Origin of the sequence: Pedobacter roseus, assembly GCF_014395225.1 — a bacterium.
GTDB lineage: Bacteria > Bacteroidota > Bacteroidia > Sphingobacteriales > Sphingobacteriaceae > Pedobacter > Pedobacter roseus.
This window is the reverse complement of sequence record NZ_CP060723.1, coordinates 5,593,429-5,708,771: the sequence shown is the minus strand read 5'-3', so window position 1 is coordinate 5,708,771 and position 115,343 is coordinate 5,593,429. Positions and strand designations below refer to the sequence as shown.

Sequence of the window (115,343 nt, the reverse complement as noted above, 5' to 3'; positions counted from 1 at the left end):
AGTTATTGCCGATTATGCCTGTAAAGCCTGGGGCGTTGGCCATACCCACTATACTATAGCCGCCGTACCAGAAATGGATTCGGTAAACCTGCTCTTATCTTTAGGTGCCGGAATATTGTTTGGTATTACCGCCAGGAGTTTCTCTGCATTAAACCATGGTTTATCAAGCCTTTTTGCCAAGATTAAATACCCTCCGTTGAGACCATTTATTGGCGGGATCATTTTAATCGGTATTATTTACCTGATCGGGAACACTCGTTACATAGGTTTAGGTATCCCGGTTATTTCGGAAGCCTTTACACAACAGGAAGCTTATTACACTTTCGCCATAAAATTATTTTTAACGGCACTTACGCTTAGCGCGGGTTTTAAAGGCGGTGAGGTTACCCCACTTTTTTTTATAGGAGCTACATTGGGCAGCTTTTTGAGCTTATTTATTCCATTACCTTATGGCCTTTTGGCTGGAATGGGCTTTGTAGCGGTATTTGCAGGAGCAGCGAACACTCCATTGGCCTGTATTTTTATGGGTGTAGAACTCTTTGGTACAGCATCGGGAGTTTATATTGCATTGGCCTGCGTTACTGCTTATCTATTTTCGGGCCATACCGGAATTTACAGTTCGCAAAGTATCGGGGCACCTAAACATTTGTTGTTGAAGAGGCGGTAAGCGGGTGGCGCCAGGCGATTAGTGTAAAGCGTTTTGCGTGGGGCACAGGGCCATTAAGAAGCACTATTCCATTTTTGTCAATTTGAACGCAGTGAAGATCTGCCACCAACAAAGCACTGAAAAAGCAGCACTCTGTGAAAGATTCTTCGTTGCACTCAGAATGACAAATTAAACTAATACAGCACCCTAAATTTTATGGTTTGCTCAATCTTTTTAAGTGATTTAAACAGCTGTTTATCATACTGTGCATTGATATCGGTAATGGCATAACCAATTTCAGCATTGGTCATTAAAAACTGACTTACGATGTTGATATCATGTTTAGCAAAAACAGTATTGATTTTCGCCATAATACCCGGAACGTTTTTGTGTATGTGGATTAAACGGTGCGATTTCTCGATTTTTGGCAATTGCAGGTTCGGGAAATTACTGCTCAAATAAGTAGCTCCGGTATTCATAAAATCGGCCACCCGTTTTGGGATAAAATCAATATTACGTGGGTTATTTTTTGGATCATCAAATACCACAATACCTTGTTTGGTACAGAGATCAAGCTCTATTTTATTCTTTGCGTTACCTAAATAACCGATTGTTTTCAGTTTAGCGGCATTTTTTAATTGCTCTTTATCTATTTTTTCGCCATCTGCCAAAAGGATAATCCCTACATCTTTTACATATTTCTCTTCGAAAGAGGTTTTATGACGGATAGATAAACCATCATTTTTAAGGATGGAAATGGTTAATGGATCAACTTCACCGATTACCAGACAAAGAATCCTGTTCTTTGGATAAGAAATGGCTCTTGGCAGGTCGTTTACATACAAAAACTCATCAAAACTTGGCGTTACGTGATCAGCTTTTGAAACAATACTCTCACGGGCTATATTCTCTGTAAAAGCAAAAAACTTGTTAATAATGCCGCTTTCGCGTAGCTGGAAATCAGAATAACCATCACCGATACCAAACAATTCACCTTCCAGTTTTAAATGCTGGAGCAATTTTACCTTTCCACCTTCTTCACTTAATGGATTGGCATGGTCATAATCGATAATTTTACCATCACCGGTAGTTACGAAGGTATTGGCGTAGATATTTTCTTTTTTAATGTGATACTGACTTACAACGGGGGTAATAAACTCTTTAAATCCGCCGGATACGATCAAAACCTCATCAGCATGTTTTTTAAAAAACTCGGCATTACGTGAGAAAGAGGTTGAAACTTTCTTTTTTAAATGTTTGATGAGCTGTTTTAAATGCTCTTCATTTGCTTCGAGTAGTTTAACGCGCTGTGCCAAACTTTCGGAGAAAGAAAGTTTTCCTTCCATGGCAAAATTGGTATAATCTTCAATTTTTTGGAAAATCGCTTCTTTATCAGGGTGGTTCTTGAGCGAAATCCTTGCGAGTTCATCGAGTGCTTCTACCTGGGTAAAGGTACTATCAAAATCGATGATGTAATAGGCTTTTTGTTTGGGCATTATCTTAAATGTTGGGTAATTTCTTTTATGCTTTCGGCAACGGGTTTAAAAACTATTCCGGTTTCCGATTTTACTTTATCGTTGTTATAATAACTTAAGGTTACACTACTTTTTGCGGCATCTTTAGTAATGGAAGGTTCTTTTCCTGTAAAAACGGATACCAATTTTAAGGCACGCCAGGCTATCCCAAGCATCCATGGTTTCGCTTCTTTGGCAGGCGCCTTAACTCCAAAACCCTGCGCAATTTCGCCAAAGAGGTTTTTATAATGGTAGTCATCAGCAGAAATAATATAACGTTCTCCTGAAATCGCTGCCTCCATCAATAAAATCATCGCTTTGGCCACATCTTCTACATCAACAAAACCCGATGCACCGTCGGTATAAAATGGAAAACCACCCTTTACCAATTTAAAAATGGCTCCGCTCCCTTCAAAACCGGCATTTTTACCAATAATTACTGATGGATTAACGATAATGGCATCTAAACCTTCGGTTATACCGCGCCAAACTTCCATTTCGCCTTCATATTTAGATAATCCATAGGCATGGGCTTTTGAATCATACTCCCAAAAATCCTTTTCAGTAATTTTTTTTCCCTTTTTGGCATTGCCCAGCGCAGCAACCGAACTTACATGCAACAACCTGCAATTATTTTCGGCACATAGGTTTACAATGTTTGAGGTACCATCGATGTTTACATGAAAAAGTTGTTTCTTATCTTTAGGGTTAAAGGATACAAATGCAGCACAATGATACACTTTCGTGATCCCTTCAAAGGCATCTTCTAAAGCGGAGGGCTCGTTGATATCAGCCACAAACCATTCGACCAGGGATATATTTTGGATCATGGCAGGAATTTTAGATTTCCCACGCCTCAAGGCGCGTACCGCTAAACCTTTATCAGTTAACTGCTTAATTAATTCAGATCCTAAAAATCCAGTTCCTCCGGTTACCAGTATCATTTTATTTTTTTCGGGCTATATGTGGAAATACGCATTCAAAAATAGATATTTGAGCCGAGAGTTTTAAATATATGTCATTAACGGATTTCTTTTCACCCATAAAACCCGATAGTTTTACACCCAGGCAAGGATTTTTTACAAGTCAGCTGGGTTTAAAAGCACAAATCTATACCGAGTCGTTCCCCGATTTTGAGGAACATACTTACGATCTGGCTATTTTTGGGGTACTTGATGGAAGAGGTGCTGTTAATAACGAGGGTACTGCCCTTGCACCTGATTATTTCAGGGAGAAATTTTACAAACTCAACGAAGGTGCTTTTAGCAGCAGGATTGTTGATTTAGGTAACATCAAACATGGTGCAACCATTGCCGATACCTACATCGCCATTAAAATGGTGGTTTCTGAGCTGATTAAAAAAGACATTATCCCGATTATTATTGGCGGCGGACAGGATTTAACCTATGGCCAGTACCTGGGTTACGAAGATTTAGAGCAAAAGGTAGATCTGGTGGTTATTGATAACCAGTTTGATATAGGCGATGATGACCACGAGGGCATTGCAACCCGATCGGACTGCTACCTGAACAAGATTTTTCTGCACCAGCCCAATTATCTGTTCAATTTTAGCAACGTAGGCTATCAAACTTATTTTGTAAACCAGGAAAGTTTGAGCGTGATGGATAAGTTATATTTTGATGTGCACCGTTTAGGAGAGTTTGCACAAGATATTACCTTAACAGAACCCATTATCCGCAATGCAAACATGATCAGTTTCGATATGGGCGCTATCCGCTCTGCCGATGCCGCTGCAAATGCCAATGCTACGCCAAACGGTTTCGATGGTGAAGAGGCATGCCGCATTGCCCGTTACGCCGGCATGAATGACAAACTAACCTCAATAGGGTTTTATGAATTTAACCCTGCTTACGATAACAACGGACAAACGGCTTTCTTACTGGCACAGATGGTATGGTATTTTGTAGAAGGCTTTTATGCCCGTAAAAAAGATTTCCCACTTACTCCAAAATCTCAGTTTATGATTTACCGCACCAGCCTAAAAGATGGTTCGGGAGAAATGATATTTGTAAAGAGCAAAAAATCAGACCGTTGGTGGATGCAGGTTCCTTATCCATCAGGACAATCTAAAAATGAACGTTACCACCTTGTACCCTGCAGGTATGATGATTATCAAACCGCAGTTAATGGCGAAATGCCAGATTTATGGTGGCGGACTTATCAGAAATTAAACTGAAAACTCATTTAATTTCAAAGTTGATTAGAATAAATCTTATTGAGGTTGAAATAATTAACATCTAAAAACCATCATAATTTTACACAGCTATTTACGTTTAAGCGGTACAGATTTCTATATTTGAAGAACGATTAACTTATCCACATGAAAAAAATATTATTATCTGCAATGGCTTTATTACCACTTGCAGCACTTGCCCAAAAGCCATTTACAGTTAATGGTAATATAAAAGGATTAAAAACCGGAGATAAGGTTTACCTGGTTTACCGCGCTGGTGACAAATCTATCACGGATTCTACAACTGTAGCCAGTGGAGCTTTTGCCTTTAAAGGTACCTTGACCGAGCCTGCAGCCGGAAATTTGTTCCTGAACAAAAACCCTTACGTTAACCGCCCTGCCAAAGGCGAGGTATTGGATTACGCCACCTTATTTTTAGAACCAGCAAACATTAAAATAACCGGAACCGACTCTATAAAAACAGCTGCAATTACAGGATCGGCAATTAACGATGACAGTAAAAAATTAAAAGCTTTAACCAAGCCGGTAGATGATGAAATCAATGCTATTAATGTTGAGTATTCTAAACTAACACCAGAGCAGCAGAAAGATCCAAAAACAAGGGAAAATGCCATGAGCCGTTATGAGAAAGCTACGGCAGCATTAACCCCTATTTTGCTTACTTACGCGGGCAACAATCCTAAATCCTACATCAGCTTAACTGCACTCAATCAATTGGCTTCTGATCCAGATCAGGCAACAGCAGCTGAAAAGGCCTTTATGGGACTATCTCCGGAGCTGAAGGCAACTTCTACTGGTAAAAAAATTGCCCAGATATTCGACGCTGGAAGAAAAACAGCGGTTGGCGGAATGGCCATGGATTTTACCCAAACTGATACTGCCGGAAAAGCGGTAAAATTATCAGATTTTAAAGGTAAATATGTACTGGTTGATTTCTGGGCTTCATGGTGTGGTCCATGCCGTCAGGAAAACCCAAATGTAGTTGTAGCTTATAATAAATTTAAAGATAAAGGCTTTACCGTATTAGGCGTTTCATTAGATGGAGGCACAACCAGAACAACTAAAGCAGGATGGTTAAAAGCGATTGAAGCAGATAAATTAACATGGACGCATGTATCTGATTTGAAAGGCTGGAGCAATGAAGTGGCGCAGATGTACGGTATCCAATCAATCCCAGCCAATTTTTTAATTGATCCAAACGGAAAAATTATTGCTAAAGGATTAAGAGAGCAGGCTTTACAGGATAAACTTCAGGAATTATTGGGAAGTAAATCGAAGTAAAAATTATCTGATCAGTTGCCGCCCCGATAAACCAGGACAGCCAGATGAAATAAAAAACCCGCTGATTTTAATCAATCAGCGGGTTTCTTTTTATATATGCTACGGCTTAAATTAAATCAAAGCCAATATCTTCTCTAAAATATTTACCGTCGAAATAAATTCTTCCTGCATCTGCTGTTGCTGATTGTAAGGCGGTAAACAAATCCTTTTGTAAACTGGTAATGGCAATTACCCTACCACCATTGGTTTTTACTACATCATTTTCTAAAAGCGTACCCGCATGGAAAGCATTAGAGTGACGTAAGTTTTCGATTCCTGTGATGGCTTTACCTTTCAGATAATCGCCAGGATAACCACCTGCTACAATCATTACGGTAGCTGCAGTTTGATCAGAAATTACCAAATTCACTTCATTCAACTTTTTATCTGCGGTAGCTAAAAAGAGTTCAACCAAATCGTTCTCTACCCTGGGAATTACACTTTCCGTTTCTGGATCGCCCATACGTGCATTGTACTCAATCACAAATGGCTCTTCCCCAACTTTGATCAAACCGAAAAAGATGAAACCAGTATAATCGATATTATCTTTCTTTAAACCCTCTACTGTTGGTTTAATGATTCGTTCTTCTACCTTGGCTAAAAATTCTGGTGTGGCAAACGGAACCGGAGAAACCGAACCCATACCACCCGTATTTAAGCCGGTATCGCCCTGGCCAATTCGTTTATAATCTTTGGCTGATGGTAAAGTGATATAGTTTTCGCCATCGGTTAAAATAAATACCGAAAGTTCAATTCCACTTAAAAATTCTTCGATAACTACTGTTGCACCAGCAGCGCCAAATTTACCGCCAAGCATGAGTTTTAACTCTTCCTGTGCTTCGATAGTTTCAGTGCAAATTAATACCCCTTTACCAGCTGCTAAACCATCTGCTTTTAAAACAACCGGCAACGCATGGTTTTGAAGATAGACTAGGCCGTCTTCTAAAGTTTCGGGAGTAAAAGATTTTGAAGCCGCAGTTGGAATACTATGGCGCTCCATAAACTGTTTAGAGAAATCTTTACTTCCTTCTAAAATAGCACCTTCTTTTTTAGGTCCGATTACAGGAATGTGAGCAATTGCTTTATCGGCAAGGAAAAAATCATGAATACCATTTACCAAAGGTTCTTCAGGCCCTACTACAACCAGTTCAATGTTTTCGGTAAGTACCACTTTTTTAATGGCATCAAAGTCGTTCACATTGATGTTGATATTGGTACCATACACTCCTGTGCCGCCGTTTCCCGGAGCAATAATTAATTTATCGCAGTGCGAAGACTGGCTCATTTTCCAAGCGAATGCGCTTTCTCTGCCGCCTGAACCTAAAAGTAAGATATTCATATCGGCAAAGATAAATAAAAATGTAAGAGGGAAAATGGAAAAAAATGTAAGAGGGAAAATGTAATATGGATGATGTATCAAGCGACCGTTTTTTTTCGTCGTCTATTTTCCATCATCCATATTACATCCTTACATTTTACATATCACATCACTTAGCGCTTCTCGTCATTTGCTCCAGCATATCCCACATTTCGTTAGGAATGGCTTCCAGGCCGTTCATTTGACCAGCCCCCTGTAACCATTCGCCGCCATCGATAGTGATCACTTCTCCATTAATGTAACCTGAGAAATCGCTTACGAGAAAAGCAGCTAAATTGGCCAGTTCCTGATGATCGCCAACCCTTTTTAAAGGCACGCGGTTTTTAAAATCGAATTTTTTCGCCAGGTCGCCGGGTAATAAACGTTCCCACGCGCCTTTTGTAGGGAATGGTCCCGGTGCGATGGCATTGGTACGGATACCATATTTGCCCCACTCAACCGCCAAAGATCTTGTTAACGCTAAAACACCACCCTTTGCACAGGCCGATGGCACTACATAAGCCGAACCTGTAAAAGCATAAGTGGTGATGATATTTAAAACGGTTGCGGCCTGTTTTTCTTTGATCCAGTGTTTACCAAAAGTAAGCGTACAGTTAACCGTCCCTTTTAAAACAATATCGATAATGGATGAAAATGCATTTGCAGATAAACGCTCGGTTGGAGAAATGAAGTTACCCGCAGCGTTATTCAACAATACATCAACAGAACCAAATTTCTCCAGGCTTTTAGCCAATACATTTTCTACCTGTTCAATCTCACGCACATCGCAAGCTACCGCCAATACTTTACCACCGGTTTTTTCTTCCATCTCATCGGCAGTTTTTTGTAGTACATCCTGCTTACGGCTGGTGATCACTAAATTAGCCCCTAACTTCAAAAAATAAACGCCCATCGCTTTCCCAAGTCCGGTTCCGCCACCTGTAATTACAATGGTTTTTCCTTTTAAAGCGTCTTCTCTGAGCATTGGTGAATTATAATTGAACATAATATTTGGTTAACTGGTTAAATAGGTTAATTGTTGAGATTGGTTAACTGTTCATAGCGAACTGTCAATTGAAAACTGTTAACTGCAGACTGACTACTTTCTCTGCAGATTAGCTAAAATGGTTTGTAAAATATGACGCGTTGCCGGTGACCACCATTGGGCCAGCATTTTTTCTAAAGCTGCTGATTGGTCTGCAGATGCCACAGCAATGAGTTCTTCTCTAATATTGAGCTTACTTTGCGACCAGGTATTGCTTTCCTGTTCCATGTATTTTTTGATCTTGCGTTCAGCTGATGTTAATAAACTTTCGTTCTTTACCAGCTCATCTATCAAACCCACTTTTAAAGCTTCATCAGGATTATATAACCTACCAGCAAGCAGGCTTCGGGTAGCTTCAGCTTTGCCTATCCAGAAGGCATATAACTGGAAAATGCTATTGGGTACGATAATCCCTACCGGAACTTCGTTTAGGCCAATAATGTACTGCCCTTCGGCCATGATACGGTAATCGCAAGCTAAAGCCATTACGCAACCTCCTGCAGGACTATGTCCGCTAATTGCGGCTACCATTGGCTTTTTAAAAGAAATCATATTTGCTGTGAAGCCTAAAAATAACTCCCAGAACGATTTTGCTTCTTCTTCATTATAATTATAAAGCTCTATCAGGTCTAACCCGGCAGAAAAAAATGGCGCTGCTCCGGTTAAAATTACGCCGCCAATGTTATCATCGGCGGCAATATTTTTAAGCATATCATCCAGTTCGGTAATCAATTCGCGGTTTAAAGCGTTCGATTTACCTCTGTTTAAGGTAATGGTCGCTAAACGGTCTTTAACACTTACTTTTATCGTATTCATATTGTAAATAGTATCAAGATTAGAGAATTAGCATCAAGATTCAATTATTGAGTATCAGGACACTGGTATTGGTAACAAGATAGTCTATCAAATATAACTATGCATGCATACTAATTCAAATTTATCTATTTTTTGCTATTTAACATCATAAGTATATACTTTTCTGCCTAAATGGCCCGCAGCATCAATTCCTTCAATTACAACACGGTAGTTTCCAGGTTCATCGGCATTATAAAATTCGAATTTGGCTTTTCCGTCTTTATCAGCAACCACTTGTGGATCCCAGTAAATGGTTGTCCTTAAATCAGCCCTGCTACTTGAGCTTGCTGAATCATATTTAGGCGAGTAAAACTCTCTCGAAATCGAAAATCCTTTAGGGTTTAGAGTTACAATGCCCGGTGCATAACGGTTGGTGCTTCTGCCTCCATCACCACGTTTAGTTGTTATGATGATTACACCACCGCCGCCCTGCGAACCATAAATTGCCGTATTGCCTATACTTTTTAACAGTTCAATTGTTTCAACGTCTGATGGCACAACATTATCCAGAAAATCGGCTTCCATCTGCATTCCATCTACGATAATTTGAATGGGTATATTCTGACTGCGCATTAAATAAGGTACGTTGCCCCTAAAAATCACCCCTGGTAAACGGCCCTGTAAACATTGCGATAAGGTGACGCAGGTAGACAACTGATCGGCTGTCATAATGAAATCGGCCCTGCCTGCACCATTTAAATTGGAAGAGTTTTTCGCCGGGTTTTTCTTTTCGGTAATGGTCACCTCTTCTAGTTTTATTGTTCTTTCGAGCAATCCTAAACGGGTCATCTCGTTAAAATAATTGTCGCTTTCCTTAATGTATTTCATCAAGCTATTGTTCACGTTGATATCGATATCCGCGCCATTTTTGTTTTTGGTAACAATCTGCCCCGGAACCACATCGAGGTTAATATCTACAAATTTACGTTCTGTTTTAGTCCTCGCCTGTACCACAAACTTTGTACTATCGCCAAAACTCAGGTTATCGAAAACAAATTTTCCTTCGGCATTGGTTACGGTATCCAGGATATACATGGTGCCTTTGGTTGCCATCAACATCACCTTGCCACCTGGTACAGGTTTATTGCCTTTGGTTACTGTTCCGCTGATGGTAATCGATTGTTCGGGCTGATAGGTAATATTGGGACCAACATTGTTGATGATATTTTTCCAGATAAACCTTCTCCATCCCTGGGTAAGCATCAGGTTGTCTAATTCTTTTTGGGTTTGAACATCGTCCTTTAAAAAGTAGTGATTAGGCTTTTCTACATATCCGATCAGATCAGAAGTGAGCAATAAAGAGGTTAGGATGTTTGATTCGTTATCTTCATCTGGCGCTACTTTGCTGGCGTTGGTAACCGCAACAGAAAAACTGCCCAAAACCGGCTGACCATTATTGACTGCATCGAAAGCAAAACTGGCTTTCCCTCTTTTGGTGGTAGAAACCTGAGCTGAATTGAGTGACAGATCGATCATATCTGATTTTTTATTTACAAAAATCAAACGTTCTGCAATGGGCTGGTTAGTGCCCGAGAACAAGGTGAACTGAACGATACCTGTAGGCAGATTCTTTTTAGGAATATTGGCCAGCAATACCTGTTTATCCATTTTCGCTTTCGAAACGTAATACACATTGCCACCATGCTGTGCCACCACTTTAAGCTCTTCGCCATTAACCAGGTCGGCACTGCTCATAATTTTAAGCACCACTTTACCAGTATCCAGACTATTTACAGCAATGGTGTAGCCACTTTTAAGGGATGCAGGAAGCTTTACGGTTTTTTGCGATCCATCTTTAAATTTAATTTTTGCCGAATAAGATTTTCCAGCCTGGTTGTTGAAAACGAAATTTCCCATTCCCAGGTAACTGGTTGCAAAATTGGTTACTTCGTTTCCTGCCTCATCTACAATCACACCCTCTACATCTTCTCCCCTTCCATTAGAATTAACGGCTTTTATGGCAACTTTTTGTGGCAATTCTTCTATCAGCGATCCGCCCTCCGGCATAAACTGAACATCTACATCATTGGAGGTAGAAGTAATCGGGATAGATTTGATTATTTTTTGCTTATTATCAAGCGTGATAGTGGCAACAATCTTACCCGATTTATTCTGGAAAGACTGGTTATTGGTGAAACTGATCACAGCATCACCAGATAAGCTGGTTTTTACCCTGCCTTTGGTAACCGAGCGATAATCTAACTGCACATCGTAACTTACCTCGTTTTCGCTATATGCCACGCCATTTTTATCTTCGAAATGAACAGTGGCCGTTACTTTATCGGCATTATTCTCTTTAGTAAAGTTATAGGTGGTTTTTGTAAAAACTTTGTTAGCCCAGCTATTCCCGATCTTGATTGTTTTATCAAAAAATAATTCTGTACCAAAATTACGCATATAATTGGTGTAAGCCCTGATGCGGTAATTGCCTTCGCCAAGCGAATCGGTAAGCTTAAAATCACCCCAGGTAATGCCACCCATGATAGGCAGTTTAACCATTTTTTTGAGGGAATCTTTCTCATTAATCAGCTCTACGTAAAGAATTTTACTGATGGTTGAAGGCGCTGAGGTTTTGGTGTTCACCACGTAGGCTTTAAACCAAATATCATCCCCAATGGCATAATAAGGCTTATCTAAATGGAGGTGAACTTTTTCCTGGGGATATTTGCTGGTGTAATCTTCGAATTTTTGTAAGAGCTGACTAAAGGGATCATCGTCCATTTTAAATGCGGTAAAGCCGATTAATAGACAGACAAAACTGAGTGCGAGAATAATTCTGGGTTTCATGTGGTTAGGTAAAAATAAATAAGCCTCAAGGTACAAAACCTACTGCATACTTTTATGAAGTTACCATGAAATTTAGTTTGACTTCTAAGCTTTTAGTTAATAGTTACAAAAACACATTAATTTATCAAAATTGATTTGAAAATGAAGGTTCTATCGGATCGGGTTTATAAACAATGTTTAGTGCATCTACCTTTGTTTATAAACCCGACAGCAGCGGTTCCGATCCTTCATCGGAATGAGCGAATGGCGGGGCTACCGGCCGCCAAAAAAAATGTGACGCCCGTTTCCAAATGATTAGTAATTGCCAATTTTCAGTTTACAGTTCGCAACCAAAAATTAACCAGTTTAACGATTAACCATTTCACCAAAATATTTATCAGTTGTCAGTTTATAGTTCACACAAACAGTTAACCAATTTAAACAATTAACCGATTAACCATCCTAAGCAATTAACTAATCTACTAAAACTTATTCTTCCACATCATACTCTCCACTGGCCTTGTGGTTTTATTGTTGTATTTGGCGTTGCCTTTTGTATTGTACATGGTTTCGATATTGCCTTCAACTGCAAAATAAATCAGCTGGCCAATCGGCATTCCGGCATAAATTTTAACCGGCTGCGCTACCGAAATCTCTAATGTCCAGGTGTTGCAGAAACCCACATCGCCTTTACCTGCCGTAGCATGGATATCGATACCTAAGCGGCCGGTACTACTTTTGCCTTCTAAAAAAGGAACATGTTTGTGTGTTTCGGTGTATTCTAATGTTACGCCCAGATATAACACACCAGGGTGAAGAACGAAGCCATCTTTAGGGATTTCGAAATGTTCGATTTCGTTATGTGCTTTAGCATCCAGTACACGGCTTTTGTAGGTAGCCAGGTATTTCCCTAAATGAACATCATACGAGTTTGTGCCTAAACATTCCCTTTTAAAAGGCTCGATGATGATGGTACCCTTCTCAATTTCTTCTAATATCCTGCTATCAGATAATATCATTTTTATGCGTATTTTTGGCCTAAATTATCATTTATTTAAGATAATTTTGCATGTAATCTCCAATTTAATCAATGCCAATCGTTTACAACAAAAATATTGATCAGCATTCTGTTTTAGCAATCTGGAAAATTGAAGAAACGGAAGAAGAATTGTTGGCCGGACTGCAGCTTAAGCAACACGAGCGCGACATTATTTCTTCTTTAAATAGTGGCAAACGGCTACTGCACTGGTTAAGCACGAGGTTGCTGTTGAGAACGATGCTCAACACAACAGAATATATCGATTGCCAGTTTGATGAGCATGGCAAACCTTACCTGGTTAATTTCGACTATCATATTTCTTTAAGTCATTCTTACGATTATGCGGCGGTAATGATCAGCAAAGATCATCCTGTTGGCGTGGATATAGAACTGATTAAACATAAAATAAAAAGCATTAAACATAAGTTTTTGAGCGACGTAGAACTTGCCCAGAAACAGATTGGCGATAATACTGAAGGCTTATATGTAGCCTGGTGTGCAAAAGAGGCCATTTATAAATGGCATGGCAAAAAAGGACTGGAGTTTAAACAGCATATCCATATTAAACCGTTTAAACTGAAAAAAGAAGGTTCTTTAAATGCTATCGTTGAGCTTCCTAACGGTACCAGAGAGCTCAGTGTAAATTATTTTAAAACCAAAGATGGCTACATGCTGGGTTACGTAGCAGGCAATTCTTAAAACATACCGAGATGAACGAGACAGCAGAAAAAGCAATTGCAGCAGATTTAGTGCCTACCCACTTTATTGATTGGGGATTAACGGATTATCAGGAAGCCTGGGATAAACAGGAAGATTTACTGAATAAAACGGTAGCTATTAAAACCGAAAACCGCGTAAACAATACGCACAAGCCTACCCCAAACCATCTTGTTTTTTGTGAACACCCACATGTTTATACTTTAGGCAAAAGCGGTCACCCTGAAAATTTATTGCTGGATGAACAGGGCTTAAAAGAGAAACACGCCACTTATTATAAAATTAATCGCGGTGGAGATATCACTTATCATGGTCCCGGGCAGATTGTAGGTTATCCCATTCTTGATCTGGATAATTTCTTTACCGATATCCATTTATACCTGCGCACCTTAGAAGAAGCAGTAATCCTTACGCTAAAAGATTATGGCATCGAAGCTGGCCGTTACCCGGGTTATACTGGTGTTTGGTTAGATGCCAATAATGAAAAGGCACGTAAAATTTGTGCCATGGGCGTGCGCTGCAGCCGCTGGGTTACCATGCATGGTTTCGCTTTTAACGTAAATGTAGATCTCGATTATTTCAAAAATATTGTTCCATGCGGTATTGATGATAAAGCGGTAACCTCTTTAGCAAAAGAATTGGGGCACCAGCTGAATATGGAGGAAGTAAAAGGTAAACTGAAAAACCATATTGCCGGACTTTTTAAAATGAAGCTGGTTTAATAAACCATAAAACTAAACCGGAGGCTACTTCGTAGGTTTAAACATGAAGATTTTTATTAACCTCGTTTTATTTTCTTTCTTAACTTCGGGCTGCACAAAACAAGCACCCATGATTAACGAGCCGGCTATCGACCAAACTACAAATCCATCAAACGGAACAGGTAATTTCACCTATTTAGCCCTTGGTGATTCTTATACCATTGGCGAATCGGTAAAACAGGCCGAATCGTTTCCCTATCAGCTTCAGAATTTATTAAAAGCCAAAGGCAGTGATGTAGCCAATCCTAAAATTATTGCCACTACAGGCTGGACAACCGACGAGCTCCAGGCGGCCATAAAAAAGGAAAACCTAACCGGCACCTATAGTTTTGTTACGCTTTTAATTGGCGTTAACAACCAGTACCGTGGTTATCCGATCAGTACTTATAAAAAAGAGTTCTCAGAATTGTTACAAACGGCAATTGCTTTTGCGGGTGGCAACAAGAGTAAAGTTTTTGTGGTATCTATCCCCGATTGGGGCGCTACTCCTTTTGGCAAAAACTCAGGGAGGAACCCGGCAACCATTGCCGCCGAAATTGATAGTTTTAATGCCGCAAACCAGGAAATTACAGTTGCTGCAGGCGTAAACTATACGAATATTACGCCAGCATCCAGAAATGCAGCTACAGATATTTCGCTAATTGCAGGTGATGGCCTGCACCCGAGCGGTAAAATGTATGGCCAATGGGCCGAGGCTTTATCAACAAAAGTGGCCGCTGTGTTGAAATAATTTAACTTCCATTTATTCCATATTTGAATTAAAAAAATTACTTTAGTTTAACTATTTAAATTAAATTATCTTAAAGTTGATACTATGGAAGATCAAAAACCTCAAGAACAAGCACCTTTCGGACAACCGCCGTTTGGACAACAACAACCTTTCGGACAACAACCATTCGGAAATCCAGTTCCAAAAAACTGGCTGGTAGAATCAATCCTTGTTACCTTATTTTGCTGCTTACCATTCGGAATAGCTGGTATTGTTAATGCTGCAAACGTGAACAGCAAATATGCTGCTGGCGATTACGCCGGAGCTCAGGCTGCATCTGCTGCTGCCGGAAAATGGACAAAAATCGGCTTTTTTGTAGGAATCGGCGTTTATGTTTTATACATATTATTCTTTGTAGTACTTGGTTTTGGCGGTGCCATGATGGGTAATTACAGATAATGAAATTCCTGTACATCTTAGGATCGATTGTATTGTTATCACTTGTGATAATTTATTATAAATTCAATCCTGAGATGTACAATTTCTTTCCCGAGTGCCCCTTTCATAAATACCTGCATTTAGATTGTCCGGGTTGTGGCTCTCAAAGGGCAATACATGCGCTACTTCATTTAAATCTTCAGAAAGCGATGGGATATAATTTGCTACTCGTACTCAGCTTGCCCGTCCTCGCGTTACAGCTATTCTTCAAAATATACGCTTACTTCACCAAAAGAAACGTGGTGTTGCGTTTTTGGTATAATCCAAATACGCCAAAAATAATTTTTGTTATCGTAGTGATGTTCTGGATTGCCAGAAATTTACCATATACCCCATTTAAATATCTTGCCGCTTAAACACTCATATTAGCTGTGAGGTGATTATAATCCTTTAATACAGTTTCTAAAAACTGCAATTCGTTCATTCCGCCTGGGATGGTTACCACAATATGTTCTTTGGTTTTAGCTGCCATGGTATAAATCAGTTCAGCATTTCCGGTTTGATAATAACCAGTTAATACTTCGTGGATCAGTTCTACATCCCGATCGTTTAAATGTAATACTTCTTTAAACTTTGGTTCGTATTCTTCAGGTAGCTTAAAGCTAAAAGCTACGTTGGCAAATTCGGTACGTGGTTTAGTTTTAATCAATGTAGTTTTAGCCAAGATATCGCCCAAACGCTGGTGATTTTTGGTTACTGCTACAGAAACCAGTGCCACAACACCCCATCCAAACGGAAAGCCAAAATCGATCATCCTAAACAACCACCTAAAAATATACTGACTGAAAGTTGGCTGTGTACCATCTATACTGATTACTTTTATTTTTAACGCCTTTTTACCCAGCGTTTGTCCATCCATGGTGATCTCGCAAACCAAATCGTAAAAGGCAAATATTGCAATGAAAATAAACAGGACAATCATACCTGCACTTCCTGATATGCCTACTGAAACTGCCCCCATCACCACAAGGGTAATTACAGCAATTACCACAAATCCGGCCAGGTCTATACACCTCGCTGCGATGCGCTCCCCGAGCCCGGCAATTTCATAATCAATATCAATATTTTGAGCAGTGCTAATTCTGATGCTATCCATATTCCAAACATAATTTTTTTTAAAGATAGTTGGGGCATATCAACCCTTAATTTTTACAACTAAAGTTTTCTTATATATTTAAGTTCAGATGGAACATCTATGTATATTTGTTTTGCAAGTAAGATCAATCATGGTTTTATTTCCATAAAAAATTAACTATTTTAACGCCAGATTTGGTAACGCCTTTAAATGAGAGAAGCATTATTTGTTAAACAGAATTCGGAGAAATGGCAGCATTATGATTCTATGCAACAAGCCAATCCCGACGAAGTGGCCAATCAGTTTATCGAAATTACCAACGATCTTGCTTACTCGAAAACTTTTTATCCCAATTCGAAAACCACAGCTTATTTAAATGGCTTAGCGGCTAAACTGCACCAATCGGTTTATAAAAACAAAAAAGAGAAATCGAACCGTTTCATTCATTTCTGGAAAACCGAACTGCCTTTAATATTTTTACAGCATCGGAAACAGGTCTTATATGCTTTGTTCTTCTTTCTGGTTTCCTGCGCCATTGGTGCTTTATCAGCCAAATACGACGATACTTTTGTCCGTTTGATTATGGGCGATGGTTATGTAAACATGACCAATGAAAACATTGCCAAAGGCGATCCGTTTGGCGTATACAAACAGGATAATGAATTTATGATGTTTTTGCAGATAGGCTCTAACAACATCTTCGTTGCCTTATATACTTTTGTTTTGGGCATCTTATTTTCATTTGGATCTATCGTCTCCCTGTTCAGAAACGGGATTATGCTCGGCTCTTTCCAATATTTCTTTTTTAGTAAAGGCCTTGGTATTCAGTCCGTCCTTGTCATCTGGATCCACGGAACGCTCGAAATTTCTGCCATTGTTCTCGCTGGTGCTGCAGGTTTAATTTTAGGTAATAGCTTTTTATTCCCAAAACCTACACCCGCATGGCATCAATACAGAAAGGGGCAAAAGATGGTTTAAAAATAGTAATTGGCCTGATCCCGATTTTTCTAGTGGCTGCATTTTTCGAAAGTTTTGTTACCCGTCATACCGAAATGCCCTTAGCGCTAAGTCTATTGATATTGTTATCCTCAGCAGCATTTATGATATGGTATGTATTTATTTATCCCATTAAAATTCAACGTAAACAAGCCACACTAGATTAACATGATCGGGAAATTAGAATTTAGAAAAAAGAGAGATTTCGGACAGGTAATAAATGATACATTTACCTTTATGCGGCAAAACTTTAAACCGCTGATTAAGGTATATTTTACCTTTTGCGGTTTGTTTGTATTGGCCAGTATGCTAACCATGTTGTTGCAACAATATAAAATGGTTAATATTTTCAATACCATTGGTATTGAAGGGAATACCAACAAGTTTGGCCTTTCATCAATCTATAACCTGGAATATTTTTTATCTATTTTATTTTCGCTGGCCACTTACGCCAGTATGAGCGTAGCCATACTTTCTTACATCGCCGTGTATGTTAAAAAAGGAAACGAAACGCCCACTATCGACGAAGTTTGGGGTTATTTTAAATACTATTTTTTCAGGATTTTTGGTAGCTCGCTTTTATTGATTCTGATGCTGATTATATCTTTTTTCTTCTGCGTTGTACCGTTCTTTTGGCTATTCCCTTACGTAGCGATGATTTTCCCGATTATGGTCATCGAAAACGGTTCACTAGGCTATTCCTTTACCAGAAGTTTCGCTGTAATCAAAGATAATTTCTGGGTTACTTTTGGAACCCTCATTGTGGTATGGATTATTGTATATGCCTGTATGAGTATGGTGGTTTTACCCACTACTTTATTTAATATGATCGGTATGTTTACGCATAAAACACCGCGCATGTCGTTAACGTTAACCATGATTACCACTGTTTTACAATCCATCTGCCAGGTTTTTACTATTATGCCGATCATCACCATTTCGCTTACTTATTTCAGTTTGGTTGAACAGAAAGAAAACCCGGGATTGATGGAGCGCATTTCTAATTTTGGCAATACCGAAAAACCTATTGACACCAGACCTGAAGAATATTAAAATGCAGCGTGTTTTTATCCGATATCTTCTCGTTTACCTCTTGTTTTTTATTCCGGTAATCAGCAATGCACAAACTGTTAAGCCTAAACCTGTTGTTAAGGAAATCAGGATTGACAGCGCTAAAATTACCCCATCAAAATTTGATAAAGATTCTATCAGCAGTTATAAAGAGCAGAAAGAATTTCAATATGATGAAATTGGCCAGCAGCAACTTTCATGGTGGGATAAATTCTGGAGGTGGTTTTGGGGTTTAATCGGCTCATTGATTCAAGGGGCAACCTCTAATTTAATTTCGAGGTATATTTTTATCGGGCTTGGCGTAGCGCTTATCTTATATATCGTGTTTAAAACCATCGGGGCTGAAAACATATTCAGGAAAAAATCAAAAGAGACCATTCTCCCTTATGATGTGATTACTGAAAACATCCATGAGATTAATTACGATCAGGAACTGCAAAGATTGGTTTCTGAAAGGAAATTCCGCCTGGCGGTCAGGCTTTTATATTTACGGGCACTAAAAAAATTAAGCGATGCCGAAATCATCGATTGGCAGCCCGATAAAACCAATTACAATTATTTAATGGAAATCACTAAACCTGAACTCAAAAATGATTTCAGTAAACTTACCCTACAGTTCGATTACATCTGGTATGGAGATTTTCCTATCGATGAGGTAAAATTTGAACCCATTAACCAATCGTTTAACCAGTTTAACAGCCAGATTAAATGAAAGGTTATAAAATATATCTGATCATTGGTTCTATCCTGATCCTCCTTTATTTAGTTGCCCAGTACAACAAACCCACACCAACAAACTGGGCACCAACTTATGCCGTAAAAGATAAAATTCCGTATGGAACATACATTTTGTACCATCGGATAAAGGATATTTTACCAAATGCAAACATTCAGCAGTCTAAAAGTGCCATTTACAATACTTTAAAGACCAAAAATTTTAACAAAACGGCCTATCTGATCGTCGCCCAAAAGGCAGAGATTAGCAAAACGGATTTCGATCAGCTGGTTAAATACATGCAGGCCGGTAATGATGCTTTTATTGCCAGTTATGACCTGGGTAAAATAGAAAAGAACCTTAAATTACAAGCGGTAAGTACCATGTCGGCCGAAGGCAGCACGCTGAACTTTACCAACCCAAATCTAAAAACAGAGGCAAACTATGGTTTCGACAGGGGTATTGGCAGTCAATATTACAATAAACTTGATACCAATAAGGCTACGGTACTCGGTGTAAACGGAAACGGGAAACCCAACTTTATCCGTTACAGTTATGGAAAAGGAAACCTATACCTGATTGCAGAGCCTGGGTTTTATACCAATTTTAACCTATTGGATAAATATGGGGCCGAATATGCCGCAAAAACCCTGAGTTACCTGCAGGGAAATACCCAGGTAATTTTTGATGAATATTTTGCAGGACAGGAAAATACTACTACCGATATGCTCAGGGTATTTTTTAAACACCCGGAACTTAAATTTGCCTATTACCTGAGCATTTTCAGTTTGATTATTTTTGTTTTCTACGATATCAAACGCAGGCAAAGGATTATCCCCATTGCCGATCCGCTTACCAATTCATCATTGGCCTTTGTTAATGTGGTAGGCAGTGTGTACTATAATGAGCGGAACAACCTCGATTTAGCCTTAAAAAAAATCAACTACTTTATGGAACATCTGCGGAGCAGGTATTACCTTAAAACCAACGATATTGATAATAAATTTGCCCAGTTATTAATGGAAAAAACAGGCATTAACGAAGCCCTTTCCAAAACATTAACCCGGTATTTTATCGAAATACCTAAAATGGGCGACCTGAGCGATACACAATTGATCAATTTAAACGAAAGCATAGAACAGTTTTATAAAATTACGCAAAGCAATGGAACAAGAACAGTTTAACCCACGTACCGATTTAAGTGCCTTAAATGCAGCTGTAAATCAGATTAGAACCGTACTTGGAAATATCATAGTAGGCCAAAAACAGGTCATCGATTTTTTAATTGTTGGCTTACTTGCCGATGGGCATATCTTAATTGAAGGCGTTCCTGGTGTAGCAAAAACGTTAAGTGCCAAACTTCTTGCCAAATCAATTGATGCTCAATTTTCGAGGGTACAGTTTACACCTGATCTAATGCCTTCGGATGTATTGGGAACTCCGATTTTCAATACCAAAACTGGTGATTTTGAATTCAGGAAAGGTCCGATTTTCGGTAATATTATTCTGGTTGATGAAATTAACCGCGCACCGGCCAAAACTCAATCGGCACTTTTTGAAGTGATGGAAGAACGCCAGGTAACCATTGATGGGCAAACCTATATAATGGATGAGCCTTTTATGGTTTTAGCCACACAGAACCCGATTGAGCAGGAAGGGACTTACCGTTTACCCGAAGCGCAATTAGACCGTTTTCTTTTCAAAATCGAAGTCAAGTATCCTTCGCTGGAGGAGGAAACGGCCATTTTAATGGCACAACATACTTTAGTGAACAAAACGCTGTTAAATGAGGTAAAACCGGTATTATCCATACAACAGATACAAGAGGCCAGGGCCATTATTCGCAATTTATTTGTAGAACCCAAGTTATTGGAATTTATTGCTAAAATCGTAACCGAAACCCGCAACAATTCTTCACTTTATTTAGGCGCTTCGCCCAGGGCATCATTAGCAATTGTACACAGTGCAAAAGCTTTCGCTGCTATCCAGGATCGTGATTTTGTTACACCTGAAGATATTATTGCCGTGGCCGTACCTGTGCTGGCCCATAGGATATTGTTATCGCCAGAAAAAGAAATGGAAGGATTAACCACAAGCGATATTGTAAACCAGATTATTAAAAAAATAGAAGTACCAAGGTAGGTCAGTTTGCAGTTACCAGTTTACAATTACCAATGAGCAAATCACAATTTTCAAATCTAGCACTCGGCTTAGCAATGTGGCAATCCAACAATTTAGCAATTACCATAATACAGTTAACCAGTTTAAACAATTAACCAATTAAACAATCTCTACAATTAAACAGCTTTGAAAAAATTCTTTCAGCAATATTATACCAATCTATTCCTAACCAATCGTTTATTTACGGCCTTAGGCTTCTGTATTGTGCTTTTTTTGTTGAAGTTCTTTTTTGCCTGGCTGGGCGATATCCCCGAAATTGCAACTGGCGCTGTATTCTTTCTGTTTTTTATTGATCTTTTTATCCTCTACCGAAGTAGCAATGGGATTGAAGTTAAAAGATTTACTTCGAAACGCTTGAGCAACGGCGATGAAAATCCGATCCAGATCGAAATTAAAAACCGTTACGGTTTTGGGGTAAATGCAAGAGTAATCGACGAAATCCCTTTTCAGTTTCAAATCCGTGATAAAGATTTTAGGCTTCATTTGAAACCAGCAGAAATAAAATCAATTCATTATAATTTGAGGCCAACCAAACGCGGTGAATATGATTTCGGATTTATCAGGACTTATATCAGTTCACCATTGGGTTTAATCAGCCGACGTTATAATTTCGATGGAGCGAAAGTGCTGCCTGTTTATCCCTCATTTATTAATCTTGGTCAGTACGAATTGATGGCCGTTTCGCGCTATTTAACCGAGTTTGGCATCAAAAAAATCAGAAAAGTTGGACAAAGCAGCGAATTCGACCAGATTAAAAATTATGTTGGTGGTGACGATATCCGTACCATTAACTGGAAAGCCACCGCCAGAAAAGGTGGTTTGATGGTGAATACCTATACAGACGAAAAATCGCAGAATATTTATTGCATCATCGATAAATCGCGGGTAATGCGCATGCCTTTTGAAGGCTTAAGCCTGCTCGATTATGCGATTAATGCGAGCGTTGCTTTATCGAAAGTAGCCATGCTGAAAGAAGATAAAGCGGGTTTAATTACCATATCTGAAACTATTGGATCTATCGTACCTGCCGACCGTAAAGCATCGCAGTTGGGTAGTATTATGAACGTGCTTTATAAAGAGAAAACAAGATACCTGGAGAGTAACTTAGAGGTGCTTTATTCTACTGTTCGTTCGGTAGTAAAACAACGCGGACTTTTGGTTTTCTTTACTAATTTCGAAAGTTTATCGGCGCTCCAACGCCAGTTACCTTACCTTAAAAGAATCGCCAAATACCATTTATTGGTTGTTGTATTTTTCGAAAACACCGAACTCAAAGGCTTAAGCACTGATCCCGCCAAAGATGTAGAAGGCATTTACCATAAAACCATTGCGGAGAAGTTTATCTACGAGAAAAAACTGATGGTTAAAGAATTGAACAAACATGGCATTTTAGCCATTCTTACGCCACCACAAAAGCTAACCATTAATGTAATCAATCAGTATTTGGCATTGAAAGCACAGCAAAGGATTTAGTTTGGAGTTGAGAGTGGTGAGTTTGGAGATCCTAATCCTCGGTCTGTGTCCTCACAGACCGAAATAGAAATAAAGTTACAGAAGATCCCTATAATCAGTTAAAAAGCCAAAATTGTCTATGCCCTTTTCATAAAACATGGCAGATGACCATTCGTAATCTTCAGGTTTTTCGCATAACTGCCATCTTTCCTGTAATGGATTGAGATGAATATAGTCTATTTTCTGTTCAAGCTTATCCGGAGCATCCATAAGGATAGCTAATGGATCTCTTTGCCATAAACGAAAATTTCTTTCTCCATCAGATACTTTAAAATATGATAATATATCAAAGTGATGAAGTTTTAAGTCTTTAAAAATCTGATGGGAAGTAAATTTATTAAAACTTGCATAGGGCATTTCCTTTCCATTTAACGCTATCATTTGCCATACCAAGTGCAAATGATTTGGCATAATTACAAAAGCATAAACGACGATCTTTTTTCTATTGACTAATACCCTTAAAGTATCAATTACTATTATTTTATACTTATCGATGGAAAATATCTTCGTCCAATCTTTAATCGTATCCGTCCAAAAATAAACTTCATCCAAAAGCATCTTTGATTTGCGGTCTTGTTTGAAAGTATTTTTGTTTTCCATTATTAAAAATAGAAAATAAAATTCAGTTTCGGTCTGTGGGGACACAGACCGAGGGAATAGGTAACTCAAAACCCCAAACGCCCAACTCAAAACTCACTACTCCTCCTCCCTAAAATATACCTTATAAAAGTTCATCGATTTATCATCGTCGTAACCTTTCTCGATCATGTCTTTATTGCCGTGGATATAGATGTGGAAGTTCTTATCCAGTTTTAATACACTTTTATAAGCCCGTGCCTGTTTTTTAACTGCAGATTCGGCGATCTCAAAATGATCGGCAATCGGACTTTCGAACTCCTCTTCGTAGTTTTTCTTATAGTTTTTAAACGATTCAATCCCTTCGGCATTGCCGATTACCTCATTCCCGAATTCTTCAATATCAAAGGTTTCTTTTTCTTTGAAATACTTCATTGAACGGTTTAAAAGATCGATTTTATCCGCCTTGCTGATTTCGTAATCATCATCCAGTTTCTGCGTAACGAAGTTTTTGTAAACGCCTAAAACATTATTGGTTTGGTTATAACTATCGTTTCTGATTTTAAGCTTTAAAAACTCATCTTTCCAGTAAACGGCAGAATCGTTGCTGCTTTTCGATTGATCGAGCACTACAATTTTATAACCTTCTTCTTTGTCTACATTAAAAATTAAACAGCCCTTATCCAATTTATTAATGCTGATGGCCTCCTGCTCATAGCTCATGTTAAAACCATCCAGCTCAGGGTAAACTTTTAGGTAAGTATCTTTGGTTTCAGATTTAAAAATCCCCAACACATCCAACTGCTCCCCTTCTATCTGCACTTTTTCGAAATAAGCTACATACAATTCACCCGATTTAATTTTGGGGTGGTTAGCTACATCGTATAAATATTTGGCCAGTTGCTGCGAGTCTTCGTGAAAAAGCGCATTGTTCTCAAAAATCTCATGCGCAAAGTGAAATACTTCGTTTAATTGTAAATTATCATTAGGATGGTAAAAACGGTAAACTTCATTAACTTTTTCGAAAGGCTTTAAGAAATACTGCATCAGCAGGTTTCCTAATAGTTCATCCTCGATTTTTAAAGGGGCATCAGATAATTTGTAATACTCTTCAACCAGTTTATTACCGGTGTGGTGGATGGAAAGTTGCTTAAGCGAAGCCTCGAAAAATGAAATCATGGCAGCAAAAATAGTAAAATGATTGATTAACCCCGTTCAAAATTCAATCACTCAAAATTCAACCATTCAATCATTCAATCATTCAATCAATCATTTCTTAATATAAACCTCTGCCCTTTGCAAAAAACTTTTTTCCTGCAGCGTGGCTTCTACCTCATTTATAGCTTTCATCAGGTTATTTTCTGTATTTGTAATCTCTGCTGTGGCCTTAATAATCACTTCCCAAACAGGCTCCATAGTTGACAGAAGCGTTTTGCCCTTTTCAGTAAGTTCTACCAGGCGTTTTCGGGTATCTACCTTGTCCTTTTTAGAGCGGATCAGCTTCTCCTTCTCCAGTTCTTTTAACAAACTGATGGTAGAAGGATGGGCGTAACCAATTTCTTCAGAAAGAGAAACTACGCTCATGGTCGATTTTTTATATAAAGTATACAGCACCGGGAACCATTTCGGCTGAAAATCAATTCCGAATGCTTTATAAATCAACAGGCCATCCTTGCGGATCTGGTCGCTGAGCCTCTGTAAACGTGTAGAAATGGCCAGTAAGCCAGAAGCATCAATTACATTTTGTTCCATTAAACAGATTTTAAATCCAGGCTATAAAACACATTATCAACAGCCATGCGGGGAAAATAAACCGGAAGATCTTCCATAGCCACCTGTTTAAATCCATTCCTTTCGTAAAAGCGGCAGGCAGCCTGCAATATATCTTTGGTACCCAAATATACCTCATTAAGGTTATTATCTCCGCAATATTCGATTAGGGTTTTTAATAAAACCTGCGCTACCCCCAGCTCTTTTCCGCGGAATTCTTTTTTAACAAACATCTTTCTGATGGCTCCGGCATGATGATCGGGTTGTGCAATCAAGGCAATGGTACCAATAAGTTCGCCATTTAGCCTGGCACCCCAAAATGCACCTCCCGTCCCATCATAGTGTTTTTCGATATCCAACAGATCTTGTTGTGCAGCCAGATCGATATCTACATTAAATTCTATTTGTTGTATAGGCAGAATTAACCCGATAATCGCTTCACAGAATTGATTATTTAATCTTTCAATTTTAAAGTCGTTTTGCATCGTTAAAATATTATCCAACAAATATATGTAGTTAACTACATATATTGCAAATAGAAATATCATTTCATCATCAAAACTGACTCGGAAAAGCTTTATTGCTGATAGAAATTAACGGCCACTTTTAAGTTTATTAAGAAAATCAACAATCTTTTGATCGGCATAATTTGCAACGCCTTCGTGCCTGAAAGAAAGTCTGCCCTGTTTATCGAAAATAACAGTTGTGGGCAAAGCACCGGCAAATACTTTTTCCGGGATATCGCTTTCTACCTTATAAACTGGCATCGCGTATTTACGATCAGTCATAAACTTGCCCGATTTTGCAAAATCACCATCGGCATCAGCAAAAATGAAAATAATATCCTTATCATCCTTAAACTGCGAATACAACTTATTAATTGAAGGCATTTCGGCCCTGCATGGCGGGCACCAGGTTGCCCAGAAGTTGAGGAAAATAATCTTTCCTTTTAAATCACCAAGATCAATCAGATTTCCTTTTACATCTTTAAACCGGATCCCGTTAAGACCTGCAACATTTTCTTTTGGTATTTCAACATTGGGCTTATAAAAACCAATCTCCATTAATCCTTTAATAAAAAAAGCTTTTGCATCGGGTATAAAAACAATTACCAATAGGAAAATGACAAATAAAGCATTGAATATATTTTTTCTGATAAATTTCATTAATTGTTCGATTTTCTTGCTGTAAACAATAACGAAAACATGTTTACAATAGGTATGGAAATAATTTTGCCCGGAAGTAATAATGCCTGAAAAAATAGCATAAAACGGTTTACATCATCTGTATATTTAAAAGGGTTATCAATAAAGCCAAGAAAACCCATATTATTATAATCTGGCTTAACATAAATATAATAAGATGTTACTAAATAAGCAATGCTGAAAAGTATCCCTAAACATGCATTTCCAATTTCGAAAGTTTCTAAGTGATTTAAAGGAACACAATAAATAAAGAAAAGGAATGCCATCAAGGCAGCAGTCCCGGCAATGAGAATCCAGATGCGTGGCCAGTACAATTTATGGTGATAAGTTTCTACGGTACCAGTTGGCCCGGGATTATTCCGTTCAAAAAACCATTCAAATATCGACATATTGTTAATTTTGAGTTTGCGTTTGCCTGATTCCTTTACCTGACATCAGCAATCATGGCTTTTCAGGTTAAACCATTGATAAAATCACCGGTCGAAACCACTATAAAAGCAATGTTACTTTTCAAATATATATAATTGCTTAAGAATTACTACTTTTGGCGAGTTGAAAAAGCATAGACAAAACATTAAGAAGTATTTATCGGCATTTATGCTGATCGTGTTTGCTATTGCTTTAACGCCATGGAGTGTACTCCACCACCACAATTCCGTTTCTGTTGTGCCAAAAGAAGCACATTGTATGCATGTTAGCCATGTACAGGCGCACGGTGATACCTGTTTGATCTGTAATGCAAGTTTTGAAAAAAACTATGTGCAAACACATCACATTTACAGGATCTTTTTATCAGCTAAAATTTTTAACCGTACTGAACCTACGTTAAAGAATGCTTTTACCGAAATAAAGCGCACCTGCTTACGCGGTCCCCCCTTAGCTTAATTTTTTCATTTCGAGCGCGAGTGCGCTAAACCAATTTTTATTTACATGAAACCTAAAACCAGCTTCAAAAAGGCTATTTATTGGGCTTTCTGATCATTTTTATTTATACACAACACATGAAAAAATTACAGCTTATCGGCTTGGTAATGCTATATACATTATTTAGCAGCACTGTTTTTGCTGCCGCTTTAAAAAACATAACAGGTAAGGTTATTGATGCCAGCACGAAACAAACGTTGCCAGGGGCAACCATTTTTATTCCGGATTTAAAGGTTTCGGCCGTAACCAATAACGATGGAGAATTTACATTAAATAACCTTCCTTCAAAAGGGAGTTATCTGGTAGAGGTGCATTATATAGGTTATAAAACGGCTACACAAGTGGTAAATTTCGCCAATGCTGCAGGTTTAGAGTTTGCTTTACAACCTACAGTAATAGAAACAAAGGAAATTGTAATTACCGGAAGTTTGATCAGCAGTACCAGCAAAAGAAACAGTGCCTCATCGGCTGTGGTGGGCAAAGACCAGCTTTTGCAGCCATCTACCAATTTAATTGATGCATTGACCAAAATCCCTGGCGTATCGCAGATCACCACCGGACCATCTATTTCTAAACCCGTTATCAGGGGTTTGGGTTACAACAGGATTGTAACTTTAGATGACGGAATAAAACAACAGGGCCAGCAATGGGGCGACGAACATGGAATCGAAATTGATCAATTTAAATCAGATCGCATTGAGGTTTTACGTGGCGCAGCTTCATTAATGTATGGTTCTGACGCATTAGGCGGTGTAATTAATTTATTAGAGCCAAGCTCAGCACCTGAAGGACAGGTAAAAGGTGAATTTATCAGCAACTACTCTACCAACAATGGACTTACCGCCAACTCATTAATGTTAAATGGCAACGAAAACGGCTTTGTTTGGAGAGCTCGCGGAACTTATAAAAATGCCTATTCTTTTAAAACGCCTACCGGATATTTTCCTAATTCGGGTTTTAACGAAACCGATCTAAGTGGTATGGTGGGTTTAAACAAAAACTGGGGTTACACGCATTTAAACGTTTCTAACTTCCATAATAACATTGGTTTCTACGAACCAACTTTGGATGATAATGGGAACTTTGTAAAAGAAGATGGTAGTGCATTTACCAATGATGATTATAAAAACCGCACTTTAGAATACCCACGTCAGGACATCAGACACTTTAAAATTGCCCTGAATAACAATTTTATTATAGGCAATGGCAATTTAAAGGCCGATTTTGGTTATCAGCAGAACCAGCGCCGCGAGTTGGATGGACCAGACCCGGCCTTATTCTTCGATCTTAAAACTTACAATGCCGACTTAAAATATTATATCCATGAAACCAATGGATGGCAGCCGGTTTTTGGTGTAAGTATAGATGATGCACATAGCCAAAACAAAGGAACAGAATTTCTAATCCCAGCTTATGATACTTTCGGATTAGGCGTTTTTGCTTATGCAAAGAAAAATTGGGAGAATAATACTTTTAGTATCGGTGCACGTTACGATTTCAGAAAAAATAACGGAAAACAATTGTTTGATGACGGCGAAGAACTTTTTGCTCCATTTAAAAACAAGTTTTCTAACGTAAGTGGCGCCCTGGGTTTCACACATCAATTTAACGATGAATTAAATTTTAAAGCCAATGCAGGTTCTGCTTTCCGTGCACCAAATCCGGCAGAATTAGGATCAAATGGTGTACATGAAGGTACTTTTAGGTATGAAATCGGGAATGCCACTTTAAGTCCGGAGCGCAGTTATCAGGTAGATGCTGCTTTAGAATATGAAGGAAAAATTGTGAGTGCAAGTGCCAGTGTTTATAACAACTACATCCATAACTATATTTATGCATCAAATAATGGGGAACAAAGAACTGTTGACGGTACACTTTTCGATGTTTACCGTTACGGACAGGTAAATGCAAACCTGTACGGAGCTGAGGCAAGTTTAACCATCCATCCGGTTCCATTTATCCACTTCGAAAATACATTTGGATACGTTCACGCACAGAACAATACGTTAAACAGACCGCTTTCGTTTATCCCGGCAGGAACATTAAGAAATGAGCTGCGTTTCGAACCTAAACTTAAAGGTACAAATGATGCTTACCTTTCTGTAGGCATTAACTCAGCATTTAAACAAACCCGTGTGGATGATGTTTTTGAAACACCAACCAGCGGCTATTCTTTGCTAAATGCAGGCATTGGTGCTACATTTAATTTAGGCAAACAGCCAGTTAAACTATCTGTATCAGCAAATAACCTGTTAAATCAGAAATACTATGATGCATTAAGCAGGTTTAAACCAGGACGTTTTGATCAGGAGAATCCGAATTTAGGTGTTTACAATACCGGTAGAAATATCACTTTCGGATTGTATATTCCTTTCCAGTTGGTTAAATAAGATCATTAATTTCATTATAAACAAAAAGCGGAGCTGATCGATGAGATCACTCCGCTTTTTGTTTATGTATATCTAAGATTAATCGTCATTTCGCTATCATTGACGGGCTCCAATAGAAAGGTCGTCATCTCGACCGAAGCAACGCAGAGTGGAGAGATCTTTGAACCATGTTTATTAAAAAAATTAAAGATTTCTCCGTTACGCAACCGATGAAAAATCGGTAAGCTTCAGTCGAAATGACGATTTATGGCGGTTTATTATCGCCGTTACTTTTTAAACGTATCCCTCTTAGCCCTAACATACTGGTTTGGCCATTCCGTATTCTCACCTAATACCTGTGCGGCATGTGTAGGAAAATAAGCATCTCTCAGCGATTCGCGGGCAATAAAAATTAAATCTGCCTTTTCTTGCTCCAGAATTTCTTCTGCCTGGTGCGCCTCAACAATTACACCTACAGCACCGGTATAAATGCCGATTTCATTTCTGATTTTATCTGCAAAAGGAACCTGGTAATTTGGCCCTGCTGGGATAAAGGCATCAGGTACATTTCCACCCGAAGAAGTATCAATTAAGTCCACACCGCGATCTTTTAAAACCGCAGCCAATTGCAACGAATCATTTTCGTTCCAGCCACCTTCCGTCCAGTCGGTAGCCGAAATACGGACAAATAATGGCAGGTTTTCAGGCCAAACTGATTGCACGGCTTCAACCACATCGATCACCAAACGGATCCGGTTTTCGAAACTTCCACCATAAACATCATTGCGTTTATTACTCAGCGGGCTAAAAAACTCGTGCAATAAATAACCATGTGCAGCATGAATTTCTACCACTTTATAACCTGCATCTAAAGCGCGTTTTGCAGCTGCCCTGAAAGCAAAAACAATATCCTGAATTTCTGAAATCGTTAATTCATGTGGCTCAACCTGTCCTTGTTTAAAAGGAATTGGCGATGGACCAACTGGTTTCCAGCTGTTTTCGCCGGCAGCAATCTGTTCTCCACCGTTCCATGGCACTTCGCAACTGGCTTTTCTGCCTGCATGTGCCAACTGGATTCCAGCGATCGCACCATTATTATGAATAAAAGAAACAATCTGTTTCAGTTTTTCTACATGTTCATCTTTCCAGATGCCCAGATCGGCATAGGTAATTCTTCCATCGGCAGTTACTGCAGAAGCTTCCTGGATAATTAAACCTGCACCACCAACGGCGCGGCTTCCCAAATGCACCAGGTGCCAATCGTTGGCAAAGCCATCAACAGCAGAATACTGGCACATTGGCGAAATAACAATTCTATTTTTTAGGGTTACATCCTTTATGATAAAAGGAGAAAATAATTTCGACATATTTTTTTAATATTTTAACCACGAAGGGCACAGAGAAATACACAGAGTACACCGATTTTTCTCTGTGAAAAACTCCGTGTGCTCTGTGGTTAATATTACGATTAAAAACCTGCGTGCTGCAATTCGGTATTGATGAACTGAATTTCTTCAGCGTTTAATTTTACGTTTATGGCTTCTGCGTTTTGTACCGCTTGTTTTTCATTCCTTGCGCCAACTAAAGCAATGGTAATGCCCGGGCGTTCAACCGTCCAGCGTAACACCAATTGAGATAAGGTTGCATTTTTCTCATCAGCCAAAGGCTTGATCTTTGCCAAAAATGCATTTGTTTTTTCGATGCTTTCTGGAGAGAAAAATTTATTTCCCTGACGGTGATCCCCTTCTTCAAATTTATAATCAGCGGTCATTTTTCCAGTCAATAAACCGCGCTCCATCGGACTATAAGCTAAAACAGATTTATTTTTTTCGATGCAATATGGAACCGTTTCGTCCTCAACACCGCGGTTTACCATACTGAATGGGATCTGGTTAGAAATAATTTCTAAAGTCTGATCTGCTTCTTTTAATTGTGCCGCGTCATAATTACACACCCCTGCATAACGCACTTTACCCTGTTCAATCAACCTGCTCACCGCTTCAAAAGTTTCGCTGATTGGTGTGGTTACATCTGGCCAGTGGATCTGGTAAAGATCTATATAATCGGTACCCAGGCGTTTTAAAGATTGTTCGCACTCGTAAATCACACTTTCTTTCCCGGCGTATTTATAAATATCGATCTCCTTTCCATCGTTGTTTTTACTCTTAAAGCCGAAATCGCCTTTGGCGAGGTCCCAACGCATCCCGAATTTGGTTACCAATTGTAATTTATCGCGCGAAATGCCTTTTATGGCATCGCCTACAATTTCTTCGCTATCACCCTGACCGTAAATTGGCGCCGTATCAATTGAAGTAACACCAAAATCGTAACCAGCTTTAATAGCGTTAATCGCATCGTTTCTATCTGTGCTTCCCCACATCCAGCCACCAGCAGCCCAGGCGCCAAAAGTGATTACCGAAAGTTCTAAATTTGAATTTCCAATTTTTCTGTATTCCATAATTATTTTTTAATGATTTTATCAACCGCATAACTGTTATGCGGCAGGTAAGCGAGTAATACCGATAAAAATGCCACATGGATGAGTTGAGAAGGCAGTGCCTCCCAATTCTCTATTACTGTTGTTCCGAAGATCAGCGCTAACGAAACAACTCCTGCAAATAATAACCCTTGCCTGGTAAATAAACCCAGGATAATCATTAAGCCTGCAATAAATTCGGCAAATGGCAAAATATAACTGAAGGGAATAACCAATGCATCAGGCAAATACGATTTTGAAAATTGCCCGACCATCCAATGGCTAAAACCAGCAAGTTTTGGTAAACGAACCAAACCATGTCCCAAAAAACTTAAACCAATTGCTAAGCGGCTAAGTAAATATGCCCATTTTGTATCCATAAATATCGATCTACTACAAACATACAATCTCCACATTAAGGATGTTTTAATGCAACAATGATTAGACGGAGATTTTACCGTTCCATGGCGTAGCGCTTAGCGTGAGGCGGGTGGCGCTAGACATATCGCATGAAAACGCCAACCGCGAACCTCCCATCGCTAAACTTTTTTCCGAAAAAATTTGGAGATAATAAAACAACGCCATATATTAGTGTATTATTTAACTAACACAGTAGATATGATCAACATTAACAATCTTAATTTTGGCTACAGTAAGCATAAGCCATTATTTAAAAATATGAGCATGCGGTTAAGCAATGGCCATATTTACGGTTTGCTCGGAAAAAACGGTGCCGGTAAATCGACATTATTAAAAAACCTTGCTGGTTTGGTATATGCACAAAGCGGTACGCTTGAGGTAATGGGTTATGACCCTGCTAAAAGACAGCCTGCGCTTTTGGAGCAGATTTGTTTTATTCCGGAAGAATTTTATTTGCCATCAGTAAAAATTGATGGGTATATAAAAGCAAACGCCCCTTTCTATAAAAACTTCGACCACAATTATTTCACTGATCTGATTAAAGAATTTGATATTCCGGTTGAACAGAAACTCATTAATATGAGTTACGGTCAGAAGAAAAAAGTAATTATTGCATTTGGCCTCGCTACCCAGGCGAAACTGGTGATTATGGATGAACCTACCAATGGTTTAGATATTCCATCAAAGGCACAGTTCAGAAAAATTATGGCATCTGCCATGACAGATGAGCGTTGCATCATCATTTCTACCCACCAGGTTAGGGATTTGGATAACCTGATCGATACGGTAATTATGCTTGATGAAAATGATATCGCACTTAAAGCTACAGTAGAAGAGATTACAGCAAAATTAACCTTTAAAAAAGTAAAGGAAATTGATGACAGCATTATTTATGCTGAGCCTTCGCTCTCTGGTTATAACGCCGTTATGCCAAACTACCACCAGGAAGAAAGCAAACTAGATATGGAACTCCTTTTTAATGCCATACATGCAGAAAAAATCAAATTTAAACCTCTATTCAGTTAAGCAATGAACAACACATTTAATATTAATCGATTTGGCTTATTGCTTAAAAGACAATGGCTTGATTTTGGAAAAATTTACCTGATCAGCCTTGTGGTTTTATTGGGAATTGTAGTGGGATTTTACACCTACAGTATACCCTCGCCCCTTAAAGACAATAATTTTGACTATGACGGCAACCTTGATATGCGTTTCCGCTACCCTCTTTTTCTGATTTTGGGATTTGTTTTTATCAGCATCGTAGCCAGTAGCTATTTTAATATCCTTGGACAGAAATCAAGAGCAATTTTAGAACTGATGACACCCGCATCCGTATTCGAAAAATTTTTGGCGGGGGTAGTTTACACCTCAGTAATAAGTTTGTTTAGTTACCTGTTGATCTTTTATTTAACAGATCTTGCTTTTGTAAAATACCTGAATGGTCACCTTGATGCTTTTAAAGGACTGCTACCCAATAATGCAATCGTTAAACCAGTTGAAACCATTACTCATCAGGTATTTAACGACGAAGGTTACAGGAAATATTGCAGCTACTTTTTTGCCTTTCCCTTTCTTATTACCAGCATATTCCTTTTAGGATCCGTGTATTTCAACCGCTTTCATTACATCAAAACAGCACTATCTGTAATGGTTTTTATCGGCCTTGCATCTTATCTGGTAGTTAAACTTTCTATATGGTTAATGGAGGGTAAAGTTGCCAGTCATCATCATTTTAGAAAAGAAGATAAAGACTGGATTTTGCTACTAATTTTATTGGTAACAAGCATCATCACCCTAATTATGTGGACGATTACTTACATCCGTCTAAAAGAAAAAGAAGTATAATTAAAAGGTATAGATATGGAATTTAGAGATAATAAGGCGATATACCTTCAAATTGCAGAATACGTTTGTGAACATATTTTGCTCGAAAAATGGAAAGCCGAAGAAAAACTACCCTCAGTGAGGGAATTAGCGGTTGAACTTGAAGTTAACCCAAATACAGTAATGCGTACCTACGAATTACTACAAAACAAAAGCATTATCAATAATAAAAGGGGAATCGGCTTTTTCGTAAGCGATGATGCCATTGAGCATGTGAAAAGCTATAGAAAAGCGCTATTTATGGATGATGAGCTTCCGGTAGTATTCAGGAACATTTATTTATTAAATATTGGCTTTGATGAACTGAAAAGCAAATACGAAACATTTGTAAAAGAAAATTTTAACGCTTAAAAATATGAAAACAAGCAATAAATTATTAATCACGCTTGCAGCACTATTGATAATTATTCCAATAATTGTGGTAGCTGTAAATATTAAGATGAATTACAAAGAAAGAGGAATTGAAGACTCTTATCTTGGAACACAACAAATCAATAATGAAACTTTTGAACAAAAATCGAAAGAAAGGGTTAGCTTTTCATTGCAATCGCCTTTTAATTCACTCCAGATTAAAGATGCAAAGGGTTTTAGTGTACAACTCTTTGTAAAAGAAGATAACAAGTATGGGCTTAAGATTCAGGAAAAGTTTAAAAACGATTTAAAGTATGAAGTAGATGCAAACGGCGTACTTCAACTATCGATTAAAAATTTTAGTGAGGATAATGGCATTGAAAAAATTGTTATCGTTATTTATTGCCCAAAGATTAGCGAGGTTTCAGTGGCAAATTCGAAAATTTTAGAATTTAGTGCACATTCTGATGCTATAACATTAAACTTAGATAATGTTGAAGATTTATTTTTAAGCGGAGATATTACCAACAACGATGCAAAAGGCAAAATCATAAGTGTAATTAATCCAACTAACATCGGCAAACTTTACCTTAACTTAAATAAAACTAAGTTCAGTGGTTATACAAATTCTTTTAAAGATCTGTATGTTATTGCAAAAAATTCAGAAGTTGAAATCGGGAATATGGATGAAAATAACAAAAAACCATTCCCCTTTGATAATCTAAGTATTAAGACAATAGATACTTCTAGAGTACAATTGCAAAATGTTAATGTAAAATCCTTTGTCGGCGATTTCTCAGACGCTACAACTTTACAGATCCCAACGCCTTTACTTAAACAGCTGTTTAAGTAATAATTTTAATGGCCGATAGGTTAAATCAAATCTGTCAAAAGAATTTCGTCATTGCGAGGCACAGCCTGCCCCGACTTTTCGGGGAAGTAATCTTACAACTATCGCTACCAGCGAGCGCATTAAGATTGCTTCGCAGGCTGAAAAAGCCTTCTCGCAATGACGATTTCTCACGGTCTATTATTTAGCTAAATCCCTCGATCATTCATACGGATCTACACAATAAATTATCGCGAACATTATCCCACAATAAGCTATTAATGAGGGATTTATTACCACTGTGCATTTCCACGTAGCTAGGCCGTAGCACTGTATCTCCGTTTAACTTAAATCCGGCCTAACAAATTTTTCGGGCTACACTGTCCCGGCCATATCACTAGCTTCGAAAGAAAAATTTTCAGCCGGTGGTTTTTGTTTCTTTTTGGCAGCAAAAAGAAAGAGCCCTTCGGCGGCGGCCAGCCGAGGCAAGACTGTGCCTTTGGGACAAAAAAAAAGAACTTAATAGATCATTCATATTGATTTTACACAATAAATTATCCCTCGAAGACATGATGCATTGATGATATAACCAATTTCTTACGCTTTACTCATAAACGATACATCTTTTATGCAGCTTATGTAAAAAGGGCATGATTTTTAAGCTAACTAATTGGCAAAAGTTTAACTTGAGCCAATTAGTTTTTTTACATTATTAGCCATCAATGAAGAGATACTTCCTGTTATTAGCACTTAGCCTGTTTATTTTTAGCCACGTACAGGCACAAAAAACAGATACCCTTTCTATCACTCTGGATAACGTTAAATATCCTTATCCGGTTAAATACTTCCCCATTAATACCGAAGGACAAGATATTAAAATGGCCTATATGGATGTTGCACCAACTGCAAATGCCAATGGAAAAACGGCAATCCTTTTTCATGGGAAAAATTTTGGAGGTTATTACTGGGGCAACGTAATTAAAGCCCTGACAAACATTGGCTATCGGGTTATTGTACCCGATCAGATCGGTTTTGGCAAATCGTCAAAAGCATTTATTCATTACAGCTTCCACCAAATGGCGGCCTGGAATAAAAAATTATTAGATACGCTTGGTATTCAAAAAACAGTGGTTTTAGGCCATAGCATGGGTGGTATGCTGGCCACCCGCTTTGCCTTAATGTACCCTGAAACCACAGAAAAATTGCTACTCGAAAATCCGATCGGTTTAGAAGATTACAAAACTTTTGTTCCTTATGTCACCACCGCACAGCAATACCAAACCGAGCTAAAAACTACCGCAGAAAGTGTAAGAAAATACTATCAGGGCTCTTATTTTACCTATTGGAAACCTGAATACGAATACCTGGTTGATATTGCTGGTGGCGTAACCAATAGTGCTGATTATCCACGTTGGGCTAAAGTAGCTGCACTAACCTATACCATGATTTACGAACAACCGATTGTTTACGAATTTCAGAATTTAAAGGTACCTACCGTTTTATTTATCGGTAAAGAAGATAAAACCATTGTAGGTAAAGGTTTGCTTACACCTGATCAACAGGCTTTACACGGCCAGTACAAACTTTTAGGCAAACAAACAGCTGCCAAAATTATAGGGTCCAAAATTATCGAATTTGATGCCTGTGGCCATATTCCACATATCGAAATTCCAACGGAGTTTTTAGTGGCGTTAACGGGTAGTTTATAGTTTTTTTGAAGACCTCGCAGGTTTGTGAAACCTGCGAGGTCTGAACAAATTAATTTACCTCTTTCCCTACAATTTTATTAATGCCCTGCATTTCGAAATCAATATCTTGCCCCATCGATTTCATTTTCCCATACAGCTCTATCCGCAGGTGACTGTTCAGCACAATCCCGGTTTTAATATCAATTGATGTTTCTCCTGAGTTAGTGCCCTTTAAATCGGTTTCCATTTTATTGCCCATCACTTCAAAATTTCCTTTTGATACCAATGCGCCTTTTACGCTGAGGATGGCAATTCCATCTTTCACTTCTTTCAAAGTGTATGCGGTAATGGTTTCTATCGGCATACTCATCTGCAGTTTTGTATCAACCGTCCAGCTATCGCCAATTTTAACTGCTCTTTCCGGATATATTTTAAACGACGATTCCATGGTCTGTTTCACCACTTCTGCACTAAACTGTTTACTTAAAGCATTTTTAATCTGCCTCACCTCACTGGTATCATTGCTCATTTTTGACGCCATATTGTCGAGCATTTTATCTATGCCCGCAACGGTTTTAATCCCTCCGTTTGGCGTTACCGTCATAAAAAAAGAAGCGCCCTTTAAACCACTGAATGGATTTTTTTTGGTGCTGTCCTGCTCATCAGAGTTATAGGTCATTGTAGTACCCATCGCAACAGATTTCATAAAAATCCTGTTGTAGGTTACTTTCACATCTTTTTCTCCATTGTGGCCTTCGGTGATATCGAACGTATAATCCGTGCCGATATTCTGGGTTAAATGTACCTCCTGACCGCCAATTTTCTGGTTAATGATCTGATCAGAGTTAATAGAGAAATCATACCTGTAACCTGTCGGGTAATTTTGCCTTAATACATAAATTTTCTGCGCAAAACTGCTGATCGAAATCAAACTACAGATAACAGTTGCCAATATTCTCATTCGGTAATTCATTTTTAACGAGCAGGCTGTTGCGCAAAAATGCGACTTAACTGAAAATACAATTCAGGATGTTTATCCTTTAACAACTCGGGTTTTTCGAAGAAATATTCAGAAACTACTGCAAAAAATTCGGCCTCGTTGGTGATGGCATAAGGATTAATATCCGATTTGTTATCTTCAATCCTGGCAATTTCCTCGTGCATCATTTTTACCCATGGCAAAGTATATTCGTGTGCCAATAAATTCTCCGGAACGCCATCAGTTGCCCCATCCGATTTATCTAAGAGGTGAACAAATTCATGTATGGCTGTATTTTCTTTACCTGCACTTTTAGAAAAACCATGACGAAGTGCCGAACGTGATAAAATCATTTGTCCGTTCATATAACCAGTACCCACCATACCCATAATATTCCTTTCTCCACCATCAAACTGAAAATCTTTGTTAAAAGTATCAGGATATAATAAAACGCTGGTTAAGTTTTTGTATTGCCAATCATCAAAACCAAAAATAGGGATAACCGCACTTGAGGCAATCAGCAGTTCATCTAAAGTGGTCATTTCCAAACCAACCGCTTCAATTTTAACCGCACTGAAAAATGCCGCCACCTTTTGCTCAAATTTAAGCTTATCTGTCGAATCGAGATTATGGTAATAACCCACATAATCGTCCAGTATTTTCTTGTCTACATCTGTTAAAGGCTCAATAGCAACCTTCTTTTTTTTAAGGATGAGGTAAAGGGCAATCAGAAAAATGGGGATTAAATAAGCAAATGGCAACGAGTTCATAATAAAGATTACACAGATTAAAGTAATTACACCGATTTAAAGGATTACACAGATAGAGGTTAGCTTTCGATAATTTCTAATTGAACCAGAACATCTTCTCTGGTAACCGGATAAGGTTTATTATTGGTGATTGATTGGTAAACGGCTTCGAAAAGAGGCAGATAACTTCCTACCTCCGATTTAATGACTTCTTCCGTTTTATTCCCATCGGCATCAATGGTGGTTAATAAACCATCTTTACTCGGTGACTCAATACCATAAGCCGGATCGGTTAATTTCATACCTGCCAGTAACTGTTCTTCCTGAATATCGGTTCTTTGTTTAATAAAGCTCCCGTTTACGCCATGCAAAACAAAGCCCGGCTGTGGGTTTACCACCAACATGCTCGAGGTTACAAAAACATTTACGCTATCAGGATAGCTCAACTGGATCGAAAAATAATCGTCGACCAAAGTACCAACCCTGTTTTTACCTAAAATTTTGTGGGAACTCAACGGCTTGCCAAATAAACCGATCACCTGATCTAAAAGATGCGGACCTAAATCGTAAAGCAATCCGCTGGCCTCTAACGGGGTTTCTTTAAATGCCTTCGGCCCGATAACATTTCGGTAACGATCGTAACGTAAATGAACTTCAACCAGTTTACCCAGCTTGCCGCTATCGATCACTTTTTTTACCGAAGTAAAATCACTGTCCCAACGGCGGTTCTGGTAAAAGAAAATCTGTTTGCCAACGCTATCGGCCAGTTCGAAAAGTTCTTTGGCCTGCGCAGTGGTTGCGGTAAAAGGTTTTTCAACCAAAATATGTTTATGCGCATTTAATGCAGCTTTCGAATGTTCGTAATGAAGGTTATTTGGGGTATTAATTACCACTAACTCAATTTCTTCATCATTCAGCAGCTCTTCAACGCTGTTGTAACTAATAATATTGGGGTAATCGTTAACTGCATTTTTATGGCTCCGTTCTACCACGGCCTTTAAATTGAAACCATCATGTGCATTTAGAAAAGGAGCATGAAAAACCTTTCCAGACATGCCGTAAGCTAATAAACCTGCATTAATTGTTTTATTGATATTCGTATCCATAGGTTATAAATGTAACCAAAAATACCATTACCATTCAAGCTTAAGTGTTAAAAAGCCTAAACGTTTTACTTAAGGCTTACACGTTTTTACACTATCTTTGCAGATATGAAGCCGTCGGAGATTAATGCCAAATGGAAAGTTTTACAGGAAAGGATTTCAACTGAATTTGATTCGGATTTTCCTGATTTAAAGGTGATGCTTTTTCTCATCGGTGTTCAGGAACTGGGCAAAGGACCAAAAAAATACAGTAAACGCCAAAAGGAAGAACTGATGCACATTGCTACCTGCCGTTTATTGAGCGAAATGGGTTTTTATGAACTGGAAGGTTTGGACCAGGATGGCTGGCCGCATTGGAAATTAATTAAAGCGATTCCGCCTTATACCATGCTTGAGCAGGAGATGCTGATGAAATCGCTTGTGGTGAGCTATTTCGAAGATATTTATTCTGCAGACTAATTTCCTCGTGGTGTTTGATGTTCCTATCTAACACAAATCTATTCGAAGATTTATTTAAAGCTTTTGGAAAGCAGGATCATCTGCTTTTTAAATGTTAGCCGGGCTTTTCGCTGTATCTCCCAATCCGATGAAGAATCGGGATCGGGAGGATGATGCTTCAATCCCGTTTAAGAAATTCTGCCAGTGCAACTATTTGGGGTTGCAGGGCATTGAGGTTAGAGAGCACTGTCTCAGGTTAACTAAACCTGATAGCAGCGGCACGCAGTAAAGCGAATAGCAGGGCTTTCGGAACCGATATACACAGAACCCTGCTTTTCAAAAAACTGATATATCCTTTTATAGAGTTGTCAATTTATACAGCAGCTCTGTGATAAAATTGACAACTCTAAAAACAAAAAACCCCGGTGGATGTACACCGGGGTTGCATATATAATGACCTCATAGGTAGAGGGAATTTGCGATATTATCCTTGTTTCTGTGCTGAAGCTTTTAATGCATCGTTAGCAACGATTACAATTTCTACACGACGGTTGGCTGCACGACCTGCATCAGTTTCGTTATCTGCAATTGGCTCTGCAAAACCTTTACCAATAGTAACTAATCTTGATGATGGAACACCTTGAGAAACGGCATAAGCTTTAACTGCTGCTGCTCTTCTCTCAGATAAACCCATGTTATATTGTTCTGTACCACGGCTATCGGTGTGGCCGATAATTTTGATATCTGTATCAGGATATTGGTTTAATGAAGCAGCTAAACTCTGCACATTGGTTTTAGCTGCATCTTTTAAAGCGGTTTTATCGAAATCGAATAAAATACCACTGTCGAATTTTACAATAATACCTTCGCCTTCACGAATAACTTCTGCGTTAGGAATAGCTTTCTGGATTTCGGCTGCCTGCCTGTCCATTCTACGACCGATAAAAGCGCCTGCTGTACCACCAATAGCACCACCAATTAAAGCACCAACTGCTGTATTACCGGCTTTTTTACCAATTAAGGCGCCAATAACACCACCTGCTGCTGCACCAATACCGGCACCTTTTTGTGTTTTAGTTAAACTATCACAACTTTGGAATGCCATTGATCCTACGGCTAATCCTATACTTAATGTCGCTATTCTTACTTTTGAAATACTCATGATATGCTAGATTTATAATTTCTACCCGACATATTCAAACACAATGCCAAAAACTGATACAACCGCTTTTTCGGCCTATTTTGACCAATTTTAGCTACAAACAGCGATCTTGTATACAAAAAAAGGGTTCAGATAAATCCTAACCCTTATATATTGTATCATTCTTAGTACAAAAACTAGGCAGAGAAGTAACTCTCCAGCTCTTTCAAAGTATTTTCGTCTGTTTTAAAATCTTTGATCACTTGTCCTTTTTCTACCAGCACAATCCGGCTGCAAACATCGGTAACATGGTTTAAATCGTGACTGGAAATAAAAGTTGTCATATTGCCTGCCTGATCTTTTAATAATTTCTTTAAACGGATCTGCGTAGTTGGATCGAGATTGGCAAAAGGTTCGTCCAAAATTAAAATTTCGGGCTTTTGCATTAAAGCAGCAGCAATACCCACTTTAACCTGATTACCTTTACTAAAATCGCGGATGTATTTGCCACTGTTCAGGATTTCGCCATTAAAAAATTCCCCGTATTGGTTCAGGTATGCAGAAACATCGGCCACACTGAGGTTATGTAAACTGCCGATAAAAATGAAATATTCTTCAGGTGTTAAATAATCAATCAGGAAACCTTCATCCAAAAATGATGCGGTATAATCTTTCCAGGTATCGTTCTGCATTACATTTTGGCCTTTCGATAAAACCTCGCCGGTTGTTGGGCGGATCAAATCTAAAAGCATCCTGAAGAAAGTGGTTTTACCGGCACCGTTATTACCTACCAGCCCTACAGTTTCGCCGGCAGCAATCTGTAGATCTTCGATGTTTACAACGGTTTTATCGCCATAAACTTTTTGTAATTTCTTAACTTCTAAAATCATAATTATTCTCTAAAGCCTTCGGCTATTTTATATCGTTGTTTTTCAAGTCGTTTTGCAATGTAATTTACCCAGAAGCCTCTTAACAGCAGCATGGCTAAACCAAATATGCCCACTGCAGCCAGGCCCCAATAAGGTTTATTTAATATGCCGAAAGGCACATACATTAAAATGGGTGTAAGTGCGTAAGGAAACATTAAAAGCCATTGTGTTGCACCAGTTCCCTGATAGTTAAAGCTTGCTGCTTTGGTAATATCTAATCTTTTATAATTTAAAGTAGCAAGGTAAAGCACTACCACTGTTCCGAAACCGATGTTATAGAAATAAGCAGCCAAGTGTAAAAGCAGTAATTTCGGACTTAAAAAGCCATAGAAACTGGCCAAAACTGTAATAATGGTACAACCAATGGTAAAAAGTAAAAATTTAGCCTTGATGTAATCTTTAAAGTTGATTTTGTTGGCCAATATGCCATCAAAATGAGCACTTTGCCAGGCAAACATAAACTGACCATAAATAATGATGGAAACACCCGTCATAAAAATGGCACCGAACATCATCTGCCCAAAAGCATCGCTATTGATTGCTTTTTCCTTGTAAAAAATAAATCCATAAAAAAGGAAAAAGAAACCCAAAATCACCGCAGAACGTGGGCGTTTATGACGGAGAATTAATTTCAACTCTAAAGCAGCCAGCTCGCCAACCTTGCCAAAACGGTTAAGGAAAGCATAATCGGTACTGCCCTTTTTCTCTTGTTTACTACTTAATTCTTCTACATATAAGTTTTTACGCAAGAAAGTAGAGTTGAGGTAAAATATAGCCATAGCTGCCAGGGTAAATGCAAAGGCATAATAAGGATGCGCAGCAATAGCACGAAACACAAAATCGGAGGCAGCCATAATAGAAATTACCTTATAATATTCTAAAGCAGCAAAAGCGGCAATTACAACCAGCCCGAAAAAGGTGTAAAGTGTATTGGTGATCGATTTCCGTTTGATGTACAATACGAGATAGTTATTGAAAACCATCACCGAGAATATCGAAACGATATACATTAGCGTAACCAGTACTCCATATTCCGGCAAAATTTTAATAAACAAGAAAGGCAGAAAAATAAAAAACGGCCAAAGGTTAAATGCGGAGAATAGCGCTTTAACATTTAAAAACCTGATGATTTTACTTCTCGAAATCCTTAAATGCAGGTAAGGAATAATGCTTAAAGTTGGCAGCTCCTGAAACTGTAAACGCATAATAAAATCGAATGCGAAGTAATAAAGGATAATTCCGTTAAAACTGGAGATTACTTCTTTGTTTGGGAAAATTTTTGGCAGGAAATGCGACATACCAAAACCAACGCCAACGGCAATGGCAAAAAAGTAAAGCATAAAGAAACCCAAAACAATTTGGCCAGCAATACTACTGCCCCTGTTCCGCGAACGCCAGAAAGATTTTCTTTGATGGCTTAAAAAAGTACTCAGCATATTTAGTTTAGGTGTTTGATTTTTAGTCAATATACCTATTAGTATGCATTTGGAAGAAAATGTTACACTAATATTTGTATTTGTCTTTCCAGTTTTGTCTTAGCTTTTCTCGCAGTTTCTCTTCTGCCGCATTTTTGCCGGGATCGTAGAGTTTTGTGCCGCTTAATTCTTCTGGAAAATATTCCTGGGGTGAAAAATTACCTTCATATCCGTGAGAATACTGATAATCTTTTCCATAACCGATGTTTTTCATCAGTTTGGTGGGTGCATTGCGGATATGTAAGGGCACCGGCAGATTTCCGGTTTGTTTAACCAAAGCTTGTGCCTTGTTAATGGCCTCGTAAGAAGCATTGCTTTTTGGCGAACTGGCCAGATAGGTTACACATTGTGACAGAATAATCCGGGCTTCGGGGTAACCGATTACATTTACGGCCGTAAAGCAGTTATTGGCCAATAAAAGTGCATTTGGGTTGGCATTCCCTATATCCTCTGAAGATAAAATCAATAACCTGCGGGCGATAAATAAGGGATCTTCTCCCCCTTCAATCATCCTGGCTAACCAGTAAACCGCAGCATTAGGGTCGCTACCGCGAATTGATTTAATAAATGCCGAAATGATATCGTAATGCTGTTCTCCGGCTTTATCATAAAGCGCGAGGTTTTGTTGTGCATGGGCCAATACATTCTCGTTGGTAAGCACAATTTTATTGCCACCAATGCCATTAATGGCAATTTCTAGCACGTTCAAGAGCTTTCGCGCATCGCCACCAGATAAACGGATTAAGGCCTCGTGCTCTTTGATGGTGATTTTTTTCTCTGAAAGAATTGGATCTTTTTTAATGGCCGTTTGCAACAAACCAGCCAGTTCTTCTTCAGTCAGGGATTTTAATATATAAACCTGGCAACGGGAAAGCAAAGCGGAAATGACCTCGAATGATGGGTTTTCGGTTGTGGCACCGATTAAAGTAACCAAACCCCGTTCAACTGCTCCTAACAAACTATCCTGTTGCGATTTGCTAAAACGATGAATCTCATCAATAAACAAAATGGGCAAACCCAAAAAGCTATCTTTTAGCTGAGCAGCCCGATCAATTACCTCGCGGATATCTTTCACGCCGCTGTTAATGGTGCTTAAATTGAAAAATGGCCGATCCAATGCCTGCGAAATGATATAGGCTAATGTGGTTTTTCCTACTCCAGGAGGTCCCCAGAAAATCATGGACGGCAGCTGACTGCTTTCAATGGCTTTGCGCAACACCGCTCCCACTCCGACTAAATGTTTTTGCCCAACATATTCATCGAGATTTTGAGGGCGCATACGTTCGGCTAAAGGAGGCAGGTTTTGCATAATGGTAAATATATAAAAATTGATTATTTTGTTTGTCGATAGTTACTAACCAAATATTGGAAGCATAAAATCCTTTAAATAAAACAAAAGGACGAATGCTTTAGTTCTAATTTATTATTATGGACATCAAAAATTTAGATCACCTTGTATTAACGGTTGCCAATTTAGAAAGCACCTGCAGATTTTACAGTCTTGCGCTGGGAATGGAAGTTATTGAGTTTGGCGAAAACCGAAAGGCACTGAAATTCGGCAATCAAAAAATCAATCTTCACCAATATGGATCAGAATTTGAGCCAAAAGCATTTAAACCAATGCCTGGTACTGCCGATTTGTGTTTTATCACCGATTTTCCGCTACGCGAAGTGATGCAGGAACTTAAAGAAAATTGCATCGAAATTGAAGAAGGACCAGTAGAACGGACGGGAGCAAATGGTAAGATTATTTCTATCTATTTACGCGATCCGGATATGAATTTAATTGAGGTAAGTAATTATTTGTAAACACACGCATTTTTGCCACTAAAGATAGATTTGCCTCGGAGACGCCGATTAACACGGAGGTATTATGGTGTTTTACCATTCTGAGATCATCTTAGCGATATAAAACTTAGGCGCACTAAGGTAACTTAGGTGGTTTAACACATTTTTTATTGTCAAAATAATCATTAAAGAGTAAAGCTGCTTATTTTTTTGACCACCTTAGTCACCTGAGATCATCTTAGTTAGATGCATAAAACTTAATTCTTCAAAGATGACTTTATATTGTCCTCGTTTGTAATGAGGATAGAAGAGAATGGCGATTTTATCACCATTTGGTTGCTTATCCGCATTAAGATTCCCAATCAAGTTGGGAATGACGTCACGACCGAATCATGCTTCAAAAAATCTAATCCTCTATTTTCGAGTGGTGCTTGGTATCCTTCATGGTGGTATATAAAACCAACGAGATCAAAATACATCCGGTTACATACCAGTAAAAGTAACTCTCGTGCCCGATATTTTTAAACCAAAGTGCAAAATATTCCGCTGTTCCACCGAAAATGGCCACGGTTAAGGCATAAGGTAAACCCACACCCAAAGCCCTGATTTCTGCGGGAAAAAGTTCTGCTTTAACCACGGCATTGATGCTTGTGTAACCACTTACAATAATCAAAGCACCGATCATCAATAGAAATATAATTGTGGTATTCGTTTCACCGGCTAAACCTGTTAAAATTGGATAGGTACATAAGGTGCCCAATACCCCAAAACCGATTAACAAGGGCTTCCTGCCGATTTTATCGGATAACAAACCAAACAACGGCTGCATAATGGCAAAAACCAGCAAAGAGATGAATGATAATGTTGTGGAGGTTTCTTTACTCAGGTGCACCGTATTCACTAGAAACTTCTGCATATAAGTGCTAAAAGTATAAAAAGCAATGGTTCCACCTAAGGTTAAACCCACAACGGTAAAAACCTCTTTTGGATATTTCAATAATACCGCAATACCACCTTTTTTATCTTCTGAATTTTTATTTTTAAAAGCAGCCGTTTCGTCAATATGTCTACGCAGATATAAAGCGATAAACGAAAGAATTGCACCTATAAAAAATGGGATTCTCCAACCCCAGGCATGTAATTCTGCGGGGTAAGCAACCAGTTTTGCAAAATCAGTTGAATGCCTAAAGCCAGTAACTGTCCGCCGATTAAAGTTACATATTGAAAGCTAGAGTAAAAGCCACGGTGTTTTTTAGTGGCCATTTCGCTGAGGTAAGTTGCAGAGGTTCCATATTCGCCACCAGTACTTAATCCCTGGATCAGCCTTGCAAAAACGAGTAATAATGGAGCAGCTATACCAATCTGTTTGTAACCTGGCGTTAAACCGATGATCAATGATCCGATGGCCATAATCAGCACCGAAATTGTCATGGAGCGCTTACGCCCTAGTTTATCAGCAATGCTGCCAAATAACCAGCCACCAATAGGCCGCATTAAAAAACCTACTGCAAAAATGCCTGCGGTATCCAGTAGCTGTGCGGTTGGATTACTGTTTGGAAAAAAGGCAGGAGAAAAATAAAGCGCAAAAGCAGAATAGGTATACCAATCGTACCACTCAACAAGATTGCCTACAGAACCACCAAAAATAGATTTCAACCGGTACTCTACCCCTTAATTTCGTCTTTTTGTACTGCTTTTTCCATATTGTAGAATTAATGAATGAGTGAGTAATAGAATTATTGAATGAGAGAATTTTGAATGAGTGATTGAATGCCGAATATGAAACTTAAATTAATACCAGTTGTTTATCAAAAATATAATAATTTTATAAAGAAAGCGCGGAGTTATATTCATCCTTACCCATTCACTCCTTCCATCATTCAAAATTCAATCATTACAACAATGAAAGATAACTTTTCTACCCAATCTGCAGATTACGCCATATACCGACCAACATATCCGCAGGAACTATACGATTATTTGTTTGCCCTGTTAAAAAACAAGGAAACGGCCTGGGATTGTGCCACAGGGAATGGTCAGGTTGCACGGGTACTGGCACAGCATTTCGGTGCAGTTTATGCAACAGACATTAGCGAAAATCAATTGAAAAATGCTTTACAGTTGCCAAATATCACTTACAAAGTGGAGCCAGCAGAACAAATATCGGTGGGTAACAATAGTTTTGATCTGATTACGGTAGCACAGGCCATCCACTGGTTTAATTTTGAAGCATTTTACGCCGAAGTAAAGAGAACACTAAAACCAGACGGACTTTTTGCGGTAATTGGTTATGGGATTATGTCGATCGATAAAAAAATCGACAAAGTTATCCATAAGCTTTATGAAGATATTTTAGGTAAATACTGGGACAGCGAGCGCCGCTACATTGAAGAAGGTTATAAAACCATCCCTTTCCCTTTTGAAGAAATTATTGCGCCACATTTTCAGATCAAAACCACCTGGAATTTTAACCAGTTAATTGGCTATTTAAATACCTGGTCTTCCTTGCAACATTACAAAAAAGCTAACGATCGGAATCCGTTGGAGTACCTGTTTACCGAGCTGAAAGAAGCCTGGGGTGATGATGCAGAGAAAGATGTTCATTTCCCGGTTTTATTGCGGGTTGGACGATGAATTTAACCACAGAGGCAACAGAGAAAAGGCACAGAGCACACTGAGTAAATTTTTAAGCAACTAAAGTTGCTCTGTTTACTCCGTGAAAACTCAGTGATCTCTGTGGTTAATTAAACTTCTATTTCAACAACTCCAGTATACCTAAAACAGTCAGCTTTTTCTGATCTCCGCTTTGCATATCTTTTAAAGTAAGTTCTCCACTGGCAATTTCATCGCCTCCGATTAATATTACATAAGGGATATTCTTGGCATCGGCATAGGCCATTTGTTTTTTCAGTTTTGCCGAACTCGGGTATAACTCTGCAGATATACCCGCATTTCTAAACTGTTGAACAATTGGCAAAGCATATTTTTCAGCTTCTGCATCAAAATTACTGATCAGTACCTTTGTTCCAACTTCTGCTGAGGCAGGGAAAAGGTTAAGCTCTTCCAATACATCATAAATGCGGTCGGCACCAAAAGAAACACCCACACCGGTTAAATCTTTTAAACCGAACATGCCGGTTAAATCGTCATAACGGCCACCACCGCCAATGCTGCCCATGGCTACTTCGTTGGTTTTAACCTCGAAAATACAGCCGGTATAATAATTTAAGCCACGGGCCAAAGTAATATCGAGCTCTAATTTGGCAACTAATGGCAAACCATAAGAAATCAGGCTTTCTACGTATTCAAAAACCTGTTCAATTTCGGCAACACCTTTTAAACCGGTTTCAGATTCAGCTAAAACTTCTTTCAGACTGGTTAGTTTTTCTTCGTTGGTACCTTCCAATAAAATTACCGGGCGGAGTTTTTCCAAATCAGTTTCAGTAAAACCACGTTCCAACAATTCTTTACTTACCCCATCTAAACCAATTTTATCCATTTTATCGATAGCAACTGTCATGTCAATAATTAAATCAGGTTTACCAATAATTTCAGCAATACCTGATAAAATTTTCCGGTTATTAATTTTTATGCTAAAATCCTTTAAGCCTAATTTGCTTAAAGCTTCATTGTAGATCAAAATAAATTCAGCTTCGTTCAGTAAACTTTCCGATCCCACCACATCTACATCACACTGGTAGAATTCACGGTACCTGCCTTTTTGGGGACGATCGGCACGCCAAACCGGTTGAACCTGAAAGCGTTTAAAAGGCAAGGTAATTTCGTGCTGGTGCATCACTACATAACGCGCAAATGGCACTGTTAAATCGTAGCGTAATGCTTTTTCAGAAATTAAAGGGATTAGTTTATTGCTGTTATCTTCCTCAGCAAAATCGAAAGCTTTCTTTTTGGGATCTTTAAGAAATTCGCCGCTATTTAGAATTTTAAAAATCAGTTTATCACCTTCATCGCCGTACTTTCCGGTTAAAGTAGAAAGATTTTCAAAACTTGGCGTCTGGATTTCTGCATAACCATATTTCCTGAAAACCGTTTTAATGGTATCGTAAATAAAGTTGCGTTTTACCATTTCAACCGGAGTAAAATCGCGGGTGCCTTTTGCTAATGAGGGTTTAATAACTGACATAGCCGCAAAAGTACAAAAATGTAATGTAATGTTTAAACCTCGCGGGTTTTGGAAACCTGCGAGGTTTGAAAACTCATTTCCCCAACACTTCTTTTACTAGTTCTCTGTTTGGTTTAGATACCGGAATTTTATCGCCATTATCCATCAAAAGCGTTCCGCCATCTTCTTTTAACCAGCTTTTTACAAATTTCGGGTTTACGAGATGACTTTGGTGCGCCCGCACAAAACCTTGTGGTTTAAGCAGATCGGAATATTCTTTTAAAGATTTTGAAATGAGTAACTGATCTCCACCACTAAAGAAGAAATTGGTATAATTGTTATCGGCTTCGCACCTTATTATTTCTTCGGTGTTAACATATCTAATTTCATTCTGTTGAGGCAAAGCAATCCTGGCATTTATTTTAATGGCTTCTTTCTTATCCATCTTTTCATCCACCGGTGGATTTTGATATGCTGTGGGAGGGACAAAATTGATGGCAACGGTATTTGGCGCTATTGGGGGCTGCGTACGGTTCCGTCTGATCAAGAAATAGATCAGCATAAAAATACCTCCAAAAAAGCCAAAAAAGAGCAGGCCTGCTACCAACAGCATGATTATTTCAGGCAATCCTAGCATAGCTCCGTAGGCGGCAGTATGAATACCGTAAGCGAGTATGAAAATCAGCCCAAAAAGTATTTTATTTTTCATTTTGAGTAGCTTTTGCCTTTCTAATTAAATGTAAACATAATAAAACAAAACCAGCGATTACAGCGATTGCTATAAATCCAGTGATAAGAAGGAGGATGATTTCTGGCACGCCAATGGTTGCTGCATGCGCAACCTGTAAGCCGAAAGAAATAACAAAAAAGAATAAAAATAATAACTGTTTCATGCTGGTTGATTTAAATGTTTAGTGAAAGTAATTACGCTCGATACATTTAAAAACCAATATTGAGTATAAGGTAGCTTTTGATGAGGATTAAGCGCCAGACTTTTAGTATTGTATTTATTAAACCTCGCAGGTTTGGATGTTAAAAACAGCTGAATTTGTTTAATAAACCCGATAGCAGCGTAAAACCCGCAGGCGAGGAACGAGCCAAGGCTTTGAAGCGGATAGCGGGACTTTCATAACCTAAAAGCACCAAACCTTGCTTTTTTAAATAATATTAACCACCTAAGTCACCTGAGTGTATCTAAGTGGGGCGGTTAATTAATTTCGTAGTTTTAAACTATTTCCCCAACACTTCTTTTACTAGTTCCCTGTTTGGTTTAGATACCGGGATTTTATCGCCATTATCCATCAAAAGCGTTCCGCCATCTTCCTTTAGCCAGCTTTTTACAAATTTTGGATTCACCAGGTGGCTTTGGTGCGCCCGCACAAAACCCTGGGGTTTAAGTAAGTCTGAATATTCTTTTAACGGTTTCGAGATCAGGATTTTATCGCCATTGCTTAAAAAGAAAAAAGTATAAGTATTATCGGCTACGCAGCGCACAATATCATCAACAGAAACATAACGGATTTCGTGCTGTTGGGGCAAAGCAATTTTCGGACTGCTGGGCTCACTTTTTTTAATCTGGCTCAATAAAAAATTGAGCTGTTCACCATTTATTTTATTCCTGAACCGGATTTCAGCTTTTTCTACCGCAGTTATCAGCTCTTCAGGATCAACCGGTTTGAGCAGATAATCCAAAGCGGCAAATTTTACTGCCTGGATGCCATAATGATCATAAGCGGTTACAAACACCACTTCAAAGGTTTTCTCGGTAAGCTGGTTCAACAGATCAAAACCTGTTGTTTTGCCCATCTGGATATCGAGGAAAAGCAGATCAGGATGATGCAGGTTAACCTGTGCAAAAGCCTCGTCAATATTGGATGCACTGGCTACCACTTTAATATGGGGACAGTGTTTATCCAGTAAAATCTTTAGATTTTCTAAATTGGCGACTTCATCATCTACTAAAATTGTCCGCATTTTATAACCATTGATTAATTGTGATCCGGATTAAAGTTCCGTTGGCATCTGCTTTCATATCCAATAAAAACGGGGTTTCTTTATAAATCGAATTGAATAAAGATATTCTGTTTTTAGTCAATGCCAAACCCAAGCCGGCATAATCTTTTGCAGTATCAAATCCACCGCCATTGTCTTTTACGCTTAAAATCACATCTGTTTCCTTTTTAGTAAAATCGATTTCAATTTTGCCATCACCTCCTTTCGCTGCAATACCATGTTTTACGGCATTTTCTACAAAAGGCTGTAAAAGCATTGCCGGAATTTCAATATTCTCAACATCAAGATCAGGTGAAGCTGTGATCTGGTACTGAAAGCCAAAACGTAACTGCTCCATCTGCAGGTAATCATCCAATAAAGTTTTTTCTGATGTTAAGCTGATGAGTTCCTTATGGTCTAAAACATTACGCGTTAATCGGGCAAATTTGGTAAGGTAGCGATTGGCATTGTCGATTTCATTTTTGTTCATCAACGTTTGGATACCTGCGAGCGCATTAAACAAGAAGTGTGGGTTTAACTGCGAACGAACGGAATCTAATTGGAGTTTGGCGATTTCTTTTTCCTGCGATTTTTGTGCAAGTATCCTTGCCTCTCTCTTTTTTCGACTATTTAAAATCAGAACCAATATTATACCGAAAATGCACCCAATTGCGCCCCCTTTTAGTAAATCTTTAGAGGTAAAAAAACTTTCTTTTGGTTTTTCTATTGTAAAGAAAAAATTCCTAGCCAGTGTATTATCTTTCCAAAAAGAATAAGTACGTGTTTTAGGGTATACCGAAACCCGGTATTTACCTGGAGTGGTAAAATCTTTAACATCAATATCGCCAATAATCGTATTTGTGCTTTTAATTACCTTCCATTCAGGTTCGAGCATAGCAGAAGAATGGGCATCAATATTTTCAACCATTATCGAATAAAGCATATTGAAATCAGTATTTTCCATCGAAACCCTTATACCTTTTACACTTTCATTAACGGCTAAACTGGCGTTATTATTAATACTCCGGACTGAGTTTTCACCTAATAATTTAAACGACAGTGATTTCGGCGCAAAAATCGGCTTGTTGTATATTATTACCGAAGTAACATGACTTTTAAGATCGATCCTGTAAATTTGAACTTCTATTTTCTTGTTTACAGCATTAAATACCCCTAAATTGGCGGCAACGTAGTTAGGCAGAATACTTCCACTACCCCATTTATATTTTATTTTTGTTGGGATTGCATCTTTTTTAAGAACGATAGAATCGTTTTCTATAATTGAATAGCGATAAAAAGCCAAACTATCTTTCTGTATCCTACTTTCGATCTCAATCGATTTTGCGCCTTTCAATAAAACGATATTCCCTAAAGGAAAGTTAGTCAGATATTCAAATGGCGTAACCTGCTTTGTACCGCTATCTACCACTAAAAATATATTGCACTTTCCAAATTTTTGCTGAACCTCGTAATGTTTCGGATTACCATACTCATCAACCAAATATCTACTTTTCTGTGCATTTGCCACAAAAGTCAAAAGCAGTAAGGAAATAGAAAGGATTATCTTTTTCATTCGTTTAATTTTTCATAAACATCTTGCAAAAAATCTGCTTAAGAAATATTAAAACAGGATATGGCATGAATAAACTTGTAAATGGTAAGATTGGGGTAGTATTTAGATTGAGCGCGGCACATTTAATGATAGAAAATTGTAATCCGTAAATGCGATACAGCAGGTTCTAAAGAACTGTCGTCATTCCCGCGCATGCGGGAATCCTAATGCAACATACAAACCCTAGCAAGGCATTACGATTCCCAATCGGAGTTGGGAATGACGCAAAGCTTATAGGCATCGCCCTCTGGGCGTAGTCGAAGACTCCTACACAAGCAAATCAAATAAAGATCCTTCGTTGCACTCAGGATGACAGCTTTTTCTGTTATCCGCCGGCCTTTTTCACTTTATAGCCATCTTTTTGCAGAATGCCCATCACTTTATCGCGTACATCACCCTGGATCATGATTTCGCCATCTTTAACCGAGCCTCCTACGCCACATTTGGTCTTCAGCATTTTGCCCAATACTTCTAAATCTTCTGACCGCCCCCTGAAGCCTGTAATTAACGTTAGGGCTTTACCGCCACGGTTCTTTTTATCAAGCATTACCCTTAAATCCTGCTGATTGTTTGGAGAAGTAACCAAATCATCAACTTCTTCTTCGTATTCGAACTCCGGATTGGTAGAATACATAATTCCGCCAAGATCGCTTAAACTGTTTTTCTTTGGTTTCATGCTTATAATGTAAAATGGGAGATGTAAGATGGATGATGGTTTATTGGTTTAACTGGTTAATTGTTTAAATCGGTTAATTGACGCCAAACGCTCAACGCTAAATTGGTTAATGGTTGATGGTTAATAGTTTAATAGTCGATCATCTCCGCCAACCACTTTACGCTTAGCGCTCAACGCTAAATTGGTCAATGGTTGATAGTTTGATGGTCAATAGCCAGATTGTCTCCAAACTCCAAACCCTCAACTCCAAACTCAACTAAGGAACGATCACTTTTAACGAGAGTGGGTTCACCACCGCTGCTATCTCTGTCCCCATTTGCAAAGGTTCGCCATCTACGTGCACCGCTCCTTCTTTTTCCCTTATAATTTTAATATTTTTTCCTTTAATAATTTCAATCATGTCAGAGCTTTCTGCCTTGCCCCTTAACATTACATAACCCAAAACAGGCAATTTTATTATCGGGAAGGGTTTGATAATGCAAACATCCAGCAACCCATCTTTTACCGACGCATTTGGTGCGATATAAACATCGTTTCCATATTGCGATGAATTGGCAATGCTGATGGCAAAGGCTTTTCTCGTATATTCGGTACCGTCGATATTCAAGTTATAAGTTTGTGCCTTATAGTTAAAAACCTCCTTAAAACCCAGTTTTACATAACCTGATAATCCTCGTTTTTTATCTTTCGAAAAAACAGAACTTAAATGGGCATCAAAACCCATCCCGGCCAGGTTGAAAAAACATTTATTATTAAACTCCGCTGTATCAATTTCATCAATCTTAAAATTATTGATAATAGAGAGCGCATACCTTAGGTTTTTGGAGATATTTAAAAACCGGGCAAGGCCATTGCCTGATCCCAGTGGCAAAATGCCCAAAATTTTATTGTGCTTTAGCACTTTTGTGGCTACCTCATTTATGGTACCATCGCCACCTGCAGCGATAATTACGTCGAAGTTTTTGGTCGCCGCTTCATCAGCCAGTTCGCCGGCATGCCCCACATATTCGCTGAAAACGAAGTTGGGACTAAACTTTTCCTTATCGAGATATTTGTCGATAAAATCGGGAATACGGAGTTTTCCCCTCCCACCAGAGATAGGATTTATGATAAAGAGGATATTGATCTTTGTGTGCAAAGTGTAAGATTGAGTGCACAAAATAATCTATAATTTTTGAAATAAAGAAAATATGCTAATTTTGCGGCAGTAAAAAGTGGATTGATTTGCTATCCCGATACCTCGGGACCGGATTGCAACCACTTAAAAAAATTGCTAATGCCTCCTTTCAATCATTTTACCACCTGTTTCCAAGGGGTTTGGCAATTATAAATTTGTTTATTTATCATTAATTATTTAATAAATGTCATATTTATTTACATCAGAATCTGTTTCTGAGGGTCACCCAGATAAAATCGCCGATCAAATTTCGGATGCGTTAATTGATAACTTTTTGGCTTTCGATCCAGAATCAAAAGTAGCTTGCGAAACTTTGGTTACCACTGGCCAGGTTATTTTAGCTGGTGAAGTAAAATCTAAAACATATTTAGATGTACAGCAGATTGCACGCGATGTAATCAAGAAAATTGGTTACACCAAAAGCGAATACATGTTCGAGGCCAACTCTTGTGGTATTTTATCGGCCATACACGAGCAGTCGCAAGACATTAACCAAGGTGTAGATAGAAGCAGCAAGGAAGAACAAGGAGCAGGCGATCAAGGTATGATGTTTGGTTATGCAACCAACGAAACTGAAGATTACATGCCATTGGCATTAAACCTTTCTCATAAATTATTACAGGAACTGGCTGTTTTACGTCGCGAAAATAACGAAATCACTTATTTACGCCCTGATGCAAAAAGCCAGGTTACTTTAGAATACGATGATAACAATAAACCGGTTCGCATCGATGCCATTGTAATTTCTACACAGCACGATGATTTTGATGAAGAAGCTGCGATGTTGGCTAAAATTAAAACTGATCTGGTAAATATTTTGATTCCAAGAATCATCAAAAACAACCCAGCCTACGCGCATTTATTTAACGATAAAATAGAATACCACATTAACCCAACCGGTAAATTTGTAATCGGCGGTCCGCATGGTGATACTGGTTTAACCGGTAGAAAAATCATTGTAGATACTTACGGTGGTAAAGGTGCCCATGGTGGTGGCGCTTTCTCGGGTAAAGATCCAAGTAAAGTAGATAGAAGTGCGGCTTATGCTACCCGTCATATCGCTAAAAACTTAGTGGCTGCCGGCATTGCCGACGAAATTTTAGTTCAGGTATCTTACGCTATCGGTGTTGCAAAACCAATGGGTATTTACATTAATACTTACGGAACGGGTAAAGTAGGTAAAACGGATGGCGAGATTGCTAAAATTGTAGAGTCGATTTTCGATATGCGCCCTTACTTTATTGAGCAACGTTTAAAGTTAAGAAACCCAATTTACAGCGAAACTGCTGCTTATGGCCACATGGGCCGTACGCCAGAAACCGTTACCAAAACTTTCAGAACACCAAACGGTGAAGAAAAAACGGTTACAGTTGATTTATTTACCTGGGAGAAATTAGATTACGTAGATCAGGTTAAAGCTGCTTTCGGTATTTAATTCTGCAAATAAATTTATATAAAAGGCGTTTTGCAACATTGCAGAACGCCTTTTTTGTTTCGCTAAACCTACGCAGTTTACCTGTGCCCGATTCTATGCCTGGTGGCCAGCCAAACAGTAGAAAAATCATTCATGTTTTTTGAAAAGCAGGGTTCTGCGTTCGTCGGGTCCGAAAGCCCCGCCATACGCTTTACCTCACTGCGTTCGGTGTTCGCTCTTGTCGGGTTTATTTAACCTGGGTAAGTGGTTCTTAGGCGAGTAATCTTCGCGCCAGTAAAACTTAAATATTAGCACGGACAGAACATTCCTAAACCTGATTGACGCGGTAGCTCCCGATTTTTTTCTAATCGGGACTACAAGCAAAAAGCAGGACTAACGCTAAAAATTGCGCTGCAACCGATTCTATGTTTGGTGGCTCACCAAACCATTATAAAAATCAATTACAGTTTTTTTGAAAAGCAGGGTTCTGTGTAAATCTGTTCCGAAAGCCCCGCCATGCGCTTTACCTCACTGCGTTCGGTGTTCGCTCTTGTCGGGTTTATTTAACCTGGGTTAGTGGTTCTTAGGGGGCAGAAATCTCCTTAGTATCGTCATTTCGACCGCAGTGGAGAAATCTTTTAAATTTTCAATATTTTGGTACAAAGATCTCTCCATTTCGCTGCGCTACAGTCGAGATGACGATTGTTCTATTGGAGCCTGTCAATGGTCGCGTAGTCAAAGGGCAAAAAAGATTGCAGCAAAAAGCAGGACTAACGCTAAAAATTGCGTTGCAACTGCTTTCCAAAAAACATACAAAATATTTTCCCTTACGCGAAACTTAAGAAGTCGGTTTGGGGCCCATGTTTAAAAACACGAAACGTTCCTACGGAACGAAAACGCCAATCTACAATTGGCTACCCGTGAAGCGTTCCTACGGAACGGGGTAATTTAGGCCAACTGATATTTCAGCTCCTGATGGCTGCCCTGCTCTACCACTACACCTTTATCCAATACAATAATTTTATCGGCATTGTTCAGCGTGCTCGATCGGTGGGTAATTACAATTACGGTTTTCTGCTCTTCTTTTAAAAGCGCTATCATCCGCTGTACATGCTGTTCCGAAACCGAATCAAGCGATGAGGTAGCTTCATCTAAAATCAGAATTTCCGGATCACGGTATAAAGCCCTTGCAATGGCAATCCGCTGCCTTTGTCCGCCTGATAAAGAGGTGCCATTTTCGCCCAGATAAGTCTGAAAACCATTTGGCAAAGCTTCGATAAAACCAATTAAACCCAGTTTAACAGCAATATCAATAATCTTTTGCATATCGGGTTCTTCTTCCCCAATGGCAATATTATCGATTACATTGCCCGCAAATAAATCAATCTGCTGGGGTACTACCGATACCATTTTGCGGAGGGAGGTGTTGCTAATGTATTTCAGGTCGTATTTACCAATGCGCACATTACCGGCCTGTATAGGGTAAATATTTTGAAGGATCGACATTAAAGTCGATTTACCCGATCCGCTTTCGCCCACAATGGCCGTAAATTTACCCTGCGGAATGGTTAAGTTCAGGTTCTCGAAAACCGGCAACCTCGCACCATAACGGAAAGAAACATTTTCGAAATGGATATCACCGATTTTATCGGTACTTAATTCAATCTGGTTTTCGTCGCTTTCGCGCTCCAAATCCATAATTTCAAACAAACGATCAGCAGCAATTACGGCATCCTGTACGGTTTTATTCATGCCGATCAGCGAAGAAACCGGTCCCGTAAAATAACCGATCAAAGTATAAAATGATAATAATTCCCCAGGTGTAATCGAATTGCTCAACACATAACCTGCACCTACCCAAAGTAAAATAATGGTAATCATCCGCGAAATAAATTCGGTAGAAGTTCCCGATACCACGGCATTGATATTCGATTTAAAACCAGCCTGAAGCAATTTGATAAAACGGGTTTCGGTTTTTTCGTTTGCATGATCTTCCAACCCAAAACGTTTAATAGTTCCTACCGAATTTAAACTTTCTACCAGTTGCGATTCAAGCTCGGCAGCATCTTCCATCAGCCTGCGTTGTGTGCGTTTGTTAAACCGATCGGTAATTATATAAATTACAAAATACAATGGAATAACGGTAAGCGTAATGAGTGCAAGTTTCCAGTAATAGGTAAACATCATGATGAAGGAAAAGAAAACGATAAAAATGTTCACCACAAAATTTACGCATACATCGTTTAAAAAAGTCCTGATTTTTACCGCATCGTTTATCCTCGAAATAATTTCACCCACCCGCATGGTATCAAAAAACTGTTGCGGCAAGCGCAGCAGGTGTTTATAGTAGCCCAAAATAAGCTGCGAATCAATCAACTGGCCGGTTTTTAAGGTAAAAACCGTTTTGGCTGAGCCAATAAACATTTGTACCAGCAAAATCACCATCATGGCAATGCTCATCAGGTTAAGCAGGTTATGATTGCCATCTACGAGCACAAAATCGACCAGTTTTTGTACGAAAATAGAGGTTGATAAACCCAACACAGTATATACAACCGCACCAAATAAAACCTGTGTCAGAATGCCTTTGTGCGGTTTAATCAAACTCCAAAACCTTGCCTGGATCGATTTTTTTTCATTGCCGATCTGGAAATTTTCTGATGGCAACAACAATACTAAAGCACCAGTCCATTCCTTTTTAAATTCATCGTATGTTTTACGGTGCACTTTCCCATCCATAGGGTCCATCACCTCTATAAACTTACCTCCTACCTTGTAAATCACTACATAATGCTGCAGCATATCGTTTACAATAATATGGGCAATAGCTGGTGTAGGTATTTTAAATAAACTTTCAAAAGGTGCTTTAACGCCTTTGGCCTCAAATCCTAATTTCTGGGCGGCTTCTACAAGTCCTAAAACGGTGGTTCCTTTTTTATCTGTTCCGGCAAGCTGCCTGATCCGCGCAACCGCCAGGTCTAATTTATAATGGGAGGCAATTGAAGCCAAACAAGCTGCTCCACAATCTGTAATATCACGTTGCTTTACCATTGTACTCATTGCTTCTCATGTTTTTTGAATCAGGTTTGGATTAACCCAATCGTCTACCTTATCGTAAAGCAACTGGTATAAACTGCGGTCGGTTACTTTAAAACGGGCCGTAAAGTTCATGCCTTTTTTAAGGTAGCCTTTGTAACCGTTCTTTAGTTTCAGGAAATTTTTATCCATTAAACACTTTACCTTAAAAGCGGGTTGGTTGTTATTTAAAATCACAATATCGTCCGAAATATCAATCACTTTACCCACCGCTAATCCCCATTGGTTATAGTTGTAAGCGTTAATCTGAAAATGCACTTCCTGTCCTTTTCTGATTAGGCCGATATCCGATGGATTAATATAACAGTAAGCCGCCAAACCTGCATCAGGCGAAACCTCGCCTACCTTTTGGTTCGCAAATACGTAGGCGCCCTGCTGTAAGCCAATTAAATTCTGCACGGAACCATCAATAGGCGCACGTAAAACATATTGTTTTTTCTGTTCGTTCAGTTCTGCCTGCTGACTGGAGAGCTGGCGCAGCTCATTGCGGTAGCCATTAGCTTCGGTTTGCCACTGGGTTTTATATTTGGTACGTACCATTAAGTAAGCCGATTCAGCCTGCTCGAGTTCGTATCTGTATTTTTCATATTCTGATTGCGTGAGTACCTTATTCTGATAAAGTTTATTGTAACGCGCAAATGTGCTGCTGGCCTGTCGTTTGGTAATACCTGCATTTTTTAATTCCTGCGCATATTGTTGCCATGAAGCCGCATATTGGCCGGTTTGTAAATTAGCGCCACCATTAAACGATAAGAGGGCATTAATATCATGTAAAAATTGGGTAATCTGGTTTTTACGGGTTTCTACCAAAGCATCCTGCTGTTTGGGCAGGCCGGCATCAATGGCCAAAAGGGTATCACCCTGTTTTAGTCGTTTATTGTCCGAAAGCCTGTATTGTATCAAGCGACCGTTAACGGGTACAATAAGTTCTGTTTTTTCGATGGTAGATTGCAAAATGCCTGTACCATTTATGCTGATGGGGATTTTAATAAAAGGAAGCGCAATCAAAACCGTTAAAATTGCCAGCACAGTAACAACATAGATTAACTGGCTTGATTTGCTGATTTGAGCGCGGTAAACAAGAGCAGTATTCGAAATTCTTTCGGTAGAGTAGTTGGTTAGCGCCATAGGATTTAGATTTTAAAGTACCCGCTATCCCGGATAACTGAGGACAGCGGATACAATAAATTTGCTTATAGACTCCAAACAAGTTTCAAAACATTGGTTACTGTTTTGTTTAAGAATGCTGAAGTATCTGCGCCAACTGCATTTAAAGTTCCTGAAAGCGAAGCTAAAAGTTCGTTTAAAGTATTGTTAACAATACCACCACCTTCTACTTGTGACATTTCAGTTGTGTTCATTTCTTTAACACCAAGATTTTTTAATTCTAAACTTTTCATACTAGATTTTTTTTGAGTTTGAGATCCCTACTCTTTTTAGGCTTTTCGGGACGCGCCTGATGTTGGCCAACACTTCAACGAATGTAATCATATTAGCTATACAGGTGTAGTATTAAACACCTAACACAAACCTAACCATTCGTTAATAAGCCACGCAAAAGTGCCATAACACTTCAAAAACGCAATCTCTACTAAAAAACTAGTGTATTAGTTTTCATATTCAATTTATTCATTAGCCATAAAACGTTTTATATTCTTTTTATTCGCTCTACAGCTGGACTTAATACTTAAAAATAAGTAAGATTAAAGGTTGTTATTTTTCATAAATACCAGCTCCTTTTCGGCGAAATGATCATCATCAATGCTATAAGATTTAATATCCGCGATTTTCATTTCATCAATTACATCAACAAAGTTTTGGAATTTGGCCGTTTTGCCCGGTTTGATGATTACGATCATATACTTAGCAGGATTATTTTGATGGGTTGCTGCAACCAGCAGCTCATTCGACTTAATTTCCTTTTGGAGATCTGCTACCGGAATCACTTTCATATTAGCCTTTTCAATTGTACCCATGTAAGAAACGGCTTTGTTATCTTTTCCAAGTACAATGGTCATGGTACGCGATTCGGGAAAGGGTGCAAGATCAATATCATGCTTATTAATTGGCTTAGCAATATCTGCGGCATTTAACTGGCTCAACGTTGTGGTGAGCATAAAAAATGTAGTTAATAAAAACATGAGGTCTACCATTGCGGTAAGATCTACTTTTGGTGTTGGTTTTTTGGTTCTTCCTTTTACGGCGTTGCCGCTTTGAGATTCGTTTAGAGTTGCCATAATGATTTAGGTTTTTTTAATGATGATGACAACCCTGATGAAATTGCATAAAAAAAGCGGTTAAAAATTTAACCGCTTTACAAGAGTTGTCATTGCGAGGAGGAACAACTAGGCAATCTTAATTAATAGAATACTATTTCACCGCTTCAATAACACCGCAGCCCACTCTTGGTCCTGAATTGCCCGTAGGTTGGGTGGTATAATCATCTGTACCGCCATGCACAATAATCCCCCTACCGATAATATTTTTAACATCGCCATCCTTAATGCTCCATCGGTCGGTAGTAACCGAAAGTGTAGCATGTCCTTTACCATCTAACTTAATATTACCAATATCGCCACTGTGGTAAGCTGCCGATCCCCATTTACCATGTGCTTCTTTGGTCGGATTCCAGTGGCCATGGGTATTTTCGCCCATGTTGCCACAATCGCCATGTTCGTGAAAGTGTACCGCCACATTGCTATCAGCCCGTGCGGCAAAATTCATTTCAATATCCATTTTAATTTTTCCGTCGCTCAGTTCATAAAACTTTGCTGTACCAATGGTTTTGGTATTATCGGCCGTTTCTGTTAAAGTGGCCTGGGCAATTTCTTTGTCGGTTTTGGTACAGGCACTTACAAGCGCAACACCAGCAATCGCTAAGCTTAAAAGGTATTTTTTCATTTTATTAAAATTTAGTTTACTAACGAAACACATTGACAATCATTTAGTTTGATCTAAAACAGATACGGTTAAAACCATTTCGAATACCACTTGTTTAAATAGTATAAAATCGTATAACTATGGAACAGCCAACTGCAATGAACACTTTGAGTCAAATTTTAGAGAAATTGAGGCTGAAAGGAAAAGATAACGAACTAAAAATGTCCGATCACGGTAAAATGCAAAGTAAATCTCTCGGCAAAATTTATAAACCAGAGGATTTAACCATTGTTAAAACTTATCGCTTTGAAGGGGATTCTGATCCGGCAGATAATTCTGTTTTATACCTGTTAGAAGATCAGGACAAAAACATTGGATATATACTAGATGCTTATGGTATTTATTCGGATAATGATGGACCATCATTTGATGATTTTCTTAAAAAGATTCCAACTGAAAACAGAGACGAACAGGAATTATTCTGTTAATAAGCATTTAAACATTTTAGAAGGGAGAATTGGTGTAATCTGATTCTCCCTTTTTATTTTTAAAAAAATTCGAAAACTATAATTCCGTAATTTTGCGCCTCATTTACGAGCGCCCTGATGAAAAGCAAAATCAATATTCCGCCAATTCCAGCTGTTTTACTGTCTATTATCAGTGTACAGTGTGGTGCGGCAATTGCAAAAGGGCTTTTTCCTCAAATTGGTGCGGCGGCTACCGCATCCTTACGCATCGGTTTATCAGCCATAATTTTAGTGATCGCTTTTCGGCCAAACCTCTTTAAATTAAACGCCAAACAATGGAAATATGTAATCCTTTATGGAGTTTGTTTAGGCGTAATGAACATGGTATTTTATATGGCCATTGCAAGGATCCCAATCGGTTTAGGCGTTACGCTCGAATTTGTCGGACCTTTGGTTTTAGCCATATTTGGTTCGAAAAAAGCCATTGATTTTATCTGGGTAATATTGGCCGCTACGGGAATAATACTCATTACCCCGTGGACAGGCACAGGACTAAACATAGCTGGGGTTTTGCTGGCACTTTTAGCCGGCGTATTTTGGGCAGGTTATATTATTTTGGGCGGCAGGATTTCGAAAATAATGAAGGGAGGCGATGCCGTTGCGATCGGGATGATGTTTGCCACCATTGTGATTTTACCTTTTGGCATTTTTGGAGGCGGCTTAGGAAACTTAAGCCCGAAATTACTGGGTTTAGGAGCAGCGCTTGCGCTACTATCAAGCGCCATTCCATTTACCCTCGAAATGAAAGCCCTTAAGCAGATCCCTGCACGAACTTTCAGTATTTTAATGAGCCTCGAACCCGCCATGGCTTCATTGGCGGCCCTGGTTTTCTTACAAGAATTCCTTACGCTCAAAGAATGTTTTGCTGTAGCTTTTGTGGTGATTGCCTCTGCAGGATCAGCATTAACTTCAAGGCGGGCAAAATTATAATCAGGCCAGTTTTTCGGTTTTATAAATCACAATTCCATCGGTGAGTGAGTCTATCTGTGCTACAAAAGCCAAAATATAGGGCTGTTGATTGTGTTCATCTAAACCCGCCTGATCTTTCCATTCTTCCTGAAAAATAAAGGTTAAATCATCGGCAGCTTCATGCAGGTCGTATTGGATACAGGCTTCTTCTTTTCTCGAATTTGTTACCATATCTAATAAAAACGCTCTTAGCGGATTTACCGTATCCGGTTTACTTTTAACTATTGCTGTTAGATAAATGCTCATATACTTCGGTATTTAAAAAGTTTTGGGTTAAATGTTCGTGGTGCTGTTTTAGTGCACGATCAATATCGGCATTTTTTTCTACGTCATGAAAATGGATTCCTTCCATTCTTTCCATTCCGGTAAAGGCATTCATCCTGTGGAAACCGAACAAAACCCCATCATCTACACTGGTTTCCATAAAAAACTCACCAGGTAAGGTAAATGCTTCTTTTGGAGCATTCCACGATGAGGTGACCATATATTTACGGCCGTGCAACATGCCACCTGTCCCATAATTTCTGGTCGGGTTATCAGCTTTTCGGCCATCGCTTACATAAATCCCCTTTTTGTGGCCTTCGGTAAATACCACATCGATGTATTTTTTAAAATCGTGTGGTAACTGGAACCACCAGATCGGGGTATGGTAAATTACTACATCGGCCCAAACATATTTTTCTACTTCCTCACCAGGATTGTAATCGTGGTTGATATTGGTTGTTTTTACCTCAAAACCTTCCTGTGATGAAAAGAAATCGGCAGTTGCATCAGCTATGGTTTCGTTAAATTTTCCGCCAGAGTGCCCAAATTTTTGCCCTCCGTTGATGATGAATATTTTTGTCATTTCGTTTTTTTCTATTTTGATAAGGCAAAATTACTGCACTTAAAGCTATTATTAAAACAAGTTAATTCATAGCTTTGTATCAGAATTATAATAACAAATTATGGTGAACTTAGAATGGTACCGAAGCTTTAAAGCGATTTATAAAACGGGGACATTAACCGGTGCGGCCGAAAGCCTCTTTATATCGCAACCTGGTGTGAGTTTGCATTTAAGCTCATTGGAAAGTTATGTGGGTTATAAACTGTTTGAACGTACAGGCCGAAAAATGATCCCGACAGAAAAAGGGAAAGTACTCTATAATTTCATCGTAGAGCCCCTGTCCAAACTTGAGGATGCAGAAAAACATTTCCAAAAAAGCACAGAAAAACATACACCAACCATTAGTGTGGGCATGTGTTTCGAAACTTTTCAGATCACACTTGAACAATATATCTCCACCCTTCCCTTTAATGTAATCATCCGCTTTGGCGAATACCCTGAAATGCTGGATCAACTGGACAAAGGCATATTAGATTTGATCATCACCCCACAAAAAGGAAATTCGCCCAATATTGAACATGAAGCTTTTTCTTCTGAAACGATTGTTTTGGTAGGCGGAATAGAAACTGATGGACAAACCTTTGATTCTTTGGCAAAGAAAAATGATTTATCAGGTATGGAGGAATGGTTAAAACAGCAGAAATGGTATGGTACCGCAGGCGATATGGAGCACCTTTTACGCTTTTGGCAACTTAATTTCGGTAAACGCGCCGATTTCAGGCCTAATTATATCGTACCCAACCTCAATTCTATTGTCAGGTGCCTTTCGGGTGGAAAAGGTTTGGCTATTATCCCCGATTTTCTTTGCAAGAAAGAGGTTGATGAAGAAAAAATCAAGATAATTTGGGAAGGTACTGCCCCATTAAAAAACACGTTATATTTTGGTTGTAGGAAAAATACGCAATATGCAACTGAAATTCATGTTATTAAAAACCTTTTTAAGGAGGTTATGGTTAGTATATAATTAAAATCCAATACCTACAGATTTACGCTTACATAATTGAATTTAAACAAGTATTTATTTTAAATTATCCCTTAATATCCCAAAATGAGTCAATCCGTTCATCTTTTAAGCAACGATCAACTATTAGAAGTTTTTAACTTAACTCATACGGCCACTGCTGTACACGTTGGAGAAACTGCGATCATCCAGGCTGCTAATGATGCCATGCTCAGAATCTGGGGTAAAGACAGGAGCATTATCGGAAAATCGCTGGAAGACGCTTTGCCTGAGTTAAAGGGTCAGCCTTTTATTGAAATGTTCAGAAAAGTATGGCTCGAGGGATTGGTGATTTCCGGAAAAGATACCGCAGCTGATCTAATAATAGATGGCAAACTGCAAACTTTTTATTTCGACTTCGAGTACCGTGCGATAAAAAATAATGAAGGAAAAACAATCTGCATTTTACACACGGCAATCGATGTAACGGAGCGTGTGCTTAGGCAGGAGGCAATAGAAAGAGAACAGGAGAAGGCTGAAGCGCTGGAACGTGAGCAAGCATTAAATGAAGAACTGGCCGCCACAGTAGAAGAACTTGCGGCCACTAATGAAGAGCTGGTATCCACAAATGAAGAACTGCAGGAGACACAGGAAACCTTACACGTTTTAAATAATGAACTGGAATTAAGGGTCATAGAACGTTTCAACCAGCTTTCGGAAAGTGAAAAACGCTTTAAAACGATGGCAGAAGGCACAGATATTTTTATTGCCGTAGGCGATGAAACCGGGAATGCCGTATATTTTAATAAACCCTGGATGGATTTAACGGGTAAATCGATGAAAGACCTTCTGGACTTTAACTGGACGAATTTAATCCACCCCGACGACCGCGACAGGTATGAAAACATCTATCGTTTAGCCCTTGCAGCAAAAAAACCATTTGCGGGCGAATTCAGGATCCTGAGTAAAAAAGGTGATTACAGGTGGTTGTTGGCCAGCGGTCCGCCGCGTTTCCACGCCGATGGTTCTTTTGCGGGCTACATCAGTTCCTGTGTTGATATTACCGAAAGAAAATTAATTGAACTGGAGCGGTTAAACCTGAGTAAACTTATTGAAGCAAGTTCCGAATTTATCGGTCTGGTTGAGCTGGATATGTCTATCCAGTACCTGAATCCTGCTGCGATAAAGAAACTGGGCTGGGAAAGTATTGCTAACAGAACCATTTTAGATTGCGTTTATCCTGAAGACCAATCGATTGCAAAACAACTTTTACCGGGCATTTTGCAGAATCAAAACTTTAGGGAAGAAATCCGTTTCTGGAACGAAAAAACTGGAAAACCCTTTTGGATTGAATGGAATGGTTTCGCAATTAGAAACGAAAAAAATGATGAGGTTATCGCTATGGCTACGGTGAGCCCGGATATTACGGAACGAAAACTTTACCAGGAAGAACTTCAGGATATTAATATGGAAATGGCAGCTGCAAACGAAGAGTTGGCCACCACCAATGAAGAACTTGCCCAAACACACGAAGACCTGATCCAATATGTAAATAAGCTGGCTGATAGTGAAGAAAAACTCCGTCAGGCGATAGAAACAGGCAAAATGGGTACCTGGAGTATAAATCCGAAAACACTTGATATAACCATGTCTGGCTTTGTTAAGGATTTATTAGGACTGCCATTAGATCAGCCTGCAACAATGGAGTCTATTATGAAAGCCATCAACCCTGAATATCACGATATCCTAAATAAGGCACTAAAAAATGCCTTAACCAGGCATCTATCCAGCGATAACGAGTACACGGTCAATAATTTAATCACCGGAGAAGAAAAATGGGTAAGGGCCACCGGAAAGGTATTTGTAGACCAACATGGAAATGCAACTGAATATTCAGGGCTGTTTATCGACATTACTGAGCAAAAACTGGATGAATTGAGGAAAAATGATTTTATCGGTATGGTAAGTCATGAATTAAAAACACCGCTAACGGCCATTAACGGTTTTGTTCAGGTTTTGCAACGGAAGGCAAAAAAAGATGAAGACAATTATTCGATCGTTGCTTTAGACAAAACGCATAACCAGATCAGAAAAATGACAACCATGATTAATGGTTTTTTAAACGTATCGCGCCTGGAATCGAGTAAGCTATTAATCGAAAAAAGCGATTTTAGCTTGGGTACACTTTTAAAAGAAACGATTGAGGAAATGTACATTTCGCAATCATCCCATCAGATTATATTAAACCCAACCTGTGAGGTAACTATCAATGCCGACCGCGATAAAATTGGCAATGTAATTTCTAACCTGATCAGCAACGGATTAAAATACTCGGATAATGGTACACGTATAGAGGTAACCTGCAAATTACATGATACTGAGGTTGAAGTTGAAATCAAAGATGAAGGTATAGGCATAAAACCTGATGATATTGACAAACTTTTTGAACGTTATTATCGTGTAAAGGGCAACCATACCATTTCGGGTTTTGGAATTGGACTTTACTTAAGTGCCGAGATTATAGAAAGGCACAATGGTAAAATATGGGCCGAAAGTGAGGAAGGTATAGGCTCTACTTTTCATTTTACTTTGCCTTTAAGGTAATTTATCGCATTTTTAGCGCAAAGGTATTCACCACAAAGGCACAGGGAACACGAAGTTTTTTATTAGATAAACAACTACTAAGCTCGGGGTTACAATACGCGGAGCATATTCCGTGGTTTCAGTGTCTCTGTGGCTAAAAAGAAAATCGTCATTCCTAACTTGATTAGGAATCGTAACGCTTGACAGGGTGCATTAAGATTCCCGACTGCGCGGGAATGACGAAACCCTCCAAAAAAGCCTCTGTGGTAAAAACCTACTCTATTCCTAAGCCATCCAATACTTCATCATCGACCAGGTTAGGCAATGTAATTTTTAAAGTAGCCGTGCGTTCCATTTCGCGTTCGATGGCGAAACGGGCTTCCTTATTACGGGCCCAGCTTCTTCGGGCAATACCATTGTTTACATCATAAAAAAGCATGTTCTGTAATTTTTCTGCAGCTTGTTCGGTTCCATCAAGCACCATTCCGAAGCCACCGTTTATCACTTCGCCCCAGCCTACACCACCACCATTATGGATCGAAACCCAGGTTGCACCCCTAAAACTATCGCCAATCACATTATGAATGGCCATATCGGCGGTAAATCTGCTTCCATCGTAAATATTGCTGGTCTCCCTAAAAGGTGAATCCGTCCCGCTTACATCGTGATGATCTCTACCTAAAATCACTGGGGCAGACAATTGGCCGGTTTTAATAGCTTCATTAAATCGCAGTGCAATTTTTGCACGGCCTTCGGCATCAGCGTAAAGGATACGGGCTTTTGAACCCACCACCAATCTATTTTCTTTTGCCGCAGTAATCCAGTTGATGTTATCCTGTAACTGTTGTTGTATTTCGGATGGGGCAGTCAATTTAATTTCTTCCATCACCTCTTTGGCCATTCGATCGGTTAGATCGAGATCCTTTTCATTACCCGATGCACAAACCCACCTAAAGGGCCCAAAACCATAATCGAAACACAAGGGGCCTAAGATATCTTCTACGTAAGAGGGATATTTGAAATCTACTCCATTTGGCGCCATCACATCGGCACCTGCCCTACTGCATTCCAGTAAAAAGGCATTTCCATAATCAAAAAAGTAGGTTCCCTTAACAGTATGTTTGTTAACGCTCGCAGCATGTCTTTTTAATGAAGCCCGGACATCAGTTTTAAATTGTTCAGCCGCATTGGCCATCATTTCATTGGCTTCTTCAAAACTTAAACCTGCGGGGTAATAACCCCGGAGTAAGGATTATGGAGCGAAGTTTGGTCGGAACCTATTGCTACTTGAATATTTTCTTCATCAAAACGCTCCCAAACATCTACCACATTTCCAATATAAGCCAGTGAGACGGTTTGTTTTTCACTTTGAGCCAATACAACCCTTTTCACCAGTTCATCTAAATTATCAATCAGCTCATCTACCCAACCCTGTTGGTGCCTTTTGGTTGCCGCTTTCGGATTTACCTCGGCACATACCGTAATGCAGCCCACAATATTTCCAGCTTTGGTTTGCGCTCCACTCATTCCACCTAAACCGGCCGTAAGGAAAATTTTACCGGCGGTATCTTTTCCATAAAATCCTTTTTTTCGGAAAGCGTTCATTAAGGTAATCGCCGTACCATGAACTATCCCTTGTGGCCCAATATACATGTACGAACCAGCAGTCATTTGCCCATATTGAGTTACACCTAAAGCGTTAAATTTTTCAAGATCCTCAGGCGAAGAATAATTCGGTATCATCATGCCATTGGTAACCACCACACGAGGTGCGGCAGTGCTTGATGGGAATAAACCCTGTGGATGCCCGCTATAAATATTCAGCGTTTGCTGATCGGTCATTGTGGCGAGGTATTGCATGGTGAGTAAATATTGTGCCCAGTTTTGGAACACGCTTCCATTGCCGCCATAAGTAATCAGTTCTTCAGGATGCTGTGCAATGGCCTGATCCAAATTATTCTGGATCATGAGCATAATGGCGGCAGCATGTGGCGTACGGCAAGGATATTCGCTTATTGGCCGTGCATAAATGGCATAATCGGGCATAAAACGGTACATGTAAATGTGTCCGTAGTTTTCCAGTTCACTTAAAAACTCTTTTGCGAGTTCCTGGTGCCATGCTTCGGGGAAATAACGCAGCGCATTTTTAATGCTCAGTTTTTTTTCCGCAGCATTTAATACCGCTCTCCGTACCGGCGCATGGCTCAATTGCGCATTTCTTACCTTTTTTGCGGGTAAAACCGAAGGAATACCTGCCAATAGCTGTGCTTTAAAATCCATTTCCTGTAATTTTAATTCTTATAAATCCTGTTCAGCCCTGATTGCGGTGGCCACAATTTTTCCTTCCTGTACCATTTGGATGGCATTTTCCATCCTATCATACATAATCTGATCTTCTTCAAAATGATCGATTTCTGTACGCACAAAATCGTGCACCGCAGCCAATATTTTACCAGGTTTTAATGGATCATGATAATCGACAGCCTGTGCAGCACAGAACAACTCAATACCAAGGATTTTCTCTACATTTTCAATCACCTGTAGGGCTTTACGGCCACTAATGGAGCCCATGCTTACATGATCTTCCTGACCAAGCGAGGTTGGAATACTATCGGCGCTGGCCGGGAAACAAAGACCTTTATTTTCGCTGGCCAAAGCTGCCGAGGTATATTGAACAATCATAAAACCAGAATTTAATCCGGTTTCTTTCATCAGCAATTTCGGCACGCCAGGCGTATTTCCTTCCAGAGAGAGGTAAATCCGTCTATCGCTGATGTTTCCGATCTCTGAAGCGGCTAAACAGGCATAATCGAGTGGTAAAGCCAGGGGCTGACCATGGAAATTGCCTCCGCTGATCGTTAAATCATCGCTAAATATTACGGGGTTATCCGTTACCGAATTCAGTTCGATTTCTAAAGCTTCTTTTAAATGTAACCAAGCCGTTCTGGAAGCGCCATGCACCTGTGGAATACACCTTAATGAATATGGATCTTGTACTTTGGCACAATCGGCATGCGATTTCATGATTTCAGAACCTTGCAGCAGTTTCCGCACCTGCTCTGCTACGGCAATATTTGCAGGGTATGGCCTTAACTGATGAAGTTGTGCATGAAAAGGTTTTTCTGACCCTTGCAAACCTTCAATCATCAACGCAGCAATAACATCAGCAGAATTTAGCACATTTTCCAAACGCTGTACTACTTTAACGGCATGCGCTGCAATAAACTGCGTTCCGTTAATTAAAGCCAGTCCTTCTTTGGGGCCTAATTGTAAAGGCTGTATTTCATGTGCTGTTAAAAGTTGAGCTGTGGCAATAATTCCGCCTTTATAATGCACCTTACCTAAACCAATTAAAGGCAAAAAAAGATGAGAAAGCGGCGCAAGATCGCCAGAGGCGCCAACAGAACCTTGTTTGGGCACCACAGGAGTGGCACCGGTTTCTAAAAACCAGATCATTCGATCGAGTGTTTCGATTTTAATGCCGGAGTAGCCCTGAGCTAAAGCCTGCAGTTTTAAAACCAACATCAGTTTTGATATTTCGCTATCTATCGGTTCACCTACGCCAACAGCATGGCTTTTCAAAATATTCTCTTGTAATTTACGGGTGTCAACTGCCGAAATCATGGAAGTACATAAAGGACCAAAACCGGTATTGATGCCATAAACCGCTTTACCGGAAACGGCAATCCGTTCTACCACCTTACTGCTTTCAAGCACTTTATCCCGGGTAACGGCACTCAATACGCCTTTGATCTCACCATTGCTGATGGCCAAAGCCAGTTTAGCGGTTAAATGATCCGTTCCGTAATTAAAAATCTGTTGCTCACTCATATCATAAAGGTTTTAAACAAAAATAAGCCCTATATTTGATACCTATAAATACCAATTACATCATCATGTAATAACTATGAGTTATCAAATAGAACTTAGGCATTTAAAATATTTTCAGGTATTGGCCGAGGAACTGAAGTTTAGAAAGGCTGCCGATCGCCTTTTTATTTCCCAGCCAGGACTGAGCCGGCAGATTAAACAAATGGAGGAAATTTTTAACGCTCCACTCTTTGATCGGAACAAGAAAAAAGTAACACTTACCGAAGCTGGCCTTTACCTTAAAGATGAAGTAGATTTTCTCTTTAGCCATATCGAGAATATTAAAAAACAGCTGACTAATATTACAGAAGGCAAACAAGGGGAACTCCGGATCGGTTTTTTAGGTTCGGCAGCACAAAAAATTGTACCAGAAGTTATTTTTAAGCTTAACAAAGATTTTCCGGAGATCAGGACCAATCTGGATGAAATGCCCAATAAACTACAGATCGAATTACTGGAAAAAGATATGCTCGACGTAGGTTTTGTGCGGATGCAACAGTTTAAACCGGGTATTTCGAAACACATGATCCATCAGGATACTTTTTCGCTGGTACTGCCCAAAAGCCACCCTATGAAGAAGGCAAGTTTTGAAGGAGTAAAAAAATTGGGTGACGAGCCTTTCATTTTTTTCTCAAGCGATGACAGTCCATTCTACTACGACCTGATGATGAGTATTTGCGAAGATCACGGCTTTAAACCCAAAACCTATCACAAATCGGTTAATGCACTCACCATTTATAAACTGGTAGAAGAAGGTTTGGGCATTGCAATTGTACCCACTGCCCTGCAATATGGCTATCAGGAAAACGTGAAGTTTGTGGAGCTTAAACATATTCCACAAAGAACAGAGCTGTATATGATCTGGAAAGAATCGAACCGGAACCCGGCACTAAAAAATGTAATTAAACTGTTGTTGCAGGATAAAGCTTAGCACTCTTCGTATTAGAAATCCGATTTAATTATAAAGGAGTACAAAAATCCGCGATGCCTATTTAGAGGTTTCTGTTAATGATCCTCTTTTGCTCGAATAGGGTTGGGCCGTTTAAGTAAAACGTTTTCAAAAAACTCCCTCATGGATATCGAATAAAGTGTGGGAGTAAATGATGATAAGGGAATAATATCGTTCAATAACGAATCGAAATTTATATGATTTAAAATAGATAATCTTCTTAATTCATTAACATAAATAATTAATTCTCTTATGTCATCATTCAAATTTTGAATAGAAATAGCCATTAATATGTTGAATACATATTCTTTTTTATCCTCAACCTGCGGTAAAAAATCCTTATTGGGTAGAAACACCATACCAAAGTTTTCATATTCAGGGAGTTTAGAAATCAGCAGTTTTCGCAGCGTTGCATCTCCTTTAAGGTATGTCTCTAGAATTGTGTGCCGAAGCATTAGTATTCTTTCTTTTAGCGTTTCATATTCCTTATCGGGCAAAAAAGAAAAAATGGGTAATTCCTTTTTAATATCCACTTTGTCAAATGAAGAAGCAGGCATTTTATTTAAAATTTCCCCAATCTTTTTGTCAAGAGCAGCGAGATCTTCATAAATATTTTTAGACATTGTTTAAGCATTTTTTAATTAAACAAATCAACATCCTCCCCAAGCTGGCTTTTAAGTTCCGAAACAACTTCTTCTATCGCCCATTTCTTTTTGGTATCTACAGTCTTTTTAACCAATTGATATTTTACGTCCAGGTCATCTTTATAGCCAGTTGGTTCGCAATCCCAAACTTTCTCACTTCACCTTCATAAGCCTGTGCAGGTGCACCAAAATAATTGGTAATAAAGAAATTGTACAGGCCATTAACGATTTTGGCGCTTGGGGTAAATTTATGCTGATGGTATTACCCGATCGGAAATCAAAAGTATTTATAGGGATATTTCAAATAGAAATCATTACTAATCTTTTCTAAACTATTGACAAATAATTCCTGAATTTCTATTGGCAAATTATCCTCATGATCATCTAATTGTTCTTCGAGCTCACGATACAAAAAAGCGGCCTGAAGGAATACAAGAAAATTAATATGAAAATCAAGAAATTCGTCAATAGAATTATATTCCCCTTTATTGTGATCATAAAACAAAACGGTTGATTTTTCTATATTAATAAACCATTCATCTCCCTGTCCACTTCGTCCAATCATCCAAATTTTATTATATAGCTCTGGGTAATTTTTCTCAATGTATTTATTTTCATTTAAAGCATCTTCATAGCTAAATATTTCTATGTCAGGTGTGATTTCCAGGCCTTTGTATTCCGATAAAAATTTTAAATATAGAGGATCTGATACTGGCACTTTAATCAGATCCTTGATTTTATTTTTTCTACCCTGAAATTCTTCAAAAATTAGGGCTGAATTCCTTTTTTCGAACATAATATTGGATTTTTTGAAATGCTGAAGAACAAAATAAATCCTAATATATAGTACTTATTAATTTTTAATTAGAAACTTTTTTAGTTTAGTATAATAAGTTTATTTTAAAATCAATTATTACAAATAAAATCATTTTAATACACAAAATAATTTAAAAGTACTTACATTTTTATTCTTCTTGAAAATCACCGATGTAACTAAGTCCTAATTTATCATTTATATCAATTTTGAGATCTTGATGGCTTATCAATTCCAACATTAAATTCGTTGTTGAATTAATGGCTAACTTATCTGCTTTTAATATCATTTTCTCTGCAATATTATAATCCTCTACGTGAGTTATTATTATCTCATCAACTTTTTCTTTATTTTCAGTATAGTAGAAGTTAATCTCTTTAATGATCTGTGCATCAATACCTAAAATCTTTGCTATACGCTCTTTGTCCACATCTTTATTTTTTAAAGAATCAAGAACATTAGAAGATATTTCATTTTTTCCTATCCACAAATAGTGTTTGTTTAAATCTGTTTTATCATCAGAAGTTGACAAATTATTGATTTGTCCCAGATAAGTTAATTTTTCTGCCTTTGATGCTGATTCTTGAGTCAAATCAGTATTTTCATAAGCAATCAAAACATTTATACGATCAAGACCTAGTTCCTCACCCAATTTTAAAAACTCTGAACCATCTCCAGGAACATCATTTAATATTGCATGGATACTTTGATGCTTCTGATAATATTTCAGCATAATAAAATCTTCATCATAATTATCAATGCCTATCTCCTTACAAAATTGACACCGCAGGGCTGCACTAGGCTCTTTATCTTCTTCTTCGTTTCCCGTTGGCGGTTCATTATCATAAATATACCATGCTTTAAAATATGGTTCCTGATCAAAATATTTCTCAAAAGATGCTTTTGATTCAAAATTTCCTACCCAAATATGTATTTTCTCAATCACCTATTCAATAATCAGTCTTAAATTTCTCTCTAAAAACTCTTTTCTTAAAAAATCAATTATCTTACTCCGATTTATAATTAAATTATAATCTTGATTTTTCCATTTGAAGGAATTTTCATAAATGACATAGCTTGACAATTCAGGTTTTGGCAAGGGCATCATCGCTTCTCCTAAAACTCTCAATATCTCTCCATCAATATCAATTTCAACACTCCCTCTATCTATTTTTAAAATTTTCACATTCCTATAATTTGATTTTGGCCGAAATTCAAAAGTATTTTTATAGAAATTATAGCTAATCTTTTCTAAACTATTAACCAATAATCCCTAAATTACTATTAGCAATTTATCGCTACAATATTTCAACTTTTAAACTATTAACTATAGTTTCTGAATTGTCAAAAAAAGCTTTATAAACCATCGGATAAGTATTTCCCAATAGCTATCTGTTTATTATAGAATAACAACATTCGGGTTATAAATTTCTTTATAATATTTGTCAATTAGAGCTATTATTCTATTCCGTTCTTCAGGGCCCATCTTCTTTTCTCCTTCCCAGTTTTTAATTGATTTTGAATAAATCACTCCATTAACTGCGTCAATTTCACATATTAGAGCCTTTTCATTTTTCTGAAAAAACAAGCTTTCTCCCCGCCCTAAAACTCTTATACCGTATGAATTCTCTTGATTATCTTTCAATCTATTTACAGATGGATCTCCTTTCAACTGCTCAATATAATTGCTCATATTAGGTTCGTTTTATGTGTCCTGTTTTTCTTAACTATGCCTAAAAAGCCTCTGGTCCGCTGGCTTTATGAAAATCAATAACAGCATTTCGTAAGCAAATTAAATTTTAATATTTCTGTTAATGATCCTCTTTTGCTCGAATAGGGTTGGGCAGTTTAAGTAAAACGTTTTCAAAAAACTCCCTCATGGATATCGAATAAAGTGTGGGAGTAGATGACGATAATGGAATAATATCGTTCAATAACGAATCGAAATTTATATTATTTAAAATAGATAATCTTCTTAATTCATTAACGTAAATAATTAATTCTCTTATGTCATCATTCAAATTTTGAATAGAAATAGCCATTAATATGTTGAATACATATTTTTTTTTATCCTCAACCTGTGCTAAAAAATCCTTATTGGGCAAAAACACCATACTAAAGTTTTCATATTCAGTAAGCTTAGCAATTAGTACCTTTCGCAGAGGTGCATCTCCTTTAAGATACATTTCTAGAATTGCATAGCGGAGCGTCAGTATTTTATCCTTTAGCGTTTCATATTCCTTATTGGGCAAAAAAGAAAAAATGGGTAATTCCCTTTTAATATCCACTTTGTCAAATGAGGAAGCAGGCATTTTATTTAAAATTTCCCCAATCTTTTTGTCAATAACAGCAAGATCTTCATAAATATTTTTAGACATTGTTTAAGCATTTTTTTCTACCTTTTCCTTCCAGTAGTTTTTTAATCTATCTTGCTCATCATATTTTCATAATATCCTAGATTCGAGCAATAAAGTTTCTTCAGATAGCTCAATAGGAAGATAAAAAAAGCTGTTCAAATCACTTACTAATGATATTTCTTTCAACAGCCTACCTCCATTTGACACAAATAACTTAATTAAAGATATTATTTCAATTGGCATATATTGCCATCTTTCGTGATTAAAAGGAAGTGTAAGATCTGCTTTGCTATTGGATAAATGAAAAGCAGCAAGCTCTTCAATAGCATCGGAAAATTTTTGTTCGTCATTCGAGATAACACTTTCAATGGCTTCCTGATAGCACAAAATCGGTTTTATGCAATATTTTGAAATTATTGCTGCATGAGCCGAGAAATCTCTCAATTTTAGCATTTCGACTACCAAATAAAGTAAACTTCCACGGCCAAATTCTTGCACTGCATATTTCTCTAGTTTTTGTGCGTTTTCTTCAAGAAATCTTATTAATTGATTTGAAATTATTTCGATCTTATCTGGGAAATAACTTAATGTCAATAAAAGGGTCATACATAGATCTGTATGCAGTACCCCATCTATCTGTTTACTTTCCGAAAAAGCTCTAGCATTCACCAATACATCGTAGTAGTAAGCGTTAAGAAGCTCCGAAAAACTTATATTATTACTATTGTTTTCAAAGTCAATTATCGCTTTAGGGATCTTAAATCCATATGAGTATTGTTGTAAAATTCGGCTAACCTCATATTTTACAATTTTTTCCCTTCCAAAAACAACTGTCTTAAATTCAAAATCGGATTTACCCGTTTTGAGATATTCCAAATAAAAATCCTCTAAGAAATTTGCTTGTTCTTTTTCTGATTTATAAACTTTAATAAAAAACTCTTTAAGTTTCTGTTTATGACTATTTAATTTGTTATTCATTTAAGATCATTTATTTACAACTACCTCTTGCCTTTTGTGTACGGGAAATTTCATCCCAATCTGACGATAGTAAAGATTTTAATTTAAACTGGCCTTTGGCATTGCGCCCAACAAATACGTCAACGACACGCTTGTTACCAATATTATCTAATATATCATCTGCTTCGATTCTCGTTAAACCAAAATCATTAATATTTGGTTTTGTCAAAATATCTCTAATAAAAAAGTCTGAATCTAGCTGCCGAGCTGATAAATCTCCAACATTCCCAGAAATATTAGTCTTCACTTCAAAAATATCATATTTCCCATCATTTCTAATACCTACTAAATCAATACCATGGTTTGATGCATTCTGAACACTTATAACATCCTGATACTTTCCAGAATTCATCAGCGCATCCTTTACCTGCTTCTCGCCCCAATTCCCGAGATTTTGCTGCATGGTTTTGAGGCCCCAAACATCAATCCAGCTATTAACGTCAGAGACATAACCATATAAAGTGGGGTTTGCTCCCCATAAACCGATCGGATCCTGAGAGATATAATTTCCTTGCTCAGGATCATAATACCTAAAACGGTTATAATACAATCCCGTTTCTACATCCTCATACTGTCCTTGATACCTAAATGGTATAAATTCCCGATCACCGCTAAGTTTACGTATTTTTCCATAAATATCAAGTTCGCAATCCCACACTTTTTTACCGGCATCATCATAAGCTTGTACTGGAGTGCCCAAATAATCACTAATGATAGAATAATATTGGCCATTTACGATTTTGGCACTTGGGGTAAATTTATTCTGATCGTACACCCAGGTAATTAAATCGTTGCCAAGTGGCTCCATTTTATCGTAGCTAAGCAATCCATCTTCATTAACCACCAGGTTAGGCCGTTCGCTTAAAGGGTAATTCCATTCGTGGAGCAGTAAATTACCATCCCACACATAGCGATACACCGTATTTTTAACAATTTTGGCTTTCCTTCTGCCTAAAGCATCGTATTCAAAACTGATGATCTCGCCATGTGGATTTTTAACCGCTTTCATCATGCCATTAGCGGCCCAGGCATAGGCCCAGTCACCTTCTTTCCATTCTGGTAAATCAGGTTCGGCATCTGCCAGGATATCCAGCGTTTCCGCTTTGGGGATATCAGGATCGGCCATTCCCCAGTTTAATTTTTTGCCAAATAAGCCATTATCTTCTGGTTCGGCAATTTCTTCTTTTGCAAGGCCGTTAATGTTACGTTTGCTTTTTTGTACCAGGTTGCCTTTGGCATCGTAACGGTAGTACCATTGGTCATCTTTAAGCAGCTTACCACCTTTATCGTAACGCCTGTCACTGCGATCAGCAGTTTTATATAAGTTCCCGGTTTCATCAGGATTTTTATAGATGATTTTGCCATCATTGCTATAACTTGCCGAAGACAGACTGCCAAAAGTATCGTACCTGTAATTGATGCTTCCTCCCGAAATGCTATTTAAGCAGCTATTGAGTTTATCATTTGGCCCCCAGGCATATTGTTTAAATGCGGTAATAGAACGGCTGGCTTCAACCTTCTGACTGATTGGATGACCTTCGTGATCGTAATCGAAGGTAGCCCTAACCCCGCCGCTTAAACTGCGGCTGGTTTCCTGTCCGTTTTTATTCCGGCCAATGCTTGCAGCCCATTCTGCTGATCCGCCACTTTTCGCGGCAATGCCATTCAGGTAACCTATTTCATCATAATCGTATTGAATATTAGCACCTAATGAACTTTTTAAACTGGTCAGGTTACCAAAAACATCATATTGATAATTGATCTGGTAGCCATCCTGTATTTCCTGGGTAACCATACCCAATGGATTTCGCTTAAAATTAACCGAAGAAAGTTCGTTCTCTGCGGCAATAAGCAAACCGAGCTTATTGTATTGGAAAGCTTCGTAGGTACCATCTTCGTAGCTGCTATACACCAAACGGCCGCTTAGGTCGTAATTGTGATAAACAGCCTTTCCATCAGCCTGTATGGTTTTAATGATCTGCCCATCCTGGTTGCGGATATATTGTTGCTCTTGCCCGTCGAAACCAATTTCTTTTACCACGTCATCGTTGGCATCCCTTAAAAAGATATATTCTTCTCCTTTTTCGTTGGTAATGGCTTTTAAATTTTCCCATTTATCATAAGCAAAATGAAGGGTCTGGGTATTTTGATCAGATAAGTGACTACTTCTTTTTTGTGTTTTTAGGCTACCCATTGGGGTATAGACCATATGCCATTCTTCACGGCCATCGGTGGCGTAAACCGGAAGATCATAAGCATCGTATTTGAAGTGTAAAGCCTCTTCTCCAAAGTCTTTTACCAAAACCACACGGCCCATATCATCGCGTTCCCAAATTGTGGTTTGATCACCATTCGGACTAAAACGGATCAACCGCCCATAATCATCGTAAGTCCAACGACGGCTGTTGCCTTCGCTCGAAACCGATTCGATCAGCTGGTTTAAACTGTTATAAGTCCAATGGACTTCATGGCCTTCATTGTCACGGCAAAAAACAGGTAATTTCTGTCCATCGGTATAATGAAAATCGACTACCCTATTGTCTTTTTGAACATGTTTAAGCAATTGATTCTGCTCGTTATATAACCAGGTTTCGTTCGATCCTGCCGGATCACTCCGCAGAATGAGGTTATTGTTTTCATCGTAGGCATATTGATATTTCTCGCCATCTGCGGTATGGTAAGTGATAATGTTCCCACGTTCATCATATTCATAACCGATTACCCTTCCCTCAGGGCTCGAAACCATTTTTTCTTCATTATAGCGATCGTGCTCATACCAGGTTTCGCCTCCCAAAGCATCTACTTTTTTGTACACCAGGTCGTTTTCATCATAATAATAACGCTCTGTTTTACCGTCGCGGTAGTACACTTCGTTATATCCTTCCTCCGGGAAATAGTTTATCGATCCGCTCATAAAACCGTCTCTGCCCTCAGTGTGGATTACGCGGCCCTCTGTGTCATAAGTCCAGAAATAAGCCATTCCGTTTCGGTTGGTTCTTTTAACTACCCGATTATGGTCATCATACTCAAAACTGATGGCTTTGCCCGCCTGATCGTAAACTTTGATCATGTTGCCATGCTGATCGTAATCGTAACTCACCAACAGTTCGCTGGTATTTTTATAGTGATAATAAACTGCGTTAATTGCCGTACCCGATTCATTATGCTTCATTTCGAGCACACGACCAGAGTTTTCTACAATCCGGGTTAAAAGTTGTTTTTGATAATAAAATGTAAGGCTGGTACCGTTTGTATATTCGATATGATTGATGCGATAGATATCACCATCTGGCCCGCCGCTAAAAAGTGTATACGTATAAATATCCTGATCAATGGTAAGCACCCAGGTATTTTCATCAGGCCTTTCCATCCAGACCTTTTGTGCACGATCGTATTGTTTGCCTGAATATGGCTCAATATAAGGCAAAGGCATCACCATATTTTCAGTTGGGTGGCTAAAGCCTGCGATGCCGGCTTCCGGATCAGGGTAAATGTAAAGATCGTAATTGTTATACACCTGATTGCCCAACATACCCGCATAAGGTTTATCACTACGCCACACATTGCTCCAGGCCAGTGTTTGGCCACCGGGCAATTCGAAATCGGTCCACTCGAAAAACATGGCTCCTGTAACGAAATTAACAGGCTCTAGCCCCCAATGACAAAGCTTTTTTGATATTGGATTATTTTTAAAAAGCTTCCCTAGCACCTTATTAACCCCTCTTAATGCCGCCTTAGATAAAGCTCCGCCCAATTTGCTTAGCCCCCTCATAATACCAATGGCGGCAAAGCGCATTAAATATTCTTTCAGTGTGTAATTATGCGGTGCAAATGTTCCACCAACCAATACGGGTTTACCGGTATTAATTTGCACGTACATGCTTAGTAAATCGCTATAAAAAGCGAAATAAGCCAATGGATTTTTCTTTAATTTACCTGGTACGGTTGGGAGCGGTTTTAAACCCATTGGCGGACACCAGCAGGTAAGAACCTGGCCTGGGTTAGAACCACTCATTTCTGACCCCTGACCTAAAACGGTAGTGGAACCCCAATATACTTCGCCTTCGTGTGGTGAACCGGGAATGTTTACAATAAAATAAACGGGTATAGAGGTAATATGCCTGAATGGAAGCAAAACGCCCATTACACTGGTGGTTGTAGTGGCTTTATGCCTGCCATGTACAAAAATTGAACCACCCATTGGGATACTGGGCATACCAATTAAACCCTGTGCAAATTTTGGTACGGGAATATTAAAACGGAGGTAATCCATCGGATCGAACACCATGCCAATAAATGGGTGTGGTAATGGCAGTGGAATAAAGCCAAATGATGGTGGAATAGGAATGGTCGTCCAATGGAAATCGATAGCCAGTACCACATCGAAATGCTTACTTACATGCTGTACCGCAGTATTGGTCATAGCTGGCTTTTTAGCTTTTAAAAGCTTTAAGGGGCTTTTTGCTGCAGGCGGATTACTGCCCGGGGCAACAGCACCACCGCCGCCACCCACTGCTTTTGGTTCGGCTTTGGTTAAGCTTGCAGATAGGCTTAATGACCTATCGGTAGCCATATTCGGTTTACTCGCTTTAATCTTTTTCATCTGCATTTTTTTAGGGTGATGTCATCACCGATCATCTTTAGGATATTGTGTTGGCATGGTTCTTTGGCACTTCTGCCATTGATTTCCAATCCTCTCCGTAATCCTGCTGCATCTCCAGATCTAATTTTTTCCCTTCGGGACTCTCTTCGCCATATTTTTTTAACATGATCGATGCGGTATAAGCCATCGAACTTTGTCGCCGCTTTTCGATCGGCATCTTCTTCGCAATTTCTAAACACTTCAAATAATAGCCCATTGCTTTTGAAGAGCCGGTTATTTTACTTTCAGAAAGCTGGCCCAGCAACCGGGTACATTCCATTGCGATAAAATTATTCTCAATAAACTCAGCAATTTTAATCGCCTTTTCAAAATACCTTTTAGCTTCGTCTTTACCTGCATGTGCCAGTAGAAAGCTACCATAGCTCATGTGGATATGCGCGCTTAACAGCGAGCTTTCTCCGGCGCGGGCCAGGGCCAGTTCGTATTGTTGCCGTGCTTCTGCCTTTTTGCTTTTTACAGCTAAACTTTGCGCCAGCATGATCCTTGCTGCAACCACCGCTTCATGTAGTCCCTGTTTTTGTGCAATTACGATTGCCCGCTCCAAAACGGCATTTGCCTGTTCATGTTTGCCTTTGCTTAAATAATTACTGGCGGTTAATATCTGCTGCTGGTAATCGGATTCGGGATCGTTCTTTTCGCGGTTGGTATGTGCCGCAGCATTTTGCATCAACTGGTTCACATCAATATTGATCCTGAATTCGGTTCCCTGTTTTAATTTTTTTAAAGTACGGTGTGTATGGTGTTCCGTATAAACCAGCTTAATATTTTGGTTATTTGCCGATTTAATACAATTGCAGCATTCATTAATCCAGTCAGAAAGCCCGGAAACATCATTAATGCTTGTAGGCGCCAACTGAACATATATTTTTTTCAACTTTAAATCAGGATAAAGGTTACAAAGCCGTTCCAGAGCAAAAACAGGCACATAAGCATCAGTTTTATACGCTTCGCTTTCACCTGAATCTACATCCCAAACGATCGCTTTTCCGGTATCTTTCTGCCATAAATCAAAGATCTCTTTCCACTCTTTAACCAAACTTTTACCATAATCAGTTACGCTTTGAAACTCCTGGTAATGGAGCAGAAACATGTCATCGGTCCTGCTTTCTTCTGTTAACTGATATTTAAAATAAGCCTCGAATAAATTTACCTCATGCCGCTCACCCAGGCAAAGAAAAAGCGTTTCTGATGGATGCTTCCTTACTACTTGTTGCCATTGTTTATCTATTTTAAATAATTCGAGTTGTACCGGATTCATTGAGCCTTAATGTCGAGAATTAGTTTAAATTGATCGTTCCACTGCGGATATTCGTTTCGCTTTCGCCTCCTACATTAATCTTTTTGGAAGCCAGGTTAGCCTCGGTTTCCCCGCTCATTGAAAGTGTTTTGGTGCCTATATCTAAAGTTTGCGCTTCTATACCGATACCAGAGGTTGGTGTACCATCTTCGGGGCCTACGCCTATACCAATACTCACTGAGGCCGAGTTACCGATGTTTTCGCCAAGGGTTAAAATATCTTTTCCTTTGATAATGATCTTACCGGTTTTATCCATGAAAATACTGCTTTCGCCACATTTGATCAGGATCGATTCTTTGGTTTCGAAAACGGCTTTACCCGCTCCGTCGAGTTCGATAAAATTGCTGTCTTTATCTTTCATAACCATACCTGCCCCATCATCCATGGTTAGGGTATGCCCGCTTTTAGAAGTTAAACTTTTGCTGTTATTGCTGGCACTGCCACCACTTCCGCTTTTGCCATGAAATACCGAGCCTAAAACAATCGGACGTGCAATATTTCCTTCTTCAAAAGTTAGCGCTACCTGGTCGCCAATCTCAGGAATGAATACAAAACCCCTGTTTTTACTCACTTTATCACTGCTTCCTGCATCAGGGGTAATTACCCGCAGCCATTCGGTTACATCATTGGTTTTACATTCCCATTTAAATTTCACTTTAATACGGCCCTGGCCCTGCGGATCAGCATTGTCAATTACATCGGCCAATTGCATATCGGGATTTGGTTTAGCGTAATTTTTAACCAATAAACGCTCAGTTGTAGCCACTACACCTTCGAAAGTATTGTAATATTTCCCTGTGCCATCAATATTATGGTGGATGTTGGTGATCAAAAATTTACCTAAGCTTTCGGTAGTAAAGGATAATTCTTTCCTGATGCTCATGGTAATTTCTGCAACACTGCCAATGCTTAATGCAGCATTATCGCCACTGGCATTTACTTTTAAAAGATCGCTGATATGTGCTTTTTCTTCGTTTTGCACATGACTTTTTATATCGTTGTTATTATCAACCCGGATGAGTGATGGCTGGTTAAAAGTTTTACTGTACATGGCATTAGATACCTGTATGGCGTGTGCCAAATCAGGCGATCCATCGCTTGCTCCACTGCTTTCGCTCTGCAGCATTTCGTCCTGTTTAGGGTTATAGGCAAAACGTTTATTTTTGATCGGTGCAATTTCCATAGCATACTGCAGGTTTTGCACATCTCGGCCATAAACCAGCGCAACTTCTTTCTGATTATCAGGCTTTCCGAAATTCAGTTGTTTGCCATCATAATAAAACCACTCATGGTATTCGCCAGAAAGCCTGTTTAAGAAGTCGAAATCGCTTTCTCGGTACTGGATCAGGTAATCAATCGGTTCCTTGCGCGCAGCATTGGCTACAATTTTAATATCATTTGAAGGTACATCTGAAGTGGCCAGGTTAACGATTGCATTTAAATCCTTATCGAGATAAGAACCCAGATCTGGTCCACGGTCAATCAAAATTGTTGGGCTGTAACCGCTCACAATCAATACGCCATGGTAACCATGGCTTTGTGCCAGTTCTACCTTGGTTACCAAGCCAGCAAACTCCTGTAAACTGCCCGAGTCGTAACCAAAAGAAGCCGTAAGGGTTTTACCTACAAAATCGCGGCTATCGTTTAAGCTGATCATCCCCGGCGAGCCCATCTGATCGTGATTAAACCGCAGCTCGAAATAATGGTGGGTATTAAAAGCCTGCTTTAAGCTAAATGAAGCAAAATGCGTTACGGCCTTATCTTCGATGTTAATTTCGGTTATTAATTTCTTTTCCATATCAACTCAATAATAGTTTATGACTACCTGAACATTCCATCACGAAAGGTTAAAACGTTTCTTTTTCCATTAGAAACAGACCCATTTTTAGTTTCGTTAACCTCGGGATAGTTGATGGTTTTATCTTTAGGATTATATTTCATGGCCAACCTGGCCGCAACTTTCTCTTTATCCTCACCTTCTTTAAGATCGGTAGAAGCAAACAATTGATTTTTAACAGCTTTACCCAGTTTAAACAATGGCTTCTCAATGCTAAATTCTGCATGATTGATTACTAATGTATGGCTTACGCTATAGGGCTCCGTTCCACTCATTTGGCCATAACCCGTAAAGAGATATGTTTTTTGAGGAGCAGTATTTAAACTATATATATGTTCAAAAAATGGAGTCGGGCTCCCTTCATCGTCTTTATCTTTATAAAGGTTGTTAAATGAGATTGCGGTAAGTACATTATTTTCGTTTTTATACTGAACAATGTTCTGCACATGCCACATAGAACCCGAATAGGGAGAAAGCCAGTAAAATACCTTAAGCTTTTTATCGTCGGCAATTAACACGTTAATTTCGTATGCTTTCAACGAAGCAAAATCATTTTCAAAAGCATTTGGCTTTTCGAGCGCGCTGATGAATGCTTTAATAAAAATTTCTTCAGCTTCGGTATTCCCATCATTAAGATAACTTTCTCTTGAGGCAAGCATTTTAGCTGCTAATTTTTCAAGTGAATCTGTTTCAGTAGACTCAACGCTTTTATTATCTTGAATAAGAGAATCAGCCGTATATGCTGTACTTTGCCTCTTATCTTCATGTTTTGCACCGCATGATAAAAATAGAAATATCAGAGAGAAAAATAAAATGCCTGCTATTTTCATGCTATTGCCTTGGTATATTAATTAATCCCCTGTTTTCCATAGCCTTTAAAATAACGGCTGTTCCAATTTGTTTATTTACATAATCGAGGCTAAAAACATGATCTCTGGGGAAACCACCTTTAGTATACAGGTTAGAGCCACCCCACAGATATGGCGAATTGATGTTATTATTTTGATAAGCTTTCGCTATGCCATTATATTGCTCCAAACGCAGTAAAACTTTGGGCAAAGACCATACTGTTTCCTTATCCAAACCGCGTAATTTTAAAGCGTCAACAGCACTTTCCTCAAAGGTAAAAGGTGGACCATGACTAATTTTTGGTCGGTTTGCAGGGTGCTGCCTGGTAAAGCCACTTAGTGGGTCGCCATTGTGCAGGTGTTTGGTAAAATCGGAATTGCTTTCCCTGTAATGCACACAGGCAATAAAATACCATGGGATACCACTACTTTCAGAGAAAACACTATTATCTGAAAATGTTCTGCTAAAAAAACTGTTTCCGATTTTTGGATTTCTTTTGAGGAAAGAATCGTCGGGTTCGGTTACAAAGCAGGCACTGCGATAAGTGTATTCGGTTAAATTAAGAAGTTTATTTCTTACCGCCTGATATCTTGATTTATGATTTAAGATTTTATTATCAATAATCCGGTTGACCTCTGCAGATTTTAAAGGAGAAATTGTACACGAATTAAACAGGTTTATGTATTCTAAATCGGTAGCCATAGGTAGCTCATTTTATCACGCACCAAAAACAAAAAAATCGTTATTAGCACCAGCATGGCCGGAAACTAATAACGATTTAAATCGGATTAGGCTTTTGGCCAATCGTTTTCGTGTTCTGCATTGCCCAGTTTTAACTTACGGGCCGATACTACGAAACTTAAAGTCATTGGTGTATTGTCGTTTACCGCAATACCTTCGTTATACTGGATGATGTAACCATCTTCGAAAGACAGTTCTTTCATTTTTGCATCTTCTTCGCCTTTTTTGAAAACCAAAGTTCCCGAAAGTGGCTTGTACTGGTTGTTAACCATTGATTCGATTACTGAAGTATCTTCAGTTGATTCAATTTCGATGTGGATGGTACCACCATAAACACCTGACGATGGACGGCCTTTTGCGTCAACATCTCTATTTAATGAAAAGCTGCACTGAAGTACATCAAATTCTTTTGATCCTAAGTTTAAACGGGTTTTGAATGCCATTGTAGTAAAGTTTTAATGTGAAAGATGAATTAATTGCGGTTAGCGGTTAGCGTGGAGCGAAGAGCATGGAGCTTATATTTACCTTATACCCTAAACCTTACGCCTTAACCCAACTAAGCTTTTGGCCAATCGTTAACATGCTCGGCGCTGCCTAATTTAAGCTTGCGGGCCGAAATCTGAAACTTGAGCGTCATCGGGTGATCACCCACAATGTTTATTCCTTCGGAATATTTAACAATGTAGCCATCCTCGAAGTTTACTTCTTTCATTTTGGCATCTTCCTCGGATTTTTTGATCAGAAGGGTTCCTGTAATAGGTTTGTACTGGTTGTTTACCATCGCCTCAATGATTGAGGTGTCTTCGGTTGATTCGATCTCAATGTCGATGGTACCGCCGTAAACTCCGGAAGAGGGTCTTCCTTTAGCATCTACATCACGGTTTAACGCATAGGCACAATGAAGCACATCGTACTCCTTGCCTGAAAAGTTTAATCTAGCTTTGAAAGCCATAGTTTTAAAATTTAAAGGTTAAATAATTGGATTTTTCGTAGCCTCCGCTACATTAAATATAGACCAAATATTAAGCCAAATATTGTGTATCTCACTCATATATAACGAGTAACATCGTCGATAAGATTTAAAAATCGTGGTTCACGCTATAAAAAACGCAGATTATTGCACAGAAAAAAATTGTATTTTTTTTAAAATAAATTTTCGTCTTATTTTTACTACATGGAATAGCGCAAAGTATTGTAGCATTTTAGGGCAAGTTGTTACTTTTTCGGACAATTGAATTGATTACTGTCTTAATTTTTTTGATTTCCTTGCTTCCAGATAGCTACAAGTGCCAAATAAAGAAAAGAAAGGTTAAAGGCCAAACAGATTATGATTAATGCATCAGCTTTCATCTGCAGTACAAACGAAATGAGATACAGAAATGCCGATGTCGGAACCATTAACATAAACGCGAACAAAAACCTTGTAAGGTCAATGGCTTTTCCCAATCAAAATTGGGTTATCACCTTCACTTTTCAACTATTATTTATAACACTGAAAAAAGAATTGTATTAAAGTTATTCATATCGGTTATATATAAGTTTATCTATTTCTAAACACTGCTACATAATGGATAATTTCTTCAATGGATTTATCGTACCCACCAATATAAATTTTTTTCACATCGCCATGGTAGGTAAATCTTAAATGTGTGGCCGTGAACATTGCACGCTCGTTATCAAATTCTTCGGAACAAGAAAGATCAAATATTTCTGCCCATAGATATAAATGATCTTTTTCGGTAATCCCTATGCTATTTATGATTATTACAGGTTTCTTTTTAAAAGTGTACTGATACCCTCCAAACATAGCCGATTGCACTAATGCCAAGAGTCAGAAGAAACACCATTAATAAAACCTTGTCTACAAAGAACAAAAGAACAGACAGTATTAAAACAAAAACTGCCATGCAACCTGGATCACTGTGTGATTCAAATACTTTTAAGGTTTCGCTTTTTTTAATTAAACTAAATTTAGGAGAAGTCTTTATTTCTAGTTGGTTTTCCAAATACCCATGACCTGTTTTTTCCATAACTTCTACTCCATAATGAATTGCTTTTCTTATTATCTGTCACCCGCCAATTTTCTACTCTTCCAGTACCCACTAATACTTAACCAAAGAAAAGAAAGGTTAAATGCCAAGCATAGGATAATCAATACGTTGGCATTTGTATGGAACAGCATCGAAATCAGGTATAAGCATGCGGCAATTGGTACGGTTAGCAGAAGCGCAAATAACGACCTGAAAAACTGAATTTTAGCATGACCAAATGCGCCTGTAGAATTATAGTAAAAACCTAGCACATTAAGTACCAGAAAAATGACCGACATGAACAATAAGCCTGTATTTTCGAGAATATACTGATTAGCTCCGGTGAGGATATTAAAAACACCGGTTAAAGCACTCTTAAATATCATGAACGGAATTCCAAAAACAACAAGTAGCACTCCAAAATATACGGTCCAAAAAAAAGCCTTTTTTGAAAGTTTTTTAGGTTCATCCACACGGTAGCTTTTAATAATAGTTTTATTAAACCGTGATGGTCTGAAACTGTATAAAACGATAAGGAAAAAATAAAATTCAAGCTGGAAAATGGTCAGTTGATAACCATCGTTTGTATTCCTGATTAAGCTTTCGTTAGGTGCTTGGATAATGAATGAATAAAATAGGGAGCATACGGCATAGAGCCGAAAAAGAAGGAAATAGCAAAATAGTGCGAATGAAATTCTTTTGGCAATCATTAAACTGTTTTAAATTTATAACCTTCAACAATTATCACCTGTAAAATTTAGGATTGTTATTTCTCCAAAAGTATTTTGTGTTTTAACATTACTCTTTTTAAGCCCTGGCGTCTATCAATAAATCGTAAATTGGCTTTACACCCATGAGTTTGTTTTAATTTATCAATCAATTAGTTTGCGGACTAATGTTAATTCCCGAGCTCTTTTAAATACCCCTTTGTATCAGGATTTAAGTAGGCAACTTTTAAAGTGAAAGAATTTAAATCATCAGCTTTTGAAAAATATAATTGTATTACTTTATCTTTCGTAGTCCAAGTATAGCTCGGAATTCCGTTAGATTGTGGATCTTCCTGAAGTTTCGCCTCTTTATTCTGCTTTTTTAATACTTCTACTAACGCGTAATATTCTTTCTCTCCGGAATTATGTAGATTATCAGTTTCAAGAATTATCCTGATCAATTTATTTGCAGGTGTAGAACTTGCGTATAACCTACTGAACGAAATCTCTTTCGATCCCCAATAACCAAAGCCCTTTAGATCAGGGTCTTTCATTCCCAATAATGGTGCTCTTCTTTCTACGACATCTATATCACCATACTTTTCTCCGTTTTTTATGGTATAATTCTCCACATCTTTATATTGATCCAATAATCGTTTTTCAGTAATATTGTATAAAGTAAACCATTTAATATTTAAAGGTTTAGCTTGGATATTAGTATACTTATTGGTCCCCATTTTATTCTCCTTTACGTAAGCCAATTTGGAAAAAAACTTGTCCAGATCAAGTTTTTGAAAATTTACCTTCGTGAGATCAATTGGTTTGCCTCTTTCAAGAGCTAAATTACCTTCATCACTTTTGCAACTGCTCATACTTAGTAAACACATTATAGAGAAAAAGATTGTTTTGAGGTTATTCATAATATCTATTATAACTGATTTATTTACACCTAAACACTGCTACATAATGGATAATTTCTTCAATGGATTTATCGTACCGACCAATATAAATTTTTTTCACATCGCCATGGTAGATAAATCTTAAATGTGTGGCCGTAAACATTGCACGTTCGTTATCAAATTCTTCGGAACAAGAAAGGTCAAATATTTCTGCCCATAGATATAAATGATCTTTTTCGGTAATGCCTATGTTGTTAATAACGACTACCGGTTTCTTCTTGAATGTATATTTGTATCTCCAAAGATAGCCTACAGCACTAATAGCCAGCGTTAAAAAAAACACCATTAACGAAACCTTATCTACAAAGAATAAGATCACTGAAAGCAATAAAACAAAAACGGCAATGCAGCCTAGATTACTATGCGACTCAAATAGTTTTAAGGAATCGTTTATCGTAGTTAAATTAAATTTAAGAGAAGTCTTTATCTCCAATTCGTTTTCCAGATACCCATTACCAGTTTTTTCCATAACTTCTACTCCATAATGAATTGCTTTTCTTATTATCTGTCACCCGCCAATTTTCTACTCTTCCAGTACCCACTTATACTTAACCAAAGAAAAGAAAGGTTAAATGCCAAGCAGATGATTATCAAGGCATCAGATTTTACCTGAAGTAAAACAGAAATTAAATAAAGAAATGCCGAAATTGGAACTGTTAGCATAAATGCGAATAAAAATCGGAAAAACTGGGTTTTGGCATGATCAAAAGCATTGGTAAAGTCGTAGTAAAAGCCCAACATATTAAGGCCTAAAAAAACCATAGCCATTATCAGTAAGCCTGTATTTTCAACGATATACTGGTTGGCTCCGGTCAGGATATTAAAAACACCGGTTAAAGCACTCTTAAATATCATGAACGGAATTCCAAAAACAACAAGTAGCACTCCAAAATATACGGTCCAAAAAAAAGCCTTTTTTGAAAGTTTTTTAGGTTCATCCACACGGTAACTTTTAATAATGGTTTTATTAAACCGTGATGGTCTGAAACTGTATAAAACGATAAGGAAAAAATAAAATTCAAGCTGGAAAATGGTCAGTTGATAACCATCGTTTGTATTCCTGATTAAGCTTTCGTTAGGTGCTTGGATAATGAATGAATAAAATAGGGAGCATACGGCATAGAGCCGAAAAAGAAGGAAATAGCAAAATAGTGCGAATGAAATTCTTTTGGCAATCATAGCTTGTTCATAAAAAAAGAACTACCTGTGCAGTTCTTTTTTAATTAACATAAATTTAGTCATAATATTTACTACCAGACCTGCAGTCCTTCAGCATTCTTTGGCAGGTACAGAAAAATCGGATCTCCAGCTTCAAATGACTTCGCTTCTGAGCCTTCTTTAGAGGAAGCAACTTCACCTTTTAAATGTAAAATAGGGTGACGGTTTTTTTGCCATAAAGCTACTATTTTTCCGTTTGCATAATACTGAACCGAATAGTTCTGGATGGGCGTAAACGATCTTTTCTTTACCTGCGGATCAACAAGGGCAAGCAAATCGCCAGAAGTTTCCTTTTCTTCGATCTGCTCCTTACTGGTGTATGTTGTATTGTAAACTAAGGCTGAAGAGTGCACCAAATATTTATTGTACGCCAATGAATCAAGGTTTTCGCAGGCATTGCGTATCTCATTATATTTTTGTACTACTTTTTGTTCAATGTTGGGAATAGTTTTTAGGTCTTTTGCTTCGGCCAGTTCTTTACTGTAATCAAAAGGTACTGTGGCCGCAAACTGGATCTTGGTTTCGTAATAAGGAAGTTTTTTTTCCTCCAATCCAGAAGGAAGTTCAAATTCTGTTATTTTTTTATACTCAGACAACCTGCTGTTTTTGTTGGGTGCGTGATAAAAAGTCAGTTTAACATGTGCATATTTAGATATAAATTCTTCCCCATCTTTTGGATAAATTTTAACAATGGCCGTTTGTGGACCGCTCTTGGTAATCATTGCATTAAGGGGCAACATCATACTTTCGCCATTGTTCTCCACCATCCTGTAATCTACGTTATCCTGCATTTCCAACACCATTTTGCAACCCTGTTTATTCATCTGAACAGTATAAACAGGTGTTTCGCTATATGTTTTTACCTGGGATTTGATATCGCTAATAATTTGTTCCATTGTTTTTTTATCATTTTGTGCCTGACATCCAATATTCAAGAATTGAATTAAAATGGAAATGCCGAGTATAATTTTTTTGCCCATTTATTTGTTTTTAATATAGTAATAACGTCCTTTAAGCATATCTGGTTTAGGCTCTACCAATTCGTGGGCTTCATTGTCTACCCCAACCTTTGCCCTCCATATTTTTGCCTTTGCAGTTACATAAACCAACAGCCCTCCAAATCCTATGCCAGCTTCAATATACATGCCTTCGTTGCTTGCACCGGTTTTACCGGAAAAGATAAGTGAGGTTTCGCCCCTTGCAGAGGCTTCGAATTCGACGCCAAAACCTTCGCCCGAAGGACGTGAGTTAAAACTGATCTTTGGAACATCAGCTGCCGCTTTGATCCCTAATTCAGCCCCAATGCCCACCGTAGTACTGGCCTCTAAGGGTTCCATGCCATACTCTTGTCCCAATGTAATATTTGCCTTTAAATCTATCTGTCCGAACGCAAGGAGATTAAACCAGATTTCTATTCCAGCAACATCGGCAGCGGTACGTATTGCTTTGATGACCTGCCCGGCAGCAGGGATAAATTCGGCACAGGCGATTAGATCAAGTTTACCTGTTCCTTTTATCAATGGGGTAAAACCAAGGGATATGGTCCCTGTTCTCCTTACATTATATATTTTTTCCTTGTCCGGTTCAAGTTTCCAGGTTCCGGCAATCGATATTACGGGGTAATCCATCTGGAAAGTAATGGGCAACATTTTTATCGGCAGTTTTGAAGCCAGTTTTGCCGCCATTCCATTTTTGGCTTTGGTAACACCGGTTATATCATCCAATGTTTCTTTTACCTTGATTAAAGCTCTTAAAAAAGGTTCTATTTTTGCCGCATACCCGCCTGATATCTCCCTAGTAAAATCACCTGATTTTGCCTTAATAGCGAGATCGAATGATACTTCACCATTTAAAAACCTGCGGTTGTTGGTAGCGGCCAAAGTTTTTATCCTGTTCTGCCTTGAAGTAACACCGGCAGGCATATTTGTGTGCGAATAAACCTCTGGTGTATCGGAAGATAGCTTTAAACTAAACTCCCACTCCATATCTGGATACACGTTTATTTTTGCAATCTGGTTCGGGTATCTGCAAGTGCTCACTGGGAGGTAATAACTTTGCGCCAACGAATCGCTCAACCAGAAATAGTTGAACATCCACATAAATTCAGAAGCTGCGTTATCCCCCAAACTCCTTTCCAGCCAAACTTTATTATAAATATAATTGAGCTTTAAAACAATCTGATTATCACCTTTAAATTCACTTTGTAAAACCTGTACTTCCGATACGTCCTCAGAAGGCGCCTTGTTTTTATCCGGAATTACATCGGTATCATTCTCTTGCGTAGGATCTTTAATAGTAGTATAGCCTTTATCTGTTTTTTCTGCCGCAATGGCCCTATCCAATAAGAAAACATGGTTAGGGGAATCATGCTTTTGTCCGCTTGGAAGTAGTAAGCCATTACACGGTACATTTTTATTATGCAGGTTTTCTACCGTAATGGATACATCTTTTCTCTTTTCTCCGGCAATGATGGAAAACGGCTGACCAGTTTTGTCGCCTCCTGTGGTTAAAAGGTCTTCATCAAAGCAGGTAAAAGCACTTCTTTCTTTATCTCCATCATCTTTGATCACGATTTTTGAATAACCGCAGGGATCGAATTCCTTTCTGGTATACCTGATATCACCAATATACTGGATCTGATTTACTTTTTTTTCTTCAATCCTGTCCAAAAAGTCGGTCATCAACTCTTCAGATACGATAAAGCGGCTTGAAATAGACGATTTATTGTCGATATCCTTTAGCCCTAATACTTTAGCATCATATGTAACCAGATCGGTGGTAGGCTCATCGGCAAAGTTCCTGAAAACTACCCGTTCTTCTTTTTCATTTGTACCGTACATTAATCCGGGTTCGGTGTGATATTTATATATTTCGAGTACTACGGTAAAATTTTTCTTTGCTTTTTGTTCCTTTTTCCAGGCAATTTCTATCGGAAAAGAAGTTTTATAATAGATGTTGCAATTGCTTGAACTTCCAGCATCCTGAGATATAGCAAAAACCTTTGGTTCTTTCCACAGGTTATTTTTTTTAAAATCATCTGTACCGGTTAAACCTTTCGCTTTATCTTCTTCCAATAGGTATACTTTTCCGCGATATTTGTTTTTCTTATCCAGGTTATAGCCGTGCAGCATGATTTCGAGGTTTGCAAAATCGCCATAACGCTTTACATCTTCACTTTTATTAAAGTAGGCATAACAGATGTTTGATTTGGTTACCGGTATCACATAAAAATAAAAGCCGGTACCCGGACTTTCGCTGAAAAGTTCTACTCTTTGTTTAAAGCCGTAATAATAGCTATAACCCGAAGGATTAAATAAAAAAGTGCTGCCAACTTTATATTTAAGATCCAATCCGTATTTACTTACCGGGATTTTTCCGCCGCTTAATGGCCCCCAAAGATTATCGGTAATTTCGCCGGATTTTGCTTTTTCCAGGCTTTGAAAAAACACATCATATATGAACGCCCATCTGGCATTTTCAATGGTATGTTTAGGATTGGTGGTTTTTCCGCCTACACACCTTTCATCAACTACAAATTCATTTTTATTTTCGGTATTAAGGTAAATTCCCATCCCTTTATCAAGCGAATAAAGTTTGCCGTTTTCCCTCCAATAACAATGCTGTAATCCTCTTGTATCTTCTATTTTATCTGGCATGACTATTCAGCGTTTAAAAATTCGTATAAACCGGTCTTATCCAGCTCCTTCATATTCACCAATGGATTAATCTGCGATTGTTGTTCCTCATCAGCATTATCGATATTCTGCTGCGAAGGCTGTCCTTTTTGCCCTGTTTTGGCAAAAAATATACACGGCGAACCGCTAATGGTGCAAACACCTTTGCTATCTTCTACCAAAACCTGCCCGTTGTTGATCAAAACCATATCCTTGTACATACCTTTCCATTCGGTTAATGCGGGCATACAGGGTTTGAAGCCGCCGGGGGTCGGTTGTAGTTTACATTGGCCGAAGGTATTTTTTTCAAAAGTCATCCCGATATCTACATGAGAGGCAATTAATTTTTGCGCGCCATCTTTATCGTTCACATAATGCTTTTGCTGGGTAAGTACCTTCAATTTATCGGTTGTGGTACCAAACTGGCATTGGCAGGTGGCACCTTGTACAATGATTTCTTTCTGTGACATTTCTCTTCTCCTTTATTTAACCCAATACCCTTGCCCAAAATCCCTTTTTCTTTTCAACAGGAAAACCGTTATTTCCCTCTTGAATTAACAAATGCTGATCTGTTGCCGGAATGCTGCTTTCAATTTCGTAAGCAGAAAATGCAATGCGTTTAATGCTTATTTCTTCTCCCTTTTCCTTTTTATATAAATTCCAATCTACACGCGCATGTTTAAGCAAACCTCCATCCTGATCTAAATCAAAGGCCGCATTTAATTTCATTTTTAAAGACCCTTTTTGCGCCATCTGTATTTTTTGCTCTTCGGTAAGTTCACTTTCTGAGGAAAAATTCACTTTGAATGTACCATAATCGGTATAGTTGGGCTCAACAGACTGAATTCCTTCAAAAGAAACATTTTTATAAGCGATAACGGGAAAAAACATTGTACCTGGATGAGATAAGTTACCATCGTATTTTAAGTACTGGGGATGAAAAAACACATTCCAGAACATATCTGCTCTTAATGCATATTCAAGCTCAAACCTATCCGAAATCTTTTTCTCCATCTTTTCTAAATATAGCTCCGCATATCTGCCTTCATATTTATCAGAGATTTTTTCGGCTACCTGTTTCCAGCGGTTTAGGATTTCTCCGTGATTAACAATCCCTCTAAATATTTCGTTCCTGGAATTCACATCAACCTTTAGGGGATATATTGCACCCATGCCCATGCTGGCCAGTTGTTCACCAACAAAATCAGGCTCATGCCTGTCTATAAAAAGGTCTGTTTTATCAAAGCATAACTGCCAAACTTTATTTTCATCTCTAAATTGGTTCACTTTGAGGTGGATCTGGTAATCTAATCTTTTTGCCACTTCTGCTTTTCCATCGTTATAGTATTTAATGGTAATGCCATAATTCCTTGTAGAACGGGGTTTGGGTGCAAAATCAATCGCATGGTCGATATTGAGCTTAATTTTGCCCTGAGCTGCAGAATTTGAAAGGCTACTTACTTTTTCCATAACCGAACGTATTAATAAGTAACCCTTTTGCCATCGGCATTTGGCGTCATAGGCTGTATGATACCGTAAGAACTTTTTCTATCTGCCGACCAATGCAAATACTGGTTTCTCAATTTGCGAAGGTCTTCCTGCTGTTGCCGCTGCGCGGGATCCCTGGGTAATTCTGCAGAAAAAACATATTGTGATCCATTAGCCATTACATAATCTCTAAGCCTGGCTTTGACCCTAAGTAGCAAAGGATTGCCATTGATGGTGTATTTTGTTTCAGTTTTACTTTTAGCAAGCGGCAAACCATGATTCTGACTATGCTCTGCCATATACTGTAAGGGGATATAACTGTATTCTTTGTAAATAAACCTTCTTCCCTCAAGGGCCCAGTACATATTGCCACCGGTAACTTTCAATTGATCTTCCTTATACCAGGCTTCTTTTATAAGTTTTGCTTTAAAGGCATCAAGATTGCCTTTAAGGGTCCACGAGGTAGCCAATTCGGATACTACTTCCGTATCTGTTTCGTAACTTCCTCCAACATCACTGTGTACACCCGGAAAAACCCGTTCCCTCCCAACATTTGTATGTGTTAAAGAAAAATTCTTACGGTGCTCATTTTCAGCTACAAAATGGACAACATTTTGCGCACGACCAATCTGGTTGAGGTGTAATTCTTCAACATCGTTGAAATTAGGAGATGCACTAAAATATTTTGAGTACGACGATACGGTATCAAAAATGCCCAAAAACCTTACCTTAATTTGGTTAGGTGTTATTTTAAGTCCGGCAGCGCTAAACATTTCGCCTAAACGGCCGCAGGCTGGCATTACTTCTAAACTTGTTGCTTCCCCATCCGAATCATATCTCGATACGATTCCAGTATGTGGGTCTGCAGTCATCTTAGACCGGTATTCATTTTTACTGATCTCATAAACAAAATTTCTTGCTGCTGCAGCCCCCCGGCTAAAACCAAATACGTCGAAAGTAATGCTTCTTAATTTCTTTTTTCCGCTGCTCTTTATTGCACTTTTCAGTTTATCTGTAAAAATTTTTTCACATGCCTTTCTCACTTTTCCCCTTATTCCTGTGCTTCCGGTACCGAAGGCATAACCCATTTGACTATCTTTTTGCCCATCTTCAGTACCAATACCCTCTAAGTAAATACTTTTACTCTTATCGTAAATATCCCAAAGTCTGGCAACGTTCGACCAATCGTTCTGGTAACTGCTATCGCTATCTGTTCCGTTACGCTGGTAGGTAGGTGTATTGGCTCTACGCTCTTCAGAGTTATTCATATTGTTTTTTGTTCCATCAAAAAACACACCTACAAAAAGATCTAAATACTCTACTTTATCGTTTGGCGGTACATAACTGCCCAGTTTAACGCTCGTCATACTAATCCACTTTACTGATATCGATTTTCGCCCTGTTGAGCTGAATTTCTTCTGTACTATTTTTTAGCGATATTTTTGCTCCTTTCCCTTCCGAATTTACCGATACAACGAGGTTTATCTCACCGGATTTTCCGAGTTTCTCAAAAGCAGCCATTGTTTCCTTTTCATCAAAAGGTTTTATTTCAAGCCCATATTTCGTTCCGTTTTCCTTTTTCCAAACCAAAGTGATGTATTTCGGTACGGCCCTGGAAACGTATGGATTAGCTGTAAGATCTTCTCCAAACCGATTTTCTTCTTCACCGTTAAGGAAATTGTAATAGCATAATATCAACTGATCTCCAACGGGTAAATGAACTTCTGGATGCCAAGGATATTTTTTGCGGTAAAGTTCATAAACAGCTGGATCTGGCATGCCTTCAGCTTTAATGCGTTCTAAAATTTCCGGCTTCATAATCATTTTATCTTCCAGTGTAAGTGTGATAAAATTCGGCTCCAGCATGTACTTTGCATTGGGATAAGCCTGTTCTTTTGAAATAGTTGTTTCATTGGCCTCAAAAGCACCCACTTCCGTCTGGAAACCTGGGCCGCTAAGCCAGACCACTACCTTACCTTTTGGCGCAAGACCGATTTTGATCAACGTGTAGTTATCTTTTTTATTAGTCAGGTTATCCTTAAATCCGTCATGGAATAACTGGGCAATGCGGGCCTTATCTAATTTCCATTTACCGGTATAAAATTTCTTTTCCATTAGCGATAGCCAGGTAAAAATTAACGAATCCGGTGCTTCCATCTGTTTGGTCGTTACGCTCATCACACCGCCGTCGTTTCCCCATCCAGTATTCTGCGTTCCCCAGATGGCATCAAAACTATAGGTAAAATCGTTAGCAATTAAAGCACCCTTGTATACTTCCATCGGATATTCTTCGGGAGCCGAAACCGTACCTGTCCACTCAAATTTTTCTTCCATTTTTTGTCCTTTGCAACTTGTTATTGCCAGTAAAACGAATGCCAGCAATAAATACCTGTTTTTTCTAAAACTCATGATTTGTTACCGCTTGATACAATTTTTTTGCTACTGGCCAATGATAGGTTCTGTGAAGTAGCTTCAACATTCATTACCTGGGCAACTTTTTCCAATTTAACACCAACACGGAGTTCGTATTTTTGGATTACCTCGATGCTGATATTTTTAGCTTGTTTTATAATCGCCATCGTTAGAAAAGGTTAGATTTTTCGGCGCTGTTAAGCTCCACAATTTTACCACTCTGCATCGTCATGTTCTCTTTTGCACTAAACATGCTTATTTCTGAAGCAATTTCGTTTGAAGTATCAGCCGTTCTTTTAAAATCTTTTGTTGCCAGTTCTGTACGGTTATTGGATGTTTCGGAAACATCGCCAACGGCACTTAACGAATAATTATTACCCGCTGTAGTGGCAATATCCTTGCCCGCATTGGTAGATTGGTTTTGCCCAACCTGCACATCCATATTCTCCTGTACGTTAATCTGCATGTTCTTACAGTTTAAACTCATGTTTTCAAGGGCGGTAATGGTAATATTATTACCTTTGGTATCGATGTGGATGATATTGTTATGGATATCGGTAATTTTTATCCCCTGACTGTTGGCATCATCGTCAAATTCGACCAGATGTCCGCTCCGGGTAATGATGCTTTTAAGGTGGTTTTTAATCAACGGACTGCTATCAACACTGGCGCTGTGGTAAACGCTTCCCATCACCACCGGGCGCGCAATATTTCCTTCTTCAAAGGCGATCATTACCTGATCATCGATCTCTGGAATAGCGAAATAACCGCGGTTGTTACCCCTTTCGCCAATACCGGCACTTGGTGTAACCACACGTAACCATTCGGTAACATCGTTGGTTAAACATTCCCATTTAAATTTTACCTTGATACGTCCCTGCCCCTGTGGATCGTTGTTATCGACTACATCGGCCAATTGCATATCAGGCTGTGGCTTTTGGAAGTTTTTTACCAATAAGCGCTCGGTTGTAGCTATTTTTCCTTCGAAAGTATTATGGTATTTACCATTTTCGTCGATGTGGTGTTTAATGCCCGTAATCAGAAATTTGCCCAGGCTTTCTGATGTAAAAGCCAGTTCTTTGCGAAGGCTCATGGTAATTTCGGCAATGCTACCAATACTCAGGCCTGCATTATCGCCCCTGGCTGTAACTTTTAAAAGTTCACTGGTATTGGCTTTTTCTTCATTTTCGACCAGGCTTTTAATATCGTTGTTATTATCTACCCTGATTAATGAAGGCTGGTTGAAGGTTTTACTGAAAGTAAGGTTCGAAGCTTTAACGGCATGCGATAAATCGGGTGTACCCTCCACTTTACCCGTACTTTCGCTCAGCAACATTTCGTCCTGTTTTGGATTATAAGAGAAACGTTTGTTTTTAATTGGGGCAATTTCCATGGCATACTGCATTTCCTGTACATCCCTGCCATAAAACAGCGATATATCCTTTTGCGTATTGGGCTTACCGAAATTAAGCTGCTTGCCATCATAGAAAAACCATTCGTGGTACTCAGCCGAAAGACGGTTCAAAAAAGCAAAATCGCTTTCCCTGTATTGGATAATATAATCGATGGGATTGGTCCTGGCTGCATTGGCAACAACTTTAAGGTCGTTTGCAGGTGTATCTTTGGTTGCCAGTTTTACAATCTCATTCAGGTCTTTATCTAAATAAGAGCCTAAATCAGGCCCGCGGTCTATTAAAATAGTTGGACTATAGCCACTTACAATCAAAACACCATGGTAACCATGACTTTGAGATAATTCGACTTTTGAAACCAGACCCACAAAATTCTGCATACCTTCTGATGAATGCCCGAAAGAAGCAGTTAGGGTTTTACCTACAAAATCGCGGCTATCGTCCAGGCTGATTAAACCAGGTGCGCCCATCTGATCATGATTAAAACGCAGTTCGAAGTAATGATGTTCGTTAAAAGCCTGTTGAAGACTAAAGGAAGCAAAATGTGTAATTTCCTTATCTTCTATATTGATTTCTGCAATGAGTTTCTTTTCCATATTAATTTATCTTGATCACAACAATTACCCTAAGCCAAATGCCGGGTATGCACATGCGTTTATATTAAAAATGGATCCATTTTCTTCAAACCGTATGTTCAGATGAATATCGTGTATTGATGCCGAACCAAACGTTTTACCTGAATAGTAATGGTTTTTTACTGCAATATGTTTGGAATGATTAGACATCATTGAGCATTAATTTTTGTGTAGCTTTCTAAATTAATATACACATCAGGAAGCTATATTAATTTTGGGATGATAAGGTAGATGTAGGGTGATGAAAGTAGCAAATAATTAAAAGCGCTCCGATAAATCGGCGCGCTTTAATTACTATATGTTTAGTGATGACTAAGCTTTTGGCCAATCGTTTTCGTGTTCTGCATTGCCCAGTTTTAACTTACGGGCCGATACTACGAAACTTAATGTCATTGGGGTATTATCGTTTACCGCAATACCTTCGTTATACTGAATGATGTAACCATCTTCGAAAGACAGTTCTTTCATTTTTGCATCTTCTTCGCCTTTTTTGAAAACTAATGTTCCCGAAAGTGGCTTGTACTGGTTATTAACCATTGATTCGATTACTGAAGTATCTTCAGTTGATTCGATTTCGATGTGGATGGTACCACCATAAACACCTGATGATGGACGGCCTTTTGCGTCAACATCTCTATTTAATGAAAAGCTGCACTGAAGTACATCAAATTCTTTTGATCCTAAGTTTAAACGGGTTTTGAATGCCATTGTAGTAAAATTTTAATGTTTTTAAATGAATGAATTGCGGTGAGCGGCTGGCGTGGAGCGAAGAGCATGGCGGTTATATTGCCATAAACCCTAAACCTTACGCCTTAAAACCTCTCTTTAGGCTTTTGGCCAATCGTTAAGGTGCTCAGCATTGCCTAATTTAAGCTTTCTGGCTGAAATCTGGAACTTGAGTGTCATCGGGTGATCGCCCACAATGTTTATTCCTTCGGAATATTTAACAATGTAGCCGTCTTCGAAGTTAACTTCTTTCATTTTGGCATCTTCCTCTGTTTTCTTGATCAGAAGGGTTCCTGTAATAGGTTTGTACTGGTTGTTTACCATCGCCTCGATAATTGAGGTGTCTTCGGTTGATTCGATCTCAATGTCGATGGTACCGCCGTAAACTCCGGAAGAAGGTCTTCCTTTAGCATCTACATCGCGGTTTAACGCATAGGCACAATGAAGCACATCGTACTCCTTGCCTGAAAAATTTAATCTAGCTTTGAAAGCCATAGTTTTAAAATTTAAAGGTTAAAAATTGATTTATTGTAGCGTCCGCTACTTCATCAACTCGACCAAATATCAGGCCAAATAGCTCTATAATCCTCATAGCTAAGCATTAACCTGACTCTTAAAAAATAGCTAATTTGTGCTTATTGCCTAAAAACGCAGTTAAACAATATTATAATGTGGAAAATGTGTGGAAAAAACTGAATATATCTTTAGTGTTACAATTACATTATAGCAATTTGATAATGCTACAAAACTGTAGCGATTATACCCAAAGTGTAGCGTTTTAGGACAGGTTAATGCTTATTTTTTTAAATCATTATAATGGTCAGTAAGACACAGACCATGGCGACTTTAAATCAGCTGTGAACCGAATTTTTCCATTTTGGCCAGCCATTTTTGACTATAATGATTTTCCAGGGAATGAAGTTCGCCGATGGTGTTGGTAAGCACCGGACTCATTCTACATTTTTCGAACACTACTTTTTTAATGGAAAGGTAAGTAGTTTTTTTATTTGCCTTCCATTCTTTAAAGGTTGCTTCGTCTAAAATAGAAACAATCCTTGCCGAACGGCCACTAAAGTTGTTGTTTACGTTTTGCTGCTGGGTAGTAAAAATCTGATCGGGCATAAAAAGGCGGTCGAAAAAGCCTTTAATTTTTGCCGGTATATGATCTACATATACAGGACAAAAAAGCACGATATGGCTACTCTGCCTAATGGCCGTTAAGGCTTTCTGCAAATCGGGTTCTAACTCAGCAATCTGCCTGTTGTTAAACAGCTTGTTCGAATTAAATATCAGATCGATAATGGCCAGCTCCCTTACGGTAGCGCCAACACTTTCTGCCCCTTGCTTATAGGCGTTAATCAGGAAATTTGTAGATGCGTTTTTTTCAATATCCCCATTCAGGATAAGTACTTGCTTCATTTTTTTTGATTAATCTGATCTGGCCGATGCATTACAAAATTATAAAGAATTTGTTAAGTGTTATGCATAACCCATAAAAAAACCCAACGCTAAGGTTGGGTTTTTATTTTCAGCAATCAAAAACTATTGTTGATTATACTCAGTATTCCATGTTGTATTTTCATCTTCTCCCTTATGTCCATCCAGTTTTACCACAAAACTTTTAGCCGGGAAATATGGGGTAATGTGGATATCAAGGTGGATTCTGTCTTTTTGTTGTTCATCTCTTTCGAAACGCATAATCTTAAATCTTTCGATCAAGCGGTCTGCACCCTGGATCCCATCCAAAAACTTAACAATCTGTCCACGTAAATCCTGTTCAGTTTTAGAAGTCCAGTTTTCGAACGCTCTTCTGTTTAAGAAATCGAACAATACTTTGGTTACGTAATCAAATACACGCACAACAGAATAGGTTTGCAAACCAATGTTATCGCCATTAAACAAAGTTTTAGCAGAGAAAGCCATTACTTTACCATATTCGTTAACCATTGGCACTAAACCAACACGTTCTAAATGAGAGATTTCGCTTTTCTTCAGATCGAATTTTACTCCATCTACTTCGTTTATTGCACCATGTTTTTTACCGGCAGTAACCTGCGACATTAAGGTGTAATACATTTTACCTGCAAGTGCAGCTGATCCTGGCACGGTTAAATCGTCTTCTTCACCTACTTCTGCAACTTTGCCACGTCCAACCAACCAGTTACAGGTCATAATTACATTTGATCTGAATGCATCTGCGCCAGTAAGGTTGGCAGCAGTAAACAAATCAAGTACATCATCGGGTTGATCCAGATCGGCAAAATCGGTTACCAGCATGGCTTTGTTATTATGGGCTATTTTACCCCATCTTTCTACCACTTTATTTGAACCCATATAACCTGGCACCACCATTAGTGAATAGTTTTTGCGCAGGTCTAAACGGTCGTAATTTTGCTTTAACTCATCATCCACATATTCGATAAAACGTGGATTATCTAAATCTTTGATCTGATCCATTGATGCGTTTAACAACACCACATTTTTAAGTTTATCAGATTCGGTATTTTTATAGAATAAATGAACCGAACGATAAGCCTGCTCTAATTCTCTGGTACTTTCTAAAGCTGTACCAATATTTTTGCTCAGGTTTTGTTCCGCTGCGTTCAGTTTTTCGGTGCTTTTTTCAACCATATCGGCAACCGAAGTAGAAGATTCGAGCACATCGATCCAAAGCTGGATTTTCTTTTTTAACTCTTCTCGTTCTTTCTTTTTCTCATCACCGGTTAAAAAAATCTGTTTACGGGCTTTACGTTCAGGGTTTAAATTCTGAAGGCCATCAACAGTAGCTTCCAACAAATCGAAACCGCCAACACGGGCCAGTTTCTCTAAGTTATCTTTAAGTGATGTTTTCTCTATGGTTTTGACTTCGGCCGGTTTAAAACCTGCTTCAGGTGTATTTTGGTCTGCTTTTAATTCTTGAGGATTTGACATGTTTTTTCGGCGTTAAGATTATTTATTCTGCTCCAATTCGTCAACAAAATTCTTTAAAGCACTAATGAAAGCCGATTTTGTTTCTTCGTCATCAAGCGTAGCTTTTAAAGTTTTGTTTGATTTTAACTGTTTGATTACGTTAAGCGACATTTCTCTCTCGATGTTAACATTGGTGAGGTAGTTACTTTGATTGATAATGTTTTTTACACCAAAATCGCTTAAATCGGTAAAGTTAATGGTTTCGCCAACGGTAGATCCGTCTTGTTTTTCGAAGGCTACTTTAACATTTGGTTTGTAATGTTCAAATACTTCTTTAACCGTTTTTAAACCTTCCACTTTTTCTGGCTTGATGGGTTCGTTATCGGTAAGTTTTTGTATAAAAAGTGTTTTGTTGTGGGCGATTTCTGCGAAAGCTTCTGAGGTGTCAATTTTCCGCTCGTTACCACCAATTTCATAATTAAACATAGTATGTAGATTTAGGTTTACGATTAATTTTTTCTAATAATATAATAGCTAACGTTTTAACTCAATTTTTGTTCTAATGTAACAACTTCTGGCTGAATAATGTTCCATTCGAGTTTATCTTCTTCAGGATTTTTGCTTACCACAATCTTCGATCCTTTTTTTAACTCTCCCGAAATGATATATTTGGATATCGGACGGCGTAAAAGGTTTCGGATTACGGCTGATAGTTGCCTTGCGCCATATTTTGGTGTAAAACCATCTAAAGCAATCATTTTCTTGGCATCATCTGCAATTTCGAATTCGATTCCCATTTTATTTAATGATTGCACCAAACTGCTCAACTGTATTTCGAAAATCCTTACCACATTGCTTTCGTTAATTGGTGCAAAAGGTACAATTTCTGAAATCCTGGCTAAAAATTCGGGACGGAAATGCCCTGCCATCACTTCCATAAGCTGGTTGGAAGCCGGAATAACGCCTTTACCAATCTGTTCTGCAATCCATTCGCTACCGATGTTCGATGTAAAAAGTATTAATGAATTGCTAAAATCGCCTTCTTTGCCCAAACGGTCGTGCATGTGCCCTTCATCCAGAATCTGCAAAAAGGTATCGAAAACGGAAGGGTGCGCTTTTTCAATTTCATCAAATAACAATACCGAATAAGGCTGTTGCCTGATTTTATTCACCAGCAAACCACCTTCTTCATAACCTACGTAGCCCGGAGGCGCACCATAAAGCAATGCGGCACTGTGTTCTTCTTTAAATTCTGACATATCGAAACGGATCATCGCTTTTTCGTCGTTAAACAAGAATTCGGCGATTGATTTGGCCAGTTCGGTTTTACCTGTTCCGGTTGGACCCAATAAAAAGAACGAACCTATGGGCTGCCCTTTTTTGTTCAGGCCGCTACGCGACTCGAGTATGGCATCAGAAACAGCTTTTAAAGCCTGATCCTGCCCTACCACACGTTTTTTAAGGTACTGCTCCATATTGAGCAATTTTTCTTTTTCACCTGCCTGCAGTTTTCCCATCGGGATGCCTGTTTTATAGGCTACAATTGAGGCAATATCCTGCTTGGTAATGCGGTCGCTTTTTTCTGCAGCGTATTTTTTTAATTCCTGGAGACTACTGTTGATATACCCCTGATATTCGTCGGCTGTTTCGAAAGCATCAGTCTGTGTTTCATCGGTTAAGCGGCCTAATAAAACCGGACTTAACTTATTCTGCAATAAAGAGAAAAGCCATTTGTAATCCGCAAACTTATCGGCTTCAGATTGTTCTGTATTTGCATTTAAAGCTTCTAAATCAGTTTCCAAACTTTCGATTACCTGATCGGAGGTATCGTTCATCATTTTCATTGCGGCCATGGTCCTGTCAAGCAGATCGAAGGCAGAATCAGGTAAACGCCTGTCTTTCATGTAACGCTTGGCCAGGCGCACACATTCGCCCAAAGCATCTGGTTCGATGCTTAATGTATGGTGCTCTTCGTATTTTACAGCAAGTTTCTGCAGCATTTTGATGGTGCTTTCTTCGTTTGGCTCGTTTACCTGCAACACCTCAAAACGCCTGCTGAAGGCTTGCTCGGGTTCGATAATTTTGCGGTATTCATCAATGGTTGTAGCACCGATTACAGTAATTTCGCCACGGGCCAGCTCAGGTTTTAATAAATTACCGATCCCTGCACCCAATGGTCCTTTACTATCTAATAAGGTATGGATTTCATCAATAAAAAGCACCGCTTTTTCGAACTGTTTGATTTCTTTAATGATGTTTTTTAAACGGTCTTCTATTTCTCCCTTGTAAGATGCCCCTGCAATCAAAGAACCTAAATCGAGCTCAAAAAGCTGAACAGGTTTTAAACTTTCGGGTACATTCTGGTTTACAATATCAATGGCGAAACCATCAACCAGCGCGGTTTTACCCACACCGGCATCACCGGTTAAAATTACATTTGGTTTTGTTCTACGGCAAAGGATTTCCATCATCTGCCGCGTCTCTTTATCACGACCGATGATTTCATCTGTTTTGCCATCACGCACCATCTGCAACCTATCGATACAGTATTTATACAAAGCGTTACCTGTACTTTTATTTTCGGTACCAGCAGAAGCTTTATCAGGCGAAACTACCCTCGAAATTTCTTCGTCCTTTACATACAGGTCTAAAATTTCGCGTTCTTTAATCGGGAATGATTTTAACTGATCGGGCTGAAAACCAATTCCTGGCTTGGCCAATGCGGTTAAAACACATACCGGGGTTATTAAATCGAGTCCGAGTTTAATGCGCACATTATCGGCTTCTTCAAATATCACAGCAATTTCGGGTGCTCCGCTTACGGTATCTGTAAAACTCGCCGATTTTGCCAGCTCATCAATCCTTACTTCTGCCCATTCGCTAATGTATTCTTCGTCCTTACCAATGGAGGTAATGAATGAGCGCAGGCCAACATCTTTATGCATCAATCCTTTGAGCAGGTGAGCCGCAGTAAATACCTCGTTTCTATACTCTTTGGCTAAAGACTGTGCAATGTGCAGTGCCGTTTTTACCGATTCGCTTAAATTTGTAACTGCCATATCCCTTAGTTGGTTGTAGGCAATACTGCCGGGTTAAAATTATTTTCGGTGATGTAGTAATATATTTTGCCGTTCGAAATAAACTGCTGTTCAATTTGAGTTGCCCTTTTAATCTGCTGTACCGATTGACTTAACAATTTGATATAGCTTTCAAACTGGTCCAAAGGCATTTTCGAAGTACTTTTTAAATCGTTTACGGTGTATTTTGCAAGAAAATCGTTACTTAAAGGCAAACCTGTTACCAATTTAATATAGTTATCTAAAGTCATCTTTTTTATTTCGCCAGATGATATTTTTATTCCCAGCATCTGTTTTGGCATCCTCACATAATTTTTAACCAGTTTGCTTCTGAAAGAAGATTGATCGGCCTGAAGGTTTTGCCCTAACATAATCGAAAACACATCCACAATTTGTTTGTACTCCATGTTGTTTAAAACAATGGCGTATTGCAATGTAGAACGGTTATTTTTCACCGCATCGGCTGACAGATTTGCGGTACTGTAATATTTAAAGGCATTGTGCGGCATGCGGTCTGCTACTTCTGCACCAACAGGTTCAGGCAATAAACCTTCCACATCGGCAGATAGGTTTTTACGTGATATACCGGTTAAGCGGAAGGCGCTATCTAATGAACTGATCTGGTTATAAATATCAGAACTTGTTTCTTTTACAAAACGGCGCAAGGCGATCGTCATGCTCTGGTTTGAATTAACGGATCCTTTAGTTGGAAAAACAACCCCACCCTGGATTAAACTGTTTTTAGGATAATCTAAATAGTAAGAAATAGAATCCTGCAAACTGGTATTATAAGGCTGGAAACTTTTTAAACCTTCACCTTTTACCATTGTGTTTTTTCTGTATTCTGCAGAGCGGATAGCCGACTCTGAAACGAGCTTGCGCGATTGGATAACAAAATCGTTAAACGACTGGTTAAAATCACTGTACACCTGTAAAGCTAATATGCGGGCATCGGCAAGGGCAACCTGTTCGCTTAGTTCGTTAATCAGGTAATTGTTTGTTCCACCCGAATTTCCGGTACTACCCACCAATATAATTAAGTTGGTTTCGTTCTTTTTTGCTTTAAATAAGCCCAAACCTGTTTTAATGGCCTGAAAAACGGGCTCTTCGCTTATTTCTCCATTACACCTTACCGTATTTTTAGCCTGGTTTGATAAAAAAGTCATCAACTGCCTGTAATCATTTTGGATCGGGCTAACAAAAATGCCTTTTAGCGCACAGCCGCTTTCACCGCGGTATACAACACCTCCATAGTTTACTTTTGTTCCTTTGCCAAAATCGCCCATAATATTTTCGAAAGAAGCGATCGTGTTCGTCATTCCGGAAAAATACTTGGTCATCGGGCTACCACCATCGACCACGAAAACTACATTTACTTTGGTTTTATTTTTACGCAGGTTCAGGTAATCCTGATAGGAAAGCGCAGAGCCGTTAATGGTTAATATCTTATTGTCTTTTTTATTGTAAACATCGGTTGCTATCCCCACCACGTTGTTGCCTTCATCGTTAGAAACTATTGGTACGCTTCGTAAAATCAGGTTTTCTCTTGGTAATAGTGGATCTACTACAAATGCAGTCCCTTTATCAATTCCGTTTCTGATGGCTGTTGAGGTAGAATCATCATTGTCGTAATTACCTGGTTTAACTGAAGTAATATACAAACGGTCGCCCCAGCTGTGTACGGCTTCTGCAGAAACCCAACCATAAATGCTTTTTAAAGCAGTATCGGCAACCAGCTGATCATCAGAACCGATCAGGTATTTTTTTCCATCTTCCGATTTTTTGTAGATATAAGCAATTTCGTGCAGCCTTACTTTAGTACGCCTGTCTTTTAGTTCGGGCGTATTATAAACCAAAATGGAATCGGTGGTATCAAAATAGAATTTTGGTTCGGTTAAAGCATTTTTTCCGTTAACAATACCGATGGCTTTTTCTGCATAACCTGTTTTCTGGTTAGAGAAGGCGCGTTGCCATAGAAGCAATTTCGATTTTGCGATCCAGCCATAGCTGATGGCACTTTTTTTATCGTTGATCTTTCTTCCCCTGATCATTCCCGCTTTATATTTAATCAGTTTCAGGTATCCGTTTTCTTCTTTAGAAACATAGAAGGGCTCCATAAAACTGATTTTTTTCATAATCAGGCTTCCACCAGGGGCTGTGGTGGTATAATTATCTTCGCGGTCTGAAAAAACGATCCAGGGCAAACTGCTGCTGCTGGTATTATCGTTAACATTTATGCTTTCGGAAGGCCTTTCATACGATTTAGGCATGTATTTTACTTTTTTGCCAAAGGATGCCGGCGACTGTGCGTAGGCAAACGATATTCCTAAAAACAGGATGGTTAAGGCATAATATTTTTTCATAATCTGTAGATGAGCTTAAAATTAGGAGATGTTAATCTATTTTGTTTTGGCAGTAGCTTCGGCATTTGTTGCCGCAGGCTGGGCCGTTCCCGAATGTTGTTTGATGTTTAATAAACTGGCACAGGTAGAGTTTGGCTTAATGGTGAGCTGCGCTTCATCAACGGCAATTTCGCCCCCAAAAGTTAGCCCCATGCAGTATGAATAAATATCGGTCTGTTTTTTCTTCCCGTTCATTTCTACATTAACTGTTACTTTTTCGTTGCCGCACATATATTTGTTAACGAGGTAGTAATAATTGGAATTAAAATCGGCACCGTTGGCAATGGCTTGTAGGCGGGCCCTGATATCATCGATGGTTTTACGTTCACCATCACCAGGGGCAACAAGATCTTCTACAATTTCGGCATTAGGATCGGTAATCAAAATATTTAAGAAAGCAGGCTTGCGGCTTTTATCAGAGCGTAAACGAACTACATATTTACCTGGTGCGCGGTAAGTGTATAAGGCTGTTTTACCTTTCACATCTACACGGCCGGTTTCGCCGAAAGACCATTCGAAATCTTTTCCTTCGCCATCACCCTCTAACCTGATTTCTTCATTAACCAAACCGGCAGTTGGCCCGCTGATGGTTAATACACTGTCTATAACCGGTGTGTGTACGGTATCTCTTACCGTAACCGGAAATTCCTGGCGAAGTTCGCCATCAACAGTTAGGCGTACAATGTAAGTATCAGGTTTAGTATAATGGTAAGCGCCGGTTTTAGTAGTGGCTTTTTCACCATTTCCGAATTCCCATAACCATTTTGAAGCTTTTGGGGTATTATCAGTGAAAACTAAATCTTCGTTTAAATAAATTTCATCTTTTAAAATTCGCGCATCAATTGCTCTTTTTTCGAACAATGAACTTTTAAATAAGAAAATAAGGCCTGTTAAGAGCAATACAGCTAATAAAATGTAAAGAATAACATAGCCCTGCGAATTTGAATTAACTTGCTTGGTGTTTGTGTCAGACATAGGTAGCGTTTTTTATAGGTTGTTTTTGGGATATTTATCGTGCAGACATGGTTTGCTGCAACTGGCGCCTGTTGGTAATGCAGTCGTCTAGTTGCCTTTTATGCAGTTCGATATCTGAAATGTTTCTGTTCTGTTCCTGTCTATCGTAAAATAATCTGTCGTACAGCTGAGCGGTTTGAACAAATATTTTGTAGCGCGAGTCTGAAGCTTTACGGTCAAACGCTGCCCTGATAGAGCCTAATGAGTTTTGGATATCGTTTTTTAAGAAAACAGCTTGTACGTTTGGATTATAGCGGGTAATCTGTTTATAAGTGGTATCGATGGTAGGCGAAGTTTCTTTCACCATGCTTTCGAATGCTTCGTTCTCATTAATCTTAACTTCGAGCTCTTCTTTAGAAATTTCGTAGCGCGAGGTATTGCTATAAAAAATACCGAAGCTTAAAAGCCCAACTGTAAAAATAAACAGCGCCACAAAAAACAAGAATTGTTCGCGCCTTTCTTTTATGCTTAATTTTATCATAATCTTTAGTTATCGGCCGAATCTTCCGTTTTTAATTTTATTTGCAGCAGCCTGGTTTGCACGGTGGCAATCGTTGATCTGTTCTTTATACCGTTGGATATCGCCGCGTGTGTTAATGAGCGAATCTTGCAGATCGGCCATGGCACCAACATTTTTGTTCAGTTTTTCGTATAATTCGAAACTCGGACTGGTTTGTGTTTTTTTGGATACAAGATCTTTAATCCTGTTATTGGCACTTTGAATATCGCCTAGCAGGATGCTCTGCTTGCTCATTTCATTGGCGTTATAATCGCGGTATTGGGCAAGTTCTTTAAAGCGGAGCAGAATAAGGTCGAAATTGGTATTGATATCTTTTCTTAAATAAGATAGCTTTTCGGTCTCTTTAACCTTTTTATCGAGTAAAGTGTACTCATAATCGGATGCTGCAAAAAAGAGGTAAATAGAAAGGATGGAGAAAAGCGTCAGGAATACAAAGTTTAAAATAAACCTGGTATAAGCAGTTCTAATTTCGATGGCGTTAATGGGTTTCATAGAGCATTAATAATTTCACATAGTATTAGTTATCATATTAATCTGACATCGACCTCACGTAAAATCACACAAACCTTTTCAAATTAACATTGTACTATAACAATTTTTAATATTTGTTGTTTGGTTATTAAAACGATTTTATTTCTTTTACTTTTAACAAACTTTAAGCCAAACCATCTATGTCTGAAAATTTTTACAACAAACCCTTCAGATTTAAGTCTCTTTTCTCGGGCACTGGGCTACAGCCTGCTGACCTCGGAAGATCGATTTCAAACCACATAGAACTGATCATTTTTACCCGCTTTGGGGAGCACCGGTACCATAATGATTTTGGTTGTGAGATATGGGACCTCGATTTTGAATTAATCGTAAGTGAAAGCATCTGGGAGGAAAAATTCCGCAAATCGCTGTTGAAATCGATCACTGATTACGAGTTCAGAATCTATAATACTGCGGTAGAAGTACGCATTACGGAAGTAGAGAATGTATATCCTTTGCGTAAGATAACGGAGATCAAAAAAAAGGTAGATATTAGTGTCCGGGCACTGATAAAAACCACAGGTGAAAAATATTTTTTTAATACTGCTTTATTCCTCAGCCCGCTATCAACCTAATCTAAAACGCCCATAATATTCTACACATGAAACCAGTTTTTTATTCATCCAAAGACGAAATCCGGAACAGAATTGTAAAAAATGCCGAAGATTTCTGGAATGTTAAAGACAGTAACGACTTCGATCCATTGGTAAGGTTGATTATTGAGGCCCTAAGCAACGAGCTTTTTAATGTTGCCAATGATGTAAAAAATCTGGAGAACAGAATCTTTGATAAGATCAGCCGCATCCTGGCTCCCGATCATTTAACTTCATCTTTACCGGCACATGCCATTATGCATGCGAGACCTATTGAACAGGAAGATTACCTATCGCCTTACAGCCAGTTTGCTTTTAAGAAAAACATTCAGCAGGAAAATGATAAACCGAAGAAAACCGATATTTTTTTTAGCCCACTCCATAATGTAAAAGTTAATAATGCATCGATAAAATATATTGCTACCGGGAATACACTTTTTGACGTAGAACAAATGGGCAAACGGCCCGCCCATAATACACTGCCTGGTACTTTGCTTGATAAAAACACCCTTTATATTGGCTTTAGCGGGATAAATAACTGGATGGATTTTAATAAACTGAATTTATTTTTCGACTGGAAAAACTATTCGGTGCCTGAAAACACTTACGACCTGTTATCGTTAGGAAAATGGTTTTACAAAGAAAACGAACTCACAGGTTATACCGAGCGCTTTATGGACGAGCCTTTAACGGGTAAAATACAGGCTCCTTTTCAACATAAACAATTGCTTAACCTGATTAAAGCCGACGTGCTGCAATTTTACAGCAACAGGTTTATTACCCTTGGCGACCTTAACGATTTCAACATTGACGACACGAAGGAGCTTCCTGCCGAGTTTGCAAACTTATTTCAACCAGCTGCACTAAATAAGATCGATGATTCGGTAAAATGGCTTAAGGTAGTTTTTCCGGCCGCCATTAATCAGGAAATGCTGAATGAGCTACATATTTATATCAATGCCTTCCCGGTTGTAAATAAGCGGTTAAGCCAGATTAAACACAGGCTTAAAACGATGAACAACATTATCCCTAT

General features: G+C 38.6%; 109 protein-coding genes and 2 pseudogenes (2 of these 111 only partly in view). 32 read left to right on the top strand and 79 right to left on the bottom strand.

From position 1 onward, the window contains the following. Positions 1–667, top strand: partial view of a voltage-gated chloride channel family protein gene (locus H9L23_RS23630; protein ID WP_187592608.1) — the 3' portion only. It extends 611 nt beyond the left edge of the window; only the last 667 of its 1,278 coding nucleotides appear in the window; its start codon lies off the left edge, out of view; it ends in the stop codon at positions 665–667. A 173-nt stretch (positions 668–840) separates the two neighbouring features. On the opposite strand, the gene H9L23_RS23625 is transcribed toward H9L23_RS23630, so the two are convergent. Both H9L23_RS23625 and H9L23_RS23620 read right to left on the bottom strand, forming a co-directional pair. Beyond that, the gene (locus H9L23_RS23625; protein WP_187592607.1) at positions 841–2,142 is read right to left on the bottom strand and encodes an HAD-IB family phosphatase; all 1,302 of its coding nucleotides are present in this window, start codon (positions 2,140–2,142) and stop codon (positions 841–843) included. After that, positions 2,142–3,104, bottom strand: a complete 963-nt coding sequence (locus H9L23_RS23620; protein WP_187592606.1) for an NAD-dependent epimerase/dehydratase family protein — start codon at positions 3,102–3,104, stop codon at positions 2,142–2,144. Before H9L23_RS23620 ends, H9L23_RS23625 begins: the two co-directional genes overlap by 1 nt. A 71-nt stretch (positions 3,105–3,175) precedes the next feature. Here H9L23_RS23620 and H9L23_RS23615 point away from each other — a divergent pair, with 71 nt between their 5' ends. Both H9L23_RS23615 and H9L23_RS23610 read left to right on the top strand, forming a co-directional pair. Further along, positions 3,176–4,357, top strand: coding sequence for a formimidoylglutamase (locus H9L23_RS23615; protein ID WP_187592605.1), 1,182 nt, complete (start codon positions 3,176–3,178; stop codon positions 4,355–4,357). 144 nt (positions 4,358–4,501) lie between these two features. Then, positions 4,502–5,656: a TlpA disulfide reductase family protein gene (locus tag H9L23_RS23610; protein ID WP_187592604.1), complete on the top strand. Its 1,155-nt coding sequence runs from the start codon at positions 4,502–4,504 to the stop codon at positions 5,654–5,656. Between the two features lie 106 nt (positions 5,657–5,762). Here the strand turns inward: H9L23_RS23610 and purD are convergent, their stop codons facing one another. The 5 genes from purD to dcd all read right to left on the bottom strand — a co-directional run bounded on the left by purD (position 5,763) and on the right by dcd (position 12,737). Further along, a complete protein-coding gene (gene purD, locus H9L23_RS23605; RefSeq protein WP_187592603.1) occupies positions 5,763–7,034 on the bottom strand; it encodes a phosphoribosylamine--glycine ligase in 1,272 nt (423 codons plus the stop codon). Between the two features lie 148 nt (positions 7,035–7,182). Then, a complete protein-coding gene (locus H9L23_RS23600; RefSeq protein ID WP_187592602.1) occupies positions 7,183–8,058 on the bottom strand; it encodes an SDR family oxidoreductase in 876 nt (291 codons plus the stop codon). 93 nt (positions 8,059–8,151) lie between these two features. Further along, on the bottom strand, positions 8,152–8,913 hold the full coding sequence (locus tag H9L23_RS23595) for an enoyl-CoA hydratase/isomerase family protein (RefSeq protein WP_187592601.1): 762 nt from the start codon (positions 8,911–8,913) through the stop codon (positions 8,152–8,154). Between the two features lie 135 nt (positions 8,914–9,048). Beyond that, positions 9,049–11,739, bottom strand: coding sequence for a carboxypeptidase-like regulatory domain-containing protein (locus H9L23_RS23590; protein WP_246474771.1), 2,691 nt, complete (start codon positions 11,737–11,739; stop codon positions 9,049–9,051). A 461-nt stretch (positions 11,740–12,200) separates the two neighbouring features. After that, on the bottom strand, positions 12,201–12,737 hold the full coding sequence (dcd, locus tag H9L23_RS23585; protein ID WP_187592600.1) for a dCTP deaminase: 537 nt from the start codon (positions 12,735–12,737) through the stop codon (positions 12,201–12,203). 71 nt (positions 12,738–12,808) lie between these two features. Between dcd and H9L23_RS23580 the strand changes: the two genes are divergently transcribed. The 5 genes from H9L23_RS23580 (at position 12,809) to H9L23_RS23560 (ending at position 15,798) form a co-directional block, all read left to right on the top strand. Next, positions 12,809–13,456, top strand: a complete 648-nt coding sequence (locus tag H9L23_RS23580) for a 4'-phosphopantetheinyl transferase family protein (protein WP_187592599.1) — start codon at positions 12,809–12,811, stop codon at positions 13,454–13,456. An 11-nt stretch (positions 13,457–13,467) separates the two neighbouring features. Then, the gene (gene lipB, locus H9L23_RS23575; RefSeq protein WP_187592598.1) at positions 13,468–14,196 is read left to right on the top strand and encodes a lipoyl(octanoyl) transferase LipB; all 729 of its coding nucleotides are present in this window, start codon (positions 13,468–13,470) and stop codon (positions 14,194–14,196) included. Positions 14,197–14,239: 43 nt separating this feature from the next. Next, positions 14,240–14,965: an SGNH/GDSL hydrolase family protein gene (locus H9L23_RS23570; protein ID WP_187592597.1), complete on the top strand. Its 726-nt coding sequence runs from the start codon at positions 14,240–14,242 to the stop codon at positions 14,963–14,965. Between the two features lie 84 nt (positions 14,966–15,049). Beyond that, entirely contained in the window at positions 15,050–15,403 is a 354-nt protein-coding gene (locus H9L23_RS23565; RefSeq protein WP_187592596.1) for a CD225/dispanin family protein, read from the top strand. Next, complete coding sequence (locus tag H9L23_RS23560) at positions 15,403–15,798, top strand: DUF2752 domain-containing protein (RefSeq protein WP_187592595.1); 396 nt, start codon at positions 15,403–15,405, stop codon at positions 15,796–15,798. The genes H9L23_RS23565 and H9L23_RS23560 overlap by 1 nt, the downstream gene beginning before the upstream one ends. Here H9L23_RS23560 and H9L23_RS23555 read toward each other — a convergent pair. Then, positions 15,795–16,538, bottom strand: a complete 744-nt coding sequence (locus tag H9L23_RS23555) for an RDD family protein (RefSeq protein WP_187592594.1) — start codon at positions 16,536–16,538, stop codon at positions 15,795–15,797. The two genes, H9L23_RS23560 and H9L23_RS23555, sit on opposite strands and share 4 nt — an antisense overlap. Before the next feature lie 189 nt (positions 16,539–16,727). Here H9L23_RS23555 and H9L23_RS23550 point away from each other — a divergent pair. From H9L23_RS23550 to H9L23_RS23525, 6 genes and pseudogenes are all read left to right on the top strand, one after another. Next, positions 16,728–17,680: pseudogene (locus tag H9L23_RS23550) on the top strand (stage II sporulation protein M). 1 nt (position 17,681) lies between these two features. Then, complete coding sequence (locus tag H9L23_RS23545) at positions 17,682–18,566, top strand: hypothetical protein (RefSeq protein ID WP_187592593.1); 885 nt, start codon at positions 17,682–17,684, stop codon at positions 18,564–18,566. Further along, positions 18,541–19,296 (top strand): DUF4129 domain-containing protein, encoded by a 756-nt coding sequence (locus H9L23_RS23540; RefSeq protein WP_187592592.1) that lies wholly within the window; start codon positions 18,541–18,543, stop codon positions 19,294–19,296. Before H9L23_RS23545 ends, H9L23_RS23540 begins: the two co-directional genes overlap by 26 nt. Continuing rightward, entirely contained in the window at positions 19,293–20,483 is a 1,191-nt protein-coding gene (locus H9L23_RS23535) for a DUF4350 domain-containing protein (RefSeq protein WP_187592591.1), read from the top strand. The genes H9L23_RS23540 and H9L23_RS23535 overlap by 4 nt, the downstream gene beginning before the upstream one ends. Beyond that, the gene (locus H9L23_RS23530) at positions 20,464–21,441 is read left to right on the top strand and encodes an AAA family ATPase (protein WP_187592590.1); all 978 of its coding nucleotides are present in this window, start codon (positions 20,464–20,466) and stop codon (positions 21,439–21,441) included. Before H9L23_RS23535 ends, H9L23_RS23530 begins: the two co-directional genes overlap by 20 nt. A 165-nt stretch (positions 21,442–21,606) precedes the next feature. Continuing rightward, complete coding sequence (locus H9L23_RS23525) at positions 21,607–22,953, top strand: DUF58 domain-containing protein (protein WP_187592589.1); 1,347 nt, start codon at positions 21,607–21,609, stop codon at positions 22,951–22,953. Between the two features lie 75 nt (positions 22,954–23,028). Here H9L23_RS23525 and H9L23_RS23520 read toward each other — a convergent pair whose 3' ends face one another. From H9L23_RS23520 to H9L23_RS23495, 6 genes are all read right to left on the bottom strand, one after another. Next, positions 23,029–23,592, bottom strand: a complete 564-nt coding sequence (locus H9L23_RS23520; RefSeq protein WP_246474770.1) for a transposase — start codon at positions 23,590–23,592, stop codon at positions 23,029–23,031. Positions 23,593–23,688: 96 nt separating this feature from the next. Then, complete coding sequence (locus tag H9L23_RS23515; protein ID WP_187592588.1) at positions 23,689–24,747, bottom strand: nucleoid-associated protein; 1,059 nt, start codon at positions 24,745–24,747, stop codon at positions 23,689–23,691. A 90-nt stretch (positions 24,748–24,837) separates the two neighbouring features. Continuing rightward, a complete protein-coding gene (locus tag H9L23_RS23510) occupies positions 24,838–25,320 on the bottom strand; it encodes a MarR family winged helix-turn-helix transcriptional regulator (protein ID WP_187592587.1) in 483 nt (160 codons plus the stop codon). Continuing rightward, positions 25,320–25,823 carry a GNAT family N-acetyltransferase gene (locus H9L23_RS23505; protein ID WP_187592586.1) on the bottom strand — a complete coding sequence of 168 codons (504 nt, stop codon included), beginning with the start codon at positions 25,821–25,823 and terminating at the stop codon, positions 25,320–25,322. Before H9L23_RS23505 ends, H9L23_RS23510 begins: the two co-directional genes overlap by 1 nt. A 108-nt stretch (positions 25,824–25,931) precedes the next feature. After that, a complete protein-coding gene (locus H9L23_RS23500) occupies positions 25,932–26,504 on the bottom strand; it encodes a TlpA family protein disulfide reductase (RefSeq protein ID WP_187592585.1) in 573 nt (190 codons plus the stop codon). After that, complete coding sequence (locus H9L23_RS23495) at positions 26,504–26,932, bottom strand: hypothetical protein (RefSeq protein ID WP_187592584.1); 429 nt, start codon at positions 26,930–26,932, stop codon at positions 26,504–26,506. The genes H9L23_RS23500 and H9L23_RS23495 overlap by 1 nt, the downstream gene beginning before the upstream one ends. A 163-nt stretch (positions 26,933–27,095) precedes the next feature. On the opposite strand from H9L23_RS23495, the gene H9L23_RS23490 reads away from it, so the two are divergent. Together H9L23_RS23490 and H9L23_RS23485 are read left to right on the top strand one after the other, a co-directional pair. Continuing rightward, positions 27,096–27,428, top strand: coding sequence for a hypothetical protein (locus H9L23_RS23490; protein ID WP_187592583.1), 333 nt, complete (start codon positions 27,096–27,098; stop codon positions 27,426–27,428). 116 nt (positions 27,429–27,544) lie between these two features. Continuing rightward, positions 27,545–29,857: a TonB-dependent receptor gene (locus H9L23_RS23485; RefSeq protein ID WP_187592582.1), complete on the top strand. Its 2,313-nt coding sequence runs from the start codon at positions 27,545–27,547 to the stop codon at positions 29,855–29,857. 266 nt (positions 29,858–30,123) lie between these two features. Here the strand turns inward: H9L23_RS23485 and H9L23_RS23480 are convergent, their stop codons facing one another. From H9L23_RS23480 to H9L23_RS23470, 3 genes are all read right to left on the bottom strand, one after another. Then, positions 30,124–31,203, bottom strand: a complete 1,080-nt coding sequence (locus tag H9L23_RS23480) for an NADH:flavin oxidoreductase/NADH oxidase (protein ID WP_187592581.1) — start codon at positions 31,201–31,203, stop codon at positions 30,124–30,126. A 101-nt stretch (positions 31,204–31,304) separates the two neighbouring features. Next, on the bottom strand, positions 31,305–32,294 hold the full coding sequence (locus H9L23_RS23475; protein WP_187592580.1) for an aldo/keto reductase: 990 nt from the start codon (positions 32,292–32,294) through the stop codon (positions 31,305–31,307). Between the two features lie 2 nt (positions 32,295–32,296). After that, on the bottom strand, positions 32,297–32,728 hold the full coding sequence (locus H9L23_RS23470) for a DoxX family protein (RefSeq protein WP_246474769.1): 432 nt from the start codon (positions 32,726–32,728) through the stop codon (positions 32,297–32,299). Between the two features lie 202 nt (positions 32,729–32,930). Between H9L23_RS23470 and H9L23_RS23465 the strand changes: the two genes are divergently transcribed. The 5 genes from H9L23_RS23465 to H9L23_RS23445 all read left to right on the top strand — a co-directional run bounded on the left by H9L23_RS23465 (position 32,931) and on the right by H9L23_RS23445 (position 37,508). After that, on the top strand, positions 32,931–33,758 hold the full coding sequence (locus tag H9L23_RS23465; protein WP_187592579.1) for an ABC transporter ATP-binding protein: 828 nt from the start codon (positions 32,931–32,933) through the stop codon (positions 33,756–33,758). Positions 33,759–33,761: 3 nt separating this feature from the next. Continuing rightward, positions 33,762–34,580, top strand: a complete 819-nt coding sequence (locus H9L23_RS23460; protein ID WP_187592578.1) for a hypothetical protein — start codon at positions 33,762–33,764, stop codon at positions 34,578–34,580. A 15-nt stretch (positions 34,581–34,595) separates the two neighbouring features. Beyond that, positions 34,596–34,970 carry a GntR family transcriptional regulator gene (locus H9L23_RS23455; protein ID WP_187592577.1) on the top strand — a complete coding sequence of 125 codons (375 nt, stop codon included), beginning with the start codon at positions 34,596–34,598 and terminating at the stop codon, positions 34,968–34,970. 4 nt (positions 34,971–34,974) lie between these two features. Then, entirely contained in the window at positions 34,975–35,823 is an 849-nt protein-coding gene (locus H9L23_RS23450) for a hypothetical protein (protein ID WP_187592576.1), read from the top strand. Between the two features lie 698 nt (positions 35,824–36,521). Continuing rightward, complete coding sequence (locus tag H9L23_RS23445; RefSeq protein ID WP_187592575.1) at positions 36,522–37,508, top strand: alpha/beta fold hydrolase; 987 nt, start codon at positions 36,522–36,524, stop codon at positions 37,506–37,508. A gap of 49 nt (positions 37,509–37,557) precedes the next feature. Here H9L23_RS23445 and H9L23_RS23440 read toward each other — a convergent pair whose 3' ends face one another. Genes H9L23_RS23440 through H9L23_RS23430 form a run of 3 tightly spaced genes read right to left on the bottom strand, consistent with a single transcriptional unit; the run spans position 37,558 to position 40,321 of the window. Then, positions 37,558–38,448, bottom strand: a complete 891-nt coding sequence (locus H9L23_RS23440; RefSeq protein WP_187592574.1) for a DUF6263 family protein — start codon at positions 38,446–38,448, stop codon at positions 37,558–37,560. A gap of 14 nt (positions 38,449–38,462) precedes the next feature. After that, the gene (locus tag H9L23_RS23435; RefSeq protein ID WP_187592573.1) at positions 38,463–39,236 is read right to left on the bottom strand and encodes a M90 family metallopeptidase; all 774 of its coding nucleotides are present in this window, start codon (positions 39,234–39,236) and stop codon (positions 38,463–38,465) included. 59 nt (positions 39,237–39,295) lie between these two features. Continuing rightward, the gene (locus H9L23_RS23430) at positions 39,296–40,321 is read right to left on the bottom strand and encodes a Gfo/Idh/MocA family oxidoreductase (RefSeq protein WP_187592572.1); all 1,026 of its coding nucleotides are present in this window, start codon (positions 40,319–40,321) and stop codon (positions 39,296–39,298) included. Between the two features lie 105 nt (positions 40,322–40,426). Between H9L23_RS23430 and H9L23_RS23425 the strand changes: the two genes are divergently transcribed. Continuing rightward, positions 40,427–40,777 (top strand): hypothetical protein, encoded by a 351-nt coding sequence (locus tag H9L23_RS23425; protein WP_025143454.1) that lies wholly within the window; start codon positions 40,427–40,429, stop codon positions 40,775–40,777. Positions 40,778–41,240: 463 nt separating this feature from the next. Here H9L23_RS23425 and H9L23_RS23420 read toward each other — a convergent pair whose 3' ends face one another. The 4 genes from H9L23_RS23420 to H9L23_RS23405 all read right to left on the bottom strand — a co-directional run bounded on the left by H9L23_RS23420 (position 41,241) and on the right by H9L23_RS23405 (position 45,610). Then, positions 41,241–41,918 (bottom strand): OmpA family protein, encoded by a 678-nt coding sequence (locus tag H9L23_RS23420; RefSeq protein ID WP_187592571.1) that lies wholly within the window; start codon positions 41,916–41,918, stop codon positions 41,241–41,243. A 176-nt stretch (positions 41,919–42,094) separates the two neighbouring features. Next, entirely contained in the window at positions 42,095–42,787 is a 693-nt protein-coding gene (locus H9L23_RS23415; protein ID WP_187592570.1) for an ABC transporter ATP-binding protein, read from the bottom strand. Positions 42,788–42,789: 2 nt separating this feature from the next. Further along, a complete protein-coding gene (locus H9L23_RS23410; RefSeq protein ID WP_187592569.1) occupies positions 42,790–44,262 on the bottom strand; it encodes a DUF5687 family protein in 1,473 nt (490 codons plus the stop codon). A gap of 67 nt (positions 44,263–44,329) precedes the next feature. Further along, the gene (locus tag H9L23_RS23405) at positions 44,330–45,610 is read right to left on the bottom strand and encodes a replication-associated recombination protein A (RefSeq protein WP_187592568.1); all 1,281 of its coding nucleotides are present in this window, start codon (positions 45,608–45,610) and stop codon (positions 44,330–44,332) included. Positions 45,611–45,729: 119 nt separating this feature from the next. On the opposite strand from H9L23_RS23405, the gene H9L23_RS23400 reads away from it, so the two are divergent. After that, positions 45,730–46,110 (top strand): VOC family protein, encoded by a 381-nt coding sequence (locus H9L23_RS23400; RefSeq protein WP_187592567.1) that lies wholly within the window; start codon positions 45,730–45,732, stop codon positions 46,108–46,110. A gap of 385 nt (positions 46,111–46,495) precedes the next feature. On the opposite strand, the gene H9L23_RS26950 is transcribed toward H9L23_RS23400, so the two are convergent. Beyond that, entirely contained in the window at positions 46,496–47,176 is a 681-nt protein-coding gene (locus tag H9L23_RS26950) for an MFS transporter (RefSeq protein ID WP_262892395.1), read from the bottom strand. Positions 47,177–47,193: 17 nt separating this feature from the next. After that, a complete protein-coding gene (locus H9L23_RS26945; RefSeq protein WP_262892377.1) occupies positions 47,194–47,745 on the bottom strand; it encodes an MFS transporter in 552 nt (183 codons plus the stop codon). 246 nt (positions 47,746–47,991) lie between these two features. Between H9L23_RS26945 and H9L23_RS23390 the strand changes: the two genes are divergently transcribed. After that, complete coding sequence (locus H9L23_RS23390; protein WP_187592566.1) at positions 47,992–48,723, top strand: class I SAM-dependent methyltransferase; 732 nt, start codon at positions 47,992–47,994, stop codon at positions 48,721–48,723. Positions 48,724–48,841: 118 nt separating this feature from the next. Here the strand turns inward: H9L23_RS23390 and hisS are convergent, their stop codons facing one another. The 7 genes from hisS to H9L23_RS23355 all read right to left on the bottom strand — a co-directional run bounded on the left by hisS (position 48,842) and on the right by H9L23_RS23355 (position 55,630). Then, positions 48,842–50,233 (bottom strand): histidine--tRNA ligase, encoded by a 1,392-nt coding sequence (gene hisS / locus H9L23_RS23385; RefSeq protein WP_187592565.1) that lies wholly within the window; start codon positions 50,231–50,233, stop codon positions 48,842–48,844. Positions 50,234–50,306: 73 nt separating this feature from the next. Then, the gene (locus H9L23_RS23380) at positions 50,307–50,921 is read right to left on the bottom strand and encodes a LytR/AlgR family response regulator transcription factor (protein ID WP_187592564.1); all 615 of its coding nucleotides are present in this window, start codon (positions 50,919–50,921) and stop codon (positions 50,307–50,309) included. Further along, a complete protein-coding gene (locus tag H9L23_RS23375) occupies positions 50,911–51,105 on the bottom strand; it encodes a hypothetical protein (protein ID WP_187592563.1) in 195 nt (64 codons plus the stop codon). The genes H9L23_RS23380 and H9L23_RS23375 overlap by 11 nt, the downstream gene beginning before the upstream one ends. Positions 51,106–51,442: 337 nt before the next feature. After that, positions 51,443–52,186 carry a LytR/AlgR family response regulator transcription factor gene (locus tag H9L23_RS23370; protein ID WP_187592562.1) on the bottom strand — a complete coding sequence of 248 codons (744 nt, stop codon included), beginning with the start codon at positions 52,184–52,186 and terminating at the stop codon, positions 51,443–51,445. Position 52,187: 1 nt separating this feature from the next. Beyond that, the gene (locus H9L23_RS23365) at positions 52,188–53,777 is read right to left on the bottom strand and encodes a sensor histidine kinase (RefSeq protein WP_187592561.1); all 1,590 of its coding nucleotides are present in this window, start codon (positions 53,775–53,777) and stop codon (positions 52,188–52,190) included. Positions 53,778–54,141: 364 nt separating this feature from the next. Continuing rightward, positions 54,142–54,492: a translation initiation factor gene (locus tag H9L23_RS23360; protein ID WP_187592560.1), complete on the bottom strand. Its 351-nt coding sequence runs from the start codon at positions 54,490–54,492 to the stop codon at positions 54,142–54,144. Positions 54,493–54,748: 256 nt separating this feature from the next. Next, positions 54,749–55,630: a diacylglycerol/lipid kinase family protein gene (locus tag H9L23_RS23355; RefSeq protein WP_246474768.1), complete on the bottom strand. Its 882-nt coding sequence runs from the start codon at positions 55,628–55,630 to the stop codon at positions 54,749–54,751. Between the two features lie 223 nt (positions 55,631–55,853). Between H9L23_RS23355 and metK the strand changes: the two genes are divergently transcribed. After that, entirely contained in the window at positions 55,854–57,104 is a 1,251-nt protein-coding gene (gene metK, locus H9L23_RS23350; protein WP_138819454.1) for a methionine adenosyltransferase, read from the top strand. 927 nt (positions 57,105–58,031) lie between these two features. On the opposite strand, the gene H9L23_RS23345 is transcribed toward metK, so the two are convergent. The 5 genes from H9L23_RS23345 to H9L23_RS23325 form a co-directional block, all read right to left on the bottom strand. Continuing rightward, entirely contained in the window at positions 58,032–60,143 is a 2,112-nt protein-coding gene (locus H9L23_RS23345) for a peptidase domain-containing ABC transporter (RefSeq protein ID WP_187592558.1), read from the bottom strand. A gap of 6 nt (positions 60,144–60,149) precedes the next feature. After that, positions 60,150–61,307, bottom strand: a complete 1,158-nt coding sequence (locus H9L23_RS23340; protein ID WP_187592557.1) for an HlyD family secretion protein — start codon at positions 61,305–61,307, stop codon at positions 60,150–60,152. 65 nt (positions 61,308–61,372) lie between these two features. After that, complete coding sequence (locus H9L23_RS23335) at positions 61,373–61,579, bottom strand: bacteriocin (protein ID WP_086548660.1); 207 nt, start codon at positions 61,577–61,579, stop codon at positions 61,373–61,375. Positions 61,580–61,882: 303 nt separating this feature from the next. Continuing rightward, complete coding sequence (locus H9L23_RS23330) at positions 61,883–62,416, bottom strand: biopolymer transporter ExbD (protein ID WP_187592556.1); 534 nt, start codon at positions 62,414–62,416, stop codon at positions 61,883–61,885. A 133-nt stretch (positions 62,417–62,549) separates the two neighbouring features. Next, on the bottom strand, positions 62,550–63,080 hold the full coding sequence (locus tag H9L23_RS23325; protein ID WP_223191010.1) for a superoxide dismutase family protein: 531 nt from the start codon (positions 63,078–63,080) through the stop codon (positions 62,550–62,552). 119 nt (positions 63,081–63,199) lie between these two features. Between H9L23_RS23325 and H9L23_RS23320 the strand changes: the two genes are divergently transcribed. Next, positions 63,200–63,547 carry a hypothetical protein gene (locus H9L23_RS23320; protein ID WP_187592554.1) on the top strand — a complete coding sequence of 116 codons (348 nt, stop codon included), beginning with the start codon at positions 63,200–63,202 and terminating at the stop codon, positions 63,545–63,547. A gap of 117 nt (positions 63,548–63,664) precedes the next feature. Next, positions 63,665–64,516 (top strand): EamA family transporter, encoded by an 852-nt coding sequence (locus H9L23_RS23315; RefSeq protein ID WP_187592553.1) that lies wholly within the window; start codon positions 63,665–63,667, stop codon positions 64,514–64,516. On the opposite strand, the gene H9L23_RS23310 is transcribed toward H9L23_RS23315, so the two are convergent. After that, the gene (locus H9L23_RS23310; RefSeq protein WP_187592552.1) at positions 64,517–64,801 is read right to left on the bottom strand and encodes a putative quinol monooxygenase; all 285 of its coding nucleotides are present in this window, start codon (positions 64,799–64,801) and stop codon (positions 64,517–64,519) included. Then, complete coding sequence (locus H9L23_RS23305; RefSeq protein WP_187592551.1) at positions 64,773–65,402, bottom strand: NAD(P)H-dependent oxidoreductase; 630 nt, start codon at positions 65,400–65,402, stop codon at positions 64,773–64,775. Before H9L23_RS23305 ends, H9L23_RS23310 begins: the two co-directional genes overlap by 29 nt. Before the next feature lie 100 nt (positions 65,403–65,502). Here H9L23_RS23305 and H9L23_RS23300 point away from each other — a divergent pair, with 100 nt between their 5' ends. Then, complete coding sequence (locus H9L23_RS23300) at positions 65,503–66,405, top strand: LysR family transcriptional regulator (RefSeq protein WP_187592550.1); 903 nt, start codon at positions 65,503–65,505, stop codon at positions 66,403–66,405. 84 nt (positions 66,406–66,489) lie between these two features. Then, on the top strand, positions 66,490–68,985 hold the full coding sequence (locus tag H9L23_RS23295) for a PAS domain S-box protein (protein ID WP_187592549.1): 2,496 nt from the start codon (positions 66,490–66,492) through the stop codon (positions 68,983–68,985). Positions 68,986–69,241: 256 nt separating this feature from the next. Here the strand turns inward: H9L23_RS23295 and H9L23_RS27145 are convergent. Next, positions 69,242–70,938: pseudogene (locus tag H9L23_RS27145) on the bottom strand (hypothetical protein); the annotation flags it as partial. Between the two features lie 324 nt (positions 70,939–71,262). Further along, positions 71,263–72,795: a histidine ammonia-lyase gene (gene hutH / locus H9L23_RS23285; protein WP_187592548.1), complete on the bottom strand. Its 1,533-nt coding sequence runs from the start codon at positions 72,793–72,795 to the stop codon at positions 71,263–71,265. 76 nt (positions 72,796–72,871) lie between these two features. Here hutH and H9L23_RS23280 point away from each other — a divergent pair, with 76 nt between their 5' ends. Beyond that, complete coding sequence (locus H9L23_RS23280; RefSeq protein ID WP_187592547.1) at positions 72,872–73,765, top strand: LysR family transcriptional regulator; 894 nt, start codon at positions 72,872–72,874, stop codon at positions 73,763–73,765. A 74-nt stretch (positions 73,766–73,839) separates the two neighbouring features. On the opposite strand, the gene H9L23_RS23275 is transcribed toward H9L23_RS23280, so the two are convergent. From H9L23_RS23275 to H9L23_RS23095, 37 genes are all read right to left on the bottom strand, one after another. Then, positions 73,840–74,406, bottom strand: coding sequence for a hypothetical protein (locus tag H9L23_RS23275; RefSeq protein WP_187592546.1), 567 nt, complete (start codon positions 74,404–74,406; stop codon positions 73,840–73,842). Positions 74,407–74,704: 298 nt separating this feature from the next. Beyond that, the gene (locus tag H9L23_RS23270; RefSeq protein WP_187592545.1) at positions 74,705–75,223 is read right to left on the bottom strand and encodes an SMI1/KNR4 family protein; all 519 of its coding nucleotides are present in this window, start codon (positions 75,221–75,223) and stop codon (positions 74,705–74,707) included. A gap of 169 nt (positions 75,224–75,392) precedes the next feature. Next, positions 75,393–76,187, bottom strand: a complete 795-nt coding sequence (locus tag H9L23_RS23265) for an immunity 22 family protein (RefSeq protein WP_187592544.1) — start codon at positions 76,185–76,187, stop codon at positions 75,393–75,395. Next, complete coding sequence (locus H9L23_RS23260) at positions 76,188–76,427, bottom strand: hypothetical protein (protein WP_187592543.1); 240 nt, start codon at positions 76,425–76,427, stop codon at positions 76,188–76,190. A 213-nt stretch (positions 76,428–76,640) separates the two neighbouring features. Then, positions 76,641–76,934, bottom strand: a complete 294-nt coding sequence (locus H9L23_RS23255) for a hypothetical protein (RefSeq protein ID WP_187592542.1) — start codon at positions 76,932–76,934, stop codon at positions 76,641–76,643. Between the two features lie 118 nt (positions 76,935–77,052). Then, complete coding sequence (locus H9L23_RS23250; protein WP_187592541.1) at positions 77,053–77,619, bottom strand: hypothetical protein; 567 nt, start codon at positions 77,617–77,619, stop codon at positions 77,053–77,055. Between the two features lie 66 nt (positions 77,620–77,685). Then, positions 77,686–78,576, bottom strand: a complete 891-nt coding sequence (locus H9L23_RS23245; RefSeq protein WP_187592540.1) for a hypothetical protein — start codon at positions 78,574–78,576, stop codon at positions 77,686–77,688. 10 nt (positions 78,577–78,586) lie between these two features. Further along, positions 78,587–83,218 carry an RHS repeat-associated core domain-containing protein gene (locus H9L23_RS23240; protein WP_187592539.1) on the bottom strand — a complete coding sequence of 1,544 codons (4,632 nt, stop codon included), beginning with the start codon at positions 83,216–83,218 and terminating at the stop codon, positions 78,587–78,589. A 37-nt stretch (positions 83,219–83,255) separates the two neighbouring features. Further along, positions 83,256–84,536: a tetratricopeptide repeat protein gene (locus tag H9L23_RS23235; protein ID WP_187592538.1), complete on the bottom strand. Its 1,281-nt coding sequence runs from the start codon at positions 84,534–84,536 to the stop codon at positions 83,256–83,258. A 19-nt stretch (positions 84,537–84,555) separates the two neighbouring features. After that, positions 84,556–86,373, bottom strand: coding sequence for a type VI secretion system Vgr family protein (locus H9L23_RS23230; protein WP_187592537.1), 1,818 nt, complete (start codon positions 86,371–86,373; stop codon positions 84,556–84,558). A 23-nt stretch (positions 86,374–86,396) separates the two neighbouring features. Beyond that, a complete protein-coding gene (locus H9L23_RS23225) occupies positions 86,397–87,242 on the bottom strand; it encodes a hypothetical protein (RefSeq protein WP_187592536.1) in 846 nt (281 codons plus the stop codon). A 1-nt stretch (position 87,243) separates the two neighbouring features. Next, positions 87,244–87,963 (bottom strand): hypothetical protein, encoded by a 720-nt coding sequence (locus H9L23_RS23220; RefSeq protein ID WP_187592535.1) that lies wholly within the window; start codon positions 87,961–87,963, stop codon positions 87,244–87,246. Positions 87,964–88,049: 86 nt separating this feature from the next. Beyond that, on the bottom strand, positions 88,050–88,445 hold the full coding sequence (tssD, locus tag H9L23_RS23215) for a type VI secretion system tube protein TssD (RefSeq protein WP_025141860.1): 396 nt from the start codon (positions 88,443–88,445) through the stop codon (positions 88,050–88,052). A gap of 113 nt (positions 88,446–88,558) precedes the next feature. Then, positions 88,559–88,954 (bottom strand): type VI secretion system tube protein TssD, encoded by a 396-nt coding sequence (gene tssD, locus H9L23_RS23210; protein WP_025141870.1) that lies wholly within the window; start codon positions 88,952–88,954, stop codon positions 88,559–88,561. A gap of 588 nt (positions 88,955–89,542) precedes the next feature. Beyond that, positions 89,543–89,830 carry a hypothetical protein gene (locus H9L23_RS23205; RefSeq protein WP_187592534.1) on the bottom strand — a complete coding sequence of 96 codons (288 nt, stop codon included), beginning with the start codon at positions 89,828–89,830 and terminating at the stop codon, positions 89,543–89,545. A gap of 234 nt (positions 89,831–90,064) precedes the next feature. Then, positions 90,065–90,418, bottom strand: a complete 354-nt coding sequence (locus H9L23_RS23200) for a hypothetical protein (protein ID WP_187592533.1) — start codon at positions 90,416–90,418, stop codon at positions 90,065–90,067. Between the two features lie 512 nt (positions 90,419–90,930). Continuing rightward, positions 90,931–91,659: a hypothetical protein gene (locus tag H9L23_RS23195; protein ID WP_187592532.1), complete on the bottom strand. Its 729-nt coding sequence runs from the start codon at positions 91,657–91,659 to the stop codon at positions 90,931–90,933. A gap of 19 nt (positions 91,660–91,678) precedes the next feature. Beyond that, positions 91,679–92,167, bottom strand: a complete 489-nt coding sequence (locus H9L23_RS23190) for a hypothetical protein (protein WP_187592531.1) — start codon at positions 92,165–92,167, stop codon at positions 91,679–91,681. A gap of 32 nt (positions 92,168–92,199) precedes the next feature. Continuing rightward, the gene (locus tag H9L23_RS23185) at positions 92,200–92,640 is read right to left on the bottom strand and encodes a hypothetical protein (protein WP_187592530.1); all 441 of its coding nucleotides are present in this window, start codon (positions 92,638–92,640) and stop codon (positions 92,200–92,202) included. Positions 92,641–92,948: 308 nt separating this feature from the next. Beyond that, positions 92,949–93,812, bottom strand: a complete 864-nt coding sequence (locus H9L23_RS23180; protein WP_187592529.1) for a hypothetical protein — start codon at positions 93,810–93,812, stop codon at positions 92,949–92,951. An 84-nt stretch (positions 93,813–93,896) separates the two neighbouring features. Next, positions 93,897–96,572, bottom strand: a complete 2,676-nt coding sequence (locus tag H9L23_RS23175; RefSeq protein WP_187592528.1) for a hypothetical protein — start codon at positions 96,570–96,572, stop codon at positions 93,897–93,899. A 2-nt stretch (positions 96,573–96,574) separates the two neighbouring features. Next, the gene (locus H9L23_RS23170) at positions 96,575–97,060 is read right to left on the bottom strand and encodes a DUF4280 domain-containing protein (RefSeq protein ID WP_187592527.1); all 486 of its coding nucleotides are present in this window, start codon (positions 97,058–97,060) and stop codon (positions 96,575–96,577) included. A 16-nt stretch (positions 97,061–97,076) separates the two neighbouring features. Then, positions 97,077–98,060: a hypothetical protein gene (locus H9L23_RS23165; protein WP_187592526.1), complete on the bottom strand. Its 984-nt coding sequence runs from the start codon at positions 98,058–98,060 to the stop codon at positions 97,077–97,079. Positions 98,061–98,071: 11 nt separating this feature from the next. After that, a complete protein-coding gene (locus H9L23_RS23160) occupies positions 98,072–99,445 on the bottom strand; it encodes a T6SS phospholipase effector Tle1-like catalytic domain-containing protein (protein ID WP_187592525.1) in 1,374 nt (457 codons plus the stop codon). Position 99,446: 1 nt separating this feature from the next. Continuing rightward, positions 99,447–100,487: a DUF2931 family protein gene (locus tag H9L23_RS23155; protein WP_187592524.1), complete on the bottom strand. Its 1,041-nt coding sequence runs from the start codon at positions 100,485–100,487 to the stop codon at positions 99,447–99,449. Continuing rightward, on the bottom strand, positions 100,484–100,657 hold the full coding sequence (locus H9L23_RS23150; RefSeq protein ID WP_187592523.1) for a hypothetical protein: 174 nt from the start codon (positions 100,655–100,657) through the stop codon (positions 100,484–100,486). The genes H9L23_RS23155 and H9L23_RS23150 overlap by 4 nt, the downstream gene beginning before the upstream one ends. A gap of 2 nt (positions 100,658–100,659) precedes the next feature. Then, the gene (locus H9L23_RS23145; protein ID WP_187592522.1) at positions 100,660–102,498 is read right to left on the bottom strand and encodes a type VI secretion system Vgr family protein; all 1,839 of its coding nucleotides are present in this window, start codon (positions 102,496–102,498) and stop codon (positions 100,660–100,662) included. Positions 102,499–102,849: 351 nt separating this feature from the next. After that, entirely contained in the window at positions 102,850–103,245 is a 396-nt protein-coding gene (tssD, locus tag H9L23_RS23140) for a type VI secretion system tube protein TssD (RefSeq protein ID WP_025141860.1), read from the bottom strand. Positions 103,246–103,362: 117 nt separating this feature from the next. Further along, positions 103,363–103,758, bottom strand: a complete 396-nt coding sequence (gene tssD, locus H9L23_RS23135) for a type VI secretion system tube protein TssD (RefSeq protein ID WP_025141859.1) — start codon at positions 103,756–103,758, stop codon at positions 103,363–103,365. Positions 103,759–104,109: 351 nt separating this feature from the next. Then, positions 104,110–104,682, bottom strand: a complete 573-nt coding sequence (locus H9L23_RS23130; RefSeq protein ID WP_187592521.1) for an NAD(P)H-dependent oxidoreductase — start codon at positions 104,680–104,682, stop codon at positions 104,110–104,112. Positions 104,683–104,805: 123 nt separating this feature from the next. Beyond that, complete coding sequence (locus tag H9L23_RS23125; RefSeq protein ID WP_187592520.1) at positions 104,806–106,194, bottom strand: DUF5458 family protein; 1,389 nt, start codon at positions 106,192–106,194, stop codon at positions 104,806–104,808. An 18-nt stretch (positions 106,195–106,212) separates the two neighbouring features. Next, complete coding sequence (locus H9L23_RS23120) at positions 106,213–106,659, bottom strand: hypothetical protein (RefSeq protein ID WP_187592519.1); 447 nt, start codon at positions 106,657–106,659, stop codon at positions 106,213–106,215. A 56-nt stretch (positions 106,660–106,715) separates the two neighbouring features. After that, positions 106,716–109,232, bottom strand: a complete 2,517-nt coding sequence (locus H9L23_RS23115) for an ATP-dependent Clp protease ATP-binding subunit (RefSeq protein WP_187592518.1) — start codon at positions 109,230–109,232, stop codon at positions 106,716–106,718. 5 nt (positions 109,233–109,237) lie between these two features. Then, positions 109,238–111,613: a type VI secretion system protein TssR gene (tssR, locus tag H9L23_RS23110; RefSeq protein ID WP_187592517.1), complete on the bottom strand. Its 2,376-nt coding sequence runs from the start codon at positions 111,611–111,613 to the stop codon at positions 109,238–109,240. Between the two features lie 36 nt (positions 111,614–111,649). Then, complete coding sequence (locus tag H9L23_RS23105; protein WP_187592516.1) at positions 111,650–112,627, bottom strand: PKD domain-containing protein; 978 nt, start codon at positions 112,625–112,627, stop codon at positions 111,650–111,652. A 34-nt stretch (positions 112,628–112,661) separates the two neighbouring features. Further along, a complete protein-coding gene (locus tag H9L23_RS23100) occupies positions 112,662–113,147 on the bottom strand; it encodes a type VI secretion system transmembrane protein TssO (protein WP_187592515.1) in 486 nt (161 codons plus the stop codon). 9 nt (positions 113,148–113,156) lie between these two features. Beyond that, positions 113,157–113,678 (bottom strand): type VI secretion system TssO, encoded by a 522-nt coding sequence (locus H9L23_RS23095; protein WP_187592514.1) that lies wholly within the window; start codon positions 113,676–113,678, stop codon positions 113,157–113,159. Positions 113,679–113,857: 179 nt separating this feature from the next. Here H9L23_RS23095 and H9L23_RS23090 point away from each other — a divergent pair, with 179 nt between their 5' ends. Both H9L23_RS23090 and H9L23_RS23085 read left to right on the top strand, forming a co-directional pair. Then, complete coding sequence (locus H9L23_RS23090) at positions 113,858–114,292, top strand: GPW/gp25 family protein (RefSeq protein ID WP_187592513.1); 435 nt, start codon at positions 113,858–113,860, stop codon at positions 114,290–114,292. 26 nt (positions 114,293–114,318) lie between these two features. Further along, positions 114,319–115,343, top strand: the 5' portion of a protein-coding gene (locus tag H9L23_RS23085) for a type VI secretion system baseplate subunit TssF (protein WP_187592512.1). Its footprint extends 841 nt past the window's final position; the window shows 1,025 of its 1,866 coding nt (coding positions 1–1,025); the start codon lies at positions 114,319–114,321; its stop codon lies beyond the right edge, outside the window.

What these genes read in the sequence shown, in the direction of transcription:
- H9L23_RS23625 (WP_187592607.1), bottom strand. Translation starts at nt 2,142, where the DNA reads ATGCCCAAACAAAAAGCCTATTACATCATCGATTTTGATAGTACCTTT.
- H9L23_RS23620 (WP_187592606.1), bottom strand. Translation starts at nt 3,104, where the DNA reads ATGATACTGGTAACCGGAGGAACTGGATTTTTAGGATCTGAATTAATT.
- H9L23_RS23615 (WP_187592605.1), top strand. Translation starts at nt 3,176, where the DNA reads ATGTCATTAACGGATTTCTTTTCACCCATAAAACCCGATAGTTTTACA.
- H9L23_RS23610 (WP_187592604.1), top strand. Translation starts at nt 4,502, where the DNA reads ATGAAAAAAATATTATTATCTGCAATGGCTTTATTACCACTTGCAGCA.
- purD (WP_187592603.1), bottom strand. Translation starts at nt 7,034, where the DNA reads ATGAATATCTTACTTTTAGGTTCAGGCGGCAGAGAAAGCGCATTCGCT.
- H9L23_RS23600 (WP_187592602.1), bottom strand. Translation starts at nt 8,058, where the DNA reads ATGTTCAATTATAATTCACCAATGCTCAGAGAAGACGCTTTAAAAGGA.
- H9L23_RS23595 (WP_187592601.1), bottom strand. Translation starts at nt 8,913, where the DNA reads ATGAATACGATAAAAGTAAGTGTTAAAGACCGTTTAGCGACCATTACC.
- H9L23_RS23590 (WP_246474771.1), bottom strand. Translation starts at nt 11,739, where the DNA reads ATGAAACCCAGAATTATTCTCGCACTCAGTTTTGTCTGTCTATTAATC.
- dcd (WP_187592600.1), bottom strand. Translation starts at nt 12,737, where the DNA reads ATGATATTATCTGATAGCAGGATATTAGAAGAAATTGAGAAGGGTACC.
- H9L23_RS23580 (WP_187592599.1), top strand. Translation starts at nt 12,809, where the DNA reads ATGCCAATCGTTTACAACAAAAATATTGATCAGCATTCTGTTTTAGCA.
- lipB (WP_187592598.1), top strand. Translation starts at nt 13,468, where the DNA reads ATGAACGAGACAGCAGAAAAAGCAATTGCAGCAGATTTAGTGCCTACC.
- H9L23_RS23570 (WP_187592597.1), top strand. Translation starts at nt 14,240, where the DNA reads ATGAAGATTTTTATTAACCTCGTTTTATTTTCTTTCTTAACTTCGGGC.
- H9L23_RS23565 (WP_187592596.1), top strand. Translation starts at nt 15,050, where the DNA reads ATGGAAGATCAAAAACCTCAAGAACAAGCACCTTTCGGACAACCGCCG.
- H9L23_RS23560 (WP_187592595.1), top strand. Translation starts at nt 15,403, where the DNA reads ATGAAATTCCTGTACATCTTAGGATCGATTGTATTGTTATCACTTGTG.
- H9L23_RS23555 (WP_187592594.1), bottom strand. Translation starts at nt 16,538, where the DNA reads ATGGATAGCATCAGAATTAGCACTGCTCAAAATATTGATATTGATTAT.
- H9L23_RS23545 (WP_187592593.1), top strand. Translation starts at nt 17,682, where the DNA reads ATGATCGGGAAATTAGAATTTAGAAAAAAGAGAGATTTCGGACAGGTA.
- H9L23_RS23535 (WP_187592591.1), top strand. Translation starts at nt 19,293, where the DNA reads ATGAAAGGTTATAAAATATATCTGATCATTGGTTCTATCCTGATCCTC.
- H9L23_RS23530 (WP_187592590.1), top strand. Translation starts at nt 20,464, where the DNA reads ATGGAACAAGAACAGTTTAACCCACGTACCGATTTAAGTGCCTTAAAT.
- H9L23_RS23520 (WP_246474770.1), bottom strand. Translation starts at nt 23,592, where the DNA reads ATGGAAAACAAAAATACTTTCAAACAAGACCGCAAATCAAAGATGCTT.
- H9L23_RS23515 (WP_187592588.1), bottom strand. Translation starts at nt 24,747, where the DNA reads ATGATTTCATTTTTCGAGGCTTCGCTTAAGCAACTTTCCATCCACCAC.
- H9L23_RS23510 (WP_187592587.1), bottom strand. Translation starts at nt 25,320, where the DNA reads ATGGAACAAAATGTAATTGATGCTTCTGGCTTACTGGCCATTTCTACA.
- H9L23_RS23505 (WP_187592586.1), bottom strand. Translation starts at nt 25,823, where the DNA reads ATGCAAAACGACTTTAAAATTGAAAGATTAAATAATCAATTCTGTGAA.
- H9L23_RS23500 (WP_187592585.1), bottom strand. Translation starts at nt 26,504, where the DNA reads ATGAAATTTATCAGAAAAAATATATTCAATGCTTTATTTGTCATTTTC.
- H9L23_RS23495 (WP_187592584.1), bottom strand. Translation starts at nt 26,932, where the DNA reads ATGTCGATATTTGAATGGTTTTTTGAACGGAATAATCCCGGGCCAACT.
- H9L23_RS23485 (WP_187592582.1), top strand. Translation starts at nt 27,545, where the DNA reads ATGAAAAAATTACAGCTTATCGGCTTGGTAATGCTATATACATTATTT.
- H9L23_RS23480 (WP_187592581.1), bottom strand. Translation starts at nt 31,203, where the DNA reads ATGTCGAAATTATTTTCTCCTTTTATCATAAAGGATGTAACCCTAAAA.
- H9L23_RS23475 (WP_187592580.1), bottom strand. Translation starts at nt 32,294, where the DNA reads ATGGAATACAGAAAAATTGGAAATTCAAATTTAGAACTTTCGGTAATC.
- H9L23_RS23470 (WP_246474769.1), bottom strand. Translation starts at nt 32,728, where the DNA reads ATGTGGAGATTGTATGTTTGTAGTAGATCGATATTTATGGATACAAAA.
- H9L23_RS23465 (WP_187592579.1), top strand. Translation starts at nt 32,931, where the DNA reads ATGATCAACATTAACAATCTTAATTTTGGCTACAGTAAGCATAAGCCA.
- H9L23_RS23460 (WP_187592578.1), top strand. Translation starts at nt 33,762, where the DNA reads ATGAACAACACATTTAATATTAATCGATTTGGCTTATTGCTTAAAAGA.
- H9L23_RS23455 (WP_187592577.1), top strand. Translation starts at nt 34,596, where the DNA reads ATGGAATTTAGAGATAATAAGGCGATATACCTTCAAATTGCAGAATAC.
- H9L23_RS23450 (WP_187592576.1), top strand. Translation starts at nt 34,975, where the DNA reads ATGAAAACAAGCAATAAATTATTAATCACGCTTGCAGCACTATTGATA.
- H9L23_RS23445 (WP_187592575.1), top strand. Translation starts at nt 36,522, where the DNA reads ATGAAGAGATACTTCCTGTTATTAGCACTTAGCCTGTTTATTTTTAGC.
- H9L23_RS23440 (WP_187592574.1), bottom strand. Translation starts at nt 38,448, where the DNA reads ATGAGAATATTGGCAACTGTTATCTGTAGTTTGATTTCGATCAGCAGT.
- H9L23_RS23435 (WP_187592573.1), bottom strand. Translation starts at nt 39,236, where the DNA reads ATGAACTCGTTGCCATTTGCTTATTTAATCCCCATTTTTCTGATTGCC.
- H9L23_RS23430 (WP_187592572.1), bottom strand. Translation starts at nt 40,321, where the DNA reads ATGGATACGAATATCAATAAAACAATTAATGCAGGTTTATTAGCTTAC.
- H9L23_RS23425 (WP_025143454.1), top strand. Translation starts at nt 40,427, where the DNA reads ATGAAGCCGTCGGAGATTAATGCCAAATGGAAAGTTTTACAGGAAAGG.
- H9L23_RS23420 (WP_187592571.1), bottom strand. Translation starts at nt 41,918, where the DNA reads ATGAGTATTTCAAAAGTAAGAATAGCGACATTAAGTATAGGATTAGCC.
- H9L23_RS23415 (WP_187592570.1), bottom strand. Translation starts at nt 42,787, where the DNA reads ATGATTTTAGAAGTTAAGAAATTACAAAAAGTTTATGGCGATAAAACC.
- H9L23_RS23410 (WP_187592569.1), bottom strand. Translation starts at nt 44,262, where the DNA reads ATGCTGAGTACTTTTTTAAGCCATCAAAGAAAATCTTTCTGGCGTTCG.
- H9L23_RS23405 (WP_187592568.1), bottom strand. Translation starts at nt 45,610, where the DNA reads ATGCAAAACCTGCCTCCTTTAGCCGAACGTATGCGCCCTCAAAATCTC.
- H9L23_RS23400 (WP_187592567.1), top strand. Translation starts at nt 45,730, where the DNA reads ATGGACATCAAAAATTTAGATCACCTTGTATTAACGGTTGCCAATTTA.
- H9L23_RS23390 (WP_187592566.1), top strand. Translation starts at nt 47,992, where the DNA reads ATGAAAGATAACTTTTCTACCCAATCTGCAGATTACGCCATATACCGA.
- hisS (WP_187592565.1), bottom strand. Translation starts at nt 50,233, where the DNA reads ATGTCAGTTATTAAACCCTCATTAGCAAAAGGCACCCGCGATTTTACT.
- H9L23_RS23380 (WP_187592564.1), bottom strand. Translation starts at nt 50,921, where the DNA reads ATGAAAAATAAAATACTTTTTGGGCTGATTTTCATACTCGCTTACGGT.
- H9L23_RS23375 (WP_187592563.1), bottom strand. Translation starts at nt 51,105, where the DNA reads ATGAAACAGTTATTATTTTTATTCTTTTTTGTTATTTCTTTCGGCTTA.
- H9L23_RS23370 (WP_187592562.1), bottom strand. Translation starts at nt 52,186, where the DNA reads ATGCGGACAATTTTAGTAGATGATGAAGTCGCCAATTTAGAAAATCTA.
- H9L23_RS23365 (WP_187592561.1), bottom strand. Translation starts at nt 53,777, where the DNA reads ATGAAAAAGATAATCCTTTCTATTTCCTTACTGCTTTTGACTTTTGTG.
- H9L23_RS23360 (WP_187592560.1), bottom strand. Translation starts at nt 54,492, where the DNA reads ATGAAACCAAAGAAAAACAGTTTAAGCGATCTTGGCGGAATTATGTAT.
- metK (WP_138819454.1), top strand. Translation starts at nt 55,854, where the DNA reads ATGTCATATTTATTTACATCAGAATCTGTTTCTGAGGGTCACCCAGAT.
- H9L23_RS23345 (WP_187592558.1), bottom strand. Translation starts at nt 60,143, where the DNA reads ATGAGTACAATGGTAAAGCAACGTGATATTACAGATTGTGGAGCAGCT.
- H9L23_RS23340 (WP_187592557.1), bottom strand. Translation starts at nt 61,307, where the DNA reads ATGGCGCTAACCAACTACTCTACCGAAAGAATTTCGAATACTGCTCTT.
- H9L23_RS23335 (WP_086548660.1), bottom strand. Translation starts at nt 61,579, where the DNA reads ATGAAAAGTTTAGAATTAAAAAATCTTGGTGTTAAAGAAATGAACACA.
- H9L23_RS23330 (WP_187592556.1), bottom strand. Translation starts at nt 62,416, where the DNA reads ATGGCAACTCTAAACGAATCTCAAAGCGGCAACGCCGTAAAAGGAAGA.
- H9L23_RS23325 (WP_223191010.1), bottom strand. Translation starts at nt 63,080, where the DNA reads ATGAAAAAATACCTTTTAAGCTTAGCGATTGCTGGTGTTGCGCTTGTA.
- H9L23_RS23320 (WP_187592554.1), top strand. Translation starts at nt 63,200, where the DNA reads ATGGAACAGCCAACTGCAATGAACACTTTGAGTCAAATTTTAGAGAAA.
- H9L23_RS23315 (WP_187592553.1), top strand. Translation starts at nt 63,665, where the DNA reads ATGAAAAGCAAAATCAATATTCCGCCAATTCCAGCTGTTTTACTGTCT.
- H9L23_RS23310 (WP_187592552.1), bottom strand. Translation starts at nt 64,801, where the DNA reads ATGAGCATTTATCTAACAGCAATAGTTAAAAGTAAACCGGATACGGTA.
- H9L23_RS23305 (WP_187592551.1), bottom strand. Translation starts at nt 65,402, where the DNA reads ATGACAAAAATATTCATCATCAACGGAGGGCAAAAATTTGGGCACTCT.
- H9L23_RS23300 (WP_187592550.1), top strand. Translation starts at nt 65,503, where the DNA reads ATGGTGAACTTAGAATGGTACCGAAGCTTTAAAGCGATTTATAAAACG.
- H9L23_RS23295 (WP_187592549.1), top strand. Translation starts at nt 66,490, where the DNA reads ATGAGTCAATCCGTTCATCTTTTAAGCAACGATCAACTATTAGAAGTT.
- hutH (WP_187592548.1), bottom strand. Translation starts at nt 72,795, where the DNA reads ATGAGTGAGCAACAGATTTTTAATTACGGAACGGATCATTTAACCGCT.
- H9L23_RS23280 (WP_187592547.1), top strand. Translation starts at nt 72,872, where the DNA reads ATGAGTTATCAAATAGAACTTAGGCATTTAAAATATTTTCAGGTATTG.
- H9L23_RS23275 (WP_187592546.1), bottom strand. Translation starts at nt 74,406, where the DNA reads ATGTCTAAAAATATTTATGAAGATCTCGCTGCTCTTGACAAAAAGATT.
- H9L23_RS23270 (WP_187592545.1), bottom strand. Translation starts at nt 75,223, where the DNA reads ATGTTCGAAAAAAGGAATTCAGCCCTAATTTTTGAAGAATTTCAGGGT.
- H9L23_RS23255 (WP_187592542.1), bottom strand. Translation starts at nt 76,934, where the DNA reads ATGAGCAATTATATTGAGCAGTTGAAAGGAGATCCATCTGTAAATAGA.
- H9L23_RS23250 (WP_187592541.1), bottom strand. Translation starts at nt 77,619, where the DNA reads ATGTCTAAAAATATTTATGAAGATCTTGCTGTTATTGACAAAAAGATT.
- H9L23_RS23245 (WP_187592540.1), bottom strand. Translation starts at nt 78,576, where the DNA reads ATGAATAACAAATTAAATAGTCATAAACAGAAACTTAAAGAGTTTTTT.
- H9L23_RS23240 (WP_187592539.1), bottom strand. Translation starts at nt 83,218, where the DNA reads ATGAAAAAGATTAAAGCGAGTAAACCGAATATGGCTACCGATAGGTCA.
- H9L23_RS23235 (WP_187592538.1), bottom strand. Translation starts at nt 84,536, where the DNA reads ATGAATCCGGTACAACTCGAATTATTTAAAATAGATAAACAATGGCAA.
- H9L23_RS23230 (WP_187592537.1), bottom strand. Translation starts at nt 86,373, where the DNA reads ATGGAAAAGAAATTAATAACCGAAATTAACATCGAAGATAAGGCCGTA.
- H9L23_RS23225 (WP_187592536.1), bottom strand. Translation starts at nt 87,242, where the DNA reads ATGAAAATAGCAGGCATTTTATTTTTCTCTCTGATATTTCTATTTTTA.
- H9L23_RS23220 (WP_187592535.1), bottom strand. Translation starts at nt 87,963, where the DNA reads ATGGCTACCGATTTAGAATACATAAACCTGTTTAATTCGTGTACAATT.
- tssD (WP_025141860.1), bottom strand. Translation starts at nt 88,445, where the DNA reads ATGGCATTCAAAACCCGTTTAAACTTAGGATCAAAAGAATTTGATGTA.
- tssD (WP_025141870.1), bottom strand. Translation starts at nt 88,954, where the DNA reads ATGGCTTTCAAAGCTAGATTAAACTTTTCAGGCAAGGAGTACGATGTG.
- H9L23_RS23200 (WP_187592533.1), bottom strand. Translation starts at nt 90,418, where the DNA reads ATGATATTTAAGAGTGCTTTAACCGGTGTTTTTAATATCCTCACCGGA.
- H9L23_RS23195 (WP_187592532.1), bottom strand. Translation starts at nt 91,659, where the DNA reads ATGAATAACCTCAAAACAATCTTTTTCTCTATAATGTGTTTACTAAGT.
- H9L23_RS23190 (WP_187592531.1), bottom strand. Translation starts at nt 92,167, where the DNA reads ATGGAAAAAACTGGTAATGGGTATCTGGAAAACGAATTGGAGATAAAG.
- H9L23_RS23180 (WP_187592529.1), bottom strand. Translation starts at nt 93,812, where the DNA reads ATGGAACAAATTATTAGCGATATCAAATCCCAGGTAAAAACATATAGC.
- H9L23_RS23175 (WP_187592528.1), bottom strand. Translation starts at nt 96,572, where the DNA reads ATGCCAGATAAAATAGAAGATACAAGAGGATTACAGCATTGTTATTGG.
- H9L23_RS23170 (WP_187592527.1), bottom strand. Translation starts at nt 97,060, where the DNA reads ATGTCACAGAAAGAAATCATTGTACAAGGTGCCACCTGCCAATGCCAG.
- H9L23_RS23165 (WP_187592526.1), bottom strand. Translation starts at nt 98,060, where the DNA reads ATGGAAAAAGTAAGTAGCCTTTCAAATTCTGCAGCTCAGGGCAAAATT.
- H9L23_RS23160 (WP_187592525.1), bottom strand. Translation starts at nt 99,445, where the DNA reads ATGACGAGCGTTAAACTGGGCAGTTATGTACCGCCAAACGATAAAGTA.
- H9L23_RS23155 (WP_187592524.1), bottom strand. Translation starts at nt 100,487, where the DNA reads ATGAGTTTTAGAAAAAACAGGTATTTATTGCTGGCATTCGTTTTACTG.
- H9L23_RS23150 (WP_187592523.1), bottom strand. Translation starts at nt 100,657, where the DNA reads ATGGCGATTATAAAACAAGCTAAAAATATCAGCATCGAGGTAATCCAA.
- H9L23_RS23145 (WP_187592522.1), bottom strand. Translation starts at nt 102,498, where the DNA reads ATGGAAAAGAAACTCATTGCAGAAATCAATATAGAAGATAAGGAAATT.
- tssD (WP_025141860.1), bottom strand. Translation starts at nt 103,245, where the DNA reads ATGGCATTCAAAACCCGTTTAAACTTAGGATCAAAAGAATTTGATGTA.
- tssD (WP_025141859.1), bottom strand. Translation starts at nt 103,758, where the DNA reads ATGGCTTTCAAAGCTAGATTAAATTTTTCAGGCAAGGAGTACGATGTG.
- H9L23_RS23130 (WP_187592521.1), bottom strand. Translation starts at nt 104,682, where the DNA reads ATGAAGCAAGTACTTATCCTGAATGGGGATATTGAAAAAAACGCATCT.
- H9L23_RS23125 (WP_187592520.1), bottom strand. Translation starts at nt 106,194, where the DNA reads ATGTCAAATCCTCAAGAATTAAAAGCAGACCAAAATACACCTGAAGCA.
- H9L23_RS23120 (WP_187592519.1), bottom strand. Translation starts at nt 106,659, where the DNA reads ATGTTTAATTATGAAATTGGTGGTAACGAGCGGAAAATTGACACCTCA.
- H9L23_RS23115 (WP_187592518.1), bottom strand. Translation starts at nt 109,232, where the DNA reads ATGGCAGTTACAAATTTAAGCGAATCGGTAAAAACGGCACTGCACATT.
- tssR (WP_187592517.1), bottom strand. Translation starts at nt 111,613, where the DNA reads ATGAAAAAATATTATGCCTTAACCATCCTGTTTTTAGGAATATCGTTT.
- H9L23_RS23105 (WP_187592516.1), bottom strand. Translation starts at nt 112,627, where the DNA reads ATGTCTGACACAAACACCAAGCAAGTTAATTCAAATTCGCAGGGCTAT.
- H9L23_RS23100 (WP_187592515.1), bottom strand. Translation starts at nt 113,147, where the DNA reads ATGATAAAATTAAGCATAAAAGAAAGGCGCGAACAATTCTTGTTTTTT.
- H9L23_RS23095 (WP_187592514.1), bottom strand. Translation starts at nt 113,678, where the DNA reads ATGAAACCCATTAACGCCATCGAAATTAGAACTGCTTATACCAGGTTT.
- H9L23_RS23090 (WP_187592513.1), top strand. Translation starts at nt 113,858, where the DNA reads ATGTCTGAAAATTTTTACAACAAACCCTTCAGATTTAAGTCTCTTTTC.